Origin of the sequence: Frankia sp. Allo2, assembly GCF_000733325.1 — a bacterium.
GTDB classification, from domain to species: Bacteria; Actinomycetota; Actinomycetes; order Frankiales; family Frankiaceae; genus Frankia; species Frankia casuarinae.
In genome coordinates this window covers 1-92,274 of record NZ_JPHT01000004.1, presented here as the reverse complement: position 1 = coordinate 92,274, position 92,274 = coordinate 1, and the positions used below count along the sequence as shown (strand labels likewise).

At 70.1% G+C, this 92,274-nt stretch carries 76 protein-coding genes and 1 tRNA gene; 32 read left to right on the top strand and 45 right to left on the bottom strand.

Annotated features, from left to right (window positions below; translation table 11 throughout):
* The first annotated feature begins 84 nt into the window (after window positions 1-84).
* Window positions 85-636 carry a DUF3291 domain-containing protein gene (locus ALLO2_RS04985; RefSeq protein WP_035730020.1) on the top strand — a complete coding sequence of 184 codons (552 nt, stop codon included), beginning with the start codon at window positions 85-87 and terminating at the stop codon, window positions 634-636.
* 81 nt (window positions 637-717) lie between these two features.
* On the opposite strand, the gene ALLO2_RS04980 is transcribed toward ALLO2_RS04985, so the two are convergent.
* The 5 genes from ALLO2_RS04980 to ALLO2_RS04960 form a co-directional block, all read right to left on the bottom strand.
* Window positions 718-1,659 (bottom strand): dihydroorotate oxidase, encoded by a 942-nt coding sequence (locus tag ALLO2_RS04980; protein WP_011435631.1) that lies wholly within the window; start codon window positions 1,657-1,659, stop codon window positions 718-720.
* Between the two features lie 68 nt (window positions 1,660-1,727).
* Complete coding sequence (locus ALLO2_RS04975) at window positions 1,728-2,966, bottom strand: glycosyltransferase family 4 protein (protein ID WP_011435630.1); 1,239 nt, start codon at window positions 2,964-2,966, stop codon at window positions 1,728-1,730.
* Between the two features lie 205 nt (window positions 2,967-3,171).
* Complete coding sequence (locus tag ALLO2_RS04970; RefSeq protein WP_011435629.1) at window positions 3,172-5,859, bottom strand: ATP-binding cassette domain-containing protein; 2,688 nt, start codon at window positions 5,857-5,859, stop codon at window positions 3,172-3,174.
* 191 nt (window positions 5,860-6,050) lie between these two features.
* Window positions 6,051-6,266 (bottom strand): hypothetical protein, encoded by a 216-nt coding sequence (locus ALLO2_RS26180; protein WP_011435628.1) that lies wholly within the window; start codon window positions 6,264-6,266, stop codon window positions 6,051-6,053.
* 60 nt (window positions 6,267-6,326) lie between these two features.
* The gene (locus ALLO2_RS04960; protein ID WP_051874903.1) at window positions 6,327-7,214 is read right to left on the bottom strand and encodes a dihydrofolate reductase family protein; all 888 of its coding nucleotides are present in this window, start codon (window positions 7,212-7,214) and stop codon (window positions 6,327-6,329) included.
* Window positions 7,215-7,282: 68 nt separating this feature from the next.
* On the opposite strand from ALLO2_RS04960, the gene ALLO2_RS04955 reads away from it, so the two are divergent.
* Complete coding sequence (locus ALLO2_RS04955) at window positions 7,283-8,176, top strand: exodeoxyribonuclease III (protein ID WP_035730017.1); 894 nt, start codon at window positions 7,283-7,285, stop codon at window positions 8,174-8,176.
* A 108-nt stretch (window positions 8,177-8,284) separates the two neighbouring features.
* Here the strand turns inward: ALLO2_RS04955 and ALLO2_RS04950 are convergent, their stop codons facing one another.
* Window positions 8,285-8,872 (bottom strand): Hsp20/alpha crystallin family protein, encoded by a 588-nt coding sequence (locus tag ALLO2_RS04950; protein WP_011435625.1) that lies wholly within the window; start codon window positions 8,870-8,872, stop codon window positions 8,285-8,287.
* Between the two features lie 845 nt (window positions 8,873-9,717).
* Here ALLO2_RS04950 and ALLO2_RS04945 point away from each other — a divergent pair.
* The gene (locus ALLO2_RS04945; protein WP_232234890.1) at window positions 9,718-12,570 is read left to right on the top strand and encodes a non-ribosomal peptide synthetase; all 2,853 of its coding nucleotides are present in this window, start codon (window positions 9,718-9,720) and stop codon (window positions 12,568-12,570) included.
* A 13-nt stretch (window positions 12,571-12,583) separates the two neighbouring features.
* On the opposite strand, the gene ALLO2_RS04940 is transcribed toward ALLO2_RS04945, so the two are convergent.
* Together ALLO2_RS04940 and ALLO2_RS04935 are read right to left on the bottom strand one after the other, a co-directional pair.
* The gene (locus tag ALLO2_RS04940; RefSeq protein ID WP_035730014.1) at window positions 12,584-13,309 is read right to left on the bottom strand and encodes a DUF4230 domain-containing protein; all 726 of its coding nucleotides are present in this window, start codon (window positions 13,307-13,309) and stop codon (window positions 12,584-12,586) included.
* Between the two features lie 46 nt (window positions 13,310-13,355).
* Window positions 13,356-15,284 (bottom strand): PP2C family protein-serine/threonine phosphatase, encoded by a 1,929-nt coding sequence (locus ALLO2_RS04935; RefSeq protein WP_023840461.1) that lies wholly within the window; start codon window positions 15,282-15,284, stop codon window positions 13,356-13,358.
* Between the two features lie 607 nt (window positions 15,285-15,891).
* On the opposite strand from ALLO2_RS04935, the gene ALLO2_RS04930 reads away from it, so the two are divergent.
* Together ALLO2_RS04930 and ALLO2_RS04925 are read left to right on the top strand one after the other, a co-directional pair.
* Entirely contained in the window at window positions 15,892-17,061 is a 1,170-nt protein-coding gene (locus tag ALLO2_RS04930; protein ID WP_051874889.1) for an ABC transporter ATP-binding protein, read from the top strand.
* The gene (locus ALLO2_RS04925; protein WP_011435620.1) at window positions 17,058-17,843 is read left to right on the top strand and encodes an ABC transporter permease subunit; all 786 of its coding nucleotides are present in this window, start codon (window positions 17,058-17,060) and stop codon (window positions 17,841-17,843) included. The genes ALLO2_RS04930 and ALLO2_RS04925 overlap by 4 nt, the downstream gene beginning before the upstream one ends.
* 38 nt (window positions 17,844-17,881) lie before the next feature.
* On the opposite strand, the gene mdoC is transcribed toward ALLO2_RS04925, so the two are convergent.
* Together mdoC and ALLO2_RS04915 are read right to left on the bottom strand one after the other, a co-directional pair.
* Window positions 17,882-19,147, bottom strand: coding sequence for a glucans biosynthesis protein MdoC (mdoC, locus tag ALLO2_RS04920; RefSeq protein WP_011435619.1), 1,266 nt, complete (start codon window positions 19,145-19,147; stop codon window positions 17,882-17,884).
* Window positions 19,148-19,296: 149 nt separating this feature from the next.
* Window positions 19,297-20,094: an aldo/keto reductase gene (locus ALLO2_RS04915; RefSeq protein ID WP_084588357.1), complete on the bottom strand. Its 798-nt coding sequence runs from the start codon at window positions 20,092-20,094 to the stop codon at window positions 19,297-19,299.
* Between the two features lie 228 nt (window positions 20,095-20,322).
* Here ALLO2_RS04915 and ALLO2_RS04910 point away from each other — a divergent pair, with 228 nt between their 5' ends.
* A complete protein-coding gene (locus ALLO2_RS04910) occupies window positions 20,323-20,601 on the top strand; it encodes a DUF1778 domain-containing protein (RefSeq protein ID WP_011435617.1) in 279 nt (92 codons plus the stop codon).
* A 124-nt stretch (window positions 20,602-20,725) separates the two neighbouring features.
* Window positions 20,726-21,193 carry a GNAT family N-acetyltransferase gene (locus ALLO2_RS04905; RefSeq protein WP_051874900.1) on the top strand — a complete coding sequence of 156 codons (468 nt, stop codon included), beginning with the start codon at window positions 20,726-20,728 and terminating at the stop codon, window positions 21,191-21,193.
* Window positions 21,194-21,263: 70 nt separating this feature from the next.
* Here ALLO2_RS04905 and ALLO2_RS04900 read toward each other — a convergent pair whose 3' ends face one another.
* Together ALLO2_RS04900 and ALLO2_RS04895 are read right to left on the bottom strand one after the other, a co-directional pair.
* Window positions 21,264-23,051, bottom strand: a complete 1,788-nt coding sequence (locus tag ALLO2_RS04900; RefSeq protein WP_232234889.1) for a hypothetical protein — start codon at window positions 23,049-23,051, stop codon at window positions 21,264-21,266.
* Between the two features lie 55 nt (window positions 23,052-23,106).
* Complete coding sequence (locus ALLO2_RS04895; RefSeq protein ID WP_011435614.1) at window positions 23,107-24,555, bottom strand: hypothetical protein; 1,449 nt, start codon at window positions 24,553-24,555, stop codon at window positions 23,107-23,109.
* 180 nt (window positions 24,556-24,735) lie between these two features.
* Here ALLO2_RS04895 and ALLO2_RS04890 point away from each other — a divergent pair, with 180 nt between their 5' ends.
* On the top strand, window positions 24,736-26,553 hold the full coding sequence (locus ALLO2_RS04890; protein WP_011435613.1) for a glycosyltransferase family 4 protein: 1,818 nt from the start codon (window positions 24,736-24,738) through the stop codon (window positions 26,551-26,553).
* Window positions 26,554-26,676: 123 nt separating this feature from the next.
* On the opposite strand, the gene ALLO2_RS04885 is transcribed toward ALLO2_RS04890, so the two are convergent.
* The 3 genes from ALLO2_RS04885 to ALLO2_RS04875 form a co-directional block, all read right to left on the bottom strand.
* The gene (locus ALLO2_RS04885; RefSeq protein ID WP_232234888.1) at window positions 26,677-27,276 is read right to left on the bottom strand and encodes a RyR domain-containing protein; all 600 of its coding nucleotides are present in this window, start codon (window positions 27,274-27,276) and stop codon (window positions 26,677-26,679) included.
* Between the two features lie 100 nt (window positions 27,277-27,376).
* A complete protein-coding gene (locus ALLO2_RS04880) occupies window positions 27,377-31,345 on the bottom strand; it encodes a DUF3367 domain-containing protein (protein ID WP_035730011.1) in 3,969 nt (1,322 codons plus the stop codon).
* 185 nt (window positions 31,346-31,530) lie between these two features.
* On the bottom strand, window positions 31,531-32,478 hold the full coding sequence (locus ALLO2_RS04875; protein ID WP_232234887.1) for a dolichyl-phosphate beta-glucosyltransferase: 948 nt from the start codon (window positions 32,476-32,478) through the stop codon (window positions 31,531-31,533).
* A gap of 732 nt (window positions 32,479-33,210) precedes the next feature.
* Between ALLO2_RS04875 and ALLO2_RS04870 the strand changes: the two genes are divergently transcribed.
* On the top strand, window positions 33,211-33,696 hold the full coding sequence (locus ALLO2_RS04870; protein WP_023840457.1) for a hypothetical protein: 486 nt from the start codon (window positions 33,211-33,213) through the stop codon (window positions 33,694-33,696).
* Here the strand turns inward: ALLO2_RS04870 and ALLO2_RS04865 are convergent.
* Genes ALLO2_RS04865 through ALLO2_RS04855 form a run of 3 tightly spaced genes read right to left on the bottom strand, consistent with a single transcriptional unit; the run spans window position 33,639 to window position 35,639 of the window.
* A complete protein-coding gene (locus ALLO2_RS04865) occupies window positions 33,639-34,127 on the bottom strand; it encodes a ribose-5-phosphate isomerase (RefSeq protein ID WP_011435608.1) in 489 nt (162 codons plus the stop codon). The two genes, ALLO2_RS04870 and ALLO2_RS04865, sit on opposite strands and share 58 nt — an antisense overlap.
* 19 nt (window positions 34,128-34,146) lie before the next feature.
* Entirely contained in the window at window positions 34,147-34,335 is a 189-nt protein-coding gene (locus tag ALLO2_RS26915; RefSeq protein WP_023840456.1) for a hypothetical protein, read from the bottom strand.
* A gap of 56 nt (window positions 34,336-34,391) precedes the next feature.
* Window positions 34,392-35,639 (bottom strand): AI-2E family transporter, encoded by a 1,248-nt coding sequence (locus tag ALLO2_RS04855; protein ID WP_011435607.1) that lies wholly within the window; start codon window positions 35,637-35,639, stop codon window positions 34,392-34,394.
* A gap of 313 nt (window positions 35,640-35,952) precedes the next feature.
* Here ALLO2_RS04855 and pepN point away from each other — a divergent pair, with 313 nt between their 5' ends.
* A complete protein-coding gene (gene pepN / locus ALLO2_RS04850) occupies window positions 35,953-38,502 on the top strand; it encodes an aminopeptidase N (RefSeq protein ID WP_035730143.1) in 2,550 nt (849 codons plus the stop codon).
* 134 nt (window positions 38,503-38,636) lie between these two features.
* Here the strand turns inward: pepN and ALLO2_RS04845 are convergent, their stop codons facing one another.
* From ALLO2_RS04845 to ALLO2_RS04820, 6 genes are all read right to left on the bottom strand, one after another.
* Window positions 38,637-39,074, bottom strand: coding sequence for a DUF5130 family protein (locus ALLO2_RS04845; protein ID WP_011435605.1), 438 nt, complete (start codon window positions 39,072-39,074; stop codon window positions 38,637-38,639).
* Entirely contained in the window at window positions 39,061-39,501 is a 441-nt protein-coding gene (locus ALLO2_RS04840; protein WP_232234886.1) for a hypothetical protein, read from the bottom strand. Before ALLO2_RS04840 ends, ALLO2_RS04845 begins: the two co-directional genes overlap by 14 nt.
* 10 nt (window positions 39,502-39,511) lie before the next feature.
* Window positions 39,512-41,785 carry a 4-alpha-glucanotransferase gene (malQ, locus tag ALLO2_RS04835; RefSeq protein ID WP_011435603.1) on the bottom strand — a complete coding sequence of 758 codons (2,274 nt, stop codon included), beginning with the start codon at window positions 41,783-41,785 and terminating at the stop codon, window positions 39,512-39,514.
* A 110-nt stretch (window positions 41,786-41,895) separates the two neighbouring features.
* A complete protein-coding gene (locus ALLO2_RS04830) occupies window positions 41,896-43,578 on the bottom strand; it encodes an ATP-binding protein (protein ID WP_369808126.1) in 1,683 nt (560 codons plus the stop codon).
* Complete coding sequence (locus tag ALLO2_RS04825) at window positions 43,575-44,294, bottom strand: response regulator transcription factor (RefSeq protein ID WP_035730008.1); 720 nt, start codon at window positions 44,292-44,294, stop codon at window positions 43,575-43,577. Before ALLO2_RS04825 ends, ALLO2_RS04830 begins: the two co-directional genes overlap by 4 nt.
* 136 nt (window positions 44,295-44,430) lie before the next feature.
* The gene (locus tag ALLO2_RS04820) at window positions 44,431-45,696 is read right to left on the bottom strand and encodes a mechanosensitive ion channel family protein (protein ID WP_232234900.1); all 1,266 of its coding nucleotides are present in this window, start codon (window positions 45,694-45,696) and stop codon (window positions 44,431-44,433) included.
* A gap of 481 nt (window positions 45,697-46,177) precedes the next feature.
* Between ALLO2_RS04820 and ALLO2_RS04815 the strand changes: the two genes are divergently transcribed.
* Together ALLO2_RS04815 and ALLO2_RS04810 are read left to right on the top strand one after the other, a co-directional pair.
* Window positions 46,178-46,693 carry an HNH endonuclease gene (locus ALLO2_RS04815; protein WP_035730006.1) on the top strand — a complete coding sequence of 172 codons (516 nt, stop codon included), beginning with the start codon at window positions 46,178-46,180 and terminating at the stop codon, window positions 46,691-46,693.
* Between the two features lie 129 nt (window positions 46,694-46,822).
* Complete coding sequence (locus ALLO2_RS04810) at window positions 46,823-48,355, top strand: SDR family oxidoreductase (protein WP_023840449.1); 1,533 nt, start codon at window positions 46,823-46,825, stop codon at window positions 48,353-48,355.
* Between the two features lie 62 nt (window positions 48,356-48,417).
* Here the strand turns inward: ALLO2_RS04810 and ALLO2_RS04805 are convergent, their stop codons facing one another.
* Entirely contained in the window at window positions 48,418-50,559 is a 2,142-nt protein-coding gene (locus ALLO2_RS04805; RefSeq protein WP_035730004.1) for a SpoIIE family protein phosphatase, read from the bottom strand.
* 397 nt (window positions 50,560-50,956) lie between these two features.
* Here ALLO2_RS04805 and ALLO2_RS04800 point away from each other — a divergent pair, with 397 nt between their 5' ends.
* Window positions 50,957-52,861: a glycoside hydrolase family 13 protein gene (locus tag ALLO2_RS04800; protein ID WP_011435596.1), complete on the top strand. Its 1,905-nt coding sequence runs from the start codon at window positions 50,957-50,959 to the stop codon at window positions 52,859-52,861.
* Window positions 52,862-52,894: 33 nt separating this feature from the next.
* The gene (locus ALLO2_RS04795; protein WP_011435595.1) at window positions 52,895-53,317 is read left to right on the top strand and encodes a globin; all 423 of its coding nucleotides are present in this window, start codon (window positions 52,895-52,897) and stop codon (window positions 53,315-53,317) included.
* Between the two features lie 41 nt (window positions 53,318-53,358).
* Here ALLO2_RS04795 and ettA read toward each other — a convergent pair whose 3' ends face one another.
* Window positions 53,359-55,041: an energy-dependent translational throttle protein EttA gene (ettA, locus tag ALLO2_RS04790; RefSeq protein ID WP_011435594.1), complete on the bottom strand. Its 1,683-nt coding sequence runs from the start codon at window positions 55,039-55,041 to the stop codon at window positions 53,359-53,361.
* 240 nt (window positions 55,042-55,281) lie between these two features.
* Here ettA and ALLO2_RS04785 point away from each other — a divergent pair, with 240 nt between their 5' ends.
* Window positions 55,282-56,721 carry a DUF1254 domain-containing protein gene (locus ALLO2_RS04785; protein ID WP_011435593.1) on the top strand — a complete coding sequence of 480 codons (1,440 nt, stop codon included), beginning with the start codon at window positions 55,282-55,284 and terminating at the stop codon, window positions 56,719-56,721.
* Here the strand turns inward: ALLO2_RS04785 and ALLO2_RS04780 are convergent.
* Window positions 56,699-59,104: a glycosyltransferase family 39 protein gene (locus ALLO2_RS04780; RefSeq protein ID WP_035730131.1), complete on the bottom strand. Its 2,406-nt coding sequence runs from the start codon at window positions 59,102-59,104 to the stop codon at window positions 56,699-56,701. The genes ALLO2_RS04785 and ALLO2_RS04780 overlap by 23 nt on opposite strands.
* Before the next feature lie 86 nt (window positions 59,105-59,190).
* Window positions 59,191-59,868 carry a single-stranded DNA-binding protein gene (locus ALLO2_RS23985; protein ID WP_011435591.1) on the bottom strand — a complete coding sequence of 226 codons (678 nt, stop codon included), beginning with the start codon at window positions 59,866-59,868 and terminating at the stop codon, window positions 59,191-59,193.
* A gap of 352 nt (window positions 59,869-60,220) precedes the next feature.
* On the opposite strand from ALLO2_RS23985, the gene ALLO2_RS04770 reads away from it, so the two are divergent.
* Window positions 60,221-60,293: transfer RNA gene (locus ALLO2_RS04770), tRNA-Arg, on the top strand.
* A 107-nt stretch (window positions 60,294-60,400) separates the two neighbouring features.
* Here the strand turns inward: ALLO2_RS04770 and ALLO2_RS04765 are convergent.
* The 5 genes from ALLO2_RS04765 to ALLO2_RS04745 form a co-directional block, all read right to left on the bottom strand.
* Entirely contained in the window at window positions 60,401-61,669 is a 1,269-nt protein-coding gene (locus ALLO2_RS04765; protein WP_011435590.1) for a site-specific integrase, read from the bottom strand.
* Window positions 61,670-61,917: 248 nt separating this feature from the next.
* The gene (locus ALLO2_RS04760; protein ID WP_011435589.1) at window positions 61,918-62,217 is read right to left on the bottom strand and encodes a hypothetical protein; all 300 of its coding nucleotides are present in this window, start codon (window positions 62,215-62,217) and stop codon (window positions 61,918-61,920) included.
* Window positions 62,214-63,503 (bottom strand): FtsK/SpoIIIE domain-containing protein, encoded by a 1,290-nt coding sequence (locus ALLO2_RS04755; RefSeq protein WP_369808125.1) that lies wholly within the window; start codon window positions 63,501-63,503, stop codon window positions 62,214-62,216. Before ALLO2_RS04755 ends, ALLO2_RS04760 begins: the two co-directional genes overlap by 4 nt.
* Before the next feature lie 117 nt (window positions 63,504-63,620).
* Window positions 63,621-63,947, bottom strand: a complete 327-nt coding sequence (locus tag ALLO2_RS04750) for a hypothetical protein (RefSeq protein WP_011435587.1) — start codon at window positions 63,945-63,947, stop codon at window positions 63,621-63,623.
* On the bottom strand, window positions 63,944-64,348 hold the full coding sequence (locus ALLO2_RS04745; protein ID WP_011435586.1) for a hypothetical protein: 405 nt from the start codon (window positions 64,346-64,348) through the stop codon (window positions 63,944-63,946). Before ALLO2_RS04745 ends, ALLO2_RS04750 begins: the two co-directional genes overlap by 4 nt.
* Window positions 64,349-64,532: 184 nt before the next feature.
* Here ALLO2_RS04745 and ALLO2_RS04740 point away from each other — a divergent pair, with 184 nt between their 5' ends.
* Window positions 64,533-65,021, top strand: coding sequence for a helix-turn-helix transcriptional regulator (locus ALLO2_RS04740; RefSeq protein ID WP_011435585.1), 489 nt, complete (start codon window positions 64,533-64,535; stop codon window positions 65,019-65,021).
* A gap of 47 nt (window positions 65,022-65,068) precedes the next feature.
* Here ALLO2_RS04740 and ALLO2_RS25375 read toward each other — a convergent pair whose 3' ends face one another.
* Together ALLO2_RS25375 and ALLO2_RS25370 are read right to left on the bottom strand one after the other, a co-directional pair.
* Entirely contained in the window at window positions 65,069-65,566 is a 498-nt protein-coding gene (locus ALLO2_RS25375; RefSeq protein WP_232234884.1) for a hypothetical protein, read from the bottom strand.
* On the bottom strand, window positions 65,557-65,832 hold the full coding sequence (locus tag ALLO2_RS25370; RefSeq protein WP_023840446.1) for a hypothetical protein: 276 nt from the start codon (window positions 65,830-65,832) through the stop codon (window positions 65,557-65,559). Before ALLO2_RS25370 ends, ALLO2_RS25375 begins: the two co-directional genes overlap by 10 nt.
* A gap of 291 nt (window positions 65,833-66,123) precedes the next feature.
* On the opposite strand from ALLO2_RS25370, the gene ALLO2_RS04725 reads away from it, so the two are divergent.
* Window positions 66,124-66,912 carry a helix-turn-helix domain-containing protein gene (locus ALLO2_RS04725; RefSeq protein ID WP_232234883.1) on the top strand — a complete coding sequence of 263 codons (789 nt, stop codon included), beginning with the start codon at window positions 66,124-66,126 and terminating at the stop codon, window positions 66,910-66,912.
* A gap of 5 nt (window positions 66,913-66,917) precedes the next feature.
* Window positions 66,918-67,388: an NUDIX hydrolase gene (locus ALLO2_RS04720; protein WP_011435581.1), complete on the top strand. Its 471-nt coding sequence runs from the start codon at window positions 66,918-66,920 to the stop codon at window positions 67,386-67,388.
* Here ALLO2_RS04720 and ALLO2_RS04715 read toward each other — a convergent pair.
* Window positions 67,376-67,924 carry an HD domain-containing protein gene (locus ALLO2_RS04715; RefSeq protein WP_011435580.1) on the bottom strand — a complete coding sequence of 183 codons (549 nt, stop codon included), beginning with the start codon at window positions 67,922-67,924 and terminating at the stop codon, window positions 67,376-67,378. The two genes, ALLO2_RS04720 and ALLO2_RS04715, sit on opposite strands and share 13 nt — an antisense overlap.
* Window positions 67,925-68,431: 507 nt before the next feature.
* Here ALLO2_RS04715 and ALLO2_RS04710 point away from each other — a divergent pair.
* Window positions 68,432-68,761: a hypothetical protein gene (locus ALLO2_RS04710; RefSeq protein WP_035730000.1), complete on the top strand. Its 330-nt coding sequence runs from the start codon at window positions 68,432-68,434 to the stop codon at window positions 68,759-68,761.
* 287 nt (window positions 68,762-69,048) lie between these two features.
* Here ALLO2_RS04710 and ALLO2_RS04705 read toward each other — a convergent pair whose 3' ends face one another.
* The 3 genes from ALLO2_RS04705 to ALLO2_RS04695 all read right to left on the bottom strand — a co-directional run bounded on the left by ALLO2_RS04705 (window position 69,049) and on the right by ALLO2_RS04695 (window position 73,074).
* Complete coding sequence (locus ALLO2_RS04705) at window positions 69,049-69,945, bottom strand: restriction endonuclease (RefSeq protein WP_023840445.1); 897 nt, start codon at window positions 69,943-69,945, stop codon at window positions 69,049-69,051.
* A 1,012-nt stretch (window positions 69,946-70,957) separates the two neighbouring features.
* Window positions 70,958-71,530, bottom strand: a complete 573-nt coding sequence (locus ALLO2_RS04700) for a GNAT family N-acetyltransferase (RefSeq protein ID WP_035729994.1) — start codon at window positions 71,528-71,530, stop codon at window positions 70,958-70,960.
* A gap of 2 nt (window positions 71,531-71,532) precedes the next feature.
* On the bottom strand, window positions 71,533-73,074 hold the full coding sequence (locus ALLO2_RS04695; RefSeq protein WP_232234882.1) for a hypothetical protein: 1,542 nt from the start codon (window positions 73,072-73,074) through the stop codon (window positions 71,533-71,535).
* A 34-nt stretch (window positions 73,075-73,108) separates the two neighbouring features.
* Between ALLO2_RS04695 and ALLO2_RS04690 the strand changes: the two genes are divergently transcribed.
* From ALLO2_RS04690 to ALLO2_RS04650, 11 genes are all read left to right on the top strand, one after another.
* Window positions 73,109-73,339, top strand: coding sequence for a DUF397 domain-containing protein (locus tag ALLO2_RS04690; RefSeq protein WP_023840443.1), 231 nt, complete (start codon window positions 73,109-73,111; stop codon window positions 73,337-73,339).
* Window positions 73,339-73,827 carry a hypothetical protein gene (locus ALLO2_RS26910; protein WP_023840442.1) on the top strand — a complete coding sequence of 163 codons (489 nt, stop codon included), beginning with the start codon at window positions 73,339-73,341 and terminating at the stop codon, window positions 73,825-73,827. Before ALLO2_RS04690 ends, ALLO2_RS26910 begins: the two co-directional genes overlap by 1 nt.
* 31 nt (window positions 73,828-73,858) lie before the next feature.
* The gene (locus ALLO2_RS26905; protein ID WP_023840441.1) at window positions 73,859-74,209 is read left to right on the top strand and encodes a hypothetical protein; all 351 of its coding nucleotides are present in this window, start codon (window positions 73,859-73,861) and stop codon (window positions 74,207-74,209) included.
* A 101-nt stretch (window positions 74,210-74,310) separates the two neighbouring features.
* Complete coding sequence (gene fxlM, locus ALLO2_RS04680; RefSeq protein WP_157493269.1) at window positions 74,311-75,492, top strand: methyltransferase, FxLD system; 1,182 nt, start codon at window positions 74,311-74,313, stop codon at window positions 75,490-75,492.
* A 48-nt stretch (window positions 75,493-75,540) separates the two neighbouring features.
* Window positions 75,541-75,711: an FxLD family lanthipeptide gene (locus tag ALLO2_RS23970; protein ID WP_023840439.1), complete on the top strand. Its 171-nt coding sequence runs from the start codon at window positions 75,541-75,543 to the stop codon at window positions 75,709-75,711.
* A 24-nt stretch (window positions 75,712-75,735) separates the two neighbouring features.
* Entirely contained in the window at window positions 75,736-78,825 is a 3,090-nt protein-coding gene (locus tag ALLO2_RS04675) for a lantibiotic dehydratase (protein WP_023840438.1), read from the top strand.
* Entirely contained in the window at window positions 78,822-80,039 is a 1,218-nt protein-coding gene (locus ALLO2_RS04670) for a lanthionine synthetase C family protein (protein ID WP_023840437.1), read from the top strand. The genes ALLO2_RS04675 and ALLO2_RS04670 overlap by 4 nt, the downstream gene beginning before the upstream one ends.
* Window positions 80,021-81,061, top strand: coding sequence for a thiopeptide-type bacteriocin biosynthesis protein (locus tag ALLO2_RS04665; RefSeq protein ID WP_023840436.1), 1,041 nt, complete (start codon window positions 80,021-80,023; stop codon window positions 81,059-81,061). Before ALLO2_RS04670 ends, ALLO2_RS04665 begins: the two co-directional genes overlap by 19 nt.
* Window positions 81,062-81,099: 38 nt before the next feature.
* Window positions 81,100-81,957, top strand: a complete 858-nt coding sequence (locus tag ALLO2_RS04660) for a hypothetical protein (protein WP_232234881.1) — start codon at window positions 81,100-81,102, stop codon at window positions 81,955-81,957.
* An 832-nt stretch (window positions 81,958-82,789) separates the two neighbouring features.
* A complete protein-coding gene (locus ALLO2_RS28050; RefSeq protein WP_035730114.1) occupies window positions 82,790-84,067 on the top strand; it encodes a hypothetical protein in 1,278 nt (425 codons plus the stop codon).
* A gap of 2 nt (window positions 84,068-84,069) precedes the next feature.
* Window positions 84,070-85,461, top strand: coding sequence for a DUF4041 domain-containing protein (locus ALLO2_RS04650; RefSeq protein ID WP_051874872.1), 1,392 nt, complete (start codon window positions 84,070-84,072; stop codon window positions 85,459-85,461).
* Between the two features lie 53 nt (window positions 85,462-85,514).
* Here the strand turns inward: ALLO2_RS04650 and ALLO2_RS04645 are convergent, their stop codons facing one another.
* From ALLO2_RS04645 to ALLO2_RS04620, 6 genes are all read right to left on the bottom strand, one after another.
* A complete protein-coding gene (locus ALLO2_RS04645) occupies window positions 85,515-86,234 on the bottom strand; it encodes a hypothetical protein (protein ID WP_134351952.1) in 720 nt (239 codons plus the stop codon).
* A gap of 325 nt (window positions 86,235-86,559) precedes the next feature.
* Entirely contained in the window at window positions 86,560-87,528 is a 969-nt protein-coding gene (locus ALLO2_RS04640; protein ID WP_035729990.1) for an S-4TM family putative pore-forming effector, read from the bottom strand.
* Entirely contained in the window at window positions 87,525-88,391 is an 867-nt protein-coding gene (locus ALLO2_RS04635) for a CBASS oligonucleotide cyclase (protein ID WP_035729988.1), read from the bottom strand. Before ALLO2_RS04635 ends, ALLO2_RS04640 begins: the two co-directional genes overlap by 4 nt.
* Window positions 88,392-88,413: 22 nt before the next feature.
* A complete protein-coding gene (locus ALLO2_RS04630; RefSeq protein WP_023840430.1) occupies window positions 88,414-88,917 on the bottom strand; it encodes a hypothetical protein in 504 nt (167 codons plus the stop codon).
* A gap of 69 nt (window positions 88,918-88,986) precedes the next feature.
* Complete coding sequence (locus ALLO2_RS04625; RefSeq protein WP_201247720.1) at window positions 88,987-89,376, bottom strand: hypothetical protein; 390 nt, start codon at window positions 89,374-89,376, stop codon at window positions 88,987-88,989.
* Between the two features lie 4 nt (window positions 89,377-89,380).
* On the bottom strand, window positions 89,381-90,286 hold the full coding sequence (locus tag ALLO2_RS04620; RefSeq protein WP_023840428.1) for an AAA family ATPase: 906 nt from the start codon (window positions 90,284-90,286) through the stop codon (window positions 89,381-89,383).
* Between the two features lie 242 nt (window positions 90,287-90,528).
* On the opposite strand from ALLO2_RS04620, the gene ALLO2_RS23965 reads away from it, so the two are divergent.
* Entirely contained in the window at window positions 90,529-91,641 is a 1,113-nt protein-coding gene (locus tag ALLO2_RS23965; protein WP_035729985.1) for an ImmA/IrrE family metallo-endopeptidase, read from the top strand.
* Window positions 91,642-92,274 lie beyond the last annotated feature (633 nt).

The following is a 92,274-nucleotide window of genomic DNA, read 5'->3' as shown; positions in this document are numbered from 1 at the left end:
CACCCGCCGACTCGCCGATCATGATCGACCGGTAATTGACCGATATTCCTGGCGGCGGCGCGACAACCTCCCTAGGCTGCCTTCATGACGGGTTACCATCTGGCCCAGGTGAACATCGCCCGACTGCTCGCGCCGCCCGGCTCCTCCGCGCTGACCGACTTCGTCGCCGGTCTCACCCCCACCAACACGCTCGGCGACCGGCAGTCTGGTGTCGTCTGGCGCCCGCGGCCCGAGGATGGCGACACCGCCGTGCGCACGTTCGTGTGGGAGGGCGACGGCGACCATGCGATCATCGTGAACCTGACCGTGTGGGAGTCGGTGGAGGCACTGGCCAACTTCGTCTTCCATAGCGGCCACGGGGCGTTCCTACACCGTCGGCGCGAGTGGTTTCATCCCATCCAGCGGNCGACCAACGCCCTGTGGTGGGTACCCGCCGGGCATCGGCCGGGGACGGACGAGGCCGAGGACCGGGTTCGTCACCTGCGGGCCCACGGCCCGACCGCCACCGCCTTCACGTTCCGGCTGACGTTTCCACCGCCGGACCGGCGGATCTCCCTGGTCCCGGGAAACGGCCCGGAGAACACCGCCGAGCAGCCGGGCCGAGCGGCACCGAGAAACGCGGCAGCCGGAGGCTGATCCGGCGCGACAGGCTCCCGTGCCGAGGACGTGAAAAAAATATGTCGGGAAGATATACGGAAAACACGCATGAAACCCTTTTCAGGGGACGGCCGGGTCGGTGTGGTCGATCCAGTCGGACAGAATGGCACCGAAGACGGCCGGATCCTCCGCACGGTTCCAGAACGCGGTGGCGGCCTGGACCGCGGTGGCCCCGGCCAGCAGGTAGTCGGCGACGTCACGACCGCCGGTCACACCCCCAACCCCGATGATGTCCACACTCTCCGGGAGCAGGCGGCGTAGCTGGCGCACCTGACCGAGCCCGACGGGCTTGAGCGCCGGCCCGCTCATACCGGCGAGCTCGACGTCGACGACTGGTCGGTGCGCATCGTCAACGGCGAAGGCGTTGGGGAAGGTGTTCACCGCCGTGACAAACCGCGGGCCACCGGGACGCGCGGCAACCTCATCGATCACCGTTGCGAGCTCCACCAGGGCCGACGGATCGGAGAACGGCGAGATCTTGACTCCGTAGGGGACGCGTCGGGCCGGATCGGCACCAGCCTGCGCCACCAGCGTGTCGCCCACCGCCGTGCAGATCGTCGCGGTGTGCCCGGGATCGAAGCAGGCGATGCGTTTCTGCGTTCCGCCGTCCCAGATGTTCGGGCAGGCCAGGTTCAGTTCGATCAGGTCGACCCCGGTCCGCGCCACGACCGCGGAGATCTCGCGGTACTCGTCAACACCGAACCCGGCGACGCTGACGGTCAACGGCTTGCCCGCCCGGTGAGCGCGCCGCACCATACCGGGCAGATGCGCGGCATAGTAGTCCAGCCCGCGGTTGGGAAGCCCGAGCGCGTTCAACGAGTAGACCCGGCCGGGCCAGTAGACGTTGCCGGAGTTACCTGACCGCGGTTCCCGGGTAATCGAACCAACGACGATCATCGAGACCGCCGACCGGGCGAACGTCTCGACATCCTCGGCGGTCTTGCAGGTGCCAGCCGCGTTCATGATCGGATGTTCCAGGGAGACACCGCACAGACCGCTCATGACCCTACCCTAGGGTTTTCGCCTGGATCAGGTTCGTGACCGGCAATCGATGATCCGGGTCGCTACCCTCATGCCACGGCGGAGGTTTTTCCGTGGCGCGCCCGCAAACGGTCGATGGCCTTCTGGTAGACCTTCTCCCGCAGGGCGGCGATACGCAGCGGCTCGAGCTCGGCGGTGCCGACCCGACCGCGGGCACCCACCGTCTCCGCGAGCTCCGGGTCGGTGAGGAAAGGTTCCAGGGCGTCGGCGAGTGCGGGGGCGTCCTCCGGCGGAACGACCGTGCCGCCCTTCCATTTCGCCACCCAGGTGGCCACCCCGGTCGTCGCGGTCGCGACGACCGGGCGTCCCGAGGCCATTCCTTCGAGACCCGCGATGGAGAAGCTCTCGAACCGGCTCGGCACGACGACNACCCGTGCCTCCTCATAGGCCTTGACCAGCTCGGGACGGGTCAGGTGGCCGGCGAAACGGCAGGTGACGCCGAGTTTGACCGCCTGCTGCTCCAGCCAGGTCCCGGTCGCCACGCCCTCGATCGTGCCCGAGGACTGACCGGCGAAGACCACCGTTACCTCGACACCCCGTTTCTTCAGCAGCGCGGCCGCCTCGATCAGGACGTCCAGCCCCTTGCGCCATTCGAGCCGTCCGACGACGAGCAACGTCGGGTCGGTGTGCCGGGGCGAAGCCACCTCCATGTACGGGGACCGGTCGAACGGGTAAGGAATGACGTCCGCGTCGGTGTCCTTATCCAGCCAGCCGAAACCGCGCAGCGTGGTGACGATCAGCTCGGAGGGAGCGGTGCGCGCGTCGGCGCGCAGCGCGGAGAACCGGTCGATCCGGTCGGCCACCGCGCCCCTGCCGTGCAGCCGGCCGTCCCGCAGACGCACGTCCATCATCGTCGGGGTGTGCAGGTGGATCACGAGGGGAATATCGCGGCGCAGGGCGGTACGCAGGCCCCGGGTCTCGCCGTCCTGAGTCTCGATCACGTCGGGACGCAGACCGAGACGACGCAGCCAAAAAGCATAGGAGACCGCGAGAACGAACCGCAGGGAGAGCGAATCGCGAGGATGGTTCTCCCCCTGAAACGACCGGCCGAGCGGACCGAGAAACCTGGTGACGGGCAACCGCAGGAGCGGCCGCCGGTGCACCATCACTCCGTCATGATCTTCGTCCGTGCGGTAGCGCCCCTGGGCGCAAAGGATATGAACCCGATGACCGAGCGCGACCAGGGCGTGAGCGATGTCGTGTGTGTAGACTCCCGCCCCGTCCCAGATGATCGGCGGATACTGCTCGCACAAGAAGACGATCTCCATACCCAATCCCCCACCGCGAGCGAACTTCGGTCGGCTCACCTTATCGCTACGATAACCGGTCGCTGCGGGGGGTTTTGGATTTGCGGCCACTCGCGCCACGTCGACCCACATATAGGGGCATAGCGGTCCCCCTCACGGCCCGGCTCGCGAGGGAGATCGCCGGGATACCTGCTCCGGGGCGTGGGCTACGGGGAGGACTGACCGCTCAGCCGCGCAGCGGCATGGACCGACCGGTCCTGGAACCGTGCGCCGGGGGAACCCCGGTGCCATACAGCCGCGGACCCGACAACCCTCCCGACAACCCTCCCGAACCCGAACCCGGACCAGTGGCCGGCCCTGGCCCGGCACCCGTCGGCCGGGTGACCTTCGGTTCGATCCGGCGCAGCATGACGGCAGTGAGGATCAGTGCCACGACACCGATCAGCACGCAGATCACGATGTCGAGGACCCAGATCGTCACGCTGTGCTTCCACAGCCCGTCGGTCGGGTCGGTCCGCAGGGTCTCGTTACCGAACTTGCTGACGTCGTTGAGATCGTCCGTGGACGCCAGGGCCGCGAACCCCCAGCGAGCCGGGACGAGCAGGCTGATCTGCGCCAGCACGGGACGCCCGACCAGCGAGGTCAGTCCCCCGGAGAACACCAGCTGACCCATCGTGACCAGGACCAGGATCGGCATGGTCTTGTCCGCGTTGTCGATCAGCGTCGAGACCAGCAGACCGATCATCATCGAGGCGAGCGCCGCGACCCCCACCGCGATCAGACACTCCAGCACCGGCGAGCCGAGCACGACCGCCCTCGGCGGGGTCCGGCCCACCAGCCCGATCAGGGTGAAGACAAGACACTGGGCGGTGGTGATCCCGGTCAGCAGAATGATCTTCGATCCAAGGTAGGCGGTGCGGGACAGCCCGATCGTGCGTTCCCGCCGGTAGATCGGCCGCTCCTTGACGATCTCCCGGACCGAGTTGGCCATGCCCATGAAACAGGCACACAGCACCAGAACGAGGAGGACCTTCGTCGCGTCGGTGTTCGGTGCCTGGGGTAACGCACGCAGCCCGTCCGGGGCGCGGATCACCTGCGGGACGACGCCGAGCAGGAACGGGAAGGCGATGATCAGCCGTAAGTACGACCGGTCGGCGAGCACGACCCGCCAGTACCGTCGAGTCAGCGTCGCGAGCTGGGCCCGGACCGGCTGCTGGCGCACGCTGGGCAGCTCCGGCGGTGCCTTGCGCACCGCGGGCGCCACGATCGCGGAGGGTACGAAGAACTCCGAGTCCCGGAACCGCTCCGCCATCTCCTCGCCCGGAGTGGCCTCGAGCTCGCGGAACACCGCCGCGAACTCGCGGAAGTCCTCCTTGCCGAAGAAGCGCAGCGCCCCATCCGCCGGCCCGAAGTAGGCCACGTGCCCGCCGGGCGCGAGCACGAGGATGAAGTCGCACAGGTCCAGGAACAGCACACTGTGGGTGACGACGATGACGGTCCGGCCGGTCTCGTCGCCGGAGCCGGCGCCGCCGCCCTTCGCCAGGCCCCGCAGGGTTTCCATCACGGACTGGTCATTGGCCGGATCCAGACCGGAGGTCGGCTCGTCCAGGAACAGCAAAGAGGGCCGGGTGAGCAGCTCCAGCGCGACGCTGGTGCGCTTCTTCTGGCCGCCGGAGAGCCGGGAGACCGGTGTGTCGGCGTGCGCGGTCAGTCCAAGCTGGCCGATGACCTCCTCCACCCGGGCCCGCCGCTCCTTGGCGGTGGTGTCGGCGGGGAAACGCAGTTCCGAGCCGTATACCAGAGCCTCACGCACGGTAAGCTGGTCATGCAGCGGGTCGGCCTGCGGCACGTACCCGATCCGGCGTCGCAACTCGTCGTACTCGGCGTAGAGGTCACGTCCCGCGTAGATCACCGATCCCTGGTCCGCCGGTCGGAAGCCGGTGAGAGCGTTGAGCAGCGTGGACTTGCCGGCCCCGCTCGGTCCAACGACACCGAGCAGGGAACGGCCTGGCAGCCGGAAGGTCATGTCGTGCATGAGCTGCTTGGTGCCGGCCCACACCGACAGCGCCTGCGCCTCGAAGGCCACGTCACCGGAGTCGACGTATTCGACGAGCGAGTTTCCCTCGAGCTGGAACAGATGATGGCCGATGGCGATGATGTCGCGTTGTATCACCCGTGCCCGGGTGACCCGATGGCCGTTGACGAAGGTGCCGTTGGCGGAGGCGAGGTCGATGAGCTCGACGCCGGCCACCGAGATATGCAGCTCGGCGTGATGGCGGGAGGCAAGCAGGTCGCCCACGTTGATGTCGTTGTCGCGGGAGCGGCCCATCCGCACCCGTCCGATCGTCAGCGGATACACGCGCCGCCGGTCGTGCACCATCGTCGCCTGCCCCACGGCCGGGTCGGGCCCGCCCGACTGCGCGGGCGCCGACGGGACGGGCGCCGACGCAGCGCCCGGCGCCGGTTCGGACCACCATTCCATGCCCGGCACCGCCGCGCCCGGCGGCGATGGCAGCGACGGCGACGGCCAAGACGAGGGCGACGGGCCGGCAAGGGGGATGGGCGCCCCGCCCGGGCTGTGGGTCGGCGCGGTCGGCGGGATCATCGGCGGGGCCGGACGCGGAACGAGCACCACCTCGGGTCCGTCCACCGCGCCGAGCCGGAGCCGAAGCTCCCCGGAGACGGCGAGACCGCCCACACGGCAGCCATCCCGCCACAGACCGTTGGCGCTGATGTCCTCGATCCGCCATCCGCCGACGTCGGGATGCAGCACCAGATGCCGGCGCGACACCCGGCCATCGTTGATCACAATGTCGGCCGCACGGGCCCGCCCCACCACGACCGGCTTGTCTCCGGTGAGCGTCACCTCCCCCGCGGGGGTGGTGACATGAAGCGGGGTCGGAACCACCAGCACTCTCCCTCGCTCCTTCGATCGCCAGACGCACCATAGTGTGCCTGTACAGAGGGAATTTTCCTGCCCCTTCCGCAACATGTCCGAAAGCTGACGGCCATGAGACGGGCCACGACGGGTTGGAGCGTGCTGGACCCGGACACCGACCGGTCCGGGGAACGAGGAAATGTGGTGGGCGGGTGGTGGAAATCGAATCAGTTCCAGCGGGCCGCACGGGTGCCGCCGTCGGGCAGGCGGGCGGAACCGACGGCCTGACCGCGGTTGTTGACCGCCGTCGCCAGGCTGCCGCGGCCGCCCAGCGTCCCAAGATCGATGATCCTCCGACCCCGCCAGACGACCGCGTGCATCGTCCGATCGGCGGCCTGGGCCCAGCCGACGACGTCCCCGCGATGGGGGCGAAAGCCTGCCACCTGGCCGGCGTTGCTGATCCGCGCCGGCCCGGAAGCGATCGAGCCGCCGGACCACGGCGCTTAGTGAGACGTCGGTGCCAGATACCGAAGAAAAACCACATCGTCGAGTTGTCGGACCTCGGCAAGGCGAAGGGGCGAGTGGACGTCGTTGGGAAAGACCCCCGGTCCCACGAAGGTCGGCGCATCGCGCTCGCCGACGAAGAACGGGGCGACGGTGAGATGCAGCTCGTCGACCAGGCCGGCGGTGAGGAAGGCCGTATGCAGCGAGGTACCACCCTCCACCAGCAGCCGACGGACGCCACGCCGGGCGAGATCGGTCAGGATGGCGGCGACCTCGACCCGGGGCCGACCGGGGAGTTCGACCAGGATGACGCGCGCGGCGCGGGTAGCGGGCGCGGTGCGGATCGCAGCCGGCGCCGATTGCGGCGTCGACGGCTCGGGAGACGAGGTCGGCTCGGGAGACGAGGTCGGCTCGGGAGACGAGGTCGGCTCGGGAGACGAGGTCGGCTCGGCGATCGCCAACGATGATCCAGCCCAACGGTAGATGATCGTCTCGACCGGGTCGGCGGTGAACAGCCGAGCGCTCGGATCGAGGTCTCCCCCGCCGGACAGCACGACCTTGATCGGCGTGGGCGGGCGTCCGGCCGCCTCTCGCGCCACCCGACGGTGCTGCGCGCGCACGGCGAGACGGGGATTGTCCCGCCGGACAGTGGCCGCGCCGACGAGGATCGCGTCACAGCCGGCACGCACCTCGTCCACCCGGTCGAGATCGGCGGCACTGGAGAGGATCATCCGCTCAGCCGAGCTGTCGTCGATGTGCCCATCCAACGACATCGCGCAGCTGCAGATGACGTACGGCCGGCCAGCAACAGCGCCTTGGCCCACAGTGTCATTGTCGACGATGACACTGTCGACAGTGTCATCGTCGACACGCCGGCTCATTCCCATGACGACCATCATCCCAGACCCGACATGCCCGGCAGACCTGTCGGACCGTGGGACTACCGTCAACAGATGTGCGGATCGCAACGTGGAACATCAACTCTGCGAAGGCTCGGCAGGCCCGCCTGATCGAATGGCTCGACCGGGCCGAGCCGGATGTGGTGTGCCTGCAGGAGACGAAGCTGGCGGACGACGCCTTCCTGGAGCTGTTCGACGAGGATCTGTTTCGCCGGGGCTACCGGGTCGCCCATCACGGCGACGGCCGGTGGAACGGCGTGGCGATTCTGTCGCGGGATACCCTCGACGACGTCGCGCGGGGTCTTCCGGGCGATCCGGGCTTTCCCGGTCCCGAGCCTCGCGCCATCGCCGCGACCTGCGGCGGCATCCGGATCTGGTCGCTGTACGTGCCCAACGGCCGGACCATCGACGACCCTCATTACGCCTACAAGCTGGCCTGGCTCGCCGCGCTGCGCGAGGTGGTGGCCGAGGCCACGACCCAGGGCGCGGTGATGACGTTGGGTGATTTCAACATCGCGCCAACGGACGTTGACGTCTGGGACATCACCCAGTTCGAGGGCGCCACCCACGTCACCCCGGCGGAACGCGCGGCACTCGCGGAACTCGTCGACGCCGGGCTCATCGATGTGCTGCGGGCCCGCTGGCCCGACGACGTCGTCTACACCTACTGGGACTACCGCCAGCTGTGTTTCCCGAAGAACCTCGGGATGCGCATCGACCTGGCTCTGGCGACCGCCGACGTGGCGGGCCGCGTGCGCGCGGNCTGGGTGGACCGGGCGGCCCGCAAAGGTGTCGGGACGAGCGACCACGCTCCCGTCATCGTCGATCTGGACACCGCGCCGGACGGCGACATCGGGCCGATGGTGCCGCCTCCGTCGCGTGGCAGCTCGGCCGGACAGTCCGCCCCGGGACGGACCTCCTCCACCGGCACCGGACCGCGCCGCCGCTGAGCCGGGCGGTCCCGGCAGGATCGACCGGTCCAGCGGGGTAGGCCGCCCGGCGCGAGGGAACCGCTGCCCGGCGTGCGGACGTCGGCGTCCGCACGCCGGGTGCGGTCCTCAGGCGGTGGAACCGGCTGCGGCCGGCGTGGCCGGCTCGGCGGACCGCGGCGTCGCGGACTCCGCTGATTCCGCCGGCAGCCCCGGGGAGCCCCCCTCGACGACCTCGGCCGGCCGGGCGTCGCCGACGACTGGGGTGATCTCGATCCGGGTCGCCTTGGGCTCCGCCGCCGCGCCGACGAGACGGACCGTCAGGATGCCCCGGTCGTAAGTGGCCGAGATCCGCTGCGCCTCCACGCCCTCGGGAAGCCTGAACTCCCGGCGGAAGGAACCGTGCCAGCGCTCGCGGTGTACGCGACCGGCGTGCTCACTCTCGCTGCCGGCCGCACGCTTCCCGCGGACGACCAGGCGGCCCCGGTCGATCTCGACCGCGACGTCCCGCTCGACATCGACCCCGGGCAGCTCGAGGTTGATCAGTACATCCGCTCCCTCAGTAACCACATCAGCCGACGGGACGGCGAACTCGGTGACCGACGACCGTCCGGTAAGCACCGGACGCCGCGGGCCCCAGACACGCCGAACGATCTCGTCGAACTCCCGGTCCATACGCCCCAGCGAGGCAAACGGGTCCCACAGGTAGGTGCTCACGATGCTCCCCCTCCAAAAGATTGATCTTTCTAGGGCCGATCTCTGTACATCGATGCCGATCGGGACACTCCCGCGCCTCAGGCGCTCCCTGGGTGGATCACCTTCGGTTCGATTGCCTCCCGCTCTCACAGTTCATGAGTCTAAGGCGCTCAACCTTACTGTTGCAAGCGGGGGTAAGGAATTTGTTGGATGTGAGGCAGAACACCGAAACGGCGAACGGTCGCAGCGGCCGACCCCGGGCGGCCGGGCGGCGGGGCCCCGGCTCCGGCCCGCCGCGGGCTCCGGGCCGCCGTGACGCCGCGGGCGCCGGGCCGCCGCGGGCTCCGGGCCGCCGTGACGCCGTGACACCGCGGAATGGCGGCACCGGATCCGGGCACCATCAGCCGAACCGCCGACCCGGGATCAAATTAGTCCGGGATCACGGCAAATCGTTTGCGCCGTACATACCCGAAGCCCGATTACCACCGACAAACTACCCCTTGAGTGAGGGTTACCGGGAGTGACCACAAGATAGCCACAGCACCGTGGTATAAAGTCGCACGCGCCATACCGGACTGCGTGTTGGGGAGGCTGTTCGTGTACCACGAGCGAACGGTTGCAGCACCGTACGAGGCAGCACCGTACGAGATTGTTGGACGGAGTTACCACAAACGGCCCGTCCCAACGCGCAGCCACCCGGCACCGGCCCCGGCCCCGGCGCATCCGTGACCATACGGGATTCGAGGTCCGCCCCCCGATCAGGGGTAACCAGCCGCATCCGGTTGACGAGATGAGGACCGGCGAGGATACAAGATCATCGTCATCCGCTGTGAGCCGATGACGCCGAGAGAGGACAGGACGAGGGAGTGGCTTTGAACGAAAGCGGTCGGCGCGCGTCCCTTGCGGTCGCGACGCCTGAAGGTGGCGCGTTCTTCCCGGCGTNGCACTTCGACGACCTGCCGGCCTCGGTGGTCAGCCGGTTCCGGGAGGTCGCCACGCACCTGCCCGATACACCCGCGCTGGTCTCGCCCGGCGTCGTCATGACCTTCGCCGAGGCTGATCGCCGGACCGATGACATCGCGATGGCGGTCCTCGGCCGCCTCGACGCGAACGAGGACGGTCCGGTCGCGACCCTGCTGCCGCACAGCGTGGCCGGCCTGCTGGGCGTACTGGGCGTACTGAAAACCGGACGCCCGGTCGTCCCGCTGGATCCGATGGTGCCCGCCGAGCGGATGGCGCAGATCGTTCGGCAGGCCGGCTGCGTGGCCCTGCTGACCGACCTGGGCGACAGTTCCGTGGCCCGCTCGACGGTGGGCCTGCGGCCGGTGGGGACCAACGGTTCGAACGCCACGGCCGAATCCAGCGTGAATCCGGNCNCCCTGCNCNCCGCGCNGGCNGGGGGCGNCCCCCGCCACGTCCTGGACCTCGCCGCGGCGGCCGCGGACGGCGCCCGGTGGATCGCGGCAAACGGCGCGGACGCGGTCTGGTGGCCGCAGCCGCTGGTCGACGATCCGGCCTGCATCGTGTTCACCTCCGGTTCGACCGGCGCGCCCAAGGGCGTGGTGTGGACAAACGGCACGTTCCTGTGCGACGCCTACGCCGGCGCCGAACGTCTCGGTTTCGCGCCGGGCGACCGGCTGGCCCTCGTGCTGCCGTACTCGTTCGCCGCCGGCATCACCGTGGTGGTGTTCGGTCTACTCAACGGGGCCGGGGTGTATGCCTATGATCCACGGGCGGCGGGCCTGAGCGGCCTCGCCGACTGGATCTCCTCGCAGCACCTGACCGCGCTGCAGACCACTCCGTCTCTGCTGCGCTCCCTCGTCGGCTCGCTCGAACCGGACCAGGTCCTCGCCGACCTGCGGATCGTGACCACGTGCGGGGAGGCCGTCTACGGACGCGACATCACGGCGCTGCGGCCGCACGTGCCACCGGCGTGTACCTACGTGAACTGGTCCGGTGCCTCCGAGATCGCATCCCTCGGCTTCTTCGAGGTCCCGCCGGGCACGCAGCCGCCCGCGGGCACGGTACCCGCCGGCCTGCCGGCGACCGGCAAGGAGGTGGTACTGCGTCGCGAGGACGGCACGCCCGCCGATCCCGGCGAGGTAGGCGACGTGGAGGTCACCTCGGCCTACCTGTCGGCCGGGTACTGGGGGAACGCGGAGATGACGACGTCCCGCTTCACCCCGCTCACCGATGGCCGGACCACCTGCCGGACCGGCGACGTCGGCCGGTTCGAACCCAACGGCACGCTGATCCTGCTCGGCCGCCGGGACGCGGCGGTGAAGATCCGCGGCTATCTCGTCGAACCGAGCGAGGTGGAGGCGGCGCTGCTGAGCTCCGCGGAGATCGCCGAGGCGGTCGTCACCGCCGTCGCGCATCCTTCGGCGCGGAACCGGCTGGTCGCCTATGTCGTGCCGGCGGTACACGGCAACACCCTGTCCCCGGTCCGAATCCGGCGGAGGCTACGCGAGAAGCTGCCGGTCTGGATGGTCCCGACGACGATCATCCCCCTGGCGGAACTGCCCCGCAACGAACGCGGCAAGGTGGACCGGGGCGCGCTGCCGCCCCCGCCGGAGGCCCCGGCCGTCTCCGCCCGGCCGAGAACGCAGTGGGAGATCGTCGTCGCCGACATCTGGACGCGGGTCCTCGATCTCGAGGAGGTCGGCATCGGGGACGACTTCATGGAGCTCGGCGGCGACTCCCTGGCCGCGAACGAGCTGCTCACCCTGGTCGCGGAGAAGCTCGGGATCACCATGCCGTCATCGGCGCTGGTCGACGCGCCGACGCTGGGCGAGTTCGCCCGCGCGCTGTCACTCGCGCAGCAGTCGGGTCCGCGACACCCCACCGTCGTCCCCCTGCGCACCACCGGCTCGCGGCCGCCGCTGTTCTGCTTCGCCGGGGCCGGCGCGCTCGCCCTCGGCTTCCACTCACTGGCCCGCCGCCTCGGCGACGACCAGCCGGTCTACGCCTTCCAGGCGCATGGGCTGGAGCGGCGGGGCGTCCCGGACTGGAGCGTCGCGCGGACCGCCCGCCGCCACCTGGAGATCATCCGCGTCCTGGCTCCCCGGGGTCCCTACCTGCTCGCCGGGCACTCGCTGGGTGGCCTGATCGCCATGGAGATCGCCCAGCAGCTCGCCGCCGCGGGAGAGGAGGTCGGTTTCCTGTCCATCATGGACACCTACCTGCCGGCCTCGCTGCGGATCGAGTCGGCCGGGTCGGGTAGCGCCGCCGGGTCGGGCGGCGCCGCCGGGTCGTCGAAGGCAGCCGAGGACCACGCGCGCGGTTACCGCGGCCGGCTGGCGCGGTTCACCCAGAAGCTGCTACCGGAACAGCGGGCGAACTTCACCAGCAAGGCGACCCTCAAGAAAATGGTGCAGATTCCGCTCACCGGGGTCGTACAGTTCGGCGGGCTCGAGCAGTTCGACGTCTTCTTCAACCACGGGCGGCTTCTCGAACGTTTCTACCGACCGCGGCCATGGCCCGGCCGGACCCTCGTGTACCGATCGGCGGAGAATCCGGACCCGGAGGACGCATGGTCGGCATTCCTCACCGGGAGCCATGACACCCATTTCGTTCCGTGTGAGCATTTCTACCTGCTCCGCGAACCGCACATCATCAAGATCTCGGAGCATTTCCGGGCCGAGATCGACCGGGTGGTCGCCGGGCTGACGAAGACAGGTCGCCGGGCTGACGAAGGCAGGCTGACCGCGACGGACTGAGCACTCCGTTCGCCTAGCGGCGGTCGGCTGCGTAGGTCACCCTGACGTCGGTAAAGCCCAGCGCGCCGAGTAGACCGCGCAGCATGGCGGNGGNGTTCTTCCTGCCCAGCTCGAGCACCTGACCGTCCGTCTTCGCCGCGTCGGTCATCCGCGCCGACGCGGTCCGGTAGAGCTCCTGGTCGGTGCCGACCCCACCGAACAACCCGCCGACGCGGTTCAGCGCGCCGCGCTGGCGGGCCACCACGTAGCTGTGGTCGAGATCCAGCTCGGGCCTGGACAGCGTCGGGTTCGGCAACTCGATGGTGACCGCACGACGGTCCGGGGAGACGGTGACCGCGTCCTTGCCGAGCGCACCAAAATTGATCACCGAGTCGACGGTACCGACCCCGACGAACAGGGTGCGCTCGCCGCGCAGCGCATCAGGGATCCACTTGCTGTCCTTCTCGAGGTCGACCACCACCTCGAAGTGGGCGCTGGCGGCGTGATAGTCGCTCAGCTCTTCCAGGGAACGCAGCACCGCCGGGGAACTGCGGTCGACCGTCCTCTCCTCGAACAGGTTCGGCAGGCTCGGCCGCCATCCCGCCACCAGGGCGATGCCGGCGAGGACGAGCACGACGACGGCGACGACGGCGACGACGGCGATCAACCGCAGTGGGCTGAGCCGGGACGACGGAGACCGCAAAGATCGCGGAGACCGGGTCGAGCGGGTGGGCCGGTCCAGGCCGGACTCGTCGTTCATGGGCGTCTTCTACCCGAAATGGCCGGCAACCACGCCGATGTCGCCGCTATGACTCTCCGGGCGCGATCGTGGAGCCACGCTGGGCGGTACGGGCGAGGATGATCGCCGTACGGTCGTCGCCCTGCCGTCCGGGCGCGTACCGGCGAACCGCGTCGAAGGCGTCGTCGAGCAGCGCCACCGGCGTGCGCGTGGGATCGCGCAGGATCTCGGCGATCAGCCGGTGCAGCCCGAACTGCCGCCCGGCCTCGTCACGTGCCTCCACCAGTCCGTCGGTGTAGGCGAAGAGCACGTCGCCCGGTTCGAGCCGCAGCGTCTGGATTCCCCACGCCCCGGGCTCCGCGAGCAGGCTCGACATCAACGGGCCCGTCGGAGGCAGCCGAACGACCTGCGCCGTTCCCAGCCGGGAACCGACGATGGAACCGGCTCCCGGCACCCGACCGGACCCGGGGCCGGCACCGTTCGCCCCATCCCCCGGCCCGCAGGCCGATCCGACGGCCTGCGCGGATCCGACGGCCTGCGCGGATCCAACAGCAGCCGCCATGACGGATCCGCCCGCCCCGTCACCGGGGCCGCATCCCGGCCGGGCGGGATCGCGGGGTCCGACCAGGTGAGCGGTCGGAGCGGGTACCTGGGGTGAGGATGCCTCGTCGGGAAGCACCGCGTCCGCAGGTACCTTGCCTGTGGGCAGCTCACCCACCCACACCTCGCCCACGGGCGACTCGCCCGCCGACGCCATGTTCCCGGGGTTCCCGGGCACCGCCCGGCGCAGCAGGAGCGCGTCGGGATGACCGGCGTTGACGTAGTACAGGTCCCCGGTCCGCGGGTCGACGACGGCAATGATCGCGGTCGCGAACATCTCCTCGATCTCGCCGAGGTTGTCCACCGTCCACTCCAGGGCCCGACCGGGATCGATCTCCGTCGACAGAGCCGCGTCGAGCAGTTGCTTGAGCCGCAACGCGAAGACCCCGGCCGCGGCTCCATGACCGGAGACGTCACCGACCACGACGGCGACCCGCCCGTCGGGCAGCTCGAAGGCGTCGTACCAGTCCCCGGCAAGTTCGCCCTCGGCCGGATCGACCCGGCCGTGCAGGACCAGGCCGCGGGCCCGCAGGAGCGAGGGCGTGAGCGCGTCCCGCAGTGCGATCACGGCGGGTCCCTGCTGGGCCAGGGCCTCCCACGACCGCTCGTTCTGGCGGACGAGCCGCACCAGCTGGGCGCGCATCGTCTCGACGTCGGCGGCCAGCTCCACGATCTCCTTGGGGCCGACGGAGGGGATCCGGGTGTCGTAGCGACCGGCGGCCACCGCGTTGACGGATCGCTGCAACGCTCCGATCGGGCGGAGCAGCCATCGCCGCGAGATGATCATAATGGTCAGCAGGAAGCCGAGGATGACAAACATCGCGCTGGCCAGCGAGCTCAGCAGCAGCACGGAGGCACTCTCCACCCGCCCGGACGCCTCGACCTGCTCACGGTCGATCGCCGCGGCGAGCTCCGCGACCTCGCGGCGCAGCAGGTCGAAGTCCTGGCGCGCTTTGGTGCGCACGATATCCTGGGCGGTGGCGGTGTCTCCTCTCGCCATCGCGACCAGTTCCGGCCGGACAACCTCGCGACGCCAGTCCCGGTACGCCTGGCCGACTTCCCCGTGCTGTGCGCGCAGCGCAGGGAAGTCGGCCAGCAATGCGTCCAGCCGTGCCGTCAGGACCGGGATGGACCTGGCGGACTCGTTGTAGGGGACCAGGAAACCCCGGTCCCGGGTGATGATGTAGCCACGCAGAGCATTCTCCTGGTCGACAAAGTCGGCCAGGAGCATCGCGGTGGTGGTCGCAGCCGGGTCCAGATGCCTGCTCCGCTCCGTCGCGGCATGACGTGACCGCAGGGCGGAGACCACGGCCAACACCAGCATCACGATGATCGAGATGCTGGCGAGCAGCGTCAGCACCCGGATGCCACGCCGAAGGCCAGCCGTCTCACCCATGTGAAGATTGTCGTCCAGCCGTCGGGCGCCGGTTGTGTCGGGTGACGTGTGGGGTCCCCCGGGGGGCTCGTACGACAGCTACCCCATCTCGCGGCTGGAACGATGAGCGCCGCACTGACTGTGCCGCGCCGGATGATCGCAAACCTCGGCGACGACGCGGACCTGCCCTGGCCCCGGACTTTCGCCAATGATCGTTTGATGACATGTCGGAAATGAGCGAAAATGACGATACGTCGTCACTCTTTCGGACGAGGCGGAAACCTCCGGGTTCCCACGGCACCGAGCGCTCCGGAGTGCCGGGAGCTGGAACGGTGCCCGTGGTCCGCTCGTTAGGCCTGCTGAGCTCGGCGGATCCCGAGCCGGGGACTGGCCCGGCCGCTGCGGTGCCCGGTGCCGACGGCGCCCAGTGCGTACCGCCGGTCGGCGCGGGAGTTCGGTCAGCCTCCGTGCTGGTGCCGACCCCGCCAGCGGCCGCGCATGTGGTCGACCACGACGGCCTCCGCGGGCACGACTCCCATAGAGCACGGTGGATGACGGAGTCACGGTGGAGGGTAACGGATCGACCGATCTCGGGAGTTGAACGCATGATCTGGGAGGCTGTCAGACGATGACTTCGGGTTCGGTCACCGAACCGACGCACGCATCGAACGTGGCTGGTCGCCCCCGCGGCGCGGCGCGGCCCCCGCGGCTGGCCGGGCGATCGCCCGAGGGCCCGACCGAGGCGGCAATCTGGACCCACGGGCTCGGCAAGCGGTACGGCGACCGGGTGGCGGTGGACCATCTCGACCTCCAGGTGCCGCGCGGGACGCTGTCCGGTTTCGTCGGCCCGAACGGGGCCGGGAAGTCCAGCACGCTGCGCATGCTGCTGGGGTTGATCCGCCCCACGGCGGGCCAGGGGTACGTGCTGGGCGCGTCGATCTCCCATCCGGCCCGCTACCTGGGCCGGGTCGGGGCGATGATCGAGGGCCCGACGTTCCATCCCGGGCTGTCCGGCCGGCGCAATCTGGACCAGCTCGCCCTGCTGCGTGGGATCGGCGGGCGGCGCCGCGCCGATCGCGCGCGGCGGGNCGGGGNAGTCCTCGCACAGGTGGGCCTGACCGAGCGAGCCGACGACCGGTTCACCGCCTACTCCCTCGGGATGAAGCAGCGCCTGGGCATCGCCGCCGCTCTGCTGCCCGATCCCAGCCTGCTCATCCTGGACGAGCCGACGAACGGCCTCGACCCGGCGGGCATCCGGGAGATCCGCGCGCTGCTGGGTCAGCTGGCCAGCAGCGGCATGACGGTCTTCATGTCGAGCCATCTACTGACCGAGGTCGAGCAGATCTGCGATCATCTGGTGATGATCAATGGCGGGCGGNTGCTGTTCCAGGGGCACGTCACCGACCTGCTCTCCGCCGAGGATCCCCGGATCCTCATGGTGCCCGAGCGGGACGACGACGCCCGCCGCCTGGCCGGGCTCCTCGGTGAGACCGGCCTTCGGGTCGAGATCGACCTCTGCCCCGGGCCGTCGTGCGACGCGGGAGTCGGCGAACGCCATCCGGTGGTGACCGCCCACGCCCGCGAGGGAGTGGCCGCGGACCTCAACCGACTGGCGATGCGCGCCGGCATCACCCTGCGCTCGCTGCGCACCCATCGGCCGAACCTGGAGGAGACCTTCCTGCGCGTCACCGGCGAAATCGACGGCGACCTCGTCCGTTTCGGTCGCNCCCCGGACGGCAGTGTGCCCGCCGTGGGAGCCGGGCTCGACCCGGCCCAGAGCCGTGGAGGTGCCACATGATCACGGCTTTCCGCGCCGAATGGGTGCCGCTGTTGCGGACCCGGTTCCTGCTCGGGACGCTGGGGGCGGTCATCGCCTCGGCCCTGCTCGGCACCGTTCTGACCTTCGTCTCGGTGGGGCACAACGACTTCGATGGCGACCCCGTCACGGCCAGCGGGCTGTCCGCCGCGAACGGCGTCGCGCAGGGGGTGCAGGCGGTCAGCATCCTGCTCGGCGTGGTGGCCCTGTCCGTCGTCGCCGCGTCGCTCGCAGGCGACCATGCGCACGGGGCCCTGCGCAACCAGCTCGTCGCCCAGCCGCACCGGCTCCGGCTTCTCGCCGGCAAACTGCTGGCTCTGGCGGCGTTCGTGGTCCTCGTCATCGCCGTGGCGACCGTGGTTTCGGTCGCCCTGTCCTTCGCGCTCGCGCCGCTGAAGGGGGTGTCGACGGCCGCCTGGAGCAGCGCGGCGGGGCTGGCCGAACTGAGCAAGAGCTTTGTCAACCTGTGCGCCGGATCGCTCGGCTACGCCGCGCTCGGCGCCCTGGCCGCGATCGTCTTCCGCGCGCCTGCCGCGGCGATCGCGGTCGCGGTCGCCTACGCGCTGCCGGTGGAGATGCTGGTCACGCGCATCTACGGTCCCGCCCGGGCCTGGCTGCCGGTGCAGCTGATGGAGGCGATCGCCACCGGTGGCTTCGCCGTCGCCACGCCCTACGCCGACGCGCTGCTGCGCGGGCTGGTCTACTGCACCGCGATGGTGCTGGTCGCCGTCGTCCTCTTCTGGCGCCGGGACATGACCTCATAAGGAAACGTTATAAGGGAGCGTTATAAAGGAAGGTTGCGTCAGGGAGCCCAGCGCAGGTGCTGGGTCCGTTCCGGGTCGAGCTGTTCGGCCCGGGGAAGCCAGCGCAGCGGCTGGGTCAGCTCGGAGTCCGCCGTGCCGGCCGCTGTGGTCAGGGGCCCGGCCGCGGGCCGGCCGGTGCCGCGGCGGCCGTCGACCGGGAATTTCCCGTTGAAGATCTTGCGGAGGAAGGGTGACCGCAAGATGACGAAATGGTGGATGGCCAGGGTCACGCCGAAGGTGAGGGCGGTGACCAGGAGCATCTGCGGCCAGCGGAGGCTCGGGTCCAGCGAGAGCAGCGTCGCGATGGCGTAGATCCAGAAATAGTGGAAGAGGTAGACCGTGTAGGAGGCGTCGGAGAGGTAGCGGACGGCGGGCCGCGGACCGGGGACGAGCCGGCTGGCAAGGGCGAAGAGCGTGGCGGTGATCGCGATGGTGAAGAGGGTCCTGCTGAGCACCAGACCGGTGGATGAGGTCAGCACTCCACCCCAGTCCTGATTGGCCGCCAGCAGCAGGACGCCGGCCACGGCGAGCAGGATCGGCGCGGGCCGCTGAAAGGACGGCAGGATTCGCCGCCGATCCAGGTAGAGGAGCACGCCGAGGAGGAAGAACGGCAGGAAGTCCAGCGTCTCCTCGACCGGGAGGTCGAGGGGATCGGAACCGATGACGGGAGTCACCGCGGCCCGGTACCCGCCGCGGATGAGGATGGTGGTCACGATGACGAGTGAGATGATCGTGGCCATGACGCGCAGCCGACCGGTGGTGGCCCGCCGGTAGAGGGAGCTGGCCACAAGGCGGGATATGACGCTCACGGCCGCCGGGGTGCACAGCGCGTAGGCGAGCAGCACCATGAGGAACCACAGCTGCAGAGGCCAGCGCAGCTCGCCCACCGGCTCGGGGACGATGTTTCCACGCAGGAAGTCCAGGAACGAGACGTCCGGGTTGTGGAAGTTGTAGCTCAACCAGAGCGCGGTGGGATTGAACAGGACCAGGGTGCACAGGAATGGGATTCCCACGCTGGCGAGCCTGCGATGCACGGTGCGCGACGGCCCATACTTCCCGACGAGCATCGCGGAGAGGAACCCGGAGATCAGGAAGAAGTCCGCCATCCGGAAGAGGCCGGAGGCGTAGGCGATCCCGTGGAAGAACGGGTCGTCACCGAGCGTCGAGGCATGCACGAAGACGCCGCCCAGCATGAAGACGGCGCGCAACGCGTCCAGGTGGTGGTAGTGCCCGCCCGGAGCGGACGGCGCCGCCTTTCGCCCCACGATTCCTCCACCAAGGCTGCCGGACCGCTCCGAGCCCCTACGGGCGACGCCCTCCGGTGAAGACGTGGCAGGCTTACATCGTACGTATCATGAATGATACGAAACGAGAGGATTGCCCCGAGCTCCCAGGGACCCCGAACTCCCGGAGCTCAGTGCCCGAACACGTCGGAGTCGAGGGCGTCCGCCTCCCCCGCGGCGCCCCGGTCCAGTCCGGAGATCGCGGCAATCTCCTCAGCGGAAAGCGTGAAGTCGAAGACGTCGATGTTCTCTGCCATGCGCCTGGGGCTGGCCGACTTCGGCACCACCACGATGCCCAGCTCGATGTGCCAGCGCAGGGCGACCTGCGCGGGGGTGCGCTCGTGCGCGGCGGCGATCCGCGTGATCACGGGTTCGTCGAGCAGCCCGGTGCCGGCGCCCAGCGGGCTCCACGCCTCCGTCACGATCCCCTGCTCCGCGTGGTAGGCGCGGATCGCGGACCGGCCGAGTCGGGGATCGAGCTGGATCTGGTTCACGTCCGGCGCGACACCGGTCTGGGCCAGCAGCCGGTCGAGGTGGGTCGTCTTGAAGTTCGACNCCCCGATCGCGCGCACCTGGCCGTCCTTCAACAGCTCGACGAGCCCCTTCCAGGCCTCGACGTACCGATCCCGCCACGGGTTCGGCCAGTGGATGAGGAGCAGATCGAGGTAGTCCAGCCCCATCCGGCGGGTACTCTCCACGGCGGCCCTGCGCACGCCGCGGACGCTGTGCGAGCGTTTGTTGAACTTCGTGGTGACGAACAGCTCCTCGCGGGGCACGCCGGCGGCGCGTAGTCCGGCGCCCACTCCCTTCTCGTTGCCGTAGTTGTGCGCGGTGTCAATCAATCGGTAGCCCAGCCCGAGCGCCTGTTCCACCACCCCCTGGACCTCCCGGTCGTTCAGCGGCCAGGTTCCGAGCCCGAGCCTGGGCATCCGGGCACCGTGCGCGAGCGGGACGGTGGGGACAGGCGAAAGCACCACGGGCGTAGGACCTCTCTGGTACGAAGATCTGGTACGAAGAGATGCCGGGCACCCGACCGGATCCGCGCTCCGGCCGGCCTTCGAGTATCCGGGCGACACGGCCGCGATGGATGTGGTACCCACGTCGGCGAGCGAGACCCGGGGAAACGGGTCCGAAGACCCGGAGGGCAGACTGCCAGCATGAGCACCGCCAGGGACGACAGACTCGCGGTACGGCTACCCGAGGATGAAGCCGAGATCATCCGCTCGGCCGCGGAGGGTGAGGGCCTGTCCCTTGAGGACTTCGCCGCCGAGGCCATGAAGCGATACGCGCGAGAGGTTCTCGCCGACCGCCGCCTGTTCCGCGTCCCGGATGCCGACTGGAGCAAGCTCGAGGCGCTGCTCGACGCGCCGCCGCCGGACTCCCCCCGGCTGCGCCGGCTCCTCGACGAGGAACCGGGCTCGGAGCAGCAGGAGTAGCCGGAGTACCCCGCCACCTCTGCCCGCCTCCCGATCGGCCGACCAGTCGACCGGCGATCCCGACGCGGTCCGACGCGGCCCCAAGAAAGGATCCTACGCAGNGCCCCTCGCCAAGCCCGCGGCCCTGTCCGAGGGCCCGGACCGGCTCACCTTCAACAGCGGTGACGACCTGCTCGACGGCTGGCTGCGCCACCACGCCCTCGAACACCAGCAGGACCGGACGACAAACACGTTCGTGATCGTCGACGGTACCCGGATCGCCGGCTACTACTGCCTGGCCACCGCGGCCCTGGAACGGATCCCCGGTTCACGCCGGTGGTCGCGCCGGTCCACCGAACCCGTTCCGGCGATGTTCGTGGGGCGGCTCGCGGTCGATGTCCGGTACCAGGGCCGCGGGCTCGGCGCCCAACTCGTGCGGGACGCCGTGATGCGGTCGCTGACCGTCCATCGCATGGTCGGAGTGCCGCTCCTGCTCGCCCACGCGATACGGCAACCCGGCCGGGCGTTCTACCGCCATCTCGGCTTCCTCGGCACCCACGTCGNCCCCTACCTGCTCGCGCTGCCGCTACACGCCGCCGCCGGCGGGGGCTAAGCATCGCCGGCCGCCGCAGGCCCCGCCGAACGCCGCTGGCCCCCGCTGGCCCCCGCTGGCCGCCCGTCACCTACCCGTCACCGAGCAGCACATCCAGGTTGACGCGCAGCAACCACTGATCGAGCTTGAACGGGGGGTACGGCCAGGGCAGGCCGTCGAGCAGCAGCTGGTTCACCGGGAGCCACAGGCTGCGACGGCGGGCGTCGACCGCGCCGCGGCGCACCCCGACATACCGGGTCGCGGGGCCCCGCAGCCTGCTCAGCCCCACGTCGATCGGCCGGTCGGTGCGGAAGGTCATCCGCGTGCCGCGCCCCGCCGGCCGCACGACCTGCACCAGGCCGTCGAGCCCGGCGAGCAGCACCGCGCCGGTGGCCGGATCGAGGGTGATGCTGCGCACCAGCCCACCCCGGTCGGTGCCCGCGACCAGGTAGTCGGGGCGGTTGGCGATGCCCCAGGTGTCGACCGGCCAGTTGCCCGTGGCGGGGGCCCGGGTCACCAGGCCGCGCTCCCCATCGATCTTCGGGTAGACGGCGAGGGTCTCCGCCCGCAGCCCGTCGGCCTTGGTGCGGGCCACATACAGGGTGCCGTCCGCGCCGAACACGGCCGACTCCATCCGGGANCCGTCCTGAACGGCGCGCACCGCCGTGCTCTTCGGGCTGATGGTGCCCCGCGACGCCGAGTAGGAGAACTCCTGCACGGGGAAGGGCTGGGCCCGGAAGTCCAGCCCGCGCACGTCGCTGATCAGCACGAACCGTTCGTCATCGGGTTCGCTGGTGGGATCGGCGACGACCTCCCGNGGGTTCACGACCAGTTCGAGGCCCAGCGGGCGGACCTGCGGGTACTGCCAGTGCGCCCGCACCCGGCCGGCAAGGTCGACGACGAGCAGGGCGCCGTTGTCGGTGCCGCCGACCCCGGTCCCCAGGTACTGGGCGATGACCAGGTGCCCGCTGCGGGGCAGCCGGGCGATCGAGGACGGCCCGCGCGGTGAGCGCGGCTCCAGCGGCGCGAGCACCGGGAAGGCCAGCGCCGCCACGTGCGGCGGGGCGGTCCCGGCGAGCTGGGCCGCCGTCCTGGACGCCGTCCGGTCGTAGGCCCACCGTCCGCCCGGGGAATCCCGCCGGAGCTGACCGATGCTCGGCAACTCGCCATCGATGGAGGTGTTCCAGCCGAAGAAGGGCATCAGCGAGACGAAGACCACCCGCTCGGTGCCGTNCGGACCGGGCACGACGATCACGTCCGAGATGTCCCCGCCGCCCACACCATGGTAGTTCGGGTCGGCCCGGGGCAGGCTTGTCCGGCCCTTCGTTGAGGGGATCACCAGGCGGGTGAACCGTTCGGCGGCCGGCTCGAAGATCTCTATCTCCATGCCCGTGCCGGTCAGTTTCGCCTGGTCGTCGGTGAACGGAGTCGTCGCGAGGAAGACGGTGCCGTCCGCGGCGACCGCGGACAGAAAGGCGGCCTGACCGGGGCCGAAGCCCCAGCCCGGCACCCCGGCAATCTCGATGGCCGACCGGTCGTCGAGGTTTCCGAAGGTGCCGGGTGCGCCGTAAATGGTCAGCAGATTCCCGGGCAGGCCCGCCACCGCCCCGGCCGGCATCGACGGCCCCACGGTGACCCCGCCGACTGGTGCCGAGGGTCGGCTCAGCGGCAGGTCACCGGAGGATGTCGGACCCGAGGACGAGGAGAGCAGGCGCGCGGCGACGAGGGCACCGGCGGATGTCGCGCCGAGGCCCACGGCCGTCGCAAGCAGGCGGCGGCGAGTGACGGCGAGCGGCGAACGCACCGACCCCGACGACCCGGGAGAAACGGGAGAACCGGGCTCACCGCCGTCCGCGTTCGGACGGGTCTGGGCTGGCATCAGCGGTGGCCTCTCCGCGCGGGGTGGGCTGGGACTCGTCGGGCAGAGGAGCTCCTCACACCCGGGCCGGGACCCCCTCGCCGGGTTGGGGGTTGGGTAGCCCCATATCCCCCGCCGGCCGCCGGTGCGTCTCGGCGACCCGCGCCACCCGGCGGTCGGCGTGATGCAGCTGGACCACGAGCAGGCCGACCGCGAGTGCGGTCACCGACTCGGCGGCGAGCGCGGCGGTGGCCGTGGCCATCGATCCGCCGCCGGCCGAGACAAGCGCCCCAGCCGTCGCCACCGTGGCGACGGCGAGCACGCCGACGACCCGGCGCACCCCGGCGCCGAGCAGGTACGTGGTGAACATCAGGGTGACGGCCAGCAGGGTCATGCTCAGCGCGAGCACCGACAGCGCGGAGGCGGCGGCGGTGAGATGCGCCCCGAAGACGAGTCCGATCAACCACTTCGCCGCGAACAGACCGAGCCCGGCAAGGAAGAGCCCGGGAGCGACGACGAAGACCAGCGCCACGACCAACGTGCCCCCGGCGGGGCGTCCCTCCTTGCGCCGTCGTGCCGCCTCGGGCAGCAGGAAGTTCGCGACCGCCAGCCCGATGAAGACCGGTACCTTGCAGGCCGTCGAGATCGCCGCGTAGCCGCCGACCCCGGAGGAGCCCAGCCAGCCGACGATGACGACGTCCATGTTCTGCAGCAGGGCGAGGGGGATCAGCGCGCCGAGGGCGACGGTGGTGTCGGCAATGACGCTCTGCCGGGCGCTGGCGCGTGGCGCCGGGATCGGCAGCGGAATCGGCCCGGTGGCCGGCGGTGTGCCGTCGTCAGGCAGCACGGGCGCCCCGCGCTGGGACACGGGCGCCCCGCGCTGGGACGCGGGCGGGCGCGGCAGCCGCGGGGTGCGCGTGACGGCCCACCGGGCGTGCTCGGCGCCGACGACGACGCCGAGCACGATGCCCAGGCCCGCGCCGTTCACCCCGAGCCCGCCCAGCACGAGCACGATCACCAGGCCGATCCGGACGAAGCCCTCGACCACGAAGTTGACGGCGAGACGCGGATAGGCCCCCCTGGCCTGCAGCAGGCCGCGTTCGACGCACAGCAGCGTCCACAGCGCGGCACCGATGGTCGCCTCGGCGATCGCGAGCGGATGCGGATAGGACATCAGCGCGGCCACCGGCCGGCACAGCACCACCGCGACGATCGCGGAGATCGCGATGCCGACGCCGCAGGCGCCCCGCAGCCGCCGGATCCAGGACCACTGCTCGCGCCGGGTGCCCCCCGGGCCGGACGTCTCGTGCTGCACCACGGCGATCAGCAGCGCGTTACCCGCGACCGAGAGGATCAGGAAGATGCTGACCTGCACCGACACGGCGCCGTAGGAGTCCGGGTCCAGCGACCGGGCGACGATCAGGTTCATCAGCAGGTTGCACCCGTTGACGAGCATGCCGGCGACGGCCAGTGCTGCCGGACCGGCCAGCAGGCCCGTCACAGCCTCACGCGAGGGCTTCGCCATCAGTCTCCCCACCGGGAACGGGACACGTCGAAATCACCCACNGCGGAACACCGGCCATGGTAGGTGGTCGACGATTTTCCGACATCGGTAGGTTGCAGGCGAACCTTGCAGACGAACATGGTAAGCCCTGGCGAGCGGAACGAAATGGAAGGAATGCCACCGGTGACGGGAAGTCCCAGCGTGACGCCCCCGGGAGGATCGACACACCTCGGAGGGTCCCGGGAGCGCCGGTACCTGCCCACCCTCGCCGGCCGGCACGTGGTGTTCCTCAACTGGCGGGACCGGGAGCATCCGCAGGCCGGCGGGGCGGAGTTGTTCTGCCAGTCGATCGCCGAGCGGTTCGCCGCGGCCGGTGCCCGGGTCACCCTGCTGACCTCGCGGGCCACGGAAGGTGAACGCCCTGGTCCGCCCGTCGCCGAGTCCGTTGGCGGCGTCGAGGTGCGCCGCGGGGGCGGTACCTTCGGCGTCTATCCATCGGTGCTCGCCCGGCTGGCCAGCCTGGGCCGGGCCGGGCACCGCGTCGACGCCGTCGTCGACTGCCAGAACGGGATCCCGTTCTTCAGCCCCCTGGTGCTGCCGGCGAGCACCCCCGTCGTGCAGGTGCTCCACCACGTTCATCAGAAACAGTTTCCGTTGTACTTCCCCGGGCCGGTCGCCCGGGTGGGGCAACTGCTGGAGGCGCCGGGCAGCCGGTGGGTCTACCGGCGCCGGCCGGTGGTGGTCGTCTCCCCCTCGACCCGCGCCGAGGCCCGTGACATCCTCGGCCTGCCCGGCCCGCGCTTCCTGGTCCCCAACGGGGTGACCACCTCGGCCGCCGGGGCCGCCGGGGCCGCCGGGGCCACTACGTTCACGGGCCCGGCTGGCGGTGGGCCCGCAGGCTCGGATGGCGGCCCCGCGACGGCACCCACCATCGTGTGCGTCGGCCGGCTCGTGCCGCACAAGCGGCTCCACCTGCTCCTCGACGCGCTGCCCGCGCTGGTCGGGGCGCATCCCGGGCTCACCGTCCACATCGTCGGCGACGGCCCGGACCGCGAACGGCTGACCGCCCGCGCGGTCGCCCTCGGGCTGACCACTACCGGTGCGGTGACCACTACCGACCCGGGGGCGGCTCCGGGCTCGGGAGGCACGACCGACCGGGACGGTGACGCCGTGCGCTGGCACGGCTACACCGATGCCGCCACCCGCGACCGGCTGCTTTCCTCGGCCTGGCTGACAGTCAACCCCTCGCATGGTGAGGGCTGGGGGCTGTCGGTCCTGGAGGCCGCTGCCCTCGGGGTGCCCGCGGTGGCGTTCCGGGTCCCGGGGCTGCGCGACGCGGTCCGGGACGGGACTACGGGATGGCTGGTCGACGAGGGCGAGCCGCTGGAGAAGACCCTCGACGCGGCGCTAAGGCTACTGGCCGAGCCGCCCGCGGCGGCCGAGCTGCGCGCGGCGGCCCGCGCCTGGGCGGCCGGGTTCACCTGGGACGCCAGCGCCGAACTGCTGGCCCGGGTGGTCACCGCCGAGATCGACCGACTGGCCGACCCGGCGGCGAAGCGGGCCGAAGCAGGAGAACAAGGCCGCGCGCCGCAGCGGGGTCGGGGACCGGATCGGGGCCTGGAGCGCCGGCGCCGGGACGATGACCTCACGCACGCCCGTTTCACCCTGCCGGTCGGCACCTCCCGCCCGGCGTTGCGCCGCACGGACCTGGTGTACCGGCCGGATCCGACCGGCCCGGAGATGATCGCGCTCCTCTACGGCGCCGGCCCCGCCGCCGCACGCACCGCCCTGACCCGGGCCGGAGTCGGGGTCGGCGCGCTCGCCGACCTGCGGCTACGCCCGGCGACCGGCGAGGACCTGCTGTTCGCGGCCAGCCGTGACCTGGCGGCATCTCCCCCGGATCCGGGTCCCGGTCCGATCCCGACCGACAACCGGGGCGATCAGGCGAAGGCCGGAGCGCGACGAGCAGCCTCGAACATGCTTTCCACGGAGCTAGCGGGAAAACCAGGTGACCGTTGATCGGGACGGTACCCAGGGGGCTGACACGAAAATAAGGTGACCGGTGCGCTCAGGCTGCGGAGGTCTTCGGGGTCATCGGCGGACAGCGGCAATGCGCCGACGATCGTCGCGGCCGTCAGCCGCTCACCGGATAGCCGCCTCGGCCGCGGGTCGCCGGGTGATGCACAGATCGGCCCGGGCCAGAACGGCCGGCATGTTCCGGATCGCGTCGCGGTCCCGATCACGGTCCTCTTCGGTCAGCTCCTCCCAGTCCACCATCGACGGGTGACGCTTGTCCGGGCCGAGGTCCTCGCGCACCGGACCGTAGGAGTAACCCTGCCGCTCCTTGTGCTGCCGCCACCGGTCGTGCTCGGCCCGGGCGAGCTCCTCGACCTCGGCGGCGGACAGCGAAAACGGATCGACAGCCGGATCGACGTCCTGCTCGGCCGGTGTGCACACCCAGCCACGGTTACGCAGCACCGTCTCGTAATGAACCGCCTGATCACGGTTGGCTTCCCGCAGCGCCTCGGAGAGCTCCGCCCAGGGCCGCAGTCCGGGCCTCGATCCGGCCGCGTGCCGTTTACCGAGCTCATGCTCCAGATAGCGGTCGTGGATCGCCCGCGCCAGCTGCTCCACCAACTCCCCGTCGCCCAGGACCGACGGCGTGCCGCCGACGCCGCCATCCCCGCCCACCGCATCGGCCCAGGCCGGGCGCGAGGCCCCGATCGGCCGTAGAGCATCCACGCGGACTCCACGCACGGCACGCCTGGCTGTGATCATGACCGGATGTCTCCCTCAGGAACAGACGGTGGACGACGTCCGAACAATCGGCGCCACGAAAACGCTAACCGAGTCCCTTGCTGTCGGTATAGGGATTGCGAGTCCTATGCCCGACATCGGACCCGGCTCGGGCGCCGAAGTGGGCGCCGGCGCCCGAGCCGGCGGGACGGTCCCAGGCCCGCCCGGCCAACGCGGCCAGCACCGCCGCCAAGGCCAAGGCGCCGAACACCTGGACCAGCGGCCCGAACGCCCCCTGCCCGGATCCGGGCTGGCTGCCGGGCTGCGCCGCCACCCCGATTCCCGCGCCAATCATGGCGACCGCGGCGCAGCGGCCCCCCGCCGCGGGCCAGCGCCGACCGACCAGGACGAACACCGGTACGGCCAGCGCCACCGGGCCCGCCACCAGCGCCACCGCCAGCATGGCGAGCACCGTCCACCCCACACCGGCCACCGGCGGGGACACCGTCGCCCNGCCCAGCCNGCCCAGCCGGCGCGGCCTCAGCAGCGCCGGATAGCCGTTCTCGTCGGATCGTGGCCGTAGCCGGAACCGGGCGGGCAGCACGGCGAGCACGACCAGCACCACGACCAGCAACAGCCCCACCACGAGGTTGCGGCGGTATTCCGCACCGGGCGCGTTGTCGATGACGATCGTGCCGCCGGTGCCGGCCGGGACGATCCAGCCCTGCTGCCAGCCGTCGAGGCGCAGCGGGGTCAACGCCACGCCGTTCAGCTTCGCCGTCCACGAGGAGTTGGCGTTCTCCCGGACGGCGAGGAAGGCGCGGTCACCGGCGCCGATCTGGACCGTCCGGTGCTCCGCTGTCCACTCGTGCACCGTCGTCGCCCGCGGCGTGGCCGCGCTCACCTGGGCGCCCGATCCGACCAGCGCGATCGCGTCGACGAGGATGGAGGTCGCTCCCTGGTCGACGCCGAGCAGGTGCGGCCCCGCCGAGAGCCGCAGCGTGCCGCCGTCGGTGCACAGCGACACCCGCACCGGCCGCACCGAGGTGACGTCGCTGTCCCGGCCGGAGATCCGCAGGGGGTAACGGGTCCCGTCGACGACCAGGGTGGGGCCCTGGCCGCAGTCGACCAGCAACGGAGTGTCACCCGCTGGGGGTGTCCCCCGCGGCGGGGGGATGAAGCTCGCCGAGCCGCTCATCGTGAAGGTCATGTCCCGGGGCACCTCGAAGCGCCGGGACAGCGCCAGCTCCTCCGAGCCGCCGAACGGCTGCGCCGGGTCGACCCGCTCCCGGGCCATCGAGAAGGCGACCAGCCCCCCGTCCGGCGCGGCGAAGCGCCGGGCCACGTCGGTGGGGAGCTGCGCGTAGTGGCGGAAGGTGACCCCGGGGATGGTGATCTCCCGAATACCGGCGCCGAGGGTGTCGTCGGTCTCCTGGCCGACCCGCGCGAACGTGATGCGGTACCAGCGGCTCGGCCCCGCTGGGACGGCGAGGCGCTGGATGTCCTCCACCGGACGCNCCTCGGTGACCNCCGAGCCCGCCTCGCTGGACACCCGCAGCGCCTCGACGGCCGGCCGCCACGAACCCTCGGACAGCAGCCGCACGTCGAGGTAGGGCACGGTCATCCGCCGGCCGGCATCGAGCTGGATCCACTGCCCGGCCGACGTCGTGCCCTTCGTGCGCTGTGCCGTCCACGCGGTCGCGGCGAAGCCGTCGACGGCCGCCGGTGGCGCGAGGTCCGGCGCGGCGAGTAGGTCGTAGCCGTAGGAGGACGCGGTGACGGACATGCCGCCGACGTAGCCCGCGACCGTCTGGTGGCCGGCGACGTCGGCCTCGGCCCACTGGTGGGGCTCCCCCGTCTTGCCGACCGCGGTGCCGGTGGGCCCGAGGAGGTACGAAGCGGCGTCGTGGACGAGTCCGAAGGTGCTGTCGCGCCGGGTCAGGGTGTCCGTGTCGACCCAGGCGGTCGTCGGGCCGATCACCTCCCCCGGCGCAACCTTGATCGCCGCCGGGCTCGTCGAAGACGCCACGGCGGCGGACGGATCGGTGCGATCCGCGGCGAGGTCCGCGGCGAGCACGGCGGCCCGGTCGCTGCTCAGCAGGCCCTGCCCGGCGAGCTGCACCGTCGCCTCGGGGCCGCCGGAGACGACGACGGCGGTGTCCGCCGGGTAGGAGCCGACAAGCTTCGCGCCGCCCGGGACGGTCCAGACCTCCAGCGCGGGTNCCCGCGCGGTCGGGTTACGCAGCTCCGGGACGAGCCTCTCCTTCGCCGAGGCGCGCGCCGGCACCTGCGGGCCGAACGCGGCGGTCAGGGTGAGACCGGAGGAACGCAACGCCCGGTGGAGCTCGTCGGTGGACGGGGGGACGTCCCAGTTCTTCTGTTCCAGGTCGTTGCGGAGCAGGATCTGGCCGATCCCGGCCCGGGCCAGCGCCGGGGCGAGGCCCGCGGCGGACCCGGTGGCGAGCTGGTGCTCGATGCCGTCCATCAGCCGGGTCACGCCCGTGCCACCGAGCGGGATCAGGCCGCGGACCCCCCACGGCGTGCGGGCCAGCCACTGCAGCGGCTCGTCGAGCGGCCGGCCCCACTCGTACTCGGCGAACGGCGAGCCGGGCAGCACCAGTGCCCGGCCGTCCTGGGGATGGGCGGCCAGCCAGTCCGCGGCGGCCACCCAGTAGTCGGGCACCCGGGCGAACGGCCGGGGCTGCAGCGCCCTGCCGGCGAGCGCTGGCGTCATGCCGCAGACCAGCGCGGCCACGGTCAGCACGACGGGGACGTTCACCGCGACGGTCACGATCATGTCCGCGGTCCTGCCGTGCCGGCGGGAAGCCCCGCGGGTCGTCCATCTCCGCACACGGGCGGTGAGACTGACAGGTCGGACCGTCAGGGCGTGCGCGATCCCCAGGGCTATCGGCAGGCGCACCACCGGCTGGAACTTGTAGACGTTGCGCAGAAAGCCCAGCTGGTCACCGAGCAGGTCCCGCACCACGCCCGCCAGCGGGCTGCCCGGATGCCCCGGATAGGCCGCAGCCACCGAGACCGTGCCGGCGGCCAACGTCACCAGCAGGAACCGGCGGGCGGGCAGATCGGCCCGGGACAGCCCCCACAGCCCGATCGCCGCCACGGCTGCCGATCCGATGATAGGCACCGGCCGGGACACGTACTCGGTGGCGGCCGGCAGCCAGGGCCTGGGTAACTGGACATACGCCAGCCAGTCCGTCGCGCCGCGCAGGGCTTCCGCCACCGACGTCGTCGCCGTGGTCGTCTGGGCGGTCTCGGTGAACGCGAGGAAGTTCAGCCCGTAGCGGCCCTGCACCATCAGCGCCAGCAGCCACCAGGCCGAGGCGAGGATGACGGCGACGACCCACCAGGCCCGCAGCGCCCAGGCCCGGCGGGTGCCGCCGGCGAACACAAGGACCGCCGCCGGACAGAGCAGGACGCACAGCGTGACCGTCGCGTTGATTCCGCCGGTGCCCAGGATGGCGAGTCCGGACAGGGCAGCCGCCCGTCGCGGGGACAGCCGCCGGCCCGGGTCCAGGGCGGGATCGTCAGCGGCATCGACATCATCGACGGCCGTGGTACTGGTGGTGGCGGCCGTACCGGTGTCGGCGCCGAAGGCGCCGTCCGGACGCAGCGCGAGGATGAGCGGCAGGGTGATCCACGGGAGCATGGCGGCGCCCGCGAGCGCCACGGAAGTCGCCCCGATCTTGCCGAGGAACATCGGGGACAGGGTGTAGGCGAGTCCGGCCAGCACCCGGGTGCGCGGTACGCCGAGCCGCAGGGCCTCGGCCAGCCGCACGACCCCCCAGGCGGAGACGGTGAGGAGCAGCGCGATCCACAGCCGCTGGGTGACCCAGGCGGGTATCCCGAGCAGGTCACCGGCACCGAAGAACGGTCCCATCGGGAACAGGTAGCCGACGTACTGGTTGGGCAGGTAGCCGAACTCGGCGAGGGAGTTCCACAGGTGGGTGGCCCGCCCCATGAAGCCCCACGGGTCAAGGGGGACGTCCAGCTTGGTGTCGGCGGTCAGGTTGCCGGGGGCCTGGAGCAGAAAGAGCACCATAAAGCCGGCGGCCATGCCGAACAGGGGCCGCCGTGACGTCCGCGTGTCGCGGCGACGCGGCGACGCGGCGACGGCCGGGGCTGCGACGGCCGGGGCGGGTGACGGCGCGCCGAGGCCCTGCGCCGTCGTGGGGGTGCCGGCGGCGGGGGAAGGGATCGCTTACTCCAAAGGATAAGGATGGGGTCCGGTTCGCCGGACCTTCATACAGCCTTCCGAGGCAGCGGAGTCACACCACCCAGGTCCGCGGGCAGGCGCAGGGGCTTCTCGACGCCCCCCACGGCCGCCGTGAGGACGGCGGGCGGCGGCCCGGCGGTCACCGGTTCCGCGGGGGCCGGGACGCTCACGGCAGAAGGCGGGACTCGGACCTGCGCGGCGGGGGACGCCCCGTCGCCCGGACGAACCGGCGCTGCCGCGGCGGCGGGCGACTGCACCGTGGGACGCGTCACTACGAGGCCGGGAGCGGAGCGGTTCAGGTACCGCCGGGCGCGCATCACGTCGACGAGCATCGCGGGGGTGTGCCGGGTCACCCGGAACGTGCCACCGGGTATCTCCGCCCATCGGACCGGGACCTCGGCGATCCGGTAGCCGATCGACCGGGCGATCGAGAGCACCTCCACGTCGAAGCCAAATCCGGAGGAGCGCGCAAGGCTGAACAGCAGCTTGGCCTCGGGGCCGCGGAAAGCCTTGAACCCGCATTGGGTGTCGGCGACGTCCAGGCTGGTCAGGGACCGGGTGATCTGGTTGAAGGCCCAGCTGCCGNCCCGCCGGCCACTGCTGCGGACCGCACCCGCCCCAACCCGGCGCGATCCGAGCGCCACTTCGGCGTGCTCCAGCGCGGCGAGGAGCAGAGGAAGATCATTGACGTCGGAGGCGCCGTCGGCGTCCAGGAAGGCGATCGACTCACCGTGCGCGGCCGACACCCCCATGCGGACCGCGGCGCCCTTGCCCGAGTTCCACGGCAGCCGCAGGACCCGACCACCGGGCAGATCCGCGAGCAACTCCTCGGCGATCGCAGCGGTGCCGTCCGTACTGCCGTCGTCAACCACAATCACCTCGGCACCGGGGATCCTGTGCATGACCGAGATCAGCGGGGGTAGCGAGCCGGGCAGGCGCATCGCCTCGTTGTAGGCGGGGATGACAACGCTCACAGGCACGCGGTCCAAGACTCACTCCTAGGCCGCGACGACGGAGCCGATGACTGAAGCCACCGAGGCGCAGCGGTTGGTGACGGCCGATCGAGATCAGCAAACAGTTTTAGGCGTTCTACCGAAACGCGGCAAAGTATGCATGCTAGAGTTTCCTTTTGTTTCATTTACTGGCAATGTGACACAATGGGCATCTCTTGAGTACAGGTGGACATCTATTGAGCGTACGTTGGACTATCAGACGGTCATCTGGCGATGTGTAGCATACGGATGAGGCAGAACAGCTCGGACAGGGGGTGGCCGATCCCCCGGAGCGCCTCGGATCATCCTGGATCGGACGGTCGGCCAGGTCGCGGTGCGGCGACCCGGCGCCCGCGGGCGTGCACGCTGCGGAGCAGAAAAACGCGGCAGGCGGGCCGGCGGGGGACCAACCGCCGACACCGGGTACGGATTTGCGAACCGTGGATCGGCGACGCCACGACGATTCCGGGGCCCGGCGTCGACCGGACCGGACCGGAAACGGTCGGGCTGTCGCTGTCGGGCGACCCGCCGGTAGCACCCGGGACGGTGAACTTCCGGAGACCTTCGGAAATGGAAGGATGGAGATCAACCTGTCGCGGGGGATAACCGCGCACCGGCGGATTTCCGACGTCCACCCGCGTCACGAGGCCTCCCCGAGCGGCCCGCTTCTGGGATGATCCNCCAAGGGTTCCGGCCAGGGCGGATGGAGGAGCCATGCCACGACCCGAGCGCGCAGGTCGGGCCCGGTCGCATGCGGCCGGGGCGGGCGAGGCGGACGCGCAGCTGCGCGGTCTCATCGATGCGGGTCGCAGCAAGCTGCCCCCGAGAACGGCGATGCGGGCCCGCGACGCCGCCCGGCCCACCGACGCCGACCTCGCCGAGGCCGAGCGATCGGTGGTACTGCATCGCGGATCACGCCCCGCACCGGCGACCCCGTCGACCAGCCCCACCGACCCGGTCCGCCGCGGCGGCCCCAGCAGCGCCGGAGCCGGTCGTGCCGAAGCCAGCAGCGCCGGAGCCGAGAGCGCCACGACCGACCGCCGCGGCCGGGGTGCCCGCAGGACCCGCCGACGCTCCGACCGCGGATCCGCCGGACCGCATGAGAGCGGCCCTGCCGAGACCGGGTCCTCGAAGAACAGGTCTCAGGAAGCCGACGAGGCCGACCCGGGCACCGACGGTACGTCCCCGGTCCGCTCGTAGGCCGAGAGCATCCGAAGCCGCCGCACGTGTCGTTGCTCCCCGCTGAACGGCGTGGTGAGGAAGACCTCGGCGAACGTCAGGGCCGCCGTGACGGTGTACATGCGCGCGCCGAGGCTCAGCACGTTGGCATCGTTGTGCTGGCGGGCCAGCGTCGCCGTCTGCTCGCTCCATGCCAGGGCCGCGCGCACCCCGGCGACCTTGTTCGCCGCGATGGCCTCCCCGTTGCCCGATCCCCCGATGACGATGCCCATGCTGCCCGGTTCGACAGCGGTGGCGGCGGCGGCGGCGAGGACGAACGGAGGGTAGTCATCGTCGGGGTCGTACTCGACAGGACCATGGTCGACGGGCGCGTGGCCCAGCTCCACCAGACGCTCGGCGAGCGCCTCCTTCAGGTGGAAGCCCGCATGGTCAGATCCCAGATGGACACGCATGATGTGTCATCATGCCCGATCACGTGAGGATCGGGTCCTGGTCCCAGGTCCGTTTGAGCTCGTGGAAGCCGGGGGTAGCAGCGACGAGCAGAACTCCGTCCCAGAAGACCGCTTCGGTCGCGTCCGCGGGCAAGGGTACGGACGTGGGTGTGGGTGTGGGTGTGGGTACGAACGTGGCCGCGGGGGTGTCGAGAGTTTCGGCGCTCATGTGGTCTCCTCGGTCGACGGCACCGTTCGACCGGGATCAACCCGTCGGGGTGGTGGTCACTTCCCGCTCACGGCGAGATAACCGGCGACCCTGTTCACCATGGCAGCGAACGGAACGGCGGCGATGGCACCGGGGATGCCGGCCAACACGCCACCGGCCGACAGCGCGATGACAATCGCGAGCGGATGCAACCGCACCGCCCGCCGCATGACCAGCGGCTGCAACAGGTGCCCCTCGACCTGCTGCACGGCCAACACGACACCCAGAATGATCAACGCATCCGGCACGCCATTCGAGACCAGGGTCACCAGTACCGCCGCGGCGCCGGCCACCGTCGCCCCGACAATCGGGACGAACCCGCCGAAGAACGTCAGCAGGGCCAGCGGCGCGACGAGCGGGACACCCACGCCGACCAGGCCGATGGTGATACCGATCGCGTCGACCGCCGCGACAAAGACCGTCCCACGAATGTAGCCGGTCAACGTGTTCCACGCCTCCCGACCGGCGCCACGCACCCGCTCCTCCGCTCCGTCCGGGAAGCGGGTGACGATCCAGTTCCAGATACGATCCCCGTCGTACAGGAAGAAGAAGGTCGAGAACAGGGTGACGAGCAGGCCGGTGAGCACCTCGGCGGCCACCGAGGCGCCGGAGATCACCCCGGAGACCAGGCGCCCCCGGTTGTTCGCCAGGCTCTTGCGGATGTCGTCGACCAGATTGTCGATCTGGCTCTGTGACAGGTGGAGCGGACCGTTTCTCAGATAGCCGCGGATCTGCTCGACGCCCTCGCTGACCTGATCGCTGACCGTGGGGATCTCGTTCGCTGCGTTGAAGCCCACCGCCACCCCGGCACCCACGAACACCGCGAAGAACACGAACAACGCGGTGAAGGCAGCGCCCAGCCGGTTCATACCGAGCCGCTGCAGCCGGTGCGCGAGCGGATGGATGAGAGCGGCGATGAGCAGCCCGGCGATGAGCGGAATCACCACGATCCGGACCCGTCCCACGACCATCAGCAGGATGTAGATGGCCGCGCCCGTGACGATCAGACGCCACGACCAGCCCGCCGAGACCCGCAGCGCGACCGGGATGTGATAGTCGGCCCGCCGAGCCGGGGACTCCCCCCCGCCGGCGGCCCGCGGCCCGCCTGGTGGCTCGGATGCCGCCGCCTCGGGCATCGGCGCGGTGGGCATCGGCGCGGTGGGCATCGGCGCGGTGGACGACCCACCGCCGGCCGGAACGGCTGAGGCCCGGCGAGCCCGGTGAGGGCGCCCGGGGACGCGACCGAGCCCCGCCACCCGTCTCACCGGCGGCTCCCTTCCTGTCCTGCCCTCTTCCTGCCTTCCCGCGACCGCGCGGACATCCCGATCCTCCCGCAGGCTGGTCACGCGGAAGATGTCGCCATCGTGCCGCATCGGCGACCAGCGAGAGCGGGCACCCCGCGCCAATCACCACAATCCACCATCTCCGGCACCGGTACCACGGCCGACGGCCCGACCACCACGTCCCCGACCACCACGTCCCCCGGCGGCGACCGTTCCCCTCATCGGCGTGGGAGACTGGGAACACGGTGATGACCGTGTGCAGTCCTGCAAGTCCGTGCCGTCCGAAAGGAACCGGGTGCCCAACAACCTCNCCCGCGACGAGGCGCGCGAGCGCGCCCGCCTGCTCAACGTTGCCTCCTATGACGTCGAACTCGACCTGACGACCGGCCACGAGACCTTCCGCACGTCAACCGCGGTCATCTTCACCTGCGTCGAGCCTGGGGCGTCGACGTTCATCGAGCTCGCCGCCGCGAAGGTCGACGAGGTCGTTCTCAACGGAGCGCCGCTCGACCCCGCCGCGGTGTTCGACGGCGAGCGGATCCGGCTCGATAACCTCGCGGAGTCGAACCGGCTCACGGTGGTGGCGGACGGCGTCTACTCCCGCACCGGTGAGGGCCTGCACCGCTTCGTCGACCCGGTGGACGAGGCCGTTTACCTCTACACCCAGTTCGAGACGTACGACGCGCACCGGATGTACGCCTGCTTCGACCAGCCCGACCTCAAGGCGACGTTCACCCTCACGGTCACCGTCCCGGCGGACTGGAAGGCGATCTCCAACAGCGCGGTCGCCGCGGTGGCGGAGGCCGCGATCGGGGTGCGCACCATCCGCTTCCTGACCACCCCGGTGATGTCGACGTACATCACCGCGCTCGTCGCCGGCCCGTACCACGAGGTCCGCGACCACCACGACGGCATCGACCTGGGCCTCTACTGCCGCCGATCGCTGGCCGAGTTCCTCGACCCCGCCGAGCTCTTCGAGATCACCAAAGCCGGGTTCGACTTCTACCACCGGGTGTTCGACTACCGGTACCCGTTCGGCAAGTACGACCAGTTGTTCGTGCCCGAGTTCAACGCCGGGGCGATGGAGAACGCCGGCTGCGTGACCTTCCTGGAGGAGTATGTCTTCCGGGCGAAGGTGACCGAGGCCCGCCGCGAGCGGCGCGCCGAGACGATCCTGCACGAGATGGCGCACATGTGGTTCGGTGACCTGGTCACCATGCGCTGGTGGGACGACCTGTGGCTGAACGAGTCGTTCGCCACCTACATGTCGGTCCTCGCCCAGGTGAACGCGACCCGCTTCACCAACGGCTGGACGACCTTCGCCAACGCGGAGAAGGGCTGGGCCTACCGCCAGGACCAGCTCTCCTCCACGCACCCGATCGTCGCCGACGCCCCGGACATGGACGCGGTACGGACGAACTTCGACGGCATCACCTACGCCAAGGGCGCCTCGGTGCTCAAGCAGCTCGTGGCCTGGGTCGGCCAAGAGGAGTTCCTCGCCGGGCTGCGGGCGTACTTCCGCCGCTACGAGTACGCGAACACGTCGCTGCGCGACCTGCTCGACGAGTTGGAGAACGCCAGCGGGCGGAACCTTACCGCCTGGTCCGCGGACTGGCTGGAGACCACCGGCGCGAACACCCTGCGGCCGCGCTTCTTCACCGACTCCTCGGGCCTGTTCACCTCGTTCGACGTGGTGCAGGAGCCGGCGTCGGCGCCGCCGACCGCCTCGCGCACGCTGCGCCCGCACCGGCTCGCGATCGGCCTTTACGATCGGGACGCCACCGGCGCGCTGGTCCGGCGGGAACGGGTCGAGCTCGACGTGACGGGCAAGCTCACCGAGGTCGCCAAGCTCGTCGGTGCCCGCCAGCCGGATCTGATCCTGCTCAACGACGACGACCTCACGTACGCGAAGGTGCGCCTCGACGAGCGGTCGCTGGCCACGCTCGTCGAGGCGATCGGCGCCATCTCCCAGTCACTGCCCCGGACGCTGTGCTGGGCGGCGGCCTGGGACATGACCCGCGACGCCGAACTCGCCGCCCGGGACTACGTCCGGCTCGTGCTGTCCGGGGTGACCGCTGAGGACGACATCGGCGTGGTGCAGTCGCTGCTGGCCAAGGCGGACCTGACGATCGACACCTACGGCGACCCGGCAAACCGGAAGCCCGCGCTGCGCGCGCTGACGGAACGCGCCGAGGAGCTGGCGCGCGCCGCGGCCCCCGGCAGCGACCTGCAGCTCGTCTACACCACCTCCTTCGCCCAGGCCGAGGAGGCCGACCAGGTGGCGCGGATCCGGGCGCTGTTCGAGGGCACCGACGTCATCGAGGGGCTCGTGCTCGACACCGAGCTGCGCTGGACCCTGCTGACCCAACTCGTCGCCCGGGGCGTGTACGCCGACGCCGAGATCGACACGGAGCTCGCCCGCGACCGCACCGCCACCGGCGAGAAGCGAGCTGCGACCGCGCGGGCGGCACGGCCGACCGCGGCGGCGAAGGCCGCAGCCTGGTCGGCGGTCATGGACTCGGACACCCTGTCGAACCACTTGGCCGCCGCGACGATGGGCGGTTTCTGGATCTCCGACCAGCTCGAGCTGACCCGGCCCTACGTGGACCGTTTCTTCGACGAGATCGCTGGGATCTGGGAGACCCGCAGCTTCGACATGGCCTCCACCATCACCCAGATGCTGTTCCCGGCGTCGGTGATCGAACCGGAGACGGTGGCGAAGGTCGACGCCTACCTGGCCGAGCACAACCCGGTCCCGCCCCTGCGGCGGGCCCTGCTGGAAGGCCGCGACGGGCTCGTCCGGGCGCTGGCCGCACGCAAGAAGGACATCGAGGCGGCGGCGTAGCGTACCCGCATCAGGCCGGTCGGAGCCGGCCGGGCCGGGAGGAGCCGGCCGGGCCGGGAGGAGCCGGCCGGGCCGGGAGGAGCCGGCCGGGCCGGGAGGAGCCGGCCGGGCCGGCTCCTCCGGGATCAGCGGGGTCAGGGCGTCGGGCTGACCGCCAACGAAGGCTGCGTCGGGGGGAGGGTCCCGGCGGCTGCGCCGCCCGCGCCACCTGCCGCGTCCGCGAGCTGGCGGATGCCGGTGATCAGGCCGCCGACCAGATCGCCCAGCGCGAAGCTGGAGGCCATCGTCAACGCGGCGAGCCCGGTGGCCGAGTCGCTGATCCGCTTCCTGGCGGCCGGGGTCGTGGCGATCCGTACGAACCGCTGCCCGGGCGAGACGAGGATCAGCACGGCGGCATCCCGCCCCGCGTCGTTGACGAGGTTCGCGAGGATCCGCTCGGCGGCGAGCCGGACGTCGCCGCGCACCGCGCCGATCCGGATGCTGACGTGGATGCCGGTACGCGTCTCGGCAAGCTCCCGGGCCCGGTTCAGCCGGTCGAGCTGCTCGTGGGTGAACGGCTCACCAGTTGCCACTGGCACCACCCGCGCCGGGAAGGGCGGTCTTCGTCTGCTCGCCCTCGATCTCCTCCGGCTTGGAGCCGATCCAGATCTCGTCGTGCTCCCAGGGCTGCCCCGGGCGGTAGCGCACCGGCCCGCTCTTGCGGCTCGACCACGCGGCCAGCAGGATCGCGATGACGAACCCACCGACGATGGTGCCGCCGTAGATCGCCCATGACTGCACGGCCGTGAGCGGATCGGGGTTGTAGGGGGTTCCGATCTCCCCGGCCGAGGCGCTCACCGCGAACACCGGCACCGCGAACAGCGCGAGGCCGACAACGGTGAGAACCCGGCGCGGCGCGATCCTGGATCGCGACCCCGGCGCGGGGTGTGCCCCCGGCCACGGGCGGGAGGTGCCGGCGAACGGCAGCCATCGGGTCTGGCGCGGTCGACGTCGAGTCACGCAGCGAAGATTACCGGGAAATGGGGTTACGGTCCTCGTCTGGGGATGCCGCACCGGTGGACGACACGCCCCGGACCTGGGCAACCCGGACCTGGGCGAGGAACTCGCCAAGCCGGCGCACGTCCGGATCGGTCAGCAGACGTTCCACCGTAACCGGCCGACCGGCGGAGTCGGTCACCGGGAGCCGCCAGTTCGGATAGGCGTCGGTCGTGCCCGGCAGGTTCGGCTGATGCCGGTCGCCCAGCGCGTCACCCGGCGACCCGAGCACGATGCGGCACGAAGACCGCACCAGCAGCCGGTGCAGCGCGAAAACGATCTCCTGCCGAACGGCGGGGTCGAACTCCGGCCGGCCGCGCCCGCCGGGGTTCCCCCGTCCGCCGAGGCCCGCCGCCGCGCCCGCCGGATCCACCAGCCCCTCGGATCGCACCAGCTCGACCAACGCGTCCCGCTCGGCTCGCCAGCCGGCCGCCTCGGCCTCCTCCGAACGCCCGAGCAGCCCCAACCGGGCGCGGGTGCGCACGTGCTCGCCCTCGAGGTAGCCGGCGGCGGTGGGCAGGTCGTGCGTGGTGAGGCTGGCCATCGTCGCCGCCCGGTACGCCGTCGGCGGCAACGGGCGGCCCTCGGCGTCCTGCTCGAACCACAGCACCGTCGAACCCAGCACGTTCATGCGGGCGAGCGTCGTCGCCACCGATGCCTCGACGGTACCCAGATCCTCCCCGACGACGACGGCGCCGGCACGGGCGGCCTCCAACGCGAGCAGGCCGAGCATCGCCTCGGCGTCGTAACGCACGTATGTCCCGTGAGCGGCGCCCGCCCCAGCCGGAATCCACCACAGCCGGAACAGGCCGAGGATGTGGTCGACCCGCAGCCCGCCGCCGCGGCGCAGCACCGAGGCGACCATCTGACGCAACGGCGCGTACCCGGCCTCGGCCAGGGCGTCCGGCCGCCACGGCGGCAGCCCCCAGTCCTGGCCCTGCTGGTTGAAGGTGTCCGGTGGGGCCCCCACGCTCGCGCCGACGGCGAGAACGTCCTGCAGCGCCCAGGCGTCCGCACCGCCCGGATCGACGCCGACGGCCAGGTCGTGCACGATCCCGGCGGCCATCCCGGCGGCCCGGGCGGCGGCCTGCGCCGCGGCGAGCTGCTGGTCGCAGCGCTGCTGGAGCCACACGTGGAAGGCGACACGGTCGGCCAGCTGCGCCCTCGCCTCGGCGACGGCGGGCGCGCCCGGATGAGCGAGACGCGCCGGCCAGGTCCGCCAGTCCGGGCCGTACCGCTCGGCGAGCGCGCTCCAGGTCGCGAAATCGATCAGGTCGGACCCGGCCGGCTCGGCGGCGGGCTCGGAAGCGGCGGACCCGGCGGATGCCACCTGCTCGCCGCCACGCCGGAAGACCTCGAAGAGCAGTTCCAGCGCGGCCAGCTTCGCCCGCCACACCGCGTCCCGATCGAGCAGACCGTCCCGCCGCCCGTCGCGACGGGCGCCGCGGGCGAGCTTGTCAACGGCAGCCCGGGTGGCGGGATCGGCCCGGGCGTACTCGGGCGTCCGCTCCGGTCGCAGGTAGAGCGGGGAGACGAAACGGCGGCTTGCGGGCGAGTAGGGGGACGCCGCGACGGGCAGGGTCGGCGCACCCGCATGCAGCGGATTCACCAGCAGCACGTCGGCACCCGCCCGGCCCGACCAGTCGGCGAGCGTCGCGAGATCGCCATAGTCCCCCATCCCCCAGGACGACGTCGAGGTGAGCGCGTAGAGCTGGATCATCCAGCCCCAGGCGCGGGCCGGCGGGGCGAGGGCGGCGGGGCCGGGCACCGCGGCCGGCACGGCAACGACCTGGCAGCGATGCCGCTCGGTTCCGGCGTCGATGTGCAGCACGTGGTCCCCCAAGGGCAGACCCGCCGGGAGCCCTATCGGCCGGGCGACCCAGGGCACGCCGTCGAGCACCCGCTCGGCCAGGGGGGCGCCAGGGGGATCGAGGACGATTCGGCCGCCGGTGCCGAGCTCCAGCTCAGCGTGTGGAATGATCTCCACGGGCGTGTGAACGACCACCGGGCGCGGTGCTGCGGCGACGACGACGGCGCAGGCCGGCACCCGGCGTCGCCAAGGCCGCTCCAGCGCCGCCGCGAGCGCTGCGGCGGGATCCGTCGGATCGACCCCCGCCAGCCGCAGGACGGCCCGGACGGTGTCCGGCGCGACCTGTACCGGGACACCGTCGGCCCCGAGGTAGGACGTCGCCACGCCGGACACTGCGGCGAGTTCGGCGAGGACCGGGTCGATGGTGGGGTCCACCACCGGCGTCCCAGCGGGCTGCGGTCCCGCCGGGGCGGTGGGACCGGCGGGGGNCGCGGGGGNCGCGGAGGACGCAGACGCGGATGCGGTGGGCACGGCGGGGCAGTCGGAAGTCACGGCCTGGGATTCTCGCCCGCGCGGTCCGGAGGCGAAGCAGCGCCGTCCGGCGGGTTCGGCGCCGGACCCGGTGTGGTGGCCGGGCCCAGCGGACCGGGGTCGTCAACGACCGGCAGCCGCATCCGCAGCAACGCCCCGCCACTCGGGGAACTCTCCGCGGTGACGGTACCCCGGTGGGTGTGCACGGCATCCGCGACGATCGCGAGGCCGAGCCCGGATCCGGGCAGGCCCCGCGCGGAGGTGGCCCGGTAGAAGCGGTCGAACACCTGCACGCGGTCCTCCGGCGCGATGCCCGGTCCGTCATCCGCGACGGTTACCTCGCCGTCCCGGGAGCCGACCCGGACGACGGAGGCGGGCGGCGAGAACTTCACGGCGTTGTCGAGCAGGTTGGTGATCGCCCGTTCGAGCATGTTCGCCCGCCCGTCGACCGTCGAGGGAGTCGCGTCGAGCTCGATGCTGATGCTCTTGCCGGTGGCGCGGCGCCGGGCCCGTTCGGCCGCGGCTCGCACGATCTCCGCGAGATCGAGCCGTTCCACCTCCTCGGTGGGCGCCTCGTCCCGGGCGAGCTCAACCAGTTCGCTGACGAGGCCGGACAGTTCGCGCATCTGCGCGTCCACGTCGCGTAGCAGTGCCTCATGGTCGGCCGCGGGCAGCGCGCGATGCGGGTTCGCCTCGGCGCGCAGCAACAGTTCGATGTTCGTACGCAGGCTCGTCAACGGGGTGCGCAGCTCGTGGCTGGCATCGTCGACGAGCTGGCGCTGGCGGGCCCGAGATGCCTCCAGCGCGCGCAGCATGCTGTTGAGGCTCTCCGCCAGCCGGGTGATCTCGTCGGATCCGGTCACCGGGATGAGCGCCGACAAATTCTGGGTACGAGCGACCTCCTCGGCGGCCGCGGCCGCGGCGTCAACGGGTTTGAGCGCGGCACGTGCCACGATCTGTCCGGCGAGCACCGAGCCGACCACCCCGACGATCCCGACGACAAGCAGCACCAGCGCGAGGTCGCGCAGGGTCCGGTCGACGTCGGTGGTCGGCCGGGCGAGCTGCAATGCACCGCCGGACGCGGGACGTTGCAGCGGAACCGTGACAAGCCGGTAGGACTGCCCGTCAACGGCGATCGTGCGCAGGTTCTGGGCCCGCTCCCGCCGGGCCACCTCGGCGTCGGCGGAGTCGACCGGGATCCGCACGCTGTTCCAGGACGAGACGGCGTTCTCCAGCGGATTGCCGGCGGCGTCGAGGAACTGGCCCTCCAGCCCGAAGCTGAACGCCTGCAGTTCCAGCCCCAGCGGGCTGGTCTGGATGGTGCGCGCCGACGCCTCAGCCTGCTCTACGAGCTGGTCGTCGATGGCCTGGTTCAGCACGATGCTGGTCGCCCCCAGCGACACCCCGGCGACGACCGTCACGGCGGCAGCCACCGCCATCCCGACGAGCAGGGCGAGCCGGGCCCGCAACGTCAGCTGACCGAGCGGGGAGGAAANCCGGATCCTGGGGTGACGTCCCGGGTGGACCCGCCGCGCGAACCCGTCCAACCGGCCGGCGCGCCCGTTCACCGCCGCATGCCCCGCTACCGGCTGCCCCACCGCCGGACGACCCGCTACCGGCTGCCCCACCGCCGCATGCCCCGCTGCCGGCTGCGGCCACCACGGCGAGGGCGCGGCCCCCTGGTCGGGGGCACTGCTCACGCCCGGTCCCCCGACGGCTCACGCAGCACGTAGCCAACTCCGCGCACGGTGTGCAACAGCCTGGGCTCGCCGTTCGCCTCGAGCTTGCGGCGCAGGTAGCTCACGAAGACCTCCAGCGAGTTCGACGTCGGGCCGAAGTCATACCCCCAAACCCGCTCCATGATCATGGAGCGGGAGAGCACCTGACGCGGATGAGCGAGAAACAACTCCAGCAGCTCGAACTCGGTCTTGGTCAGAATCAGCNCCCGATCNCCGCGGGTCNCCTGGCGGCTGACCTGATCCAGACAGNCCCCGCCGTAGCGAAGCGTCGAGTCGGGGATCCCTCTGGACCCGGCCGCCCGCACCCGCGCGGCCAACGCCGCCCGGCGGATCAGTGCCCGCAACCGGGCGAACAGCTCCTCCAGGGCGAACGGTTTGACCAGGTAGTCGTCGGCACCGACGTCCAAGCCGCTGACCCGGTCGGCCAAGCCGTCCCGAGCGGTCAGCATGAGCACCGGGACGTCGTCGCCCTGGGCCCGCAGCCGACGGCAGGTCTCCAGCCCGTCCACCCGGGGCATCATCACGTCCAGCACGACGATGTCCGGCCGCTCGCGGCCGATGACATCGAGCGCGTCCGCCCCGTCCACCGCCGTGGCCACCTCGTACCCCTCGAACCGCAGTGAGCGTTCCAGGGACTCCCGGACAGCCGCGTCGTCGTCCACCACCAGTACCCGCACGCCCCCAGTCTGCCTTCACCCGACGCGGTGATGGTGCTGCGCGGGGCCGGTCTCAGGAAGACGTACCGCGATCCTCAGGACGGTTTCAGCCACCGCAAGCCCGGACAGACCGACCGGCACGCCCAGGCCGACCAGATCAACCCCTCAGGTGCGACGGGCCGGGGGCGGGCGGGTCGATCCGTGCCCGCGGCAGATCCGTCCCCTGAGCGTCCGCGTCACCCCCGCCGACCCCGGCATCCGGATCCGCGTCGTCCTCCTCACGGCTCCCGGCGGTCTCCTCGTCGTCGTCGACCATGGTCACCTCACTGCGTTGCACGGAACCGAGCTCGATGCCAGCCGCGCCAAGCGAGGTCCGGACCCGCTCACGCAGCTCACGCGCGACCTCCCACTGCTTGAGCGGCTGGGTCTTGATGGCGACACGCAGGGTGTAACCGTCCGAGGTCATGGTCTCCATGCCCCAGACCTCGGGCTCGGCGAGGATGAGGCTGCTCCACTTCGCGTCCGCCCAGAGCTCGTTCGCCGTCCGGGCCAGCACCCGTTTGGCGGTGGCGACCTCGGTGTCGTAGTCGAGCGGAACGTCGAGCACGGTCCGTGCCCATTGCTGGCTCTTGTTACCGACCCTGGTGATCTCGCCGTTCCGGACGTACCAGACGGTGCCCTCGACGTCGCGCAGTCTGGTCGTCCGGAGACTGACCGCCTCCACGGCGCCGGAGACCGGACCGAGATCGATCACGTCTCCCACCCCGTACTGGTCCTCCAGCAGCANGAACATCCCCGACAGGAAGTCCCGGACGAGGTTCTGCGCACCGAAACCGACCGCGACTCCCAGCACACCGGCGCTGGCGACGATGGGGGCGAGATTGATGCCCAGCTCACCCAGGATGCTGAGGAATGCCAGGCCGAAGATGAAGATGGACGTCACGCTGCGCAGCAGCGAACCGACCGTCGCCGCACGCTGACGGCGCCTTTCCATCAGCACTGCCGGGTCGCCGAACGCGCCCAGCAGAGAGCCGGCCCGGGAACTCCGGAACAACCCGCCCCAACTGCCGGAACCAGTCCGTTCGGTGGCGTGTCCGATGTCGGTGGTGCGCCGGATGAAGCGGTGCAGCAGCGCCCGCACCACGAACGCGATCACTAAAATGAGCGCGATGCGGATCGGGGTACCGAGGAACACCTCAGCCCCGGAGGCGAGATAGTTACTGTGGGTCGTGTTGTAGACGGTGCGACACAGCAGCCCCGGATCGGTCCCGCAGGCGTCCCGCAGCGCGGTCGCGACGCCCTCCAGGGACACCAGCGGGTCGGAGGTCACCGACGGGCTCGGCGAGGGCAGCGGGGTGGGCGTCGTCAGCCCGGACGTCGGGCCCGGCGATCCGGTGGGTGACGGCGAGGCGGACAGCAGCATTCCCAGCGACGGGATGAGAGGCTGAGCCAGCAGGGACGGGGCGGGCGTCACGGCGTCGATCGTCCTTCCGGTAGATTGCGATCATTCGGAGTTCCCCGAGCCGGCCGAGGTCACCGGCCCTCCCGCGCTCGCGGCGGCCGGGGCGGCGGCCGCAGGTCAGTCTCACCCATGCCGGTGGCCCGGCGGTGGGGGCCCCGATCCGGTCGACGGACGGCCACGCTCCGGCCCAACCACTCTCCAACCCAACCCGGCCAGGTCTCCCACTACACTCAAAAAAGCACTTTCCGTATTGATATGGTCACAGAATGGTCGCCCACATGTGACAAAGGCCACGAGATATGTGCAGCGCCACGGCACGAAAGGCGATGACCATGCAAACAGGCTCGCGTTCTGCCGCGGAAGAAGGTTGACTATCCATTGTCACCGGAGACGCTGGGCAGAACGGCCCGCAAAGGGCCCTCGGTGGGCAGGAGGTCGGCGCGTGGCAGAGGCGCTGGTTCTCAATGCCACGTACGAGCCTCTGTGCGTGGTGTCGCAAAGGCGCGCGCTGGTGCTGGTCCTGACCGACAAGGCCGTCATGGTCGAATCGGCCGGGCAGGTTCTTCGGTCCGCGACGGCATCCATCGATGTCCCGATCGTGGTCCGGTTAGCGCGTTTCGTCCGGGTGCCGTACCGCTCGCAGGTCCCGCTAACCCGTAAGGGTGTGCTGGCCCGCGACCATCATCGCTGCGTGTACTGCAATGCTCCGGCAACATCACTGGATCATGTCATTCCACGCTCCCGTGGGGGCCCGCATGCGTGGGAGAACGTCGTGGCGGCCTGTGGCCGCTGCAACCATCTGAAAGCCGACCGGGCCGTCGCTGATCTCGGCTGGCGGCNCCNCACNGCGCCNCNGGCGCCGAGCGGAGCCGCTTGGCGCATTCTGGGCTCCCGTCGGATGGATCCACGCTGGTCGGCCTACCTGAGTACCGACGTGACCGAGGCCGCCTCGGCCTGACGGCGCCCGCCCGGGGCGTCCCTGCCCGCCCGGGGCGTTCCCCGCCTGTTCGAGGCGTTCCCCGGCACGGCGACGGCGGATCGGCCGGGTGCCAGGGTACGGCGGGGCCTACCGGGGCAGGTAACCAGCGTGCGCATCCTCGTCACCGGGGCGACCGGGTACATCGGCGGCCGGCTGGCTCCCCGCCTGCTCGACCGTGGCCACCACGTCCGGGTCATGACCCGGGATCCCGTCCGGCTGCGGGACATCCCGTGGGCCGTCCGGGCGGAGGTCGTCCGCGCCGACGCCCGGGATCCGGAGTCGTTGCGGTCCGCACTCGACGGGATCGAGGTCGCCTACTACCTCATCCACTCGATCGACAGTGGTGGTGACTTCTCCGCGGTCGACCGGCGGGCGGCGAACGCCTTCGCCGCCGCGGCCCGGGCGGCCGATGTCCGCAGGATCGTCTACCTCGGCGGGCTGGGCCCGGCGACGACGGGTGGCACGTCCGCCCATCTGAGCTCCCGCCAGGAGGTCGGGAGGATCCTGCTCGGCTCGGGGGTTCCGACGATCGTGCTGCGTGCGGCGGTCGTCATCGGCAGCGGCAGCGCCTCGTTCGAGATGCTGCGCTACCTGACGGAGCGCCTGCCGGTGATGCTGACGCCGCGCTGGGTGCGGACCAGGATCCAGCCAATCGCCGTCCGGGACGTGCTGCACTATCTGATCGGCGCTCTGGACGTCCCCGACGAGGTCGAGGGCACCTTCGACGTGGGCGGCCCGGACATCCTGACCTATGCGGAGATGATGCAGCGCTTCGCCGCCATCGAGGGGCTGCGGCGCCGGATCATCGTCCCGGTTCCGATCCTGTCCCCCGAACTGTCCTCGCTGTGGGTCGGGCTCGTCACCCCGGTGCCGGGCGGCATCGCGAGGCCGCTCATCCGTTCCTTGCGCAACGAGGTGGTGGTCCACGACCACCAGGTCGCCCGCTGGATCCCCGATCCTGCCGAGGGACTGCTGCCCTTCGACGCCGCGGTGGCCCTCGCGCTGGCCCGGGTGCGGGCGCGTTCGGTGAAGACCCGATGGTCGACGGCGGTGTGGCCGGGTTCGGGAGGCGCATCGGACGACGGGGACGGCGCCGGTGCCACGCACCCCCCGAACGAGCCCCTGCCGACCGACCCGCAGTGGGCCGGGGGATCCCTCTACGTCGACGAGCGCAGCATGGCCGTGGCGGCGCCGCCGGCCTGTCTGTGGCACGTCATCGAGGGCATCGGGGGCGACAACGGCTGGTACTCGTGGCCCCTGGCCTGGTCCGCCCGCGGCTGGCTGGACACCGCCCTCGGTGGCGTCGGTCTGCGCCGGGGTCGGCGTGATCCGCAGCGGGTGCACGTCGGGGAGGCGCTGGACTTCTGGCGGGTCGAGGAGATCGAACCGGGCCACCTGCTCCGGCTGCGTGCCGAGATGAAGCTGCCTGGCGAGGCATGGCTGGAACTACGCTCGATGGTGGACTCCGAGGGCACCACGACCTACTCGCAGCGCGCGAGTTTCCTGCCCCGCGGACTTCCCGGGCAGCTCTACTGGTGGTCGGTCAGCCCGTTCCACGCGGCCGTCTTCGGTGGAATGCTGCGCAACATCGTGCGCAAGGCCGAGGACGAATGGGCCGCCCGCGCCGTCGCCACCGCCTGATCACGCGGCCTTGGCCCGGCTCGTCAGGTGGCCCGGCCCGTCAGGTGGCCCGGCCCCGGATGCTATCCCCAGCACCGGCCCTGGATCNGCGGGTCGAGAGGAGGCTTCCGGGACGGGCCCGCCGAGGGAGACGGATCGGGTCCAACGATCGGTCTCGTCGGGCCGGCAGCACCCGGCTCCTGGTCGGGTATCTCGATGTCGAACCAGACACGCTTGCCCCCGGGGGTCATCTCCACGCCCCAGGCCAGCGCCAGCGCCTCGACCAGCAGCAGGCCCCACCCCGACTCGGGCTCGGGTTTGTTCTCCGCGGCCGCGCCGGGCCGGGGCAGACGCGCGCCTTCCCGGTCCTCGACACTGATCCGCAGCCGACCGGGTTCCATCGACGCCCGCAGTACCAGATCACTGCGGGCGTGCAGCACCGCGTTCGTCACCACCTCGCTGACCAGCAGCGTCGCGTCCTCGACGGAGGTGATCCCGCATTCGGCGAGGACCGAACGCATCGCTGTCCGGGCCTCGCCTGCCGACGCGGCCACCGCGGGCAACGCGAGTTCGAGCAATGGCGGGTTCACGGCCTGCGTGGTGAGCACCACCATGGCGGTGTCGTCGTCGGTCCGGGCCGGGAGATCGGCGGCGATCAGGCACCGTTCGAGCAGCGTGCGGGCGGTCTCCTCGACGGGGCCCTCGCCGGGGCCGTTGACGGTGTCCGGACCGAACCAGCTACGCGCCGCGAAGTTCACCCTGCGCGCCCGGCGCCGCCGGTCCGCCCAGGAGCGGCGTTCCGGCACCCCGGGGGGTGGGCCGAGCGACGGGCCGGGGGCCCGCCGATCCGTCCCCGCCTTCCCGGTCCGTTCCGCCTTCTCGGTCCGTTCCGCCTTCTCGGTCCGTTCCGCGCTCATGCCCTCGCCCTCGCCTCCGGCCGCCACGTCGGCACCCGCTGCGACTTCGACCGCCTCGAGGCCTACCGCGGCAGCCCGGGCCCGCTGTGTGGTAAGACCGCGTCGAAGATTGTCCAGGCCGTCCACGAGCGGTCGGCGTCGCGACTCCACCAGGCCGTCGGTGAACATCACCAACGCCGATCCGGGTGGAAGCGCGACGGTCGTCTCGCTGAACATCGCCCCCTCGCAGACTCCCAGCGGGAGCCCGGGGTCGAGCACCAGATAGTCGGGGTCCTCGTCGNGAAGGATCACCAACGGCGCGAGATGGCCGGCACTCGCGATCGTCGCCCGGCCGGTGTTCCGGTCATAGACGGCGTACATACAGGTCGCGAGCTGGAGACCGGGCAGCAGGCCGACGACCCGGTCGAGCCGGGTCAGCACCTCGACGGGGCTCCAATCCTCCAGGGCGTAGGCGCGCAGCGCCGCCCGCAGCTGGCCCATCACCGCCGCGGCATGCAGGCCGCGGCCCATCACGTCACCGATGGCCACCCCGACCCGTCCCCCGGCGAGCGGTATGACATCGTAGAGATCGCCTCCCACCTCCGTGCCTGCCGTCCCCGGCCGGTACTCCATCGCGATCTCGACCCCGTCGAGTGCGGGGGGATGCGCCGGCAGGAGCGACCGTTGCAGGGTCAGCGCGGACTCCTGTGCCTCGCGGAAGCGTTGTGCGTTCTCCAGCGCGACGGCCCCCCGCCGGGCGAAGTCCTCCAGCAGGTTCACCTCCGCTCCGGAGTAGAAGCCGGTGCTGCGCCCGACGGTGATCGCGCCGAGGATCCGGCCGTGCGCCGGCAACGGGACGGTGACGGTTGGACCGCTCTGGATCCGGCGGAACTGCTGGTAGGCGAGCTCGTACGGGAACAGCGGCACCGGGCGCAGCTCGTCGAAGTCCGGCAGACAGTACGTCTGGCCCTCACGCATGACGACGCCCGGCGGGAATTCGTCCGCGAGCTGGGGCGGCCGCGTGGCGACAATCGCCCGCATAATCTTGCCGACTTTCGGGTCGTGGAAGACCGAGGCACCGAGCCTGACCTGGTCACCCTCGCGCAGCCACACCAGGGCGCCCGTGCCGAGGCGGGGCACGGCGAGTCCGGCGATCAGATCGACGACCCGATCGGGGTCGAGGGAGGTGCCGAGGACGAGACCGGCATCGGCCAGGAAGGACGGATCGGAGCCGCCCGATCCGTCGTCATGGNCCCCCCGAGCACCGTGACACAGCGCGCGGACGGCCTCCCGCGCGGCCCGCAGACCTGCGGACGCCGACCGCCGCACCTGATCGGACCTCCGCGACTCACTGACGAACCCTGATATACCGGGCGCTTGGGGCGAACTCCCGGTGGATGGTTCCGACGTCACGGGCACACCATCACATCCCCGACCGAATCCGATTCCCGGTACCGCTCCGTAACAGCCAGTCACCCGGTCCATCTGCGGAAGTCTAGTTCGGATATCGGATATCACGCATCGGGGGAACGTCGACCCGAGCCGCAACCAGCACCCCATCGCCCTACCTTCGCCCCCACCGACCGAGTTTGATGCTGGACAGGCATCGCCCGACCGAGGAACACGCGCTCCGCCGCGCCGTCCCGACGCGGCGGAGCGGTCCCTGGATAGGCGCACAACAGGGAGCATCTGTCCTAAAAGGACCAGAAAAGCCAGAAGGAGCCAGATGAGGACACATCATTCTGTTGAGGGCCACTCCACAAAGGCACCCTCATCTACCAAGAGAGATAAAATATCTTATTTCTGCCCTCGATCTAGTGTCCAGCGCGGCCACCGAAGCGACGCGGGCGAGGGCAATGAGAACACCGAGGGGAACGAGGGCGCCGAGGCCAGCAAGGACAACAGCGCGGGAGCCGGCGACGCCGGGGAACTGGATCGCCCGAATGGCGCCGACGGCCGGGGGCGGTCGCCCGGCCAGGACGGGACGTGGTGGCGCCGGGCCGTCCTGTACGAGGTGTACCTTCGCAGTTTCGCCGATTCCGATGGCGACGGGATCGGCGATCTGGAGGGGCTACGGCGGCATCTGCCCGTGCTGGCGGAACTCGGCGTCGACGCGATCTGGATCACGCCCTTCTACTCGTCCCCCATGGCCGATCACGGGTACGACGTCGCCGACCATCGCGGCGTGGATCCGCTCTTCGGTGACCTCGCGGACCTCGACGCCGTGCTCGCCGACGCCGCCGAGACCGGGCTCGCCGTGCTGATCGATCTCGTGCCGAACCACTCGAGCTCGGCGCATCCGGCGTTCCAGGCGGCGCTCGCGTCCGCGCCGGGCAGTCCCGAGCGGGGGCTCTACATCTTCCGCGACGGCCGAGGCCCCGGCGGCGAGCAGCCTCCGAACAACTGGGAATCGGTGTTCGGTGGATCGGCCTGGACGCGGGTGGCGGACGGCCAGTGGTACCTGCACCTGTTCGACGCCGAGCAGCCCGACTGGAACTGGGATCATCCCGCCGTCCGCGCGGACCATGCCGCGACGCTGCGGTTCTGGCTCGATCGAGGGGTCGACGGGTTCCGGATCGACGTGACCCACGGGCTGGTGAAGGACACCGAGCTACGGGACAACCCGCCCGGCGCCCGGTTGGCTCCGGACAGCGGGTTCCGCGAGGAGCACGAGCCCCGGGTCTGGGACCAGGACGGGGTGCACGAGATCTACCGCGAGTGGCGCGCGATCACCGACGAGTACACCGCCCGCGACGGGCGTCCCAGGGTCCTGATCGGGGAGACCTGGGTGCGCGACCCGGCCCGGCTCGCCCGCTACGTGCGACCGGACGAGCTGCACCTGACGTTCTCGTTCTCCCTGCTGAGCATCCCCTGGTCGGCGGCGGCCTGGCGGGCCGCCATCGACGCCGAACGCGCCGCGCTGACGGCGGTCGGCGCGCCGGGCACCTGGGTGCTCGCCAACCACGACGTGGTGCGGCCGGCGACCCGTTACGGCGGCGGTCCCACGGGGACCCGCCGCGCGCGCGCCGCTCTGCTCACGCTGCTCGCGCTGCCCGGCACCGCGGTGCTGTACCAGGGCGACGAGCTGGCGCTGCCGCAGGCCGAGGTGCCGCCTGCCGCCCGTCGCGACCCGATCTGGACGCGGTCCGGGGGGACGTCGCCGGGCCGGGACGGCGCCCGGATCCCCCTGCCGTGGTCGGGGGACGCGCCCCCCTACGGATTCACCTCGGCCGGCGCCGACCCGTGGTTGCCGCAACCCGCCGACTGGGCGGACCTCGCGGTCCTCGCGCAGGCGGCCGACCCGATGTCGACCTGGCTGCTTGTGCGCAGCGCGCTCGCCCTGCGCCGCGCCCTCCCCCACCTGCGTGGCGACGACCTGCGCTGGCGGAACGACTCCCCGGCCGGATGCCTGGCCTTCGACCGCCCCGCGCCGGCAGGCTCGTCGGTGCCCCCGACCCCGCCCACCTCGGTGGGGTCGGCCAGTATGACATGCGTGACGACGACCGAGGGGGAGGCGACGATTCCGCTGCCCGGACGGCTGGTGCTCGCCAGCGGACCGGTGGGGTACGACGGCGCGACCCTGACGCTGCCCCCCGACACGACGGCGTGGATCGCACCCCGCGACGGCTGAGAACACCCGTCGCCCGGATCGGACCGCACCGTCGTGCCGCAGAATGGACGGGTGAACCAGTCTCCTCCGCGCACTCTCCCGATCAGCTCCTTCTACGACGCCGCCGGCGGCGAACCGACGTTCCGGAAGCTGGTCGCCCGGTTCTACCAGGGTGTGGCGAACGATCCGGTACTGCGCCCGCTCTACCCGGAAGAGGATCTGACCGGCGCTGAGGAGCGCCTGCGCATGTTCCTCATCCAGTACTGGGGTGGCCCGACCGACTACCAGGAGCAGCGCGGGCATCCTCGGCTGCGGAGGCGGCACGCCCCGTTCGCGATCGGCCCGACGCAGCGGGACGCCTGGCTGAAGATCATGCGGGCCGCGGTCGACTCCCTGGACCTGCCGCCCGATCTCGACAGGCAGCTCTGGGACTATCTGTCGATGGCGGCGAATTCGCTGCAGAACCGACCCGACTGACCGCTCGGTGCCCGCGGGCACCGGCCGGCCCGGGTGCGCCCTCAGTCCCGGGTGAGCTTGCGGTGGGTGACGCGGTGCGGGCGGGCCGCCTCCTGCCCGAGACGGTCGATCTTGTTGGTCTCGTAGTCGGCGAAGTTCCCCTCGAACCAGAACCAGCGCGCCGGGTCCTCGTCGGTTCCTTCCCAGGCCAGGATGTGGGTGGCGACCCGGTCGAGGAACCAGCGGTCGTGGGAGATGACCACGGCGCAGCCGGCGAACTCCAGCAGCGCGTCCTCCAGGGAGCGCAGCGTCTCCACGTCGAGGTCGTTGGTGGGCTCGTCGAGAAGCAGGACGTTGCCGCCACGCTTGAGGGTGAGCGCGAGGTTCAGCCGGTTACGCTCCCCACCGGACAGCACACCGACGGGCTTCTGCTGGTCCGGCCCCTTGAACCCGAATGACGACACGTACGCCCGGCTCGGGAAGTCGACCTTGCCGACGACGATGTGGTCGAGGCCGTCGGAGACGACCTGCCAGACGTTCTTCTTCGGGTCCAGGCCCGAGCGGGTCTGGTCGACATAGGCGATGTCGACGGTGTCGCCGATGACGAGCTCTCCGGCGTCCGGCGCCTCCTGGCCGGTCAACATCTTGAACAGGGTCGTCTTACCGATGCCGTTGGGGCCGATCACGCCGATGATGCCGCCGCGCGGCAGGGTGAACGACAGGTTGTCGATGAGAAGCCGGTCATCGAAGCCCTTGGTGAGCCCCTTGGCCTCGATGACCTGGTTGCCGAGCCGGGGGCCGGGCGGGATCTGGATGTCCTCGAAGTCGCGCGGGCGCGCCCGGTCCGCCTCGGCGGCCAGCTCCTCGTAGCGGGCGAGACGCGACTTGCTCTTGGTCTGGCGGGCCTTCGGGTTGGACCGGACCCACTCGAGTTCCTGGGCGAGCACCCGGCGCCGCTTGGCGTCCTTCTGGCCTTCGACCTTCAGCCGGGCCGCCTTGTTCTCCAGGTAGGTGGTGTAGTTGCCCTCGTAGGGCAAGGCACGGCCCCGGTCGAGCTCGAGGATCCAGCCGGCGACGTTGTCCAGGAAGTACCGGTCGTGGGTGACGGCCAGCACGGCGCCCGCATAGCGGGCGAGGTGCTGCTCCAGCCAGGCGACGCTCTCGGCGTCGAGGTGGTTGGTCGGCTCGTCGAGCAGGAGTAGGTCGGGAGCCTCAAGCAGGAGCTTGCACAGCGCGACCCGGCGGCGCTCACCGCCGGAGAGCAGGGTGACGTCGGCATCGCCGGGCGGCAGCCGCAGCGCGTCCATGGCCTGGTCGAGCTGGCTGTCGAGCTCCCAGGCGTTCGCGGCCTCGATCTTGTCGATAAGCTCGGCCTGCTCGGCGAGGAGGGAGTCGAAGTCCGCGTCGGGCGCGGACATCTTCTCGTTGATCTCCTCGTAGCGGGCGAGCACCCGGCGGATCTCGCGCACGCCGTCCTCGACGTTGCCGCGGACGTCCTTGGTCTCGTCCAGCGGGGGTTCCTGGGCGAGCATGCCGACCGTGTAGCCGGGGCTCAGGGTCGCCTCGCCGTTACTCGGCTGATCGAGGCCGGCCATGATCTTGAGCAGGGACGACTTCCCCGCGCCGTTCGGGCCGACTACCCCGATCTTGGCTCCGGGGAGGAACGACAGGGTCACATCATCGAGGATGACCTTGTCGCCATGGGCCTTGCGCGCTTTGCGCATCTGGAAGACGTACTGCGCCATGCCATCAACCCTAGGGCATCGCGCCCGCGTTCCTCACAGCGGTGATCGGTGGCCCGTCGGCCGACGTCGGGGACCGGCGGATCATCGGATGCCGTCCGGCCACCGGACGGCATCCGGTGGGTACCACACCACAAAGAAGGGCACGGACTGTGGAGGCGGCCACTGTGGGGGGCGACCACTGAAACGTGGGGGCGTGGAGGCGACCACTGAAACGGAGATGACGAGCACGGGGAGGACGGCATGCTCGCGAGTGACCATCGGCTCGGGCTGGCGGCCGAGGCGTTCATCTTCGGATATCCCCTGGTCAGCAACGTCCGGCTGAGCGTACGGACGGCGGCTGAGGGAATCGGGCCAATCCGGCCCGCCGGGTACAACGCCTTCGCTCACGAGACGGAACCGCCCGCGCCACTGTCCTGCTTCGTCAGCGTCGACAACGACGCCCTGTGCTCGGTGGCCGAGGTCGACCTCACGCCGGGTCCGCTGGTCCTGCGGATCCCCGACACGCCGGATCGTTACAGCGTTATGATCTTCATGGACGCCTGGCGGAACAACTTCGCCTACGTGGGACGGCGAACCACCGGCGGACGAGGTGGGCGCTATCTGCTCGTCCCGCCGGGCTGGACGGGCAGCGCGCCCGCGTCGCTGGCCCGCATCGAGGCACCGACCCGGCTGCTGACGCTGATCAACCGGTTCGGCTTCGACGGCCCGGCGGACATCGCGGCGGTGTCCCGGCTGCAGGAGGAACTGGACCTGAGCCCGCTGGATTCCGAGGCCCGCCGCGCGGAGGGACCGCCGGAACACTCGAAGAGGGTCTGTGACGACCTCCGGTTCTGGGAGGAGCTGCGCATCTGGCTGCGCGCCTATCCTCCGTCGCGGGCCGAGGCCGAGTACGCCCGCCACTTCACCTCGCTCGGGATCCTCGACGATCCTTCGCCGTACGTCGACCCCAACCCGGGCCTCGCCTGGTCCCTGCGCACCGGGCTGCGCGCCGGCCGCGACAAGCTCGAACGGGTGGCGCACGCCGGCCGGGCGCTGACGAACGGCTGGGTGAGCACCCCGCATGCCCTCGACTTCAACCTGGACCGACTCGGACCGGGCACGATCGACGATCCGGCCTGGCGGATAAGCGATCGGGCACAGGCCCGTCTCGCCCGGGCGATGGCCGCCCGACTGCCGCGGGGTGCGACACACGGCTATGAGGAGATCCAGGCGAGCCGTGCCATCGACACGGACGGCCGCCAGCTGAGCGGGGCCCACCGGTACCTGCTGGAGCTGGTGCCGCCGCCGCAGGCCGCGTTCTGGTCGCTGACGATGTACGACGCGCCCGAGTACTACCTCGTCGAGAATCCCCTGCACCGGTATTCCCTGCGGAGCGGCGACCGCGATCTGCGCCGCGGTCCGGACGGCTCGGTGCGCATCCTGCTCCAGAGTGATCCCCCGGAGGACGGCGGGCCGCTTGACAACTGGCTGCCCGCGGCGGTCGGCGATTTCCGGCCCGTCCTACGGATCTACGAGCCGGGGGCCGACGTCCTCGACGGAACGTACGTGCTCCCTCCCATCCGCCGCATCGACCGATCACCGGGCCAGCCGATCATCAGGACGACCGTTCACCGGGGCGTCGGGGCGCCGGGGCAGGCAGGTCACCCGGGCGGGCAGGTCAGCCTCGACGATCATCGATGATGATGCGCAGCGGCGGCCGACGTCCCTCGCCGACCTCATCGACCTCCCCGAGGGATCCGAGCACGGTGACCGGCGGGCCGGCAGCCGGCCGGGAACCGTCCCGTGCGGCCAGCCGCACGGGCAACACCTGCTGATCGAGGAAATGTTCCCGTCCGGAAGGGCTCGTCGCGTAGTAGGCCACGGTGATGGAGGTGCCCCGACCGTCCCGCACGGTGCTTGCCGACGGACGGCCGAGGGATCCGGAATGCACCCGGGACCGACCGGAGTCGTTGCGGTCAGTCACGATTCCGGTGCTGTCCATGCCGCCAGCGATGTTGGCAATACTGGTGATACTGATGACATCGGTGGTATCGAGGCCGTCCGCGTCGACGGTGAGGATCATCGAGGTGGGGATCCGCGGATGGACCGGAATCGACAGGCGGCGGACACCCTCGGTGAGCACGACGCGGGCGGAACGGGCGCCCGCGGGCGCGGCATCCACTCTCAGGGTCNCCGCCNCCCGCCTGCCGCTCCTGACCGCCAGCCGTTCGACCCGCGCGGTGGAGGGCGAGGCGGGNGAGCGGTCGTAGGCCGATGCCAGGCGGAGCAGATAGGCCGGGCGGTCCGCGTGGTCAGCGGCCACGATGAGATCGTCGACCCCCCGCGACACGGCGAACAGCACAGGATCTTCGAGCTTCGGCCCGTTCGCGGTCACCGGAGTGGGATGCCCGAGAAACGGCGGGTTCGCCGCGACGAACACGAGCGGATCGCCCGGCAGCCGGTCCAGCATCGCGCTGAGGTCACGGTCGTGCCCGGTGAGCGTGAGGTTGGCGCGCACCGCCCCGACCAGGACGACGGCCGTGAGCGCCAGGATGGCGGCGCCGGTCCCCGCGACGGCGATGAGCCCGAGTCTTCGCCCGCGGGCGAAGACGGCTTCGCCGGCCCTGACCAGGCCCTCCGCGCCGAGGTGGACGAGCGGGATGAGCACCGGGACCAGGTAGAAAGGGCCGACGTAGCGGATGCCGCCCCACAACTCGGCCGCGTTCCACGCGCCCCAGAAGCCGACGTATCCGCCCAGGAAGAGCAGCCCACCCGCACCCAGGAGCGCGGCGGGTGCGGACAGCTGCCGCCGAGCCGCCACGACGATCGCGCAGCCGGCCAGCACCACTCCCCCGCAGGCCCAGCCGCCGAACAGCCACAGGTGGTCGCCGACCGACCGCAGCCCTTCGAGCAAGCCGAAGTCGTGCCTGCCGTCGCCGGGATACAGCTTGCGCACCCCGAAGCCGAGCTTGTCGTCGGGTTCAAGGAGCGTGAACGGCAGCCGCAACGGGTCACCGGTGGCAGCGGCGTTGCTGAGCAGGACAAGCGCCACGGGCGCGGCGAGCCCGCAAAGCAGCCACCGGCCCAGCCAGCAGCGCCCGCCCGTGGAGGTCAGGAGCAGCCAGATCGCGAGCGGAGCCAGGAGCAGGACGACGTCATACGGCCGCACCGCCGCCGCCACGCCGAGGGCGAGGCCCGCGACGACCACCGGTGCCGCCCGTCGGCGGCGCCGTCCCCGCAACACCCCCAGAACGGTCACCTGCAGCAGCACCAGGGTCGGCAAGTAGCTCAGCACCATCGCGCTCTGCAGGATCACCAGCGGGGAGAGGGCGAGCAGGGTCGCCGCCAACGCCGCGGTCCGCCGGCTACCGAAGAGCTCGACGCCCAGCAGGTAGGTGACGACGACCGCCGCCATGACGATCATTGCAAGCGCCGGATCGATGCTTCCCGTCAGCACGATGCCGATTGCGAAGATCGCGGGTACGAAGGGCGTGTACTTCAACACGTAGTGATCGCCGACAACGGTTCCCAGCCACGGCAGGTAGGACCGTGCCGGGTCCGGGGCGGGCGGGAACAGGCGGCCCTCGGCGAGGGTCCTGGCATGCAGGAGGTAGATGCCCTCGTCGTTGTTGACCGACAGGAACGGGAACACGGTGTGCCGGAGGACGACGGCGACCGCCGCGCTCAGAACGGCGAGCACCATCACGTACCGAGCGGGCCCCGAGATGCTCGCGAGACGAACGCGCAGCCGCTGGACGGGAGTCCGCCGACCGCGAGCGGCGTCGGAGGCCGGCGGCCCGGCCGGCGGTTGTTCTCCGTCCGGCCGGGACCGCGGCGTGTCGTTCCGGGGCTCGGCGTCACCCCCGAGCCCAGTGTTACCCCCGAGCCCAGTGTTACCCCTGGGCACGGCGTCACCCCTGGGCGCGGCGACGACCACCGATCCGGGTGTCCCGTGCGCAAGGCCGCTCTCCAAGCCGGGACTCACGACAACCTGCGCATCGATGACGTCGAAGGGCGCCTGCGGCTCTGTCCCGGGTTCGACGGAGACAGGCCCCGTCTGCCCCATCTCGTGCCGGCTGCTCATCCACGGCACGGTACCCAGCGCCCTCGGCCGCAGCGGACGCAGGTCGGTCCGACTCGCCCTCCAGGTCCCCACCATCGGCTGGACGGTCAGGACAGGTCATGGGAGGAGGGAAACGACTGCCAGGGGGAATCGCCGACCGTCACCGCGGACGGGCGCGGTTCGCCGGGCGCCGCACCCGCGCCCTGGAGCCGCCCGGAACCCTCCGGCGGTCCCTCGGCCATCGACGCCATGGCCGTCGCGGCGGATGCCGCTCCGGCCGCATCCGCATCCGCATCCGCACCGGCGACCGGGAAGCCGGCCAGAGCGCCGTGCTCGGATCCCACCAGAGCGGATCCCACCAGAGCGGACGGATCACTGGGAACATCCGTCGCGGCCGCCGCCACCACCGCGGAGCCCGGGCGACGGGCAAGTCGCTCCGAGCGAGCCGCATGCCAGGTGAGCTCGGTTCCGACCGCATCCGCGTCGATCTCGTAGGTAACCCGCCGTTCCCCTTCGCCCGTCTCGAACGACCGCTGCCGCAGCCTGCCGTAGACGAGCGCGCGATCACCCCGGACGAGGCTGGCAGCGACGTTGTCCGCGAGCTGGCGCCAGCAGGAGACCCGCAGGAACAGCGTGGTTCCGTCGACCCAGCGGCTCTCGGAACGATCGAACCGGCGGGGCGTCGATGCGAGGCGGAAGGTGCATATCGACGCACCGTTGGCCGTCATCCGATGATCCGGATCGTCGACCAGGTTGCCGACAAGCGTGATGGTCGTCTCGAGCATGGCGTGCTCCTCGGGTCAGGGACGGATCCGCCGGGCTGGCCGCGAACGGCCTCTCCCACAGTGAGCCGTCACGGCGACTTCGGAAACCCTCGGTTGGTCGCCTGTGGATAACGAGGGTTCGCCCACAGGCCACGCATCCACGGACCCACGCGCACCGGCACGCCGACGCTCGGACCCCACGCCGGTCCGCGACGCATCCCGTCTGCCCACCTGCCACGGACGCCTCAGCGTCGTACCTCGGCCTTCCCAGGAGCTTGACCTTCCCAGGAGACGGCGCGTCCCCGCGTGTTCGATGCCTGGTCGAACCTTGCTACCCTGTTGTAGCTCCCCGGTGGGCCCATCCCCTGCAAGCGCGCCCGTAGCTCAGTGGATAGAGCGAGTGCCTTCTAAGCACCAGGTCGCAGGTTCGATCCCTGCCGGGCGCACTCGGGGATCAGGCTCGCATGCTGCGCCTTTTCGATCCCCTCGTCAGGCCTGCCGGGGGGCCGAGCCCCCCGACACCCCCACGTGCAGCAACCGGTGTAGCAACGAGTCAGGGTCGGGGCCCGGTCAGGTGGCCGTCGAGCCGGCCCAGAGCCCGCCGCTTCTCCCCCATCGAGGCGTGCGCGTAGATCGTCATCGTCACCTCGATCGCCGAGTGGCCCGCGATGTCACGGACGATGTGCGGCGGCACGCCGAGGTCCAGGAGCAGCGTCACGCAGGTGTGCCGCAGCCCGTGGAACACGACCCCGTCGAGCCCGGCCGCCTGACGCAGCGGCATCCAGAAGCGGCGCAGGTTGTCCGGTTCGATCGCCGTTCCGATCTTCGTGGTGAAGACGTGGTCCGTCGTCACCCAGCGGTCGCCGGCCGCGTCCCGTTCCGCCTGCTGGAGCTTGCGATGCTCGGTGAGTGCGTCGGCCACCAGGCCCAGGAGCGACAGCGTGCGCTCCGAGTCCTCCGTCTTCGGCGGCAGCAGCCGCAGCTCCCCGCCGACCCGCTGGAGCGTGTGCCGAATCGTCAGCGTCTCCCGGTCGGTGTCGATGTCCGACCACTGGAGCCCGAGCAGCTCCCCGCGGCGCATCCCGAGGAACAGCGCCAGGACCAGCAGCGCATACAGCCGATTGCCGGCAGCTTCATCGAGAAGCCGGTGTGCCTGCTCGACGGTCAGACCCCGGTCGACGTTGTAACGAGGGGTCGAGACCTGGACGAGCTTCGCCACGTTCCGTCGGATCAGTTCCTCGCGCACCGCCGCCTGGAGCGCGTTGCGGAGCACGGCATGCACGACCTGAACCTGACGCTTCGATGGACGGCGGTTGCAGCACTGGCCGACCGCGCAGCAGCGCCGTTCCTGTTCCGGCCGCGCCTTGTCCCTGCCCATTTCGCAGCACCGGCAGGTGGTTTCCGTCCGCCGGATGAACTGCCGGACGTCCGCACCGCTCAGCCTGTTCAGCCGCTTCTTCCCGAGCCCCGGGATGAGGTACAGCCGAACCGCCTTCTCATAGGTGACATAGGTGTTCGGCTGACGGTTCGGCTTCACCGTCTGCGCGAGCCAGACCGTCAGGAAGCGTTCGACGGTCCATCCGGTGGCGTCCGCCGGAATGCCCTGATCCGAGTTGGCCTGAAGCTCCGTGAGCTTGCCGCGGACGATCTCTTCCGACTTGCCGTAGACCGGCCGCCGCTTGGTCGTCCCGTCAGGCATCAGGACGTAGGCCGCGCCGACCCACAGGCCGTCTCCGCGCTGGTAGATGGAGCCCTGGCCGTTGGCGCGCTTCCTGCGCTCCTTGCGCCGGCCGTTCGACGAGCCGGGGGTGGTACTGGGCATGGGTGACTTCTCCTTGCCGGAAGAACGGGACAGGTTCACGCCGGCCGCGGGCGACGTTGCCCNGTTCCGGTGGCGTTCCGTTCTCTGGCGTTGGAATGGTCTGCCGGGGCGCCGGCCGCGTCCAGGGCGCCTACGGCGTCGCTACGCGATCGGCCTTCGGCCGACCCTGGACCCGTCCGACACCCTGACAGCTTGAAACGCCACCAGAGAACGGAAGAAAAATGTGGTTAGAGCAGGCAGGACTGCCGTTACGGACGGCTGATGTTCGCCGCCGCCGGATCCGTCGATGGATTTCCGTTCGCCGGGACCATTGCCGGAAGTCCAGGCACCTGGCGGAACACGAGCACCGCGTTCACGTCGCCGTAGTGCTCGGTGAAGAAGGCATCCGCGGGAAGGTTCGCGAGGATCGCCGCCAGGTCGCCGACGTCCGCGCCGGGCCGGATCGTCAGCTCGTGGTCACCGGTGTTGGTCTTGTGGGTCGCGACGAGCGGGGAGTCTCCGCCGGGGGTGCGCCACGCGCCGAAGTTGCCAGACGAGAAGATGTTCACAGGACTTCTCTCCTTTCCCGGAGCGGCAACACCTCCTTACGCGGGTCCTGCACCGCCGCCACCACCACAACCCCGGGCGCCCGACCCTGGGAAAGCAGCAGCGGCAACGCCGCCCCGATCCGCTTCTTCACCTCCCGGTCGGTCACATACGCCGTCAGGGAAGCGATCTCATCGACCACCACGACGATCAGCGGCTCACCGACCGTCGGGACGTGCAGCCGGGTGGTTCCCGCGAGCCGGAAGGTCCGGTCCCGCATGACGCTCACCGCGTCGTCGAGGAGATCCGCGATCGCGTCGGTGTCGGTCGCGAACCGGGCGAACAGCGGCTCCCCGAACGCCAGTTCCATCCCGCCCTTCGGGTCGCACACCCACAGCTCCACCAGCCCCGCCCGCACCGCCGGACCGAGACCGCGGACGAGCGACCACAGCACCGAGCCCTTACCCGCCCCGGTCGCCCCCGCGACGAGCACGTGAGTTCCCCGGACCGGCAACGTCCAGGGACGGCCGTCCTCGCACCGTCCGACGGGCACCGCCGACAGCCCGGCGAGCAGCCGCGACGCACGCCCGCCACGGCGGACGAGAGCGGAGGGAACAGCTCCGGAAGGGTCAGAGCCGGCAGGGTCGGCGGAGTCGTCCGGATCGGTGGTGTCGTCCAGGTCCGGCGGAGTGACCGGCCGGGTCAGCGGATCCCGATGGTGGAAGGAGACCCGGACGAACCGAAACGTCTCCGCCCGCACCTGGCAGCGCCGAGCCCGGAACACGTGCCGCAAGGCTTCGGCCTGCTCCGCCCACTCCGCAGTGGTCTGCCCCGGCAGCAGCTCCACCCGCAGCACGTCCACCGACCGCGACGAACGGATCTTCCGAATCCGCGGGAAGTACTCGTCGAACGTCACCTGATCACCGGTCGACGTCGGCATGCGGATCGCCAGGTCGGTGTGCACCATCGCCGGCTTCCAGCGCCACCGGTAGACGAACGTCAGCCGCGCCCGTCCCCACNCCCNCCAGGCCACTGGCCCGAAGGACCGCGGATGCACCCGCCACCACGCGACCGCCACCAGGACCAAGGCCGCGACGAGCACGGCCAGGCCGACGAGCCCCACCCGGTTCACCACCAGAAGCAGGCCGACCACGAACGCCACGGCGACGCGGTGACGCCAGCAGCCCCGCAGCGCCAGCCACAGCAGCTTGCCGGCCACCGCCACCAGCAGCATCCACACCGGCACGCGCACCTTGTCGACCCGCGAGGGAACCCGCGGGAATCGCTGGTCACCGTTGATTCTGGACATGGCAATACCACCTGTTTTCGAGCGCACGAAACACAGACCGACGGGATTGACGAACGAAGAGGGAAAGGCGAGAAACGGGAATTCGTTTCCTCGTGATGCCGACGACCGGCGGGAAAACTACGCGGCGCGCGGCCCGGCCATGTCGTCAGCCGGAGCCGCTACCGCCACCGCCGCCGCTTCGGCGGATTCCGTGGCTTCCTGGGATTCGAACTGGAACTTCTCGTAGGCGATCAGGTAGTCGTTGACCGCCGCGAGCAGCTTGTACGCGAAGTCGACATGCCGGGCGTCCGGTTCCCGCCCCAGCGCCGACACGCTCAGGCTCACCCGCCCCGCGTCCACGACCAGGATCGGCGCGCGGTCGGGGTAGGTGTGGCAGGTCACCAACCAGTCCGCGCCGACGGACAGGCCGAGCGTCGCGTACGACTGCTTCGGCTCGCCGCTCACGCCGCCGCCCCCGTCCGCCGCAGCGGGCCGACCTGCCGCAGGCCCACCGCGCGCAGGGCGTACCCCTGCTTGGGGAACTTCCCGTTGATGTCCACCCACGGTGTGATCGTCAGCCCCTCGAACTGCACCGGCCGGAACGGCGTGCCCGGCATCGCCTCCGGCAGGACCGGCTGCACCGCGGCGGCGACCTTCACCTTCAGCTCCGCCTGCCGGGCCGCCGGGTCGGGGTCCAGCACGCGGACCGCCCAGACCCGCTCGCCGGTGTTCGGGTCGCGCTCCTGTGGATCGGGAGCGTTCGCCTTTACCTTGTCGTAGTCGTTCGCCGCCTCCACGCCGAGGACGAACGCCCCCGCCGGGAACACGTCCTCGAAACGCACCGGAATGCGTCGCGGTATCGCCATAGTCCGTCTACCTCCGTAGGGTCAGCCCCGCCACCGGAAGTCCGGTTTCTGTCGGGCAGCACCTACTCTGAACCGCTCACGAACCGATCGCCAAGCGCTTTCGTATCTATGTATACGGAGTGCGGATGGAAATTATCCGGTGACCGTCTAGAATGCGTTTCCACGACAACGTTATCTTTGACGAGTGACAAGCGAACGGGGGGTTCCGCCGTACACGGCGCGAGGCAAGGTCGAGGGTGAGAACTGGCAGGCTGTCGCCGACGCCCTCAACGCCAGGATGAACCAGAAGCGGATGGGACAGCAAGCACTCGCCACCGCATCCGGCGTGTCCGTCGCGACGCTTCGCCAACTCCAGCGCGGAGCCCACGGCCGCCGGGTCCAGGACGCCACGCTGGCCGCCATCGCCCGCGCCCTGGACTGGCCGGACGACCACCTGGTCCGCGTGCTCGTTCCCGGCAAGCAGCCGGAGCAGCCGGCAGCAGCGACATCAGGCCGCCGCGCGGGCCGAGGAGGGGCAGGAACCGGCACCGACCGGCAGATTCTCGCCGTCCTGCTCCGGATCGAACAGCGTCTCGCCGACCTCTCGGAGCGCATCGCGCCCGCCGGAGCAGCCGGAGCGACCCAGCCCGGCCGCGCCCGAGGCAACGACGACGGGCCGACCCCGGCGGAGTAGTTCCCGCCCGAGCCGGCCCGTCGAGGTCCGGAACGTCGCCGAGTCAATCAGCCCGGCGCTGTGGTGCTGGCCACCGGTACTCCGATCGCGTCGAGCACGGTCCGGCGGACCGCTTCGAAGGCTTCGGCCTGCCCCGCCCGGAAGGCCGCCCGCTCCCCACGGGTCATCCNCCGCGAGTCGGGCCGGGTCAGGCCCAGGGCGAGCGCCGTCCGCACGGCCGCACCTCCGCATCCCCGCCGGGACGGGCCCGGATCCTCGCCCCCGACTCCCGCCGCCGCACTGTCGCCATCCGGCAGCCGGTAGACGAGCACCACGTCGACATCGCCGAACGATTCGGAGTACTTCAACCCGCCCGGCATCCGGGACACGGCCCGCATGAGATCCGCCGAGTCCGAGCCCGGCTGGACGACGAGCGCCCACTCGTCCGGCCCCCACGGCATCATCACGACCGCCGACAGCATCTCCCCCGCACCACCGGCGCCGTCACCGGCCGCGGGCACCGGCGGAAGGAACGGACCCGACCGGGCCGCCGCACTCACGGCCACCGCCGACGGTCCGCGAAGCGCGCCGCCAGATCATCGGACCTATACCTCGTCCAGTCGACGGCCGCCGGCCGCACGTCGTGGACGAAGAAGCGGAGCGAGGTGACCTGGTAGTCGTGCCAGCCCTGTTCGATCGCGAACAGATCCGCCGCTGTCGCCCCGGGGAAGGTGATGACCGTGTCCCGTACCCGGCGGTCCCCGCCCGGCTCGAAGCGGACGATGCCGAACAGCAGCGGACCCGGGTCACCTCCACTCCCCCTGTCGAACATCACGATCCGTCCTCCACTGGTCGGTGGCGTGCGACAAAGCGCCGGAACCGGCCCGCAACAGGTGTCCGTCGCGCAGCGGAACCGACGCCCGCCCACCGTCCAACCGGACAGCCGGTCACGGAAGGCCGCCGGCCGTATACACCGAGACTTCCGATCTATACGGAGACCGGATATGCTCTGCGCGCCCGATCGAGGACAGACGGTCGGAGCACCTACCGTCCGGAGGCCGCCATGGTGTCCGTCCGTCGTCCGTTNCCCCAGNCCCCGCCGGGACTCTGGGAGCGACCCGAGATGGCCGACGCACTCGCCCGCCGCGACATCGGCACCGTCTTCAAGATCTACCGCCAGTGGACCGGCGCCACCCAGACGCAGATAGCCGCCGTGTGCGGCCTGCCGCAGTCCCACGTCAGCGACATCATGAACGGCCGCCGCCAGGTCACGAGCCTGGAGATCTTCGAGCGCATCGCCGACGGCATCGGCATCCCCCGCGGACGCATCGGGCTTGCCGAAAGACCGGGCGCCGTCCCCGAGCCCCGGACCGAGCCCGGGTCGCCGGCCGCGGACGTGCCGAGCGATGTCGTGCGCGTCTACCCCAGCCGCGCCGCCGTTCCCGCCGAGCTGTGGCGGACGCTGTTCGCCGGTGCGCGTCACCAGGTCGACGTCCTCGTCATCGCTGGCCTGTTCCTCCCCGACGGGCACGCCGACTTCACCGCCGTTCTCCGCCGCAAAGGCGCCGAAGGCGTGAACATCCGCTACGCCCTGGGGGACCCGGACTCCCCCGCCGTCGCCCTGCGAGGCGACGAGGAGGGCATCGGTGACGGACTCGCCGCCCGAACCCGGATCACCCTCACCTACCTGGCATCGTTGCGCGACGCGCCCGGAATCGAGCTGCGGCTACACGCCACCACGCTCTACAACTCCATCTACCGTTTCGACGGCGACATGCTGGTGAACACCCACGTCTACGGCGCCCCCGCCGCGCACTCCCCCGTCATGCACCTACGCGCCCAGCCCGGCGGACTCTTCGACCACTACGCCGCCAGCTTCGAACGCATCTGGGCCACCACCGAAGGAGCCTGACCCTCTTGGCACGGATCGACTACTTCAACGACCCGAACGCCCCCAAGGCGAACAGCGTCGTCCCGTCCGTCACCGCCGTGGTCACCGACGAGGCCGGGCGGATCCTCATGGTCCACAAGACCGACAACAACCTGTGGGCCCTGCCCGGCGGCGGCATGGACCTCGGCGAGTCCATCACCGACGCCGCCGTCCGCGAGACCAAGGAAGAGACCGGCATCGACATCGAGGTGACCGGACTCATCGGGGTCTACACCAACCCCCGGCATGTCCTGGCCTACGACGACGGCGAGGTCCGCCAGCAGTTCTCGCTCTGCTTCACCACCCGCAATCTTGGCGGAGAGCTACGCACCTCGAGCGAGACGAAGGAGGTCAAGTTCGTCGCGCCCGAGGACCTGGACGGGCTGAACATCCACCCATCGATGCGCCTGCGCATCGATCACTACCTGGAGAACCGGGCCACGCCCTACCTCGGCTGAACCGCCACGAGCCGTGCGGTCGTGCGTTCCACGGTGGCTTGCAGGTCCGCCCGAGCCCGGGTGACCGACCGGTGGACGATCGAGCCGTCGCCGTAGCGGGACAGGATCTCCGCGATCCGTTCGTCGAAGGTGAACCGCTGGCCCTGTGGCCCCGTCGTCATATCCGCGGCGCACAGCGCGTCCATCACCGGCGACACCTCCAGCTCCCACGCGGAGAGCTCCGCCGTCAGCCCCCGCTCCTCGGCTTCATACCGGGCACACGAGTGATGCGCGACCAGCGCGCACAGCCGCTTCGGCGCATCGTGGGATTCGAGGAACCGGGCGCCGTCCACGGGGTGGAACCGTAGGTGACCGATCGGCGGGGCGTACCCGATGTCATGCAGCCAGGCCGCCGCGACGAGCAGGTCACGCTCCTCCGGATCGACGGCCGCGGACACCTCCCAAGCAGCCGCCGCCACGGCCTGCACATGCCGCCACCGATCCCCCAACGGGGTCAGCAGCTCGCTCGCCAACCGCTCAGCAACCGCTACCTCCACCCGATCACGGTACGGCGAGCACCACCAGCCCGTCAGCGAGAGCCCGAGACTGCCGAATTACCCGAGTTAGGATCAAGTCGCGGTGCGGGCCGCGCCGCGCGACCGCCTGCGCGCGGCCTGGCGGCCGTGCTCGCCGGGCCCGTCGCACCCCGCACCGCGTAGACCATCCGAGGCGTTCGACGAAGGGCGCCGGTCGTCAGCGTGGGGTGAACCAGCCGGGGCACGGAACGCGGTTCTGCGGACGTTCGTCGCGCACGCCGGTGGGCAGCCGCAAAAAACGAGCAGAGGGCACGCCAGCCGACAGCCCCATCACCAGTGCCAGGGCGCTTCGCTCCTCCGACAGCCCGACCCGCCCGGCCTGCCAGCGACGAGCCTGTCTGCGGTCACCATTCGAGATCGTTTTGGCTTCGACCAGGTTGCTTCCGATCGCACCACGCCGTTAGACGCCTACAGAGGGCGGCACCGCCCTTGGCCTGACATGTCGTACCCAGATGGCAGACTGCTCCCGTGAGTTTCGATCTTGTGAGCTGGGAAGGCGAGCGACCAGCAGACAATCTGGCCGCAGGGTCCGCGTTCAACGAGATGTTCCAGCGCTACGACGACGACCCGGAGACGCCCGCCACGGACCTCATCGCCGCCTACTGTGAGGCTTTGACGCACCGGTGGCCGGATGACGACACCGCCCCGTGGTCGGTCACACCCCAGCCGTCCGGGCCATTCCTCTACCTCTGCGTCGTGTGGAGCATGGCCGAGGAGGTGTCCGCCTACACAGCCGAACTCGCGGCATCAATGCGTCTGGTCTGCTACGACCCCCAGGAGGAGATGCTGCTGCCGTAGTCGATGCTGCCGAGATGGCCGCGCTCTTTTGGGCGCACTTCCTCCATCCGTCAGGGAGCAGGCCGCAGTGGACGGCAGCCAGAGTGGCAGCCAAGCCCGCGAACACCAGCGGACGGTCACGGACTCGGCGGACGAGACCGAGCCTGTGACCGGCACCGGCGGACGACCACGGACACCGGCAGACGAACCACCGAAGATCTCTNATCCGCGGGTTACTCACTTCGCCATCCAGAGCCGACGGACGAGCCGGATGTTAGCGCAGACTGCCGGCTTTCTGCGAGTTCAATTCAAATGTCGTCAAAGAATCTTCGGTTAACTATGGCCTTTTCGTGCTGGACGATCTCCACCTTGACTCCAAGGTTGTATTCACGGAGGAGGTCACAGAGTCTATCCCCGTCGATCAGATCAACCGGAGGAGCGCCGTCGCGGGTTGCCTCCTTTTGAGCGGCAGAGGTGAACGATCCCGTCGTGATCAGAAGCCCTTTATCTCCCCTGCCCGCCATCGCCCCCCGGAAATCTCGGACAGCGCTCGGAGAAACACTTCCCTTGTACCGCTTACATTGGAAGAATACCGGGAAGCTGACGAGCGAGAGACGGTAGATTCCCAGCCCATCGATGCCACCATCGCCGGTGCCGCCGGTGACATTGACGCTGATAAACCCGGCCTCCCGGAGGAGCCGGCGAGCAAGGCGCTCGAATGCGTCGGGCGGCATCGCCATCACCGCTTCGAGCAATTCCTCTTTCCAGGCGATTTCCTGGTCTTTTTCTCCGTCGTCCGACGTCGCCTGTTCGTAGGTGGCCTTGGGTTCTGAATCGGCCGGCTTGCGCGCCTTCTCGGCACGTTCAGCGGCCCAAGCACGCTTGGCTTCAGCATGGATCTTGGGAATATCTGCCCTGTCAACGGAGCGCCCTGGTTCCGACAACGTCCAAACGCCACGACTGCTATTGTCGGTCAAGCCCATCATCTTCAGATAGGTACGAGCCCAGGCCAACCGATACTCGATCTCCGTCCGCGGCCCGTCTCCATGTAGCTGATCTTGCTGCTCTGGGCTAAACTTCTCCAGCTCGATGACTCGTTCATTAATCTCCGAGATCGCGCCGGACCCTCCAAGATCGCGCAGTGCGTTGATCGTCGGCCAGAGCAGCTGATCGTATGTCGGCACACCGACGTCAGGGCTCGTCACCCGGCGCACCCCTCCCCGATACTCGCGTAACACGATCTTAGAACGTCGCGCGACTTCCCCTGTACGCGCGGGGTGGCGACCGTCTCGGCATGGCCCGCGTCCGTTCCCAGGCCGGGAGTTGGGGACTGACGTTGCGGGCACAAGCGAACGTGAACGCCACTGCACTCGTGGAGACAGCGGGGTGGCGACCGNCTCGGCATGGCCCGCGTCCGTTCCCAGGCCGGGAGTTGGGGACTGACGTTGCGGGCACAAGCGAACGTGAACGCCACTGCACTCGTGGAGACAGCGGAGCGCAGCCCACTCCTGAGAAGTGGCGGCGGTATGGGCATCTACACAGCCGGGCCAGCGAACAACGACGGACGTCAGCGGATGGAGNCCGAGGTGGCCAGGTCGTCAAGCAGCCTGTATAGGCTTTCGCGAACGCGCACGGACGGATGGTACCGATCTTGTAATCGGACGGTCGGGAGTCCCGCCAGGTGTAGCTACCGCTGTAGCAACGACCGCGGACGTTGACACCATCTCCCGGGCGCGGCTCGCAAGCCACCCGACTCACAGCGACACCCTCTCGCTCCGTCACCAGTCCTGTGGACCGGAAACGCGTCCCAGCGCCTCGCTGCTACCACCACCCCGTCTCCCACCGAACCGGCCGCCCGCTAGCGGGTCGGTGTCCGGCGGTCAAGGGGGCGGATACGACCGTAGCTCCATGCCGCCGTCCGGGACAAGCCCGCCCACGCCCCCGCAATTCGTCCCGGAACAGGCCTTCAAAGCCAGGGACGAGACGTTCGGCGACGCTGTTCTCGCAGGTCGCGGGCCCGCAACCCCCTCCGGCGGGCATAACCGACCTATCCGGCCTTTGCGACTTATCAGGATGAAGACGTAGTTTCGCTCACGGAAATGAACATCACCGCGCACCGCATCGGCCGGGACCGCTGCGCTGTCCCTGCCAGGCGCGACCGCCATGACAGCAGCGACGCTCTGACGCAGAGATCAACGAAGCTGTTCCGCGGGCAAGTCAGCCTTTGCTCTCCTCGGGTCGGTTGGCGGCCCAGGAGGCACGGCTGATCGCGTGGACGTTGTTCGCCTTCCACGGGCCGACGTCGGCGATCTCACGGAAGGTCATCCCGAGCTTGCGGGCAATCATGTTCATGCCCGCGTTCTCCTGATGCGTTGCGGTGATCAGCTCGTCGACGTCGAGGTGGGCGAACCCGAAGTCGAGCGCCGCCGTGATCGCTTCGGTGCCCAGGCCTTGGCCCCAGCGGTCGCGGCGGATCGACACCGCGACCTCCACGCCTGGCCAGCCCTGGGCGAAGTAGGTGCCGGCGCGGCCGAGGAACTCCCCGCTGGCCCGGTCCTCGACCGCCCACATGCCGTGCCCGCGGATCGCCCACATGCCGATCAGATGGGTGACCAGCCGCTCGGTGCCGGCCCGGTCGAACGTGCCGTCCAGGTAGCGCATCGTCTCCGGGTCCGCGTTCATCGCCGCGTACGGGTCGAGGTNGACGACCTTCCAGCCGCGCAGCACCAGCCGTTCGGTGAGCACGGTGGGGATGGTGACGACGGTCGGGGTTCCGTAGTGGAGGGTCATGGTCACGCCTGGCCCGTGGTCAGTTCGAGGCGGGGGCGTGCCTGCCAGCGGTCCCAGAAGTCACGGACGGGNTCGACGGNGGGGNGGCCGGTGAACGCTATGGCGATCTCTGCGACCCGGTCGGAGACCGAGGCGGTGGGCCGGGTGTCGAGCATGTCGACGACCTTCCCGGCCATGGTCGCGGCTTCGTCGATCTCGGGCTGTTCGCGGGCGGTGAGGCTGGCCGCGAGCGCGAGCAGCGCGTGGCCGTAGTCCTCGAACCCGCCCGCCTGGCCTCCTTCGTAGGCGGCGAGCGCGGCTCGGGCTATCGGCTCGGCCTCGACGCCACCGCCGATCCGGGNCAGGACCCCGGCGTACATCATCTCGGCGGCGGCCGGGCCGAACGGGCTGATCCCGGGCTGCAGCGACAGGTCCGTGACCGACGTGCGCATCCGGTTCAACGCCGCCCGGGTGCCCTCGACGTCGCCGAGCGCGCCAAGGGCCCGCGCCTCGTAGCTGGCGATCCGGGCCCGGGTGTACGGGTTGTCCGCCACGACCGCGGTCTTCCGAGCCGAGACGGCGGCTTCCTGGTAGCGGCGGCCGTAGAACGCCAGCGTCGTCACCATCTCCCCGACCGACGCGGTCAGCACCACGTCGTCGGTCTGGCTCGCGTGGTCTTCGGCGAGGCGGATGAACCGGCGCGAAGCCAGGGTGTCTCCGAGGTTGAACGACAGCCGCGACAGCATGTAGGAGGCGTAGCCGGCGGCGACGGTGAGCCTGGTCTGCGGGCGGGCCCGGCCACTGCCGTTCATCAGGTGGTGGTGCGCCGACTTCCACGTCTTCCACACCTTCGGCGCGAGCCGCTGGTGCGGTTCGACGGTGAACGCGACGGTGTGCGCGTTGATCGCGTCGTCGATCTCGTCGAGGGTCAGCACATCGGGGGCGGACGAGGTCCACTCCCGGTACATCTGGGCGGCGACGAGGCTCGCGGCGGCGAGTTCGAACGCCTGCCGACGGTTGGCGTCCACGGGTTCCTCCTGCCTGCTCGGGTCGAGCCCCAGGTCCCGGGCCCGCTTCTCCCTGACAGCTTCGTCCCGCAATCGCCGGATGGCTCCCGCTGCGGCCAACGCCGTGTCCAGCGCGTCCGCGAGGTCCGCGGACGGGATCTCCTGGCCGTTGACGGCCCGAGAGATCTGCTGGCGTTTGAAGCCGGTGCGGGCTTCGAGCCGGCTGTTGTTGGTCCGATGCTGATCACGCAGTGTCCGCAGCAGATCGGCCAGGTTGGCGAGTGCGTCGTTTCGCTGACCAGCTTGCACCTTCGGCCTCCCCGTCGACGCCTTCGCAGGTGGGTGCAACGAGCTGTTGCATGCACGCAACGAGCCGTTGCGTTCTGTTGCTCCGTTTGGGCGCAGTGTGTCATGGGTGCTGCGCGCGGTGAACACGCCGATCCGGTCCCGTCCGTTCCACCAGCTCAGGGCGGATGAACCCCGGGTCGTGTCGTGTCGCCGCTTCTGCTCCCGCCGGGCCTGGGCCGAGTCGTGCGGCCCGGGTTCGGCGGGCTCCACCCGTCCACACCGATCGCATCGTTTCGAGGAACCCGTGTCTGTTGCGCCCACCGGCATGCCTGTCCCGGCCGTCCCACGATGGCGGCGCCCGTCCACGCTCGACCCGACGGTGCCCGATGCCGTCGAAGTCGCCCTCGACGGGCACCGTGTGTTGATCAGGTCGAGTCTGGGCCCGTCGGTGCGGACCACCCCCGGCGCGTTCGGGGACTTCGTCCGTGCGGTCAAGCGGGGCGAGTACGACGACCTGCTCGGCGAGGTGGCGTGATGCCTGCTTCCACGCAGGCGTCGATCGCGCTGCTGCACACGGCCATGGTCGACCTTGTCCTGGCGAAGGAGCCCGTCTCCGCCCCGGTCGTAGCCGCGTTGAGGGCCGTGCCCCGGGACCTGTTCCTGCCCGACGCCGGCACCGAGGAGGCCTACAAGGACGACGCCGTCGTCACGAAATGGGATGTCTACGGGGCACCGCTCAGCGCGGTGTCGCGGCCCTCCACCGTCGCGGCGACGCTCGAGCAGCTCCGGGTCGAACCCGGCCAGCGGATCCTGGAGATCGGTTCCGGTGGCTACACCGCGGCGCTGCTGGCTGAGCTGACTGGGCCAACCGGCCACGTCACCACCATCGACATCGACCAGTCCGTAGTCCACCGCACCCACGCCTGCCTGGACAAAGCCGGCTACACCGACGTCACGGCACTGATCAACGACGGGTACTTCGGGTTCCCGCTCCGCGCCCCCTACGACCGGCTCCGCAGATGACCTGCCGAGCCTGGACCTGTGGCTGGCCACCGTGCAGCCCACCTACGGCCGGCTCCACGGCACCGACGCATCCGCAGGAGCCGAACTGCCTGCGGATGCGTCGGCCGGGGTGTCTGCCTGCTGGTCGGACGACAGCCTCGCCTTCCTGGCCTTCACCCCGACGGGCGGGACCGGCGTGGAGATCGGGGTTGTCGCGTACGGCCCCGACCGGTACCGGCTCGCGGACCTGCTCACCCACGACGTCCGCGTGTGGGACGCCGAGCGGCGCGGTGGCCCGGACCCCACCATCCGCGTCTACCCCACCGATGCCGGCCGCGCCTCGGCGCCGGCCGGACGGCTCCTCACGAAACCATCAGCCCAGCTCCTGATCACCTGGGGCTGAGACCCCACCATCCGACGATCGCGAGAGGAGAACGGTGTTGAGCGACGCGCACGGGCATCAACAACCGCCCGAAGCCGACGGGGAAGCACGCGCCTGAGGATCTGCGGGCCCGCCTCGTGGATGACCTCGTCGCGGCGGGNTCGATCAAAANGAAGGAGGTCGAGGCCGCGTTCCGCGCGGTGCCGCGGCACCTGTTCGCTCCCGAGGTGTCGCTCCAGGACGCCTACGCCGACGACATCGTGCGGACCAAGCAGGACCAGCACGGCATCACCGTCAGCTCGGTCTCCGCTCCCTGGCTGCAGGCCACGATGCTCGAACAGGCCGGGATCAGCCCCGGCATGCGGGTCCTCGAAGTCGGCTCCGGGGGCTACAACGCCGCCCTGATCGCGGAACTCGTCGGCCCGACCGGTGCGGTGACGACCATGGACATCGACGCCGACGTCACCGAACGAGCCCACCACTGCCTCGCAGCGGCAGGCTACGACCAGGTCCACGTCGTGCTGGCCGACGCCGAGCACGGCGTCCCCGAGCACGCGCCCTACGACCGGATCATCGTCACCGCGGGCGCCTGGGACATCCCACCCGCCTGGACCGATCAGCTCGCCCCAGACGGCCGGATCGTCGTTCCCCTGCGGATGCGGGGGCTGAGCCGGACGGTCGCGCTCACCCCCCGCGACGGCGTTCTGGTCAGTCTCGACCATCAGATGGCCGGCTTCGTGCCCGTGCGCGGCGACGGCGCCCATCCCGAACGCCTCGTCCCGCTTCACGATGCCGACGTGGGCCTGCGGTTCGACGAGCAGGCTCCCGAACTCGACGCCGCCGCACTGCGGGCCGCGCTACTCTCCCCGCNGGTCGAGGCGTGGTCGGGAGTGCGGTTCGGCGGGATGGAACCGTTCGACGGGCTGCTGCTGTGGCTTGCCAGCAGCCTCGACGACTACGGCTTGCTCTCCCGCGCCCGTTCCCCGACCGCTCGAGAGCTCGTCGACCCCGTCTCCCCGATCGGCACGCCCACCGCCGTGGAAGCGGACAGCTTCGCCTACCTCACCCTGCGAAAGGTCGAGGACGGCGACGACACCTACGAGTTCGGCGCCTACGCCCACGGTCCCCACGCCGCCCGCCTCGCCGGCCTGGTCGTCACGCAGGTCCAGGCCTGGAACCGAACCCACCGCGACGCGTCGCCGGCCACGATCAGCGTCCACCCGGCCACAACTCCGGCAGAGGCACTTCCGCCCGGCCGGGTGATCGCCAAGCGCCACCGCATCGTCGTCCTGAGCTGGTCCTGACCAACACAGCGACGCGTTCACCACCCCTTCCGAAGGAAAGGCATCGCCATGACTCCTGCCCACACAACCGCCCCGGCCCCGCTCCCCCTCGCCGGCGACTACGACCTAGACGTCGAGATCGTCGACGGCGGACCCGTCATCCCCGAGCTGCTGCGCTCCACCAGCGACAACTGCGGCAAGACCTGCTCGTCGGCCTGCACCAGCTGCAAGCAGAACTGAACCTCCGCCGCTGAGAGGTGCGTGATGTACCGCAGCCTTGACGTTCCGCTGCTACGGATGGCCGTGGTCCCCACCGATGTCGACCTGCCCCCATGGCCAGACCTCGACGACACCACCGACGGCGCCGTAGCCGGCTGGACGGATTGGCTGCGGGACATCTGGGCGCGGCCCGTGTTCGCCGACGCGATGAGGCTCGCCAGCCCGTCGCTGGCGGCGCGGGTCGCGTCGGTCTTCGACGGGCAGTGCCACGATCGGCGGACCGCCCGGCGGGCTGTCACTGCGACAGCCCGCTACGTACTGCGGATGGTCGGGCGCGCCACTCCATTCGGCCTGTTCGCCGGTGTCGGGCCCGCGGATTTCGGCCCGCGGGCCCGCGTCCGGCTCGGCGACGACCATCGGGTTCACGCCCGGCCGGGCGGCGCCTGGCTCGCCGCGCTCGCCGACGACCTGGAAGCGTTCGACACGCTGCTGCGACGGCTGCCGGTCACCGCCGACGGAATACCAGTCGCCCGAGGCGACCGACTGTTCATCGGCCCTGTCGCCCGGTCCGGCGACGACGCCGGGCCGGAGTCGGTGGTCGAGGTGTCGGTGCGCCGCACCCGGGCTGTGGAGGCGGCGTTGCTCCACGCGGTCAGCTCGCTGCCCGTCCCCGAGCTGGTCGCTCGCCTCGCCGCCGACAAACCCGCTCCCGCCGCCGGCCAGATCGAGACTATGGTGATCGAGTTGGTCCGCCGCCGGTTCCTGCACACGCCCCTACGCCCGGCGACAACCATCACCGATCCACTCAGTGAAGTCGCCGACCAGCTGGCCGCAGCCCGGATTGACGACCTGCCCCCACTCGCCGGCCGTCTCAACGTGATCCGCGACCTACAAGACCTGCTCGCCCACCACGACAACACGCGCTCCGCCTCGCACCGTCGCACGCTGCGCACGCAGGCAGAGGCGCTTCAACGGCGCGTTGTTCCCAGCGCTGACCCGGACCTCGACGTAGGCCTCGTGTTGAACGCGGACGTGGTCCTGCCGGCGGCTGTCGCCGAGGAGGCTGGGGCCGCCGCTCGGGCGCTCGCCCGGCTCACAGGGCCGACCGCCGTTCCCCCGGAGTGGGCGGACTGGCACGAAGCCTTCCTGGAACGCTACGGTCCCGCCGCCCTCGTCCCACTGCTGGAAGCCGTCAACCCTGACACCGGCCTCGGTCTGCCCGCCACCTTCCGCGGCTCCACACGCTCCCACCGCCCCCGCGGGAACGCGGCCCGCGATCAGCGCCTGGCCGCCCTCACGCAGCGGGCGGCCCTGAACGGCGCGCTCGAGGTACGCCTCGGCGACGCCGACATCGCGGCTCTGGCCGGCGACACCGCACCGGCCCGGGTTCCACCGCACGCCGAACTCCTCGCCGAGGTCCACGCCAACGACCTGCCGGCCTTGTCCCGCGGCCTGTTCACCCTGCGTGTGACCGGCGGCGGGCGCGCCGCCGCAACCACCACTGGCCGATTCCTGCACCTGCTCGACTCCGCGTCCTTCGACCGGTTCCGCGACACCTACGCCGCCCTGCCCACCATGCGGGCCGGCGCGACGACCGCGCAGGTGTCCTGTCCGCCGCTTCCCACGGCCACCGTCGGCGTGGCCCGATCACCGCGGCTCGCCGACACGGTGATCACGCTTGCCGAGCATCACGACGCCGGCCCAGGCGTGCTGCGTCCAGCCGACCTGGCTGTCGGTGCCGACGCTGAGGGGCTGTATCTGGTGTCGCTGCCCGACCGGCGTCTCGTCGAGCCGTCCGCCGCGCACGCAGTGGAGTTCCAGTACCACACCCACCCGCTGGCACGGTTCCTGTGCGAGCTACCCACCGCCCGCGTCGCCGTCTCCATCCCCTTCTCCTGGGGCGCTGCCGGTGGGCTGCCGTTCCTTCCCCGACTCGTCCATCGGCGCACCGTGCTCGCCCCGGCCCACTGGAATCTCACAGCTGCCGACCTGCCCAGCCGCGCCGAGTCGGCGCAGGAATGGCGCGAGGCGCTGGCCCGCTGGGGCGGCACGATCCCAGTGCCCACGCGGGTCCAGCTCGTCGAGACCGACAACCGATTGCGCCTCGATCTGCACGTCGACGCCCATCTCGCCCTGCTACGCGATCACCTGCACCGCCACGGCTCCGCCCGGCTCGACGAGGACGCCGCTCCAGAAGCCTTCGGCTGGCTCGCCGGCCACGCCCACGAACTGGTCATCCCGCTGGCCACCACCGCCGCACCCCTGCCGGGGCCGGCACCGGAGCGCCTCGCGGCAACCGTGCCCGCTGCTCGGTCGGATGCCCAGCTACCCGGTGTGTCGCCGTGGCTGTCGGCCCGGCTCTACGGCCACCCCGACCGGGCCACCGATCTCCTCGCCCGCCTCCACGACCTCTTGGACGCGTGGCCCGACCCGCCCGCGTGGTGGTTCCTGCCGTACCGGGACACCGAGCCCCACCTGCGGCTACGCCTCGCCGTCAACGAACCTGGCGGCTACGGGCTGGCGGCCACGCGGCTGGGAACCTGGGCTGCGGTACAGCGCGAGGCCGGACTGCTGTCGCACCTTCACCTCGACACCTACCAACCGGAGACCGGCCGCTACGGCTATGGCCCGGCGATGACCGCCGCCGAAGGCGTCTTCTCCGCCGACTCCGCCGCTGCCCTCGCCGCCCGCCGTCTCGCCGCCAGCGCCCGCCTGTCCGTCGGAGCGCTCACCGTCGCCGGCCTGGTCGATATGGCCATCGCCTTCACCGGCGCGTTGTCCACCGGCATGCGGTGGCTTCGTGACGTGCTGCCCCACGAGCCTGCCCGCGTCCCACGGGCGGAACGCACCACCACGTTGCACCTGGCCAACCCCGCAGATAGCTTCGCTCATCTGCGGGCCGTTCCCGGGGCGGACGCCGTGCTGTCCGCCTGGCAGCCGCGGGCCACAGCACTGGCCGCCTACCGCGACGCCCTCGCCGCGCAGCGCCCGCCTGACCAGGCCTTGGCCTCGCTGCTGCACCTGCACGTCGTCCGAACCCTCGGCCTGAACCCCGCCGCCGAACAGACCTGCATCGCCCTCGCCCGAGCCACAGCCGCACGCGCCCTCGCGACCACGGAAGCGACCGTCTCATGATCGCCTGCGATCAGGCCGCCGCCACCGCAGCAAGCCTTGCCACCCGCCTCACCGTCCCATCCCCCAGAGAACTCGGGCAGACTGCGCAGTCGCTCGCCGACGGAGCGGCCGGCATCGCCCTCCTGCACGCCGAGCGAGCGCACGCCAGCGCCGAGCGCTGGGAGCCCGTCCAGGCGTGGCTGACCGCAGCCATCTCCGGCCACCTCAGCGTGGCGATGAACAGCTCGCTCTACGCCGGCGCCCCGGCGGTCGCCTTCGCCGTCCACACCGCCGCCGGACAGACCCGCCGCTACACCGCCGCCCGCACCGCGCTCGATCAGACCGTCGCCACCATCGCCCACCGCCTCGTCGACGCCGCCAACGCCCGCATCGACCAGGGGGAACCGGGACGGTTCACCGAGTACGACGTCATCAGCGGGCTCACCGGCATTGGCGCCCACCTCCTCGCCCACACCCCCGGCGACGACGCCCTCGGCCGCATCCTCACCTACCTCGTCCGCCTCACCACACCTCTCAACCTCGACGGAGAGGAACTCCCCGGCTGGTGGTGCAGCCACGACCCGTCCCAGGGCAACACTGCCGAATTCGCCGGTGGACACGCCAACCTCGGCATGGCCCACGGCGCCGCCGGCCCACTGGCCCTGCTCTCGCTCGCCACACGCGCCGGGATACGCGTCCACGGCCAGACCAACGCCATCAACGCACTGTGCGCCTTCTATGACCAATGGCGCCACGACTCCCCCAGCGGTCCGTCCTGGCCACAGTGGATCACCCGCGCCGATCAGCAGGCCGCGAGACCGGCCCAGCCCGGCCCCGCCCGTCCGAGCTGGTGCTATGGCACCCCCGGAATCGCCCGCGCCCTCCAACTCGCCGGCATCGCCACCGGTGACACCACCCGCCAGAACGCCGCCGAACAGGCACTCGCAGCCTGCCTCACCGACTCCACCCAACTCGCCCACCTCACCGAAGCCGGACTGTGCCACGGATGGGCAGGCCTCTACCAAACCGTCGCCCGCGCCGCCGCCGACGCCACCACCGAGACCCTCAGCCGCCACCTGCCGACACTCGCCGCTTCCCTCCTGCTCTGCGCCCTTTCGAGCAGCGGGCGGGCTGATGGGCTCCTCGAAGGAGACGCCGGCATCGCCCTCGTCCTCCACAGCGTCGCCACCGGCGCACCGGCCACCGGATGGGACAGATGCCTGCTGATCCACTGACCGTCCCCAGCCGAGACATCGGCACCGAACAGGCCGTACTCGCGGTGCTGGCCGGCATCCCGCTACCCACTGCGGCAGCCCATGCCGCCTTGCCTCCCGACCAGCTCGCCGCAGCTGTCGCCACCTACCAGGCGGCAGGTCGCGCCGCGCTCGCAGTCCAAGGTGCTGCCTGGTTCCAGGTGCGTGTCACGTTTCCCGAGCCAGCGGACGCAGAGACCGTCGCAGCCACCCACCTGGCACCTGTCCTACGCCACGCCCAAGCCGCCGGCGCTGTCGCCTCCTGGTGGTTCGTGCGCAAGTCGCCCGACTGGCGGCTACGGCTCTCCCCAGCCAGCGGCCAATCTGTGGCGGATCTTCGTGCCACCCTCCGCCCCGCCTTCGACGACCTGACCGCGGCCGGAACGATCCACACCTGGACGGAAGGGATCTACGAGCCGGAGGAGTACGCCCTCGGCGGCGAGATCGGCACCGACGTCGCGCACCGGCTGTTCACCGCCGACAGCGGGCACGTCCTCGACCGCATCCACAGCGAGATCACCAGCAGGACCCCGCCGACTCTCGGCCGCCGCGAACTGTCGATGCTGTTGATCGGCACGCTGCTGCGCACCGCGGGCCTGGACTGGTACGAACGCGGCGACGTCTTCAACCGTGTCAGCCGCCTACGCCCTCCACCAGCAACATCACCCACCGCTGCTGAAATTCAACGGCTGGCCACCGCTCTACGCAGGCTGCTGACCACCGACACCGACCCGGCAGGCGACCTGTTCGGCGCGGACCGACCGCTGGCCAACCTGGGAATCTGGGCCAGCGCCTTTCACAATGCCGGTCGGGCCCTTGGCCAGGCCGCATACGCCGGGACCCTGCGCCGCGGGCTACGCGACGTCCTCGGCCACCATGTGATCTTCCACTGGAACCGCCTCGGCCTGAATGCCGAGACCCAGGGCGTACTCGCCGCCACAGCGCGCGAGACAATCCTCCGCGCTCCCGCACTCCCCGAAGCGCTAACGCCGCAGGCACGCTGATGTGGCCGCCGCCGAACGACGCAGACACCGTCACCCGCATGCGCGCAGCGCACGAGCGCGCCAGCGCCGCCCTCCGGGTCACGGTCGACCGGACCCAGGCTGAGGAAGCGTGGGGCTTCGCCGGACGAACCCTCGGCCGACCGGTAATGACCCCCGACAGCCCAGGCTGGCTACGGATCGCCGCCACCGAAGCCGGACAGCAGATCACCACGTTCTGGGACGGCGGACGCACCGCACAGCAGGCGCTGCCAGCATCCATCCCACGCCCAGCGCTACGCGCGATCCACGACCATCACCACGACGGCTGGGACTACCGCGCCGAGCTATACGACCGCGTCCACGTCCGACCTCTCGCCGTCACGACCGTGCCGCGGCGGCTCACCGACTCACCGAAAGGGCAATGGTTCCAGGCACTGCGCCGTTCCTTCCGCATCCTCGCCACGGTCTCCACCGACCGGCGCACCATCGAGCAGTCCTACCTCGACGACGTCATGCCAAGGATTCTCGGCGAACCGATCACCACCACCTCGCCCGCACCGTGGGTAACCGCGCACGGAGACCTGCACTGGGCCAACCTCTGCGGCCCCACCCTCTGCATGCTCGACTGGGAAGGCTGGGGCCTGGCACCCGCCGGCTATGACGCCGCCACCCTCTACTGCCACAGCCTGTTCATGCCAACGCTCGCCGCACAGGTTCAGGCGCGTTTCGCAGACGCACTCTCCACAGAGAGCGGCCGGTACGCCGAACTGGCCGTCATCGCCGAGCTACTCGACACCGTCCCCTCCGGCACCGGTATCGATCATGCGGGGCTGCTGCGTATCCGCGCCACACATCTTCTCCGCCGCGCCATACCCCGCCAGCAAGAAGGCNCAGCCACGAGGCCAGGACAGACATGACCCGCGCAGACGGCCACGCTCGGAAACAGCTCCGCTGGGCAGCGCTCCGGGCATGCGTTGGGGCAAAGGCACCTGCCCCTACGCCTGTGCGCGGTGGTAGACGGCGCTGGACCCCGGGACTGGCCAGAACAGGCCCACGAACGCTCTCATCGCCGCTGCGCCCGGACGTGCAGCTGCCCCACACCCGGCGGAGACTGCAAGCCAATTCAACGGAGGGTCTCACAGGGCCGAAAATGACCTGACGGCGATCTGACTGTTGTTGTGTATGCAACATCTGTCAGATCACCGTCAGATCTCTACGGCCCTGGTCTATCTGCCCCGTGGCTGCGCTCCGGACAGCCTCCGCAACCCACGATGGCTCGTCGTCCCAAGCTTGCCCGGTCCGGCGAGCTCAACCTGTCCGCCGAGCCCGCGAAGTTCGAATGTTCCACTCGGAGGCCAGGAAGATCACCGAGTAGGGGCGTCACCCGGAGGGCCGGTCCGCCGTCGATGGTTCGCATGCTGCCTGATCAACGACCATCTGGGCAGGCTTCCTTGTCAGCNCCCGTCGATGCCCTCCCGTCTTCAAGGACACTGACGGGCCCGCCGTGCTCAAGGGTCAGCGCGCCAGCACTGTCCAGATGCCGGCCGCTACGAAGACGGTTGACCCGCTGAACTGTCCGGATTCCAACGCGTGCTGGAGACGCGGCGGTCCGGGGCCGGAAGGGGCGGCGGCGTCCACCGGAGCCTCGCGGGATAACCAGTCTCGATCTGTCGTGACCGCGAGAAATCGTCGGGACGTGAGGATACGGTAGCTGAGCGCAAGGTTGTTCCTGGTTCGGAGGGGGTGCCGGTGGCCACGCGGCGGGGGCTATTCGCCGAGTTGCAGTACCAGGCAGCGCAGGCCGAGAAGCGGCAGCGGCAGCAGAGGGCTGCGGCCCACCGTGCACTCCTTGCCGCTGAAAAGGAAGCCGCGCAGAAGGCTCGGGCCGCTGAGCGCGCAGCCGCCGCGGCGGCCAAGGCGTCCACGAAAGAACAGGCCCGCTTGCTGAAGGAAGCGGGCCTGCTGTACGTCGCGGCGCGATTGAGCGAGGTCGGGTCGCTGAATGCCGATCTCGCGAGCACATTCGAAGAGATCGACGGCATTCTGGCCACGGCGCTCCTGGTCGACAGCTATGTTGATCTCGAGGCCTTGAAAGTCACGACCGTCGTGCATCCACCGTTCGAGCCCGGTGCTCTCGCAGTCCCGACACCGCCCGTTGCTGCTCCTGTGTACCCGGCGGAACCCGTCTACCAGGAGCCGCAAGTACCGGGAGTCCTATTCGGGGCGAAGAAAAAACATGCCCAGGCGATCGCTCAAGCTCAGACCACGCACGAGCAGGCGCTGCGGCGGTGGCGGGAACAGGNGTCAGCGATACGGACGGCGCATGTCTCCGCTCTGGAGCAGCGGCAGCGTGCCGAGGACGCTCGCCTGGCGAAGCTCGCCGCGGCGCGGGCGGTCCACGTCGAAGCGTGTCGTCGGAGAGACGCCGACGCCGACGAGCGGAACCGGGGACTCACCAGACTGATCAATGATCTCGCCTTCGACGTCGAGGCGGCGATCCGCGAGTACGTCGGGATCGTCCTGTCGAACTCCGCCTACCCGGATGCATTTCCAGTCACTCACGACTACGAGTTCGATCTCTCCAGCAGGGAGCTGCGTCTGGCAGCCGCTGTCCCTGAACCATCCGCAGTCCCCTCGGTCAAGGAGTACAAGTACGCCCCGAGGAAGGACGAGATCTCGTCGACCAAGCTGCCGGCGACGGTCCAGAAGGACCGCTACGCGAGCGCCGTCTTCCAGACCGCCGTACGCACGCTGCACGACGTCTTCGGCGCCGACCGCCAAGGAAAGATCCACTCGATTGCCCTGACGGTCGGGGTCGACCGGATCTCGCCTGCGACCGGGCTTCCGGAGACCATCCCGCTCGCGATCGTCGCTGCAGACCGCGCAACGTTCCGCAAGTTCCGGCTCGACCAGGACGAGATCGTCCCTCAGAAGACCCTCGAGTACCTCGGCGCGGCGCTGTCCCCTTCGCCGTTCACTCTCAAGCCCGCCGACGCCTCCCGCGGCATCAGGCAGCGTGGGCAGTGACCATGCGGTTCAACCCACCGCCAGGCTGGCCCACACCCCCCGAAGGCTGGACTCCCCCACCAGGTTGGGTTCCAGACCCATCTTGGCCCAGGCCGCCCCACGGATGGCAGCTCTGGCTTCCGGGGCCCACCGTCACGTCGCTCGGGACCGGCGACGACCTTCTCATCCGATCGGAACCCGGAGTCCAGGAGTTCTCGCTCGAAGGCGCATCCATGTCATCCGGATCCGAGACCAGCGAGATGCCGGTCGACAGCGCCGCGCTGATGGCTCGCATCACTGAACTAGAGAAGGCGCTCGCCGCTACCCAGGCTGGCTCCCGTGAGATCATCGATCTCAGCGATCAGCGGGCCCTCCAGGACGTTGGCATATACCGATATCACCACCCGCTCGAGAACGCCGCCGCCTATAAGGGACGCCTTGAAGAGATCGACACGCATATCGCCGAGTTTGTGAAGTCCGGCACGGCGATCCTTGCCGCGGATCTGTTCACCTTCAACGGCTCGCTCGCCAAGGGGCGCCGACTCGTCGCCGACCTGTCCAAGCTGATGCTGCTCGCCTACAACGCCGAGGCAGCCAACTGCGTCCGCTCCTTGCGCGCCGGCAACATCACAACCGCCAAGAAGCGGCTGGAACGAACCGTGGCGTCGATCGAGAAGCTCGGCGCGATCATGGAGATGCGGATCAATCCTGACTACCACTCCCTACGGATCGCCGAACTCGAACTCACCGCCGACTTCCGAATGAAGATCCAAGAAGAGCGACAGAGAGAGCGGGAGCGACGCGCACAGCTAGCCGAGGAACGCAAAGCTCAAGAGGAACTCGCCACCGAGAAGGAACGCCTCAAGAAGGAACGTGCCCACTACGCAAGCGCGCTCGAAACTCTCCGCGCCCAGGGCGACGACGCTGCTGCAGACGAACTCGCTGGCCGACTGGCGGACATCGATCAGGCCATCGAGAAGAACGACTACAGGATCGCGAACATCCGCGCCGGATACGTCTACGTCATCTCCAACATCGGCGTATTCGGCCCGCACGTCGTCAAGATCGGCCTGACCCGACGCCTCGATCCGATGGACCGGGTCCGCGAGCTCGGTGACGCCTCCGTTCCATTCCGGTACGACGTCCACGCACTCTATTTCTCCAAAGACGCTGTCACCCTCGAAAACGAACTCCACCAAGCATTCGCCGACCGGCGCGTGAACTTCGCGAACCCGCGCCGCGAGTTCTTTTTCGCCACCCCATCAGAAGTACGGAACGTCCTCCTAGAAAAGACCGAAGGGGGCCTACTCCAATTCACCGAAGAACCCGAAGCACTCGAGTATCTTCAAAGCCTACGGTACTGGCCTGACCACGCCCAACTTCCAACGACTGCCAGCCGAGCTACCGGAACCTGACCCGCCATGCAGAACCGGGCGGTGATCGCCACACCGACGAACGCTCCGCCAGCTCAGTCGACGTCCCAGGCTTCCCAGGAGACCACCCAATCGGCTGGCCGCCGAGAGAGCGCTTCACCCCCGGCGGTAAGAAATTGGTTGAGGGCCTCCATCGCCACGCGAGAGTGTTCGGATGCGTGCTGATCGTATATCTCGCGGCATTCCACGTAGATGGTGGTCTCGAGGGAGAAGGTCTTGCTCCCGTGACCAGTTCTCGCTCGCACCAGTTTCCGGATCCGCTTCCGTAGCTCCGCCTGCTGGTCCCCCGGAACACTGCGCACCTCCGCGAACCCCTGTTCGCAGACGACATCAGCCGCGAGCTGCGCGACCAACGAGAGTCTTCGGTCCGCGCGCGGCGTCGGGTAGAAGCGGTCGATCAACGTCAGACAGCGGCGGCAGGTCGGGGCGAAGGCCACCCGGCCGTCCTCCCTCAGCGGGCCGCCCTCACCGCCGACCATCACAGCCCACACACTGCCACACAGCGTGGTCTCGGCCCAGCGAGGCGCCAGGAGTTCCTCCCTGACATAGTGGGCTGCCGTCGGCGAGAGATGCGGTCTCGACGAGTCAAAATAGAAGTCGTGGACCGCACCTCGGCCAGACGACTCCAAGTCCGCCAGGCGAGCCAGATGAATCACGTCACCGCCGCTGGTGACGGTGAGAAGCATCGACCTTCCGCCCACGTCAACTGCGTTAACGCCAAATTTCGATACCGTCATAGATGCATTGTCTACCATACGGAGGCAACCTCGACCGGCCAGCCAGCAGAAGCGTGAACTCGGGGTCGGATCGCGGTTGGAGTACTGGTCACAATGAGCGGGCCCCCTGGGTGGCCGCTCTGGAGCCTCGCCAGGCGGGCGCGTGGTCGGNTCGGTGGGAAGCCGCGACATAGTGGACCGGCGCAACGACGACGCCGGCCGGCACCGAAAGCGAGAGTCCCAAAGGATGGGAATAGCGCCGACCAGCGGTTTCACACCGGCAGCCTGGCTGTGGAGGGCCGGTTTGAGCTGACTTCACTTGCTTGAAGTGGTTCGGTGGGCGGGCGTGGCGCGTCCCGCCGAACTACGTAGATGAGGGAGGGTCTTCAGCGAGGCGGACGCGGTGGCCTTCTGCGGTGTAGCCGAAGTCATGTTCGTCGTCGTCGCGGAAGCGTTTGTAGAACCATTCGGGTACTCGAGCTGGGTCTAGACGGGTGCGGAGGACGCCGTCCTGTACGTCGCGGGCCACGTTGCGTAGGCGGTGCCATTCGGTGTCGAGCACGGGGCCGGGACGTCCGTTGTTCAGCNCGGCGTTGACGACCTTGGCGAGTCGTTCGCGTTCGTCGGCCACCTTGCGTTGGCTGGACCAGATCTCGTAGGCGATCTGGTAGGCGGCCAGGGACGGGACGAAGAAGCTGAGGAGGGTGTCGAGCAGTGTGGCGTTCGCGACCGCGAGACCGGCGATCAGACCGATGGTGGTCCACAGGATTGCTGCGGCGGCGATGAGGTGGCTGTATCGGCGGCGGAGGCGGGCGTCCCAGGCGAGGTTCTGTTCCTGGGCGATGAAGACGTCGTAGGGGNGGTGGACGTCGTGGGTGGGGTCATACCAGCCGTCGGTGATGCGTTTGTCCTTTTTTCCCCCGCGGGAGAGTTGGCGTGCGAGGCGGCGGACGTCTGGTTCGGGGATCGGGTCGCCGGCGACGGTGGCGCGCCATGGTAGGTGGAACAGGGCGGTGTCGAACATCTCCTGGAGCAGGGCGCCTTGGCGGGCGGTGTTCCCGGAGAGGCCCTTGAGCAGGAACGCTGAGACGACGAACCAGAAGAACCCGACGATCGAGACCACGGTCCGGCCATGCCCGATCAGCGTGATCAGGACACCGGCGGCGGCCAGTGCGGTGGCTGCGACGGCGCGGACGGCTTCGAGGAGCTGTCCACGTTGGTGGCTTGCCGCCGCGGCACGCTGTAGGAGCAGCATGTCGTCGTCGAGCTGCCGCTCGTGGATGGCCCGGGACGGTATCCCACGGATGCCGGCGGGGCCGGNAGAGAGNTTCATGGCTTGGTCATTCGGTTCCCGAAGAGCTTCCTCCACTCGTCGTAGGCGGCACGGTCTTGGCCTTCGTCCTCCAGGTCGACCGCGCGCTCGGCGATTACACGGGCCTGGTTGAGCGCGTTGGCCGCAGCGAGTTTCTGAGTCGTGTTCATGACGGCGTTGACCTCGCCACCGAGACCGGCGGGGNCGGGNCATTCATCGCCGATGCGTTCGGCGGCGGTGGCCAGGAACAACACGATCTCGTCCTGGTAGCGCCCGAACGGTGGCTTCACCAGGGACTGGGCCATGGCCTCCAGCAGGAAGGATGGCGAGACTGGTTCGCCGAGTTCACGGTTGATTCCTTTGATCATTTTGACGAAGGGCACGTACTTCCCGTCGCAGTCGGCGTTCTTGGCGATGCTCAGCTCGTGGTGGCGCTTGGGGTTGGTCGCGATCCAGTCGCCCGCTGAGGGATTGGGGATGTAGTAGCCGCCATCCTTCCGTTTGAAGGCGGGGACCACGTCGATGGACATGACTTCGTCGTCGGCGCCGTAGGGGATGACGACCGCCATGCCGTCGCGGGCGGCGGCGCTCCACTTCTGGCGCAGCAGGGTCTCCAGCGCGTTGATGACCTGGATGGGGGCCTGGTCACGGAAGCCGGCCTGGGAGCCGTCGGAGTCGAGGACGACGAAGATATCGATATCCTTGAGCTTCTTCGTCTTGGTATCGCGCCGGTAGCTACCGGTGAGGAAGTCGTCAGCGAGGTCCCAGTGCGACGTGACGAAGTCGCGGATGGTCTCGTGTCGCGCCTTGGCCAGGTTCTGCTCGGTCTGGGTGATCTCCAGATTGTGCTTGAGCTTGGCGAAGGCGTCGTCGATGTATGCCATAGCGGTGTCCCTGCTCGTGGTCTCAGGCGTGGTAGTACCGCATGCCGGTCGAGGCGTGCGGGGCGGAGCCGAGGGTGCCGAAAGTGATGCCGCGCAGGCCGTCGGTGCTCGCCCGCTGGCCGGGGCCCCAACCTGGTTGCGGCGTGCGGGGCCCGTTGAAGGTGCAGAACAGTCGGTAGGTGGTGCCGGTGGGCACCCGGTCGAGCTTGGCGCGGAACCGGGCGAGCCGGGCGCGGGAGGCGGTGAATTCGGCGTTGCCGTCACCGGAGGCGTTGTAGGACACCGGGAACTCGACCACCGGCACCACGGCGCCCGAGGGCTGGTGACATTCAAGGACGACCGCGTCGAGGGAGCCCTCCTCGACCCAGGCTTTGATCGCGTTCTCGTTCTGCACCCAGTCGCGGTTCAGCCGGTCCATGTTGATCCCGAGGTCGGCAAGGATGTCGGTGATGGCGCCGAGGATGATGTCCGTCAGGTGCGTGGCGGTGTGGGTCCGGGTGTAGCTGTAGGTATAGGTGGAAGTCATCGCTGGGTCACCGCCCGGCGGAGGGCCTCACGGTCGATCAGCGGACCTGAGCTGTCGGCCTTCGTCTCCTCAGCGGGCGGGGCAGCGTCCGACAGCCGAGCGTGCCCAGCCGCAGCGGCTTTCACCTGACTCATGCAGCGGGGCGGGCGACGGGAGGTAGATCATGAAGTCGTCGGCGCCCGCCGCGCCGGGGACGGGGTTGAGGTTCTCCTCCAGGGTCAGCGCCGCCGCGCCAGACACCGTAGTGATCTCGCAGTGCACCTTGCCGGCCACCAGGGTGACCGGGTGCTTGTTCAGGTGCCCTCCCGCGATCAGCATCCGCCCGACCGCCTCGGCTGCCGACATCGCCCGTCCCGCCTCGTCGCGCGACAGTGAGGAGGACTGCGCCACGGTGTCCGCTATGAGGTCCGTGATTACCGTCCAGGTCGCGCTGGCGCTGCGCACGGGCGAGGCTGCCACCTCCCTAGTGCGCCGCACGGGACACCTCCGGCTGGCGCGTCTCCGCAACGGCGTTGTGCACTGCGGCGGCCAAGTCGTCCTCGGTGAGGCTGCCTGGGTCGAGCACCGTCTCCATCCGCTGGGCCAGGGCTTCGAAGACGACCTTGCGCGTGCGGCGGCCGTCCAGTCCGTCTGCGGCCTCGGCGATGCGGCGCATCGCTGAGGAGCGGGCCAGATCACCCAGGGCCGGGTACTTGTCGGCGAGTGTGAGTAGCGTGGAGGCCAGGATCTCCCGTAGCGCCTCCGGCTCCGGGAACGGGACGAGGATGGCGGCGTCGGAGCGGGACAGGAACGCCTCGTCCAGAGCGGTGGTGAAGTTGCTGGTCGCGACGAAGAACAGGTGCGGGTGCTCGGCGGCATTGAGATCCAACGCCGTGAGCACCGCGTCGGTGGCACGGTGGACGTCGGCCGGGTTGGCGGCCAACGACGCCGCCGAGCGGGCAACCGCCATCGACTCGACCTCGTCCAGGATCACCACGGTCGGCATCCCGTCCGACGCCAGACCCGGCACATACTCGCCAAGCAGCTCGCTGACCCGCTGCTGCGACTGCCCATGCTCGGCGCTCATCAGCCCATGCGGGTTGATCTCAATCCGCCGCACCTCGCCGCCGCGAACGAAGCGCGCGACCTGCGCCGGCAGACCGCGCGCCAGGGTGGTCTTGCCGGTGCCGGGCGGCCCGTAGAGCGTGCACAACCCGTGCAACGCCGTCACCGCGAACGGCAGATCAGGTCGCACGAGCAGCGACAACAAGGTGTGGTTGCGCAACCGCTCCTTGATCGTCTCCGGCACCACGATGGCGTCCCACAGTGCGGCCTCCGCCGAGTCGGCCGCGACCACCTTCTCCGACAGCACGCACTCCTGAAGCTTCATCCCTCGACTCCGTCCCCCACACACAGCAGGTCACCTCAGATTTGAACAAGATCTTCTCAGATATCGGTAGACTACACGACGGGGAAGCGGCGCAACTCGGCACACTTCACTCGGGCGCGTCCTGCTCGGGCCGAGCTAGNTGACCGCCCGGTAACGAAGGTGTGCCTAAGATGCGANCGGAGCATCAAGATCGAGAATCGTCCGCTGATCGGCGGACACCGACTGGCGCGGAGACGAGCGACGTGAACGATCCGCAACTGGACCCCGGTGACATCGCGGCCCTGTTCGATCGGGCCAGACTGCGGATGGCGCGTGAACTTCGCGGTCTTACCCAGGTGCAGCTGGCGCGAGAAGTCGGCTCCGTCACCGCGGCCTCGGTCAGCCAGTTCGAGAACGGGCACACCAAACCCGCCACATCGACGCTTTGCCGCCTCGCGGTCGCGTTGCGGGTGCCGCCGAGCTTCTTCGCAGCGCCGGCCCGCCCTCCCGCGCAGGACCAGGTCAAAGGGTTCTTTCGCAGCCTTCGATCAACTTCTCCGCGAGATCGTCAGCAAGCTCTAGCCTACGTGCACCTTGCGCGGGAACTCGCGCTCGAGCTCGAGAAGCACGTCGCGCTGCCCGACCTCAACCTGCCACGCCTTCCGGTCGACAAACAGCCGCTTCAGTCCGCCGACATCGAGCAAGCGGCAGCTCAGGTTCGTGGCCATTGGAACCTGCCACGGGGTCCAGTTCTCGATGTTGTACGACTACTTGAGACGAACGGGATCGTTGCCGTTCGTTTTCGCGTCAGCATTGAAAAAGTGGACGCATTTTGCGTTAATTTCCCTGACCGACCCGTCGTCGCCCTTGGTGCCGATAAGGGCCTGCGTGACCGCTCCCGCTTCGATGCAGCCCATGAACTCGGCCATCTAGTTTTGCACGGATTCTCGGGAGAAATTGGAGACAAGACCACGGAGGGGCAAGCCCACGAGTTCGCCGCTTCGTTCCTCATGCCGGCCGACGACATCAAACCCGAACTCCCAGATCGACTTGACTGGCCCGCATTTCTCCATTTGAAAGCAAAATGGCATGTCTCGCTTGCAGCCCTTCTGGTGAGGGCGAGGACGCTCGGGGTCATGAATGAACACACTTACGCACAGGGATGGAAAGCCTTGTCTGCACGTGGATGGAGGAAGGTAGAGCCGGGTCCGCTGGGAAACCCGGAGGTTCCAGTGCTTCTACAGCGCGCACTAGAACTCATGGAGACGACCGGCCTCTCCTTTGGAGATTTTATCAACCGCTCCGGACTCCCGGAAACAGACGTTAGAACTCTGCTAAGTCGGGATATCACCGAACGCCCTCGAGTGGTGNTCTGATTTCCTCGAATTCCGAGCGGGACAGGCGGGCCGGTCGCCCTCCAGCGACAAACAATTGCGACCCGCGCGAGGATTCAGCCGTCGACCGAAAGGAGGCGCTTCACGATTTCATCGGCCGCGAAGTCAGGACGACTGGCGACGCAGCGTGCCCGATCTTCCCTATGAGAGGACATGCGGGAGCTGACTATTGTAGCGGGGGGACTACATTGCACCACCGTGGCGGTCGCCCGGATCGGTGAAGCGTTCCTACTGTTCGGCCGACGGTCTAGTCCGGCGGCGTGTGTGCGCAGGTGACCTCGGATTTTTCGGCACGGCGCGACACGTTGCGGTACGCCCGGATACGCAGTGTTTCGTCTTGTTATCGAGTGCTCGGAGTACGGGCCCCCCGAGCATCGTGGTAGCCGCGAGGCAGTCACGACCAACCTCGGCCTGATGGGTGGGCTCACCTGGCAACTGTCGGGTTGGCCACCCGGAAACGCCCCACAGCCGTCCTGACGGCTACCGCCGACTCAAGGACTTGATGGTCATAACCAACCTGAAGAACACAGGCCAACCGCATCGACGACCGTCACCGAGGGCGACCGACTGCTTTGAAACCAGACGGGGCTCGAACCGACACACCGCGTCGGCTAC

Coding starts and splice junctions, on each gene's coding strand:
- ALLO2_RS04960 (WP_051874903.1), bottom strand. CDS start 7,214: ATGGGAATGAGCCGGCGTGTCGACGATGACACTGTCGACAGTGTCATC.
- ALLO2_RS25370 (WP_023840446.1), bottom strand. CDS start 65,832: ATGTTCGACAGGGGGAGTGGAGGTGACCCGGGTCCGCTGCTGTTCGGC.
- ALLO2_RS04725 (WP_232234883.1), top strand. CDS start 66,124: ATGGCCGACGCACTCGCCCGCCGCGACATCGGCACCGTCTTCAAGATC.
- ALLO2_RS04745 (WP_011435586.1), bottom strand. CDS start 64,348: ATGGCGATACCGCGACGCATTCCGGTGCGTTTCGAGGACGTGTTCCCG.
- ALLO2_RS04800 (WP_011435596.1), top strand. CDS start 50,957: ATGAGGACACATCATTCTGTTGAGGGCCACTCCACAAAGGCACCCTCA.
- ALLO2_RS04645 (WP_134351952.1), bottom strand. CDS start 86,234: ATGGTAGACAATGCATCTATGACGGTATCGAAATTTGGCGTTAACGCA.
- ALLO2_RS04870 (WP_023840457.1), top strand. CDS start 33,211: ATGCCACGACCCGAGCGCGCAGGTCGGGCCCGGTCGCATGCGGCCGGG.
- ALLO2_RS04675 (WP_023840438.1), top strand. CDS start 75,736: ATGTACCGCAGCCTTGACGTTCCGCTGCTACGGATGGCCGTGGTCCCC.
- ALLO2_RS04630 (WP_023840430.1), bottom strand. CDS start 88,917: ATGACTTCCACCTATACCTACAGCTACACCCGGACCCACACCGCCACG.
- ALLO2_RS04620 (WP_023840428.1), bottom strand. CDS start 90,286: ATGAAGCTTCAGGAGTGCGTGCTGTCGGAGAAGGTGGTCGCGGCCGAC.
- ALLO2_RS04895 (WP_011435614.1), bottom strand. CDS start 24,555: ATGGCGAAGCCCTCGCGTGAGGCTGTGACGGGCCTGCTGGCCGGTCCG.
- ALLO2_RS04670 (WP_023840437.1), top strand. CDS start 78,822: ATGATCGCCTGCGATCAGGCCGCCGCCACCGCAGCAAGCCTTGCCACC.
- ALLO2_RS04665 (WP_023840436.1), top strand. CDS start 80,021: ATGCCTGCTGATCCACTGACCGTCCCCAGCCGAGACATCGGCACCGAA.
- ALLO2_RS23985 (WP_011435591.1), bottom strand. CDS start 59,868: ATGCTCGAGACGACCATCACGCTTGTCGGCAACCTGGTCGACGATCCG.
- ALLO2_RS04980 (WP_011435631.1), bottom strand. CDS start 1,659: ATGAGCGGTCTGTGCGGTGTCTCCCTGGAACATCCGATCATGAACGCG.
- ALLO2_RS04935 (WP_023840461.1), bottom strand. CDS start 15,284: ATGGGTGAGACGGCTGGCCTTCGGCGTGGCATCCGGGTGCTGACGCTG.
- ALLO2_RS04785 (WP_011435593.1), top strand. CDS start 55,282: ATGCTCGCGAGTGACCATCGGCTCGGGCTGGCGGCCGAGGCGTTCATC.
- ALLO2_RS26910 (WP_023840442.1), top strand. CDS start 73,339: ATGCCTGCTTCCACGCAGGCGTCGATCGCGCTGCTGCACACGGCCATG.
- ettA (WP_011435594.1), bottom strand. CDS start 55,041: ATGGCGCAGTACGTCTTCCAGATGCGCAAAGCGCGCAAGGCCCATGGC.
- ALLO2_RS04765 (WP_011435590.1), bottom strand. CDS start 61,669: ATGCCCAGTACCACCCCCGGCTCGTCGAACGGCCGGCGCAAGGAGCGC.
- ALLO2_RS04910 (WP_011435617.1), top strand. CDS start 20,323: ATGAGCACCGCCAGGGACGACAGACTCGCGGTACGGCTACCCGAGGAT.
- ALLO2_RS04925 (WP_011435620.1), top strand. CDS start 17,058: ATGATCACGGCTTTCCGCGCCGAATGGGTGCCGCTGTTGCGGACCCGG.
- ALLO2_RS23970 (WP_023840439.1), top strand. CDS start 75,541: ATGACTCCTGCCCACACAACCGCCCCGGCCCCGCTCCCCCTCGCCGGC.
- ALLO2_RS04865 (WP_011435608.1), bottom strand. CDS start 34,127: ATGCGTGTCCATCTGGGATCTGACCATGCGGGCTTCCACCTGAAGGAG.
- ALLO2_RS26915 (WP_023840456.1), bottom strand. CDS start 34,335: ATGAGCGCCGAAACTCTCGACACCCCCGCGGCCACGTTCGTACCCACA.
- ALLO2_RS04650 (WP_051874872.1), top strand. CDS start 84,070: ATGCGGTTCAACCCACCGCCAGGCTGGCCCACACCCCCCGAAGGCTGG.